Raw genomic sequence first — 110,846 nt, 5'->3', positions numbered from 1 at the left:
ACGATGTCGGGAACCGGCCAGATCAGTTCGGCGAGGTCGCCGTCCTGCCTGATCTTGCCGTTGACGGCGAGCCAGATACGGCCCTTTTCGGGATGGCCGGATGTTTGTGCCGGAACCAGCGGGCCGCAGGGCGCCGAACGGTCGAAGGCTTTCGACCAGTCCCACGGTCGTGCCGCCTTCTTCGCCTCGTCCTGAAGGTCGCGGCGGGTCAGGTCGACACCGACGCCGTAGCCCCAGACATGGTTCAGCGCCCGCTCGCGCCGGATGCGGAAGCCGGCTCCGCCGATCGCGACGACTAGCTCGATTTCGTGATGCAGGTTTTGGGTCAGCGGCGGGTAGGGGATGATCGTGCCCGAACCGACCGCCGCATCGACCACTGCGTCGCCTGGCTTGGTGAAGAAGAAGGGCGGGTCGCGCTCATCATTGCCGAGCTCGCGGGCATGGGCGGCGTAGTTGCGGCCGACGCAGAAGATGCGACGCACCGCAAAACGCTGCGGCGAGCCGGCGACGGCCACCGACGGGGTTGCGCGCAGGGGGAGGGCGAAGTCTGTCATGCACTGTCTCTGCTTCAGTGAATCTGTCGCCGGCACATTCGGCCGATTTGGATCACCGGGCAAGGCATTGCATTTCAGACGAGCTACGCCCCGCCGCGCGGCGCGGCCTGAATTTAGTCGCTCGTGTCCTCGTCCGTGCCCTGGCGGGCGGGCTCGGAGAGCCTTGCGTCCGAAACCAACCACTCAGCCACGATCAGCCCGTGAGGCGCGCACGAAACAACGTGGAGCCGTCCGTCAGGCGCGACCTGGAGATATCCCGGAATCCAGCCTCGGTCATCCATGCGCGATACTGACCTTCAGTGTACGATTCGCCGTGGCGATAGAGGTTCAAGAAGGTGAGATTCAGAAAGACACCCTCAGGCGGGCCGAGGCGGTCGTCATCGACGACACCCCACCCCGCAATTGCGATCTCGCCTCCGGGTGTGAGGCAACGCGCCGCGTTCAGGATCGAACTGCGCGCCTGGTCCGGCGGAAGGACCTGGACGACGGCCTTCAGGATCGCCAGGTCGTGCCGACCGATCGATGGTGCGACAGTTATGTCCCCCTCTTCGACAACCACGTCGTCGGCACGGTATTCTGACAGGATATCTGGCGCGACCGCTGCCACCGTTGGGAGTTCCATCAGCGTCGCCGCAATCTGCGGCCGCCGCTCGCGAAGTCCGACGAGAATGGTCCCGGAGCCCCCGCCGATGTCGATCACCGAACCGATCGCAGAGAGGTCCATCTCCCGGGCCAGATGTCGGCCGAAAATCACCCCGCCCGGTGCGAGCAGGCGGCTGAAGGCCGCCGCGGCCTCGGGCCCCGCTTCGGAAAAGTCGTGCAGCGCAGCCGGCCGGTTCTGTCGCAGCGACTCTGCGGTCAGCAGGTCGGCTCCCCAGAGCTCGCGCAGGAGCGCATGATCGCCGCCGCGGTAGGTCGGTTTGGACGCGTCGAGGAAGGCCGACGCTTCGGCTCCATTGCGAAATTGACCATCCTTGACTTCGAGGAGACCGATGCTGGCGAGCGCGTAGAGGAGCCGCGACAGACGATCGGGCTCGACTTTGAGCGCGGCCCCAAGGCTGTCGGCAGTCACCGCGCTGCCGCCGAGCCGGGTGAAGATGCCGAGGTCCAGCCCGGCGCGAAGCGCCAAGGCGGGGGGCACCGCTGCGATCAGGTTGTCGATCCGATCAGAATCCACCATGCCACATTCCCTTCCGCGATCCAGAACCGACTTTGAGCTCAACTTGCTGGTTACACCGCATATGTGACACTTCCGTTCGGCATGTCCGTCCACCAGTTTGGTGACAGACCCTCTCTTTATCGAAGGAGAAACACAAGGCCTTCCACCGGCGCCGGCGACAATGGCCTCTTCCGTTCGAAGGAGATCGAGGCGGCGCTCGCCGGAAGCTTCGTGGCCTCGGCACTGGCCGGCGTTAAAGTCGCGGCGGATAATTTGATGAGCGACATGAATGGTCGGCCGACTACCGCGCCAGTCTCGTGGCTGCCGCCAACGCCTGAGACCACCGACCTTCGGTTTTGGGGAAGGGGCCTTAACGGCCCTTTTCTGTCCGTCCCGTACTTCGGGCGTGTCGTTATCTCGCACTTGCACAAAGTTCTGGTGCGCTGCAATATAGCTGGATGAATGCGGCCTCCAGCCCGCCTTTCGCAGAAGGGACCGGCATGACGGACATCTCCGCGGCGCGTCTTGTCGTGTCCAGGCCTGTCGCCGATAGCTCGGCAAGAACCAGGCTTGCCTATCTCGACGGCTGGCGTGGCCTGTCGATCGCGCTGGTGCTGATCGGCCATTTCTTCCCCGTTCCCGGCATCAATCTCGGCGTCCTGGGCGTCGAATTCTTCTTCGTGCTCAGCGGCCGGCTGATGGCCGAGATCCTGTTCGTCGAACACTATCCGCTGAAGAAATTCTTCAAGCGCCGGTTCTCCCGCATCTACCCGGCACTGATGGTTTTCGTCGTCGCCGCGGTGGTTGCCTTGTCCGGCACATTCATCGCCTTCAAGTGGAAGGCGGCGCTGACGGCGCTGACGTTCACTTACAACTACGCCGGAATTCTCGTCACCCGCGCCGGCGCGCTCGACCATATCTGGTCGCTCTGCGTCGAAGAGCACGCCTATGTCATCCTGGCGCTGATCGGCGTCGTCGTCTCGGGGCAGTCCCGGGTCATCGTGCTGCTCGGCGCATTGTCGGTGCTGGCCATGGCAAACGGCGCCATCTCCTACTGGGTGCTCGGAATAGGCTACGAGTCCACCTATTGGCGCACCGACGTGCACATCGCCTCGATCCTGCTGTCAGCGGTGATATGCCTGCTCAAGGCCGACGACAGGCTGCCGGCGCTGCTCAAGGGCCCACATGTCGCCCTGGCGGCCGCTGTCGTGGCGGTTTTAGTGTTCATGGCTGCCGTGCCAACCCCGATCCACTATCTGGTCGCGGTGCCGCTGTTGGCCCTCGCCGTCAACTCGCTCGACTTCAGCAGTTGGTACCTGACCGGGTTTCTATCCTCCCGGCCGATGACGATGCTGGGGCTGTGGTCGTATTCGCTCTATCTTTGGCAGCAGCCCTTTTATCAATTCGTCGACATACAAGGCAGTTCGCCGTGGCTGATGTTGGCGGCGGCGTTCGCTTGCGCTCTGTGCAGCTACTACATCGTCGAAAAGCCGACCCGCTCCTGGCTGAACCGCAATTGGTAGGGCGAGGCGGCTGCCGTTCAGCCGGCGATCCGTCTTAGATAATACCGCACGGCTTTCTTGCCGCCGTGGATTACCGCGTCGCCCACTTCCATGAAGCCGAGTGCCGCGTGGAAGGCGTCCGAAGCCGGATTGGGTGGCTCGGCATTGACCTCGCAAGTGACGATCGCCTGGCCGGCGCGTGACGCCTGCTCGAACAGATCCTCGTACAGCCGGCGGGCATGACCCCGGCCGCGCGCATTGGCGCCGACCACGACGCGATCGACATAGACGAAGCGCGGATAGCGCTCGCGAAACCACAGGAAATTCGGGCTGTCGTAGCTTGCGTCCTGGTCGAAGGTCATGATGAAGGCTTCGAGTGCACCGATACGGCGCGCGTAAAACGCTTCGCCAAGCAGGAAGGAAAGGCGCTCAGGTTCGAGCCATGATAATTCCGCAGCGTGCTCGTTGTTGAGCGCGAGGATTGCGGGCTCATCCCGCGGCAAAACCAGCTCGATCGGCAATCGCGTTTCAATCATTTTCTTTCTTCTGTCTTCCAGGATCATGCCCGGGCAGCGGCGATGGTCGCCGCCACCAGTACCTCGTCGGTCACGGTGTTGCGGTATTCGCGGTCGAGGTCGGTGCCGCCCATACCGACTTTCGGGTTGCGATAGCGCATGGCGCTCGGCACGTCCTTGAGCGCGGCGAAGTGCATTTCGCTCACCCCGGTTTTCCTCCGCACCTCGGCAATGTTCTGCGGGTCAAGCCCGCCGCAGCCGAGGATGATGATGCGGTCGCCAGCCTGCCTGACCAGATCGGCGAGCAGGTCCGCGCCCTCCAGCGCCGTGTCGCGCTGGCCGCTGGTCAGCACACGGCCGACCTTGCAGCGGATCAGCGATTCCAGTGCCTCGGTCGGGTCGCGGGTCATGTCGAAGGCGCGGTGGCAGGTGACGTTCAAGCTCCCCGCTGCCTGCGCCAGTTCGCTCATGCGCTGCTCATCGATCGTGCCGTCGGCAGCGAGGCAGCCGATAACGACACCGGCGACGCCAAGCTCGGCAAGCGCTCGGACATCGGCGAGCATCGAACGATATTCGGCCTCGCTATAGAGAAAATCGCCGCCACGCGGCCGCACGATGACGTGGAACGGGATCGTCGCTAATTCAAGCGCCGTGCGCACGGTGCCGAAGCTCGGCGTGATGCCGCCCTCGACCAGGCTGGCACAGAGCTCGACACGGTCGGCACCGGCGGCTTGCGCGGCCAGCAGGCCGTCTATGCCTTCGACGCAGATCTCGATCAGCGGCAGGCGAGGGCGTTCGGTCTCGGTCATGGGCGATCCGTTGATGATTTCAGCTGGCCAGCGGTAGCATCGGGCACGGTGCCTTGAAAGCCGGAAGTGTGGGCTCAATGTGCTTGCGGGCGCGCCTGCCATTCCGCCGCTTGACACATTCATAACTTAAGCGTTATACGTAACTCATAGCTGATGGGTTATTGGTTCTCATGGAGAGCGCGTTGTTGAATAGCCCAGCCAAACCGCAAACAACGGGTCCCAAGTCATGACTGAAGCAACCACAATCGAAACCAAATCCATTGTCGTCGAGCGTCTGATCCCGCATGCGGCTGAAAAGATATGGCGCGCACTGACCGTGCCGCATCTGGTTGCCGAATGGCTGATGGAGAACGACTTTGCGCCTGAGCAAGGCCATCGCTTTACCTTTCGCGCGACGCCGGTGCCTGGCTGGTCCGGCGTGACGAACTGCGAGGTGCTGAAGATCGAGCCGCCACGCCTGCTCGCCTACAGCTGGGGCGACGGCACCGAATCCGACAGCGGTCTGAAGACCGTGGTGACATGGTCGTTGACGCCCGAAGGTAAAGCGACGCGGGTGCGCATGGAGCATTCCGGGTTCCGGTCCGAGGACGAGCGCGGCTACATCGGCATGGGAAGCGGTTGGCCGCGCATTCTCGAGCGGCTTGAGCGGGTGACTGCCTGGCAAAGCTGAATATCCCGGCGCTCGCCTTGCCGCAACGCGGCGGCCGGCGAACTGACAGAACCAAGAAATATCGAGACCCCGGATGTTCGTCGTCCGGGCTTGAGAAAACACGCCCGAAGGAGACCACTATGCAAGCACGATTGAAAAACCCGGTGATGCTCATTCCTGGCGCTCTGCAGGCGCTGCTCGCGCTGGACAAGTCGACGGAAACGGCCGATCTGTCCTATGTGACGCGCAAGCTCGTCCATTTGCGCGCCAGCCAGATCAACGGATGCAGTGTCTGTATCGATATGCATGCACGCGAATTGAAGAAGGCCGGTGAAAAGGATGAGCGCGTCTTCACCGTGTCGGCCTGGCGGGAAACACCTTACTTCACCGACGCCGAGCGCGCCGCGCTGGCGCTGACCGAGGCGGCGACCCGGTTAGCCGACCGGCCAGACCCGGTGCCGGATGCGGTCTGGGATGAAGCCGCCCGGCACTATGACGAAAAGGCGCTTGCCGCACTGGTCGTCCAGATTGCCCTGATCAATGCGTTCAACCGTCTCAACGCAACCACCAGACAGATGGTCGGCGCCTGGGGCTGAACGGGGCCGGGTTCTCGCAAAGCCACATCAGATCCGCAGCTTGTGAGAATTCGCGCGCACGAAGTCGATGAAGGCCCGCAGCTTCGGCGGTACCAGGCGGCGGCTGGGATAATAGAGGTGGAGCGGCTCGTAAGCGGGACAGAAAGGCTCCAGCACCTTGACCAGCGCGCCTGAGGCAAGAAGCGGCGCGGCGAGCCCCTCGACCGCGAAGGCGAGGCCAAGCCCTTGCGCGGCAGCAGTAATGCACAGCGGAAGCGTGTTCACGACCAGACATGCGTCCGGTGTGAAAGCGACTTCGCGTTCATCCACGGTGAACTCCCAGGGCGAGATCGCGCGGGTGCGGGTGAGGGCGAATGCGATGCAGCGATGGGCGGCGAGGTCGGCCGGCCGCTTCGGCGTGCCGTTGCGCGCCAGATAGTCCGGGCTGCCCACCACGACCATCTGCAGGGGCCCGCCCAGGCGCGCGCCGATCATATCTTTCTCGAGAAGCTCGCCGATGCGCAGGCCGGCATCGAACCCCTCGGCGGCGATGTCGACGAAGCTGTCGTCGAAGATCAGATTGAGCCGCACTTCTGGATAAGCATCCATGAACGGCCGCATCAGTGGCTCGATCAGCAGCGGGGCGGCGATCCAGGGCAGGCTGAGGCGCAGCGTGCCGGCAGGACGATCGCGGGTCTCGCGCAGCGCCGCACCAGCCGCCCGGATATCTTCGGCTGCCGGACGCACATGGTCGAGGTATTGGGCGCCAGCTTCGGTCAAGCCAACGCTGCGGGTCGTCCGGTTGAGCAGCCGCACCCCCAGGCGCTCCTCGAGCCCCTTGACCGCCTCGCTCAACGAGGCCGGAGCGACGCCGAGCTTGGCGGCGGCGCGGGTGAAGCTTTTGGCCTCGGCAACCTTGACGAAGGCGACGATGCCGCTGAATTGGTCGAGGCGCATTGTAAGGATTTTCCAAATAGCCCTGTCGAACTCTACTGGTTTTTTCGGCGAACAAAAGGCGTCATGTTGGGTCCGACGAACGGGCCTCGGTGTTGAGAACGGCTCGAATGGGCAAGGAGACAGGACCGATGACAAGGCTCGCTTTACTCGCCGCCGGCACTCTTCTGGCGGTGTCTGCCGCCCCGGCGCACAGCGGGCCACTGGAAGACCGCAATATCCAGCTCATCAAAGACTATTACGCAGCTTACGCGACCGGCAATCCCGAGGCCGTGCGGCCCTTCCTCGCGCCCGACATCGTGTGGCGCATTCCCGGTCATCATCCGCTCGCCGGCGACAAGCGCGGGCCGGACGAGGTGGTCGCCTTCTTCCGCGGCCTGGCCGATGGCAAGTTCAGGGCCGAGCCGATCTTCTTCCAGGCGCAAGGCGACGTCGTTGTCGACGTCCATCGCGGCTGGTCGAATGTCGGCTCAGGTCCCGAGATCGACCAGTTCTACGCGCTGATGTTCCGCATCAAGGACGGCAAGATCGCCGAGGCACAGAATTTTTTGACCGACATGTACCAGTCGGACGCTTTCTACTGGGCGCATTACCCGCTGAAGCCACTGCCCGGCCGACTGGCTGGCGAGCGCTGAGACGGCGGTCTTTCTCGCAACGCGCCGCGCTTCTCATTCCAAGCCAAAGGAGACTTGCGATGCTTAAAACCCTGACCCTTGCCGTAGCAACCACCGCCGCGCTCGCCGCCTCCAATGCCGTCGCCGCACCGCGCGTCGAGCGCGTCACATTCTCCTCGCATGGTGAGCAGCTTGTCGGCGAGCTCTATCTGCCAGAGGATCTGGACGCGGCAAAACCTCGGCCGGCGCTGGTCGTGACCGGCGCCTGGATGACGGTGAAGGAACAGATGCCGGCCCGCTACGCCCGCGAGATGGCCGATCGTGGCTTCGTCGCCTTGACCTTCGATTTTCGCGGCTGGGGCGAAAGCGGCGGCGTGCGCCGCCAGTACGAGGATCCTAACGCCAAGATCGCCGACATCGAAGCGGCGGTCGCCTATCTCGCGACCCGGCCCGAAGCCGATCAGGACCGCATCGGCGGGCTCGGCATTTGCGCCAGCTCCGGCTATATGGTCACCGCTGCGGCCGAAAACGCCGCGATCAAGTCGGTCGCCCTCGTTGCACCCTGGTTGCAGGATGCCGAAGTGGTCGAGCAGGCCTATGGCGGCAAGGAAGGCGTCGCCAGGCTCGAAGCCACGAGCGATGCGGCCGAGGCCGAGTATCGCCGCACCGGCAGACAGGCGTTACTGCCGGCCGCCAGCCTGAGCGACGAGCGCGCGATCATGTTCAAGATGCCCTATTACACCGAGCCCGATCGCGGCATGATTCCGGCCTGGCGCAACGAGGCCGATCCGGCGTTCTGGCGCGGCTGGCTGAGGTTCGATGCGATCCAGGCGGCTCCGCGCCTGCACCAGCCTTTTCTGATGGTGCACAGCGAGGCTGCTGCCATTCCGAGTGGTGCGCACAAATTCTACGCGCGGCTGACCAGCTCCAAGCAGGAGCTGTGGCTCGACAACGTCACCCAGTTCGATTTCTACGATCGTGCCGCGCCGGTGAAGGCGGCGAGCGATGCCGTCGCCGCGCACTTCCGCGCAACGCTGGGCGGTGCAGGGGAGGCGGGACAATGAGCCTCGTCACCCGCCGGTATGTCTTGGCCTCGGCGGTTTCAGCCGCGATGATTTCCGCCGTCTCGGCGCCCGCCTCGAGCGCTCCGGGAGATGCGCTGACGGTCGAAGACAGGATCGTGATCGCCGAGGCAGTTGCCTGGATCGGCCTCTATGCCGATCTGCGTGAATGGAACCGGGTCAAATCCTATTTCGCGGCCCGTGTCACGACCGACTATACCAGCCTCTTCGGCGGCGAGGTCACGACCAGCGGCCGCGACTCCCTGATCGCCCAATGGCAAGCGCTGCTGCCGGGCTTCGACGCCACCCAGCACCTCATCACCAACGTCATTGTCGAAGGCGCGGATAAGCATGCGGTTGCACGCAGCCATGTCCGCGCGACCCACTGGATCGGTTCCCGGTTCTGGACGGTCGGCGGCAGCTATCTACACCGGCTGGTGCGGACGTCGGAAGGTTGGCGCGTCAAGGCAATCTCCATCCGCCGCTTGTACGAAGAGGGAGATCGCGCCGTGCTGGCCGCCGCTGCCGACCGGGTGAAGGCGGAGGCCAAATGAGTGTTCGGATTTGCGCATGCCCGGTCGCGTGGCGAGGTTGCTCGGAGCAACGGCAACGTGAATATTGATCGAATGTCGGGGCAGGCTTGGCGCATGCGGCATTAGTACCGCCAACCGCGGAGACAGGACATGACCCTTTCACTGCAGGAGGTTTCGGATCGGCTTGAGATCGAACAGCTGCTTGCTCGCTATTGCTACGCTGTGGACGATCGCGACTGGGAAGCCTATCGGAAAATATTCACGCCCGACGCCGTGCTTGACGACACTGTAACAGGTGGAATCAGGAGCGGTGTGGATGAGCATGTTGCTTATATGAAAGGCGCCCTATTGAAGGTAGTGATCTCGCAGCACGCCATTTCGACAATCCTTCTTGATCTCCGAGGGGATGAGGCCAGCGCGCGCGTGCATTGTTCATGCCCGATGGTGGTCGACCTCGGCGAAGGCAAAAGGCAGGTCTTCTTCCAAGGGCTCTGGTATCGCGACCGCGTCATACGCACGTCCGAGGGCCGGCGCAGTCGAGGAAGGCTATTGGAATCACAATTTACCGGAGGGGTTCACGTTCTGACGTCTGTTACGCGCTGTGCTGGATCCGCCACGGACGCTGTTTTCAGACGTGGCAGCTACTGGCGCAACACGGTGTTCTTGGTGCCTTCTTCGACCTGGTCGATGACCAGCAGCTTGACCGGATCGGCGCCGACATTGGTGGCCTGATGCCACTGCCCGATCATCTCGATGATGAAATCACCTGATTTGTAGGTGTTGCTCTTGCCGGTTTCGACGTTGGTGACCTGAAGCGTGCCGGCCTCGACATAGGCGTAGCGCGGAAACGGATGCTTGTGGACCGGCAAGGTGGCCCCCGGCGCGATCTGATAGGCCGAGACCAGGACCTGCACGTCCTTCTGCGGCAGCGTGATCGGCTGGCCGGACGCCGTCTCGGTGCGAGAGGCAAGCGGGGTCACGACAACCGGGGTGCCGCTGGCGTCCAGCGCCTGGGCGTAATTTGCAAACAGAACCGCCGCGAGCAGCAGCGTCGATGCCAAGATTTTTCGCATGATTCCCCCCCGAACTGCGTCAGCATTGCGCAGCAAGCATTGGCGCGCAAGCTTGTCTGTTCAGGAGCGCCTATCCCGCTCTTCTAAACATGCCTGGCGTCATGCCATGCATAGCCCGGAAGGTACGGGAAAGATGGCTCTGGTCGGCGAAACCCGCCGCGATAGCGGCGTCGGCGAGGCCAAATCCCTGTTCGATCAGCGCGCTCGCCCGGCGCAATCGCCGGTCGCGGATGTAGGCCGCCGGCGTCAGGCCGATCGCCTTGTTGAAGTCGCGGATGACCTGGAACCGGGTCACGCCACCCGCACCGGCAAGCCGCTTGAGGTCGAGCTGCGAGCCGAGCTCGCTTTCGACAAGGTCGCGATAGAGCGAAAACCTCCGCTGCGATCCGGAGCTTTCGACCTCCTCGGCCTGTCCGCTCGAGTCGCCATGCCGAACGATCAGCCGTCGCAGCGCCACGAGCAGGGACGTCTCGGCCGTCATTATGTCCGGGGATATCGAGCCCTGGTGTGCTGCCATCAATGCTGCGGCGAGACTGCTGTCTTCGATCGTCGCGCGCGAAAACACCGGAGCGCCGTGCCAGCCGAGTTCGCGGGCAAGTGCGGTCATCAGCGGCACCGAGGGATAAAACGTCCGGTAGGCCCAGCCTTCGTCCGCCCCGCGTTCGCCGTCATGCCACTCCTCTGGATTGACGACGGCAATGGCGCCTGCCGGAGCAAGAACGCTTTGACGGCCGATGCGAATACGCTCGCAGCCGGAGGTAATCAGGGCGATCACATAGGTCGGGTGCGTGTGCAGGTCATAGCGGTGCTGGGTGAAGCGCGCCTCGAACAGGCCAAGGTCGGGGAAGCACGGATGGCGCCAGTATTTCCCGGTCTCTGCCGCTTGGTTTGTCTTTGCCATGGTCAATCCGGTTCAAGACGCTTTTCGTCGGGCCTTCTATGGCTGGCAGGACCAAACCGCGCCGCCTTTGCCGGCGTGAAAGGAGGCATCATGTTGCACAATGACCCCATCGCCGCGCTGACACCAGAGGTCATAGGCTGGCGGCACCATATCCATGCTAATCCGGAGCTCGGATTCAATGAATACGAAACGGCGCGTTTCGTTGCAGAGAAACTGCGCTCCTTCGGCGTTGATGAGGTGCATGAAGGGATCGGCGGCACCGGAGTCGTCGGTGTCCTGCGCAGCGGTGGCGGCACACGCGCCATCGGCCTTCGCGCCGAGCTCGACGCGCTTCCGGTGCTGGAGAAAACCGGCTTGGCCTATGCTTCGAGGCAAGAGGGCGTGATGCATGCCTGCGGGCATGACGGCCACACCGCCATGCTGCTCGGCGCCGCCAAACTGCTCAGTCAATCCTGCGCCTTCGATGGCGCCGTCACTTTCATCTTCCAACCGGCCGAGGAGAACGAAGGCGGCAGCATACGCATGATCGAGGACGGCCTGTTCAAGCGCTTTCCCGTCGAGGCGGTCTATGCGGTCCACAACTGGCCGGGCGTCAGGCTGGGGACGATCGCGGCCCGTGCTGGTGCGCAGATGGCGGCCGTCGACAATTTCGAGCTGACTTTCGAGGGTCTTGGCGCGCATGCCGCGATGCCGCAGCTCGGCGATGACCCGATCCTGGCAGCGGGCGCCTTCGTGCAAGCCGTCCAGCGCATCGTCAGCCGCTCGGTCGACCCGCAAAGCGCGCTTGTCGTCAGCCTCACGCAGATCCATGGTGGCAATGTCGGCAACATCGTGCCGGGCAAGGTCTGGCTGCAAGGCACCTGCCGCTTCTTCGAGCCCGGCCTTTCCAACCACTGCGAGACGCTGATTGGCGAGATCGCACAAGGCATCGCCGCCGCGCATTCGCTCAAGGCAAGGTTCGACTACCGGAAGGGCTATCCGCCACTGATCAACACCGCGGACGCGACGGCCCGCGCCGTCGAGGCGGCGGCATCCGTCGTCGGCCGGGAGAATGTCATGACCGAGTTCAGTCCCAGTCTCGGCTGCGAGGATTTCGCTTTCATGATCCGTGAGGCGAGCGGCTGCTATGCGTGGATCGGTGCCGGCGAGGTCGGCCCGGGCGAAGGCCTGCACGGCGACCGCTACGTCTTCAACGACGAGATCGTGCCGACGGTGATGCGCTACTACGTCAACCTCGTCGAGCAGACGCTTGCCGGCAAGTATCTGAGCTGAAATGAAGACGTCGGTCTGGGGGCCGCAGGTATTTCCCAAGTCTCGGCAAGCTTTGCAGAGGAGATAATCGACTACGTCAGAGACCCGCTATCGCAGGGCAATAGCGGGCCTAGTCCTTCTACAGCAGTTTTTCCGGCGTGATCGGCAGCTCCCGGATCCGCTTGCCTGTAGCGTCGAAGACGGCATTGGCAACCGCTGCGGCAACGCCGGTGGCGCCGAGCTCGCCGATGCCCTTGCCGCCAATCGGGCTGGCATGCTCGTCCACCTCGTCGACGAAGTGGATAATGATATCGCCGGGAATGTCGGCGTTGACCGGAATGGCAACCCCTGAAAGGTTCTTCGACAGGAACCGCCCGAGCACCGGTTCGTGCCTGCTCTGCTCCATCGCCGCCATGCCCCAGCCCCAGATGATGCCGCCCGTCATCTGGCTGCGTGCGGTGCGGGGATTGACGATGCGGCCGGCGCTGTAGCTGCCGACGGCGCGACGAAGCCTGAGCAGGCCGAGCCCCGGATCGACGCCGACCTCCATGAAAATCGCGCCGAAAGTGCGCATGGCGAGGCCTTTGCCATGCTGCGCCGGATCGAACGAGCCGGAGCCGATGATCTCGCCGATGTCGGTATGACTCATCACGTCGGCGATCGTCTGACCGCCGGCAGCGCCTTTGCGGCGAATATGGCCGTCTTGCATCTCGACCTCGTCGGGCGGCAGATTGGCAAGACGGGCAAGCTGCGAACGTGCATCTTCGGCGGCTGCGAGCACCGCCGCGCCCACCCCCATGGTCGACGATGAGCCATAGGTCGGACCCGCCTCCGGCAGCTGTGTATCGCCCATTTCCAACTCGATCCTCTCCATCGGCAGGCCCAGGACATCGGCTGCGATCTGCGGAAAGATGGTGAGTGTTCCGGTCCCTATATCCTGGGTGCCGGTGCGGATGAGCACCGTGCCGTCCCTGTGCAACCTGACCTCGGCTGCAGGCGTCGGGTGGCGGAAACAGCCCATGCTACAGGTCGCCATGCCGTAGCCGATCAGCCAATCGCCGTCGCGTTGTGGCTTGCGCGGGCGCTCGCGCCAGCCGAACAGGCGGGCGCCTTCCTCATAGGCCTCGCGCAGCTTCTTCGATGACCAGGGCTGGCTGGTGGCCGGATCCGTATCGGCATGGTTGATCAGACGCAGGTCGAGCGGATCGATGCCGAGGCGGTGGGCGAGCTCGTCCATCGCGCTTTCGAGGGCCCAGGTGCCGGGACCCTCGACCGGCGCACGCAGCGCCGTCGGCATGGCGACGTTCGCGCGCTCGACGCGCTGGCTGAGACGCATGGCCGGCGTGGCGTAGAGACCCTTCGAGGCTTCGGTGGCGAACTCGACGAAATCGTCGGTGACGGTGGTCAGGTTGACCACGTCCTGTTGCACGGCGGTCAGCTTGCCCGACTTGTCCGCCGCCAGCACGATCTTCTGTGCCATGCGCGGCTGATAGCCGAGACAGGAATAGGCATTGGCGCGGCTGAGCGCCAGCCTGACCGGGCGCTGCATGATGCGCGCCGCGGCGGCGGCCAGCACCTGATGCGGCCAGATCCAGCCCTTGCCGCCGAAGCCGCCGCCGGTATGGCGGGAAATCACGCGGACCTTCTCGGCCGGGACATTCATGCGGGCCGCAACCACCTGGCGGACACCGTAGACGTGCTGCGTGGCGTCGTGCAGCGTCAGCTCTCCGTCGTTCCACTCGGCGAGCGTCGCCGAGGGCTCCATGGCGTTGTGATGGCGCGACGGCTGCAGGTAGACGGCTTCGACCATGGCGGCTGCGTTGCTAAGCCCGCGGTCGACCTCGCCCTTCGTAAACGTCGGCTCCAGGAACAGAAAGCCGCTCTCCCTCGGCACGACCGCAGCCTTGTCGATTGCGGTCCATTCGGGTGGTGCCGGCAATTCCGGCTCGGCGAACTCGTAGCGCAACGAGACGCGGCGGGCGCCGGCTTCCGCCGCCTCCAGTGTCTCGCCCAGCACAATTGCAAGCGGCTGGCCCTCGTGACGTATCTCGTCGCTCTGCATGGGCATGAAGCTCTGCGCCGCCGGCGGACCTTCGGCGTGCTGCGTCTGCGTATCCGGCTCGGCCCTTGGCGATGCGAACCGGCCGAATTTGGGCATGTCCTCATGCGTGAGCACGCGCACGACCCCTTCCTCGGCGAGCGCGTCGTCAACCATGATCGACGTCACGCGGCCGGCGGGAACGGGCGCGGTCACCAGCACTGCATAGAGTAGGTCGGGGGCAAAGTAGTCGGCCGCATAGCGGGCGCGGCCGGTAACCTTGATGCCGCCGTCAGGGCGGGCAACAGGCTGGGTGATCATCATGACGGCATCCTCGCTGCTCTTTCGATCGCCCGCAAAGCGGCGGTCTTGGCCAGTTCGATCTTGTAGGCGTTCTGCGACAAGGGACGCGCTTCGGCGAAGGATTGCTCGATAGCGGTGCTCAATGCCTCGCGATCGCCGATTTCGGCACCGGCGAGCTGGTCCTCGGCGGCGCTCAGCCGCCAGGGCCGCAGCGCGACGGACCCCAGCGCCACGGCAGCCCGACGGATGGTTTGGCCGTCCATCTCCAGCACTACGGCGGCGGAGACGATGGCATATTCGTAGGATTCGCGCTCGCGCACCTTGAGGTAAGCCGATCGCGGCGCCGGTGCCGGCAGCTCGATTGCCGTGATCAGTTCGCCTTGCTGCAACACATTGTCTGCCTCTGGCCGCGTGTCGGGAAGCAGGTGGAATTCGGCTGCCGGAATGCGCCGGCCGCCGCTGCGGTGCGCGGTGACGATGACTGCATCAAGTGCTGCCAGTGCCACCGCCGGGTCGGATGGCTGGGTGGCGATGCAATCCTCGGTCCAGCCGAATATCGCGTGATTGTCGTTGATGCCATGCAATGCCGAGCAACCGGAGCCGAGCCGACGTTTGTTGCACGGCAACTGCTCTTCGGCACGGAAATAGGCACAGCGCGTCTTCTGCAGCAGATTGCCGCCTATCGTTGCGAGGTTTCTCAGTTGCGGCGACGCCGCGTTGAGGATCGCCTGGCTCAACACCGGATAGTCGCGCATGACCAACTCGTGCTGCGCGACGTCGTTGAGATGCGTCAGCGCGCCGATCCTCAAGCCGCCGCCGGGCAGTGCCTCGATCTGATCCAGCCCGTCGAGGCGGGAGATATCGATGATCCGCGCCGGCCCGGCAATGCCAAGGCGCAGCCAGTTGAGCAATTCGGTGCCGCCGGCGAGAAAAGCGCTGTCCGGCGCCGCTCCGGCCGCGATCGTTTCGCCCAGGCTATCGGCGCGCGCATAGACGAATGGGGTCATTGGCTCGCCCTCCCAGCCGCTGCGCGCACCGCCTCGACGATTTGCGGATAGGCCGAGCAGCGGCACAGATTGCCGCTCATCCATTCGCGGATCTCGGCGTCGGAGCCGGTATGTCCCTCCTCGATCAGCGCCGCCGCCGACATCACCTGCCCGGGCGTGCAGAATCCGCACTGGAAACCATCATGATCGATGAACGCCTGCTGCACGGGATGAAGCGCATCGCCGTCCGCCAGGCCCTCGATCGTCGTGACCTCGCGTCCCTCGGCGGACACGGCCAGTATCATGCAGGCATTCACACGCCGTCCGTCGAGATGCACGGTGCAGGCGCCGCACTCGCCGAAATTGCATCCCTTTTTCGTTCCGGTCAGATGAAGCCGCTCGCGCAACAGGTCGAGCAGCGTGACGCGGGGATCGAGATCGGAAAGGCTGTGGTCCTCGCCGTTCACCCGCAACCGCAGTAGGTGCCGATCGTGGAAGTCCATTGGGGGTACCTCGAAGCACATGCCGTCCTAGTCGCAGGGACTCGTCCAGCAATCAGCCGCCCACCTGTCGAGGCGAAATAGGGCGGTCGATTTCGGGGGAAAGGCACTGCCGGTCACGGAAGGCGAAAAACGTTTGGGACCCCGCACGGGATGGGCTGAGAATGCCACGCCGCAAAAAGTGCACCGTCACCGTAGTTCAATACCGGCGCTCGCCTTCGTGGCCGCCTGTGTATCCTGCTGGCCACCTGTGCTGCATTCAAGTTAGCGAAACACGCAATCAACGAGCTAAAAGATAGATATGATGCCAGGGTTAACCGTTTCGTAGCCTAGGCGCGGCTCAGACTTGTTTTTGGGGATTGCGCCGGAGACAGTTCCGGTTGAACGGTAATCCACTTCTGTCTCCCTCTTTTTCTTGATCGTGCCTGACAAATCGGCACAAGGTGGCGTTATTCCTTTTCTGGCTACCACCTTTTTCTCGTGCGCAACGGCGGCGGTGGATCCGGCAATCACAATTGCCGCGCACACGATGGCCAATCTCATCGAATTTCCTCCCCAAGCGCCGGCCTAAGCCGCGGTAGATCTACCGACACTGGGGCCGAAGCTCAGGTCGGCATCTTGGCCGAAGCGCATTATCGCCGAGCCGATTGGCTCTGGCGCGTTATCAGCCTCTTTCAGGTAAAGCGTCTTCCTTCATTTGAGTGAAATCGAGCGATGGTTTCCCTTCGAACGCAGAATTACGGTGACAGTGCACTTTCGCTATGTTGGCCCGCTGCGGGCCTCAGCTGGATTAACCAGCTTCCTGGGCGGAGCATGGGCCTGCTCAATTGTGTTTTGACTATTTGGCTGCACGGGCGCGTAAAATATCCGGTTCGCCCAGTTGTGGGCGGACTAACTCAGGGAGGATAATGTTATGAAGATGAATCGACGTAATGCTCTCGCCCTTGGTGCCACCTCGTTGTCGACCCCGCTATTGGTTGCATTGCCGACTCCGGCAGCGGCCAAGACCTACGGTCCGACTGATGGCAAAGAGATTTTTCCCGGCGTTCGGCTCGTCGAACTGGGAACACGAGACTCCCATATCAAGGGGTACAAGAAAATCGCGATGGAAGACGTCGTGTATCAGCCAAAGGGATCTAGCCCGCTGGGGGATGTCATGGCCGACGACATGGTCTGCACGGTCACTGAAGGCGAGCTGCAGGTTACGGCCGGGGATATGCAGTTCACAGCCAAGGAAGGCGATGTATGGAGCTGCGGCAAGGGTAGCACGAAGGAGGCTGCTACGAACAACGGGACAGTGGTCGCCGTGATGCGGGTGATTAACCTCAAGGCTGAATAAAGCCAAGTTGGCGATCGTGGGCGAATCCGCGCCCGGGTGGAATCTTGCGGGTTAGCGATCTAACCGGCCAGCGCCGTTCCAGTGCCAACGCCGATGGCAGGGCCCATTAGAAGCTTCCCGGCCAGATCGATGGCCAAGACGCGGATGGCTCCCCAAACGTCTGCGTGGGGGGCCTTATCGCGCTGGCAAGATCGTCAAACGTCTTTTCCATTCCTGGAGTCTAGATCAACACCGGGAATCCCTGAATTCCCCTGTTTGTTGTCCGCTAATTCAGCATGTCAACGCAGCGGCTTCTTGCGCTTCGGCGGCCTGTACTTCTCGACCAGCCTGACCTTATCAATATCGTAAGCATCATTCGAACGAACACATTTCGTCCACGAGGAGGGAAGGGAATGCGGTCGGTGGCGCTCCCAATACCTACACATAGCCGGCCGTCAGCAGTGGTGACGATGGCACAGTTCGCGGAGCGGGTTGCCTTTAAAAAATGTCGCGTTCGCGGAAGATATTTCGGATAACGCACCCACCATGAAAGCACGGCAACTGCTTTCCTTGTGCCTCGCCTAAGGCCTCAGCTGGATTAACCAGCTTCCTGGGCGTCATTTGCCGATATAGGCGGCCAGCTCGTCAGGCGTCCCCATGGGAAAGGCCTGTTTCAGATGGTCGAGGAATGCGGAGACGCGGGCGCTCAGCAGCCGCCGAGAGGGATAGAGCGTCCACAGGGCGATGTCGGGTCGATCGAGATCCCCCCAATGTACCAGTGTTCCGTCCGCCAGATCATGGCTCACCAGCGACACCGGTAGGCGTGCCGCGCCGACGCCCGCTCGTACCGCATCCCGGACCATGATGAGTGACGACAGCGCAAGGACCGGCTCGATCGCGATTGTTGACCGGCCAGTGGGCGTCTTCACGTCCCAAGCCCCTCGATCGGCTGTCGAACGCATGACGGCCGGGGCCGCCAGACCGTCCGCCGGCCGGGCGAGGTGAGGACTTGCCACGACCACCAGTCGATCACGCAGAAAGGCTCGCCCAACGAGGCTCTCATCCGGATCCGGATTGACCCGGATCACCAGGTCAAATCCCTCTTCGATCATGTCGACGGCGCGGTCTTCGGTCGTGACCTCGAGCCTTACCTCCGGGTATTTCAGGGCGAAGCCGGCAGCGATCTTCCCCATCGCGGTCTGTGAGAACAGCACTGGGGCGCTGATCCGCAACCTGCCTCGCGGCCTTTCGCCGCCTGAGGCGATCGCGGCCGCTGTCTCTTCGAGCTCGGAAAGCAACCGGCCCGTGCGCTCGAAAAGCGCACGTCCTTCTTCCGTCAGCTTCAACGCGCGCGCGCCACGCTCGAACAGCCGTAGATCCAGACTCGCCTCCAGCTCCGCCACGCGTCGGGACAAGGTTGCCTTCGGGCGCCCGGCAGCGCGGGCGGCCTTACCGAAGCCCCCGTGGCGGGCGACCAGATTGAAATCGGCAAGGGCAAGTAGATCCATATGTTCCACCAATGAGACGGCGTGTCCAAATATAACGCCTACCGACACAAATGTGGATCACTAATTTCTGAGCAGCCATCCGGCTCAACTCAGGAGTAACCCCATGACCATTCTCGTTACCGGCGCGACCGGCAATGTCGGCCGCAACGTAGTCGAACAGCTCGTGAAGCGTGGCGCCCATGTGCGCGCTTTGGTTCGCGATCCCTCCAAGGCCAATTTCGCCGCTGGCGTAGATGTCGTGCAGGGCGACCTGCTCGATGTCGATTCCCTACGCAAGGCCTTCTCCGGCGTCTCCACCCTTTTCCTGCTGAACGCGGTGGTGGCCGACGAATACACCCAGGCGCTGGTAGCGCTGGCCGTTGCCCGCGAGGCCGGCATCGAGCGGATCGTCTACCTGTCGGTGATCCACAGCGACCTCTACGTCAACGTGCCGCATTTTGCGGGCAAGTTCGGCGTCGAGCGGATGATCGAGCAGATGGGGCTCAACGCCACCATCCTGCGGCCCGCCTACTTCATGGACAACGACATCACGATCAAGGACGTGGTGATCGGCTACGGCATCTATCCGATGCCGATCGGAGCCAAGGGCATCGCCATGATCGACGCGCGGGACCTGGGCGAGATCGCCGCGATCGAACTCCTCCGCCGTGAGCAGGCCGCCGCGCCGCTCCCGCTCAATCGCATCAACCTGGTCGGCCCCGACACGCTGACTGGCACGGACGTCGCAGCGATCTGGACGGACGTCCTCGGTCGACATATCGCGTATCCCGGCGACGACACCGCCGGCTTCGAGCAGAACCTGCGGCAGTTCATGCCGAGCTGGATGGCCCTCGACATGCGCCTGATGGCGGAGCGCTTCCTCACGGACGGCATGGTCCCCGATGCCGGCGATGTCGATCGGCTGACCGCGCTGCTGGGCCGGCCGTTGCGCTCCTATCGCGACTATGCGGCCGCAATTGCCGTCTGAGCCCCATCACCGACGTTCTGTCCAGGAGACATATCATGATTTACTCGACCGCTACCGTTCCGGTGAATCCCCGAGGCGAGACCAAGCTGACCCGTGCGCAGATATGGCAGGGCTGACACAAACGCTGAATAGCGGCGAACCCAAAGGCTCTCCAACGCAACGTACCCCGACTACGCGCGTTGTGGTGAATGGGAGGGCGCCATAGCCGATCTGATGGGGGTGGCCTGTTGACAAATCGGAGCAACAGGGATGGCACAGTTTAAAGAAGCCCTTGAGCGCGGGAAGGAAGCTCGCCGTCAGCAGGAGGAGCCCGTCGGCGGCGCGGAGATGGGGAAGCGAGATGCCCCCATGGCGGACTTCAGCGAGCAAGCAAAGGCTTGGCTAAACGACGTCGTGATTGCATCGCTGGAGGCGGCCAAGGCTGACGTGGCAGGCGAGGTGGCTATCGACATAGACACCGCGCCACGCCGGCAGGTCAAAGCTTTAACCCCGTCGATTCGTTTCCAGATCTACAGGAAGCGAGAATTGGAGAAGGCGCCTAGAAGAACCTTTACGGTCAACGTTAAGGTGAGCGGGGCGGTGGCCGTATCTTCGCCGGGGATGGTGACCAAAGATGTGGGAAACATAGGGGATAGGTCCGACCTACGGGTCCGCACCTTAATAGCCGAACTGATCGAGGACGCTGCCAGGGGTACATAGCAAGGCTGTGCCCACCGGCGCCGTAAGGGAAACGGAGGGGGTACGGGGGGCTTCGCGCGAGCCAGTTATCCGATCACCGGCTCGGATTTTTGTACCAAACATTTCCGGCCCCTTCTAAGGAACAAATCCGCTCGCGGTGGAGTTCGGTCCTCTTAAGCGTGTAGGCCCGAACGTGGTCGAAATTGACGCAGCCAAACGGAAGGTTATTGCCGAGGTTGTGCGGCGGTGGATCACTTCAGAGGTAATCCGCAATTACCTTCGCAACCTGCTAAATCTGCCTGTAGAACGGGAGCTGCCGGCTGAGCAAAAGCATTTGCTGCAGGAACTTGATCGGGCCGACAAAGAGTGACTGCATGGCGCTCCATTGGTTCTCCGCGCCGGTCCCTGTCAGGACCGAGGGTAGCGGATCGACGCGGAAGGTTAGCAACGCTGAAGCAGCCGCTGAGGAACTCCTGAAGTGGACCAACCATGGCCTTCTGTGGAACCTCGCGGTGCACGTATGCGTCGCTGTGATTGCCGACGAGATAGAGCCTGAGGAGTGCCGCAAGGCATTCTTGGCGGCTGCCAAGGAAGAGGGGTTGGTGCTACGCTCGTCTGATTAGGGCCGAATGTGCCAGTTACCCGAGCCCAGTTCCCAAACATTCCTGATCCCTAATGCAACCATTCCCTGATCTCCGAGTTGCGCGACAGGCGGGGAACCTCGGTCGACATGACAAAGCGCGACAAAGCTGGGCAGAAGTCCCTTGCAGACGCCGTTCGGGAGTTGATCGGAACCGAAGACAATCGTCGTCATGTACACAAGCTGTTTGGGCCAGTCGAAACAGAGCTGACCCCAACCCTAGCTTCATTACTTGAGGCGATTGGTAAGGCCAGAGACGACGAAACTCCCTAGCCGCTCTAAGTTCAGCCTCATGGCAACCCTCGGCATTGGCGCCGACTTGCTGGAGCTTTTCATGAAGGCCCGCGATGCAGGCTGAGCCGGACGAGGAAGATCAGCGCCCTGACCTACCGTTCCAGGGCGGGCCTCGGGTAAGGCATTTCAAATTTAAAAGGAACGTCGGTTAATACCCCTCGGCGTCAGGCTTGACAGCGGTCCCATGTCGATTGTGAGTGCCGCCTTCCTCCTCTATGCGCGTGATCTCGCCGGCAAGCTCGATCTGCTGACCTCTCTTGATCTTGGACGTGCTGTCCACGATGGAATGCGGGAAGCCGTAGCTCGGAATCGAGACGCTTGCCCGGTCCTCAGTGACCCGCCTACGTATCGTGGCCGTGATCGCAACCAGTGCCCCGCGCCAGACGCTTGAGTCTGGAGCGGACGGCGCCTAGTCAAGATGTTGCTAATATACGTCGGCAGGCAAGCTTCGCCGTTGGCGAGGCGGCCCAGCGGCTTGGTTGCGGGGGGGACGGCAGCTAGAGGCCGCTGGGCCTTGACGACCAGCGAGCTTAAGAGGAGGCCCTGTGCTGGCTGGTCAAAACCTTGCGCTTAGGGCAACGGAAAAGCATCATTCGAACGAACACTTTTCGTCAACGAGGAGGGAAGGGAATGCGGTCGGCGGCGCTTACCCATTACATAGCCGGCCGTCAGCAGTGGTGACGACTGACACAGTTCGTGGAGTGGCGAGCGGAATCGTCGCTCAGCAATCACATTCTTCCACGATAGGGAATCCCAGACGCAGTGACCATGGTCTTGGCGTTATCAAAACCGTGGTGTCAGCCAAAACAATGAAAACGCCGGAGCCTCTGCGCCTTTGAAAAATATTGGCTCCCCGGGCCGGGCGAAACTGCGAACTATGAGCTGCCGATTCCTCTCAAAACTGCGCCGCAGCCCGCCATCAAGACTCGCAAGCGTGACCGGGAGCGCGCCGTGCGCCTCCGATCAACCGGTGGGCCAAAACCATCTTTGAGGCAACGGGCAGTCGCACTCGCGAAGGAACGAGGCGTTGTGCGCACACACGATCTCACAGACATCGGCGTACCCCGCTGTTATCTAACCCGGATGTGCGATGGAGGGGCTGCTAATCAAGGTTCGCTATGCCGAGCAGCAGACGGGGAGGCGGCATAATTACCTTATGCGCGCCTGTCGGAACAACGTGATTGCGGCAACGAGCGGACGTCGCCCCGCCTATGCGGCTTGCTCACTCTAGCGTCGGGGCGGTCCGCAGACTGTTGAATCGAAATCGCTACGAAGCCCACGGGCAGACTTTAGCCTCCCGCGCTGAGCATTTCGACGATTGTTAAATCCAAAGAATCACCACAGGACCGTGGCCGTCGAGCGAGTTTTTAGCAGCCCATTTTCCGCAGCCTATTGATGTGCAACTTGGGAAGCTGCCGACATCAATTCCTCGGGATTCAGCGCTCTGAAGGTGTTGAGGCCATCCTCCAGAACTTCAGTGAAGTTCCAGCGTACGATGCCCGTCCGGTCGATTAGGAACTGACCGACAAGCTGCGCCTGGCTGGAAGCCATCGCCTGCTGATCGACTTCCGTAATCTCATAACCTTCCTTCTTGTTAAGAAATTCATTCATTGCCATGACGTCCATAGGCTCGGGCAACTCGCCCGGGAGATGGAACGGTATCGCCATGACCGTGTCCATCCCGACCTCGCGCAAGCCGAAAGCACGGTGCGAGGCTCGCTCCGGGTCGGATGCGGCGAGAAGATCGGGTGCCGGGTGGTAACGGAAATAGAGCCGCGCCCGCTCGACCGGCGTATTGACCACAGCCAGGCATTCGACGCCTTTCTCACGCAGGGCCGGCTTAAGTTGCGCCATCGCCGCGACATGGCGCCGGCAGAACGGACAGTGCAGGCCTCGGAACAAACCGATCAACAACGGGCTACGGCCTCGAAAATCATCGAGCGCGATCTGCCTTCGCGTGAGATCGCATTGAGCACAACATTCGGTGCCCGGTCGCCCGGCTGCAGCGGGCGGTCAACACTACTCGTGGACATGGACAACCTCCTCGCCCTGGGTCAGTCAGGGAAGCAGCACACCTAGCGTTTCGGAGGCGATCAAGTGCTGGGGGCGAAAGCTTCCTGTGCCAAGGCAATAGCTTTCGACCTCTGCCATATTGCCGAGGTCGAGATTACGCGCGTCGCAAGCCCATCATAACACGAAAAAGCATCTGCGTCGCCAGTCCTGCGATCGGCTTGCGAAGAATAGGCGGGGGGCGAGGCCGCTATTCTGCGCTTGATTTCATCTGTCCTCGATGCTCTGACACTCTGGAAGCAGGGCTATTGAGATCGAAGCGTAGGGAAAAATCGCACGCCGGCGTGCAAAATCGCGACTTGGCGTAGAAAAGGCGATGGCTCCCCGGGCCGGATTCGAACCAGCGACCAACCGGTTAACAGAGGTTTCCCACCGACGCTACGTGCAGCGTCTTGCGACAGGCTGAGGTGCCGAGACCCCTTTCTGTGCATGGGCTCGCGTGGTGTTTCACGTTCCACCCTGTCGCGCGATATCTCGACACGACGCGCGGTTTTGTGTAGATCATCCTGTAGATCACGCAGACCGGTTGGTCGAGGGACGCATGCCGCAGGTTGAGATGTCAGATAAGTTTTGCCAATCGGCGAAGGTGAATTCCGGCCGGAAAGTCGACTACTTCGACACCATCGTGAAGGGCCTCGTTCTTCGTGCGTCCGCAGCCGGAGCGAAGTCCTGGTACGTGGTCTACGGACCGCCGGCGAAGCGCAGTTGGTTGAAGCTTGGCAGCTATCCGGAGATCCCGCTTGGGGGCGAGAAGGGCGCTCGCCAGAGAGCGCGGGACACCCGCGCCAAGGTCGGCGATGGTGGGGACCCGATCGCCGACAAGAAGGCCACGGCTGCATCTCAGAGTGTCGCCGACATGGTCGACAACTACCTGAAGCGACATGCCTCAACGAAGCGGTCGGGCGACGAGATCGCCCGACGTCTTCGCAAGAACGTTTCCGGCCGTGACGCCGGTGGCAAGAGGATTGAGGAGAGATCGACCGGCTGTATCGGCGACGTGAAGCTTGGGGACCTGCACCGGCGAGACATCACCAAGGCGATCGACGCTGTAAAGGACCGGGGTGCCCATACCGAAGCCAACCGGCTTTTCGAAGATGTTCGTGCGATGGTACGTTGGGCTCGAGCGCGGGGCGACCTGGACGAGAACCTGACTGAAGGCATGAAGAAGCCTTCCGTCGTCGTGGAGCGCGACCGAGTTCTATCCGCCAATGAGATCAGAGCGATGTGGTCTGCATTGAACGACGCGGACATGCGTGAATCAACCCGCCGTGTAATCCGCATCTGTCTTGTCACTGCGCAGCGCGTAGGCGAGGTCGCTGGCATGACGCTCGAAGAGATTGATCTCGATGCCGGGCTCTGGACTATTCCGGTGGCCCGATCGAAGAACAAGCGCGAGCACGTCGTACCGCTGTCCGATATGGCGATCAACATTGTGCGGGAGCAGCTCGCCGAGGTGAGGGTGCTTTCCGAGCGCAAAAGCAGAGAAGTCCCGAATTTCGTATTTCCCGGGCCCGGCGCCCGTGCCGCGGTTACAGGCGCCGCGATCGCCAAGGCGATCAAGCGGGAGGAGGTTATCAAGCGCACCGTGGCAACGATCATGGGTATAGCGCCTTGGACTGCCCACGATCTGCGAAGGACCGCGGCGACCCATATGGAAGAACTCGGTATCTCGCCTTTCACCATCGGTCACGTTCTGAATCACGTCAGCGCAACCAAAGCCAGCATTACCAGTCGCGTATACGCTCGCTACGACTACATGCGGGAGAAGAGGGACGCTCTAGTGCTTTGGGCTGATCGGTTGGCCGGAATCAACGCCGGCGCCGCTGCGATCGTACCTCTCGGATCGAAGGGCGCAGCGTGAGAATCGAAGCTGATCTCATCTACACTGGTAAGCAAAAGGTCGCGATCGCTGAGACCCTTGGCATTGATGCAGATCACCCCGACTGCCGACGCGTCGAATGGATCGTTGGCGAATGGAGATGCAACTCTGAAGATGAATTGAGGGAGGACCTCGCACGAAATGCAAAGGTCGCAGATTTGGCTGGGCAACTGCTCAACGAGCTGCAACCACAGGAATTTGACCTCGAACGGCATTTCGATGATAGGGGTGCACCTATGACATTGGAGGGGCACCTCGTCACTTTGCTGAATTGGGTTGAGAAGATTGCAGACGAAAACCCATCTCTCAAAGGCAGGCGCCCTCAAATTCCCTCGGCATTGTCGACGCGGCTTATCGAGTTTTGGGAGAATTCAGGGCGACGTGTTGGTAGATCCACAAAAGCTGACGGTCAGACGGACGAGCAAAGCTCAACTGGGCCGCTTGTCAGGTTTTTGTTGGCTTCATGCTCTCCGGTCCTGGCGGTCGCACCGACCGCCGACGCGGCGGCATCGGCAATCCGGGCATATAAGGCCGACATGGTGAAACGCCCGCCCAAAAACGGGTTCTTTCCACCATTTTGAAAGCTGTCAGAGTTTGATCTTCATTGAGTGTCGCCGAAACACGGAGCGACACTATGGAGACAACCCAACAGGTCCCGACCAGCCTCAGCGACGACGATCTCGTCGACGAGGCTATCGCATGCCGCCTCATCGGCGGTAGCAACACGCCGATCCATCGTTCAACATTGTGGCGCGGCATCAACGCCGGACGCTACCCCAGGCCACTGAAAATCAGCGCTAGCACAAATCGCTGGCGCGTCGGTGAACTGCGCAAGGCGCTCGAGCAGTTCGCGGCAGAACGCGACAAGGCGGCCGCCTGATGCCGGCCGCCTCTAAATCCGCCACGGGTCCCCTCGGCGAAGCAGCCGCCTGGCTGGCAAACACGCCGCGCGCCGAGCGCGGCGGAGCCGCTGTCCCCGAGTTGAGGCGTTTCGGACTTTCGGCAGTCGAGGCGTGCGCCATCATCCGCGGAAACAATCTGCGATTAGCGAGGGCCGCCTGATGACCGGCGCAGCCCTTCACAACCGGCTGGTAGGCCACCTGCTCAGCACGGCCTACAACTGGTCAAACCCGCACAACTTCTTCGACGAACTGCGACGGCTCGAGCCAGGTGCAACCGATCTTGCGATCATCAGGGCCGGCATTGAGGCGACTGAACTTTCGATCGAGCGCGTCCGAGAGATGATCGCGGCGTTTCGACACCGCGGCCATGAAGAAAGCCTTGATGTTGTTGAGATCGGCGATGTGCTGGTCGCGGTTGCGGCGGTCTGGCTGGCATTCGACGCGGACACGTCCGCAGGTGCGGTGACCGCCCGCTTCGGGCTTTCCTCGAGTCAAACAGCGGCAGCGATCGATCGCGCGAGCGCGATGCTGGGGGCGAGACAATGAGTCGGCGATGGGATTTGCAGCGCGACCGCTCGCGCGTCGCGCGCCAAGGCGCCGAACCCGTCGACGGCGCCATGCTGCCGATCGGCGCGCCCAAGCGCCGGATCCCCAAGAGCGAGATGCGAGCCGAGATCGACGCCGCGATGGCGGCGCCAGGCGCCACAGTTAGCCGCCTGGTCGCGTGCCGCTGCGGCCACCGCGCAACCGTCCGCGTTCCCGTCGCTAAGCTCGGGCGTGCGCGCTTCCGGTGTCAATGCGGGGAGCTGACATCATGAGCGATGAGCCAAAAGAAAACCGCCGGTCTGGGAGCGAATCAGACGCGGCGGCAGATCAGAAAACATCAGTCGGCGGAAAATATTCCTCTTCGTCGCGCAAGGCAAGACGGTCCGGACGCAAGATCATTGCAGGGAAGTGCGTCATCGCCGAGCAGCGATCGGAGGGGGGATTCTGGGACAAGGCGCTCCTTCGCATGAGGGAGATCGAACAGGTCGTTCAGATGCGGTTTGGAAAACTCATTCCAGAGGAGATCGATGCCGATCCTTTCATCCTGATCGTGGCTCATGCGGCCAATGCGTTGAAGCGGCCTTCGGACCTCAAATCTGTGCTTGCGGGTTGGTGCGCGCGCTTCGCGCCGCACCTGATGCCAGACTTTGACCATGTGTTCGAGCCCGTGCGGATGCGCATCGAGGGAAGGCGGTACAACCTAAGCGACACCGACGCGGGCAGACTTGTGCGGCTGACGTGGCAGGAAAGATCAGCCTTGGAAATTAGGACCATGAACAGCGCCGACATATCGATCGAAGAGCAGCGGGACCGGGTCGCCGCTAAGGCCCGAGTCGATGACATCGAGCGCAAGCGGCAGGCGCGTCGGCAGGAGGGTTCTGACGACCGAGAATCGTATCTCGCGAAGGTCTCAACCGGAAAGCCGTGGGAGGCTGAAGGGATCAGTCGGAGCTATTATTATGAGCGCAAGAAGCGTGAGCGGACAGGTCCGGCGGACCCCGCACATAATGCAGAGCGGACAGGTTCGGCGGAGGGCGCGCGGACAGGTTCGGCGGTCACTAGGGATATGGATACATATCCCTTCGGGTCTCCGGACGCACCTGTCCACTCGACGGTGGCAAGCGCAATCATTGACGAGATAGTGCAGGCGGTAGGAGGCGGTTCACCGCCGACCTCGTCCAGCCCACCGATATCGTACGGCACAATCAAGAATGGTGAGGTCGAGTTCGTAACGACGGCGGGGTCGCATGGGCTCCCCGCCTCGATCGAAGCACCACGATCATCTGTGTCAGAGACTGGAAGAAGAAGGGTATCGAGATGACGCTCGGGCTGTTTCCAGACTTGAACGTTATCACCTTCCCGATGACGCGAGTGACGAGGCGGAGGCGGAAGCAGACCGTCGGCCAAGTCGTGACGCCATTTCCTTTGGCGCGCCGAACGGTGACTGTTTTGAGGATCGCAGAAGGCCTGGAATCCAGAGAAGGCAAGATCCGCGATGACTTCTGGTACGCGGCGGTTCAAGCGCTTCGGGAACAGCTCGTAGCGGCCAATCTGTCGGAGGAGGTAATCCTGCGGGAAATTCGGTCGTTCAGATCCGCGGTCCAATTCGCGATCGACTTCCACCGCTTTGGCGACACGCCGAACGGTCGGGACGGTGCAGCATGAGCATCCAACCCGCAGACCTCAGCCCCGCAAACTGGCTCGAGGCGGTTCGTATCGCCTTTCTGGGCGAAGCCCGCACGCTTGAGGTGGCTGAGAGCCTTGTGCGATCCTGGCATCCGGATCTGCGGCTCTGCACGGCACGCGTGACGCAGCTCGCTGACGACACTGGCCTCCATCATCGTCGCATTGGTCAGCGCCTTGGGAAGCTCGCTCATGCCGGCGCCATTTCGAGGATCCGAGTTGGCAAGCTGACGCGCCGAGCGCAGCGAACCGCTCGCCGGGCCGACGAATGGGGCCAATGCTACGGCCTTTCAATGAGCTGGGCCGCTAAGACCCTCGAGGACGCCGATCGTTCGACAGACGAAGTTCAAATCGAGCGCCGGCCTATGCGCCAGCCCGCGCCCGAACCTCCCAAAACAGCGGCGCCGGAGAAATGAAATGACCATCGAACAGGAAGAGCGCTCTCGAATCCGTGCGATCTTGGGATGCGCATCGGCGAAGAAGATGCCGAAACTCGCCGACATCCTCGCGATCGAATCCGATTTCACCGCCGAGCAGGCAGTTACAATGCTCGATGTCGCGGCGGCCGAAATTGATTCAGCCGTTGCGGCCGCGGCGAAGCCTTCATCGGCCGCCCGGCCGAAGAATGAACCGAAGGCCGGCGTCGGCATCGGGACACCCGAACCGATCGGCGGCGCGCCAGGCGCAGAGGGATGGCACCGGGCCGTCGCCAACGTCAATCGTCACATCGGCGATGATGCTGCCGACGGCAAGGCTGACGTTGGCTGGAAGCGCGCTGTCGGCTCGGCGCGCCGGTAGTCTGAAACAACGATGCGAAGAATTGGCGGCCGGCCTTCGGGCCGGCGCCGCACTGCCACGTCAATCCCAACCGAGGACGAAAGATGAAAAGCCCATTCCGCAAAAATCCCTTGGCCGTAGCCGAGGTGGAAATTCAGAAATTTGAAAACGCGATCGCTAAGATCGATGCGAAGATCGGTCTGACGGAAAGAGAAATCGATAGGCATCGGGCAGCGCGGCGCGCTCACATTCTATCAGATCCAGAGGCTGAGATTCCTGCAGAGACGCGACACGGTCTCGCTCTCGCGGAAGACCTTCTTCGGTCCACGCATGAAGAGCGGGCCGAAATGGTGTCCGGCCTCGAGGAGCTTCGCCATGCACTCGTTGCCGCGCGGGCAAAAGAAGAACGCGAAGCCGCCGCCAAGGTGGATGAGGCGCTCGCCGACTTCGTCGACCGAGAACTAGCCCCTGAGGTTGCCAAGGCCGCCGCGGCGCTCGGGAAAGCATGCTCTGCCTATCTCGCGAAGATGCCAGAAGGCTTGGCCGTCGTTGAAAGTCGCGAATGGTCGCGGCCGCGAGACCACGCCAGGCGACATGCCGACCACTTCTCCCGGGAGGAGCTTCTGACGGCGATCGTTGCCGAAAGCCTCTTCGCGGCGGCGCCTGGGCTATTCGAGCATCAGAGTTCGGTCTTCGGCCGGGTGCAGACCCTCGGCAGGCTTTTCGACATCGACAAGGAAATACCGCAGAGCCGAAGCGATGGAACGCCGCCGGCAGCCATTCGGGATCCTGCGAGAGTGCTGCTGTCGGACCGGCTTCGCGCCCGGGCTGCTGCCAAGCGCGCGGGCGCGCCTGCCGGGGTGGATGCTGAGCCGGCAGAGGCGCCCATGCCTGAACCTGACCAGCCAGCGAACGTCGAAATCTTCGTTCTGAAAGACTTTGCATACGTCGAGAATGATCGCGGTGGCCGGGCTCTGTGCGGACGGCGTTGGTCCCGACTTGTACCGGAGCCAGTTGCCGATGCTGCGGTCGAGGCAGGCCTGGCGCTGCGCACCAACGAGGCAAAAGGGCAGGACGCCTTCAATGCCGAGAAGCAATACAGAAAGAACAGCATGTCGATCCCAGAATCCGGCCTCGGCCTGGCGGATTGTTTCGACCTTGGCGACGTGCTCGGCCTGGTAGAGGATCCCGGCGAGGACCTGGCCGCGGCGGAGTGAAGGCGAGTGGCGCGGCTTCGGCCGCGCCACCCGTTATTTTCCCTTCTTTTCGGGGTTCGGTGTTGGCCGAGGTTGGGGGCGAGGCTCCGGCTTGTGAACTTTGGCTCCCTCGAAGTTGCCCTGTCGGCTACCGGACGAAGACCCATCGCTTTTCTTGCCGGTATCTGTTTTCCTTGGCTGTGAATAGATTTGATGGTGTGTATGCATGAATAACAATGCCCTCTCGCAAAAACTGCAAACAGCCCAACAGGACAGCCTAAAGGAAATCCTGCGTCAAGCTGAAGCTCATCTCGATGCACAGATGTTATCCGCGATCGCAGCGGATCAGCGGGCGTACACCTTTGCCGGATTAGCTTCGGCGGCTGCAGTGGTTCTAATCAGTGGGGCTTACGGTCTCGCCAGCGCGGAGCCGCCAAACGCTCCTCTCGCAATAGTGGCATCTACAGTCGCAGCGGTACTTATCGGCGCTTCGTGGTCGGCTGTTCATTCAAGTCGATCTGTCGATTTCGGGTTTTCGGGCAGTCAACCTGGAAACTGGGAGGACGACATTTCGATCAAAAAACCTTGGGAGGCGTCACTTGCGGAGCAATGCGAGCACTATGACGAGCTAATCGTTCAGAATCGAACAGTCATGGCTGCAAACAGCCAGCTATTCAACAATGCCACCGACGCCGCACTGAAGGGCCTATTTCTCGGCGGAGTTGCGTTCGTTGGTTGGCTGCTTAATTCGCTTTTTTGAGCACAATCCGTCCGAGCAGATCAGCGCAAGCTTTCGCTCGCGTGGCTTCGAAGCAGAACCAGCGCTCCGCCGTCGATCGCAATTTCGATGTGGAAAGCGGGGACAGGCCGGCGCGCTGGCTGGCGCCGGCGCCGGCTTCATGCGCCTATGGGCCATTCCACATGCTGCCCGATCATGGGCTCTCGGAAAGGACACGCGGCGGCGGCCGTGCAGTTCATTTCGGGGGCGCCGCCGAGCTTTCAGACGGAAGGAATTCGGATGCCGGCGGTTCTTGTCAAGCCCAGGGAAGCTGCCGCTATGCTGGCGGTTTCAATTCGCCAACTGACGGATCTGACGATGGCGGGAGAGATTCCCTTCGTAAACGTCGGCCGGTGGTCAAGGGTGTCGCGTCGCTACCATCCGACCGACATCGAGTCCTTTATCGAGGCAAGGAAGACTAGGGTCACGCCGTACAACAAGCCGTTTGGAAGCTACGCGTATAAGAGGTCAGCTGAAATAGACCATGACCGGCGCGAGGCGGAGCAGACTGCTCGAGCCATGGCGACTTGGAACGCGGCCGTGGCCGCGCGCGAAGAGCGCGCCCGGGCCAAACAGGCGATGCATGAAAGAGCTGCAGAAAGGCGTCGGCTTCATGCTGAAGGGGTCGCCGCGCGGAAAGCCGAGCGCCTGAAAAAGAAGGCTGAAGCGGCCAAGCCAGCTATTTGATGCGTGACGTTTATCGCCGCCGCCGAGCGGCGATGTATTTGTCCATTGCATCGTCCGGGGCGCACGGCGTGCATACCGTCACGCCCGAAGAGAGCGTTTTCCCGTCATATCGATGCGGGCCAAATTGGAACCACTGGCTGCATGCCGGGCAGCGCCGAAAGACCTTGCCGTCTCTCATTTCCATGTCCGGCATTGTCAACCTCCCCAAGCGTTATGAGGAAGTGCGCCATGAGTCGGCGATCGTGCGCAAGTTCCTCACCTTGTGGCGGGCGCGGTTTTAACCGAGTTCGATCGAGATGATGCTCTCACCTCGCATTTTGAAACGATAGAAGGTGAGCGGATCGCCGTGGCTGCAAGTTCCGAAGATCACCCTAGCATCATCGGGCAACAGGGAGATCGCGTCCCTGAGGTCGCCGACGGTCAATAGGCCAGAGCTGCTGCCCGATATCATCCCGCCTGATGAAACGTGCTCTCGATTGTAGTTCTTTCTATCGGTCATTTGGATTTCCGTCCCCTACATCTCGTTGTTTTGGATGATGCCGGCTTCCCCGCCTGGCAACAGAGTGGCAGGCGGCAACATTTTCTTGAGCCTCACGCCTGGTCCGCCCTCGACACAATCGCCATCGCCCAGAAACACTACACCGGCGGCCTCAAGGGCGAGGCTCAACACTTGCAAGGTGGCGCTTCGTGGCTCGGAACCGCCACCTTCGAACACCCGGATGGTGGCTACCCCAACTGATGCAGCGTCGGCTAGCTGCTGCTGCGACCAACCGACGAGCGCGCGGGCTGCTCGACATTGTTGCGGCGTCATGATTTTTCGTCCCCCATTATTTTGCGTAGAACTATATGAAACATATTGACACGAAGTGAACGACGCCGCAACTTCGCTGGGACGCCAACAATCCCTGTTGTCGATCCCGTAGGGGGGAATATCAATGCCGAATTCAGTTCGGGCAGCCGCCGAAGGCTTGCCAAAAATCAGCCGCCGCTCCGTAATGGGCGGAATTGCCGCGATTCCTGCCGCGCTGGCTCCGGGGGCTGCATTTGCGTCTCCCAAGGGACCGGACATTGACCCAAGCACGCGGCGCGCGGCGACCGAACTCGATCCCCTGCTAGATCTGATCGAGCGCTACCGAGCCGGCTGCGATGCTTACCAATGCAGATCTCGCGGCAACCGTGACGACGAGGCACTGGATGCCCTTGCGGATGTCACCTACTTTCCGCCGATGCGCGATATTGAAAAATGGACGCGGCCTGCAGTGTCACGCCAAGGGGCCACCGCCGCGCTGCGGCTCGTTCTCACCGAGATCGGGGACTTTCCGCCGTCCGGCATGCTTCCGCCGCTCCTCAACGCCGCCCTGGCCTATCTCGAAGCGGAGGCGTGAACATGTCCAAACTCACTCGCCGCACCTTACTCGGCGCATTGGCCGCCATTCCCGCCGCAGCGGGCCCAGGCCGCGCGTTCAGCGCCACGGACGCGCATTCGTGCGTCCTTGCGATGATCGAGGCCCACCGCGCCGCCAGGGCGTCGCTGACGGCGGCGACTGTCCTATACGACGAAGCGTTCGAAAAACTGGCGAAAGCTGGCGGCGCTACAACTTGGCGGGTCGTGCAGGCGGATGCGAGCGATGTGGAATGGGAGGCCTTCCAGGCGCTGCGGGACTACCGGCCAGCTGACATGGGCGAGGTAGCCGCGAAGGCGCGCTACCTGCTCTTGACGGTAGAGGCCGACGAAGAAGGCGTGCGGATAGCCAATAACGCGATCGAGCTGCTGCGATCGCTCGCCGCCTGACGATCCCGCCCGCCGTGAAATGCGGCGGGCCATCAGGTAGGATTCCACGGCGCCGGAGGGCGGCGGCGGGCACTGAGCGCGCCGCCATTTTCGGACACAAGCCGGACAAAAGCCGGACTTTTACGGGACAAACTCCGGACAGACTCGGTTCTAAGGCACGACCCCGAAGTCGCTATGCGCCCGTCGGATCTGGGCGTCGACCGCGCCGGTCGCGTTCTGCGATGCGGCCATAGCCTTGTTCATCAACCCGAGGAACTGTTGCGCAAGGGCTACGGCTTGCTGCAGGGCGCTGACGTCGACCGTCGGCTTTCCGGTCGGCGAAAGAGCATTTTCGATTTCTTGCCCGGCTTGCTTTGCCTGCTCGACACCGCCGATAGGCGGAGCAGCGCCGCGTCCGATGCGGTGAAAGCCCCCCTCCCATGCAATGCCGTCATATATCCGGTGATAGTTGTCGCGATCCTGCGTGGCGCCCTGCGAATAGACCTTCGGTGGCGGCAAGCGATTGTCCCTCGCATTGGACGCCGATGTGTCGTGGATAAATTTCCAGACGGCAGCGCCACCAACGAGGGCACCCAATGCCCACGGGTTCATCAGCATGGCACCGATGCCCTTCTTGCCGGCGGCGCCGGCCGCGCCACCGGCAAGCACCCCGCCGCCACCTTGGGCGACGGCCGCGGCCTGTAGGGCTGCCGCGGCGACATTCAGATTGGTTCCCGCGGTGATCAGGCCATAGACGGCCGTCCCGGTCTTCCACGCTCCCAAGCCGGCCGCGCCTAGCCCTATCGCACCGGTGGCACCCAGGAAGACGGAATCACCCTCCCGAACCTTTTTGGTGAAGGCGTTGATGTAGTCGGCGAAGCGGTTAAGGCCGGCACCGATCGCCTCCATCGGCAACACGGCGTCCGACAGATTGGCCAGGCTGCCTTTGAAGCCGGAGTACGCGGCAAAAGGGTTGAGCTTCTGAACATCGTCGGCGGCCGATAGGCCGGCCGCGTTCGGAACCCGCTTATCGAGATACCGGAAAACCTGTTGCATGTTGAGAATGGCGCCGATCACTTCGTCGCTCGACAGACGATTGGACGAGAGCTGCCCGACGACGCGCGCAAGTTCAGTCTTGTCCTGAGTGTCGACGCCTTGTTTCTCAAGCTGAGGAAGCAGGACGTCATAGATCCATTTGATCGGGTTGGCGCCGAACTCATCCTGGCCAACGAGCTTGCCGTCTTTGCGAAGCCCGTAGCTCTCTTGCGCGGCGAGCGCCTGCTTTGAGGCGCGCCCGATCACGAACTGATCGAACCCGGCGCGGATGCTGTTGCCGGCGTTCGCTCCGCCGGTCTCCGCGATCAGCATCGGCAGATAGGTCGACATGAATTCGTCGGATCCGACCTTGCCGCCGGTGCGGCTGTATTTCACCGCCTCGTAATAGGAGCTCGGATCAATGTCCTTTCCGAGGATTTGCTGCATCTTCACGAAGCCGTCGAGCATCGAGATGTACTGGTTAGGGTCCAGCCGCTCAAGAAGATCCATGGATTTTGCGAAGGCCCGGACGCCCTGGACGCCGGCGCCACTACCGAATGTGTTGTCGAGGAGGAGTTGAGCCCGGGCGTTTGCGTCGGAGACCTTTAGCGCGGCATCGACATTCGGCATGGAAAGGGTGGTTTCCTTCAACATGTCCAAGACGTCGGACAGCGCCAATCGGTACTTTCCGGAAAGCTCTTCGGAGCGGGAAGTGATTTGGGATTGCTCGCTCCCGGAGAGGCCGGCGAACTTTGCTTCGGCTCGGACGCGCTGTGCCTCGGAGGCCGCGTTGAGCGCTTCCCGGCCCCATGTCCCCGCCATGTACGCGCCGGTGTATCCGCCGGCCATCACATAGGCAGGGCGAAGGGCGCCCTTCAGCGCCCGCCCAATTCGGAGAGCTTCCTTTTCGGTCTGGCGCATGCTCGAGCGCACCGCCGCAAACTGCCCGAGGGTGGCGGTCTTCCACGCGGAGATCTCGGATTTCTTGAGCGCAGCGGTTAAACCGCGCGACGCGATATCGCGTTGAAGGCCGTTCCATGACTTTCGAACCGCATCAAGTTCGCGGGCGCCCAGCGCCATTTTTTCGAGCTGCCGCTGAAAGTTCTGCCCCCATTGGGCAGACGACAGGCGCTTGGCGGCTCTCTCAATCGAGGACATTGCGCCCTCGACCTTCTTGGCCTCGCCGAGACCCATCGCCTGGACGACGAGCTGTAAGCGACCAACCAACGTGCGTGCCATATCAAAACTCCGGCTCGAGATAAATTCGACTTCATGCTATCAGACATCGTCCCAAGATTCACCGACTTGGTGGGACGAAAGTTGGCATTGTGGAGGAAATGTTGGCGCGCCGTGCGAATTCTATCGAAAAAATCAGAGGGAATCGCCTCGCGCGCGCCGCTCGGCGGCATGCGGTCAACGAGACGCCGCCGACACGCAAGGTAGTCGAAGCGCCACCGCCGCTCCAGCCTCCGACCGTGGCAGCGCTCGTCGAGGACACGGCTGACGCCGAAATCAAATACCGGCACTACCACGACGCGCCAGCGGCTAAGCCGCTCGGCAAAGGCAAGCGCTTCCACACCGATCGATACAAGGCGCCTTGGCCACTTTTGAGTTGGTCGAACGCAAAGTGCGCCTATGTCGGATACCTGACCGGCAGAGGGTACACGTCAGGCGAGATCGAGCGCATCCTTCGCGATGGTACGAGCAAGGACACAGTCCGCGGGCAGTGGCGCCGTTGGGGCCTTCCTCTCCCGGAAATGAAGGGGCAGCGCTGTTCGATTATGCCTGTCGCACTGGGCTTCGGCCCGCGAACAAAGCTCACAAAGAGAGCGAAGCAAGTCGGGATCCCGCCTGACGAATTTCTGCGCCGGATCATCGTGTCAGTGCTCGACGACGACCTCTATCAGGCCGTCGTTGACGATCGTTTCGATCCGAAGCCGGTGAAGGCCAAAACTATCTGAAGTTCGCGTTCACCTGGTCAACTGCAGTCGCCCAACTGCTCGCGCTGCTCGGCGCCGATGCTCCGGCCGGCTGCTGGTAGTCGGGATGGCTTTCCAGGCCCAGTGCACCCTCCCGGGCTTTTCGCGATGTGTACGCCTCCGCGGGATCCACCGCGATCACGATGGCGAGCGCCTGCAAGTCTTCCTTTGCCGTCTTCAGTATCTTGGCCGCCTGGTCGGCCGGAAGGTCAGTCTCGTCGCGAAGGTGGGCGTGCAGGGCAGGGATGGCCATTCGCTCTTCGAGCGAGGCGAAAGCTTTCATCCTCTGGCGGACTTCCAAGACCGCCAGGCGGGTGCTGTCCTCGGCCGTGGCGGCTACATTGTTCGGGGCAAGAGGGGTGACGGCTTGCGGCATGAGCGCCAGGCCATGCGCCGGCGCAGGCGGCATGGAGCCGGCAGGAGCAGGCCGCGCCCCCTTCGCGCTCTTGCCGCGGGCGGATAGAGCCTGCAACGTCGCCTCGAACTGCCCGACTTCATCAGCCATCTTCCGTTTGACTGCGTTGGCGCCGACTTCGACGCCGCCTTGGCCGAATTCAGCAATGACGGTTGTCTTGGTCACACCTCGGTATTTCGCTACGGCCGAGATGAAGACGTCCCCGAGGTCATCGACCAACTTCTGCACCCGAGCCTTGCCCTCGTCTGTACCGTGGTCAGGCCGTTTGCCCGGCGACTGCGAGGAGACGAACTCAATCCGGGCGATGCCCGCTCGCTCATCCGCTTTCGTCCTGTCGGTGATTCCAAGAACGACGCCGATCGAGCCGAGAACGGCGGCATCGCTCACCACCACTCTATCGGTGGCAGCGGCGAGCCAATAGGCCGCGCTGCATGCCATGCCGCTTACGAACGCGGTGATCGGCTTCTGGCCACGCGCCGCGTAGACGGCGGACGCTAGCTCATCACAGCCCGATGCTTCGCCGCCGGGACTGTCAATGTTCAAGATGATCGCGTCGACAGCCTTGTCGTCGAGCGCGGCCTGTAGATCCCGGCGAAGGATTTCGTAGGAGGTGGCGCCGGAGAATGAGACCAACAAGTTGGCCCGCTTGAACATGGGGCCGGCGATGTTGAGGATCGCAACGTTGTCTCGGATGCCCAGTCGTTCACCGCGATCGGCGCGGTTCGCGCGATACGCCTCGAGGGCCTTCGGGTCATGTTCGCGGGCTGCGATCGTCAGCAGGTTTTCGACATGCTCGGGCAGCATTGCCCAGGGCGCAGACATTGCACTGTCATAGGCTCGCATGCGTGATCTCCTTTGGATCGCCGTTGATGACTACCGTCTCGACTTCGTCGGCGAGGTCGTTCAGCACCTCTCGAGCGATCCGCCTGGCCGTCTCACCATCGTGCGCCGTCATGTGGGGAAGTTCCGATCGCAGCCGGCCGGGAATCGACAACACCGCTGCCTTCACGGTTGATGCGAACGCCGTCCAGCTCTCGGTCACCTCCTCGAGCGTGAGAACCTCGCCTCGGATCTGTGCGAGCTTCAGCTTCTTGATTTCGCGGTCGACCTGTTCGGTCTCCGCGCGCTCGTCGGCAAGCAACTTTCCGGTGCTCGATGCCTGGCCCGCCGCTTTGCTGCGAAGATCGTCAGCATACGCTTGGATCGAAGCGAGCGTTTCGAACCGCCCGCGGCCAGCCGCTCGCACGAAAACTCCACGCTGGATCCAGCGGTCGACACTGCGTCCGCCCATACCGAGAAGCACTGCAAGATCAGCAGCTGAACATGTTTCGGGGATCCATCGACCGCCTATCGGCTGGCCCTTCGACTTCGCCGCCAAAGCGGTACTCCTCAACGCCACAAACTGTGAGGAAACCTAACAGAGTTGTCACCGGAAACCAACTCTTCTGGGCAATATCGATTGAACGACGACGTCGGCCCTTGAGAAAAAATAACTTCGGCGAATAACCGCGGGGCTGCGCTCCGCTGGCGTCATGCCCTTCGTACGGTCCCTTAACGCGTTTTCTGCAGGGCGCGTGCGGGCAGCAGAGCACCCACGTAAGCAAGCAAGCACAACGCGCGGTCTCCGCGGCCTACTGTGTTGCAAGCGCGCGCCGCAGCTCAGGGTGCGCAACCAGACGCCAGCTTGCGCATTATGGGGCCGGGCCGCCGTGGCCTGTCGTTGTGAGCGAGCGTGCATGAGCCTGAAACACCAAGCTGCCAGTGCCGGCATCTTCAAACCGAGTGACCTCGAGCTGCTGTGCCGCGTTCTGGATATGACCTTGCCAGAAGGCGCATCAGCGAGGGAGCGTGAGGCGCACGCCGCCACGCTCGTGACGCTGTTCAAGGCCGGTATCGTGGAGCAGGCTGACCTGGTGGCGACATTCAAGGGCACTGCCCAGCAGCCATGCGACAAGGCTGCCTGATCGATCTAAGACGTTGCTTTTATTGCTGTTTTGGCAGTTTTCCGTTGCGAAAAACTGGCATTTGTGCGACTATTTCCATGCAAAACGGCCCTGCCAAGAGCGGCAACTCCAGACAGGGCCTTCCAACGAAGTTCATGGAGGGAACTCGCAATGGATGACCAATCCTATATCGCACATGCTGATTTCGCGCACGTCGTTTCCACGCTCCAGGGCAGCTATTCGATCGGCCGCGCTCGGTATGCCAAAGGCATGCTCGCGGTGCGCTGCCCGTCGTCGACCGGCTATAAGAATCGGGCCGCTCGCCTGATCGGCGACGGCCTGAATTGCCGTTGGTCCGGCCGGGAGCGGGCCTACATCGCCAGCCCATCGAAGGTGGCCAAGTTCGAAAAGCTCTTTGCCGGCGGCTGGGATGCCAGTTCGTTCTCCGGTGCGCTCGAGGCGCCGCGGGTCCAGGAGGAAGCAGCATCATGAGCGGGATCGATATCGGCCGCACTGCCGCCGGCGCAATTGTCGCGCTGCCGCTCCGTTTGGCTAACCGTCACGGCTTGGTCACCGGCGCCACCGGCACCGGCAAAACCGTCACCCTGCAGCGCCTTGCCGAGCAATTCAGCGCCGCCGGCGTCCCTGTGTTTGCGGCCGACATCAAGGGCGATCTGTCCGGCGTTGCCGTCGGCGGGCGCTTCCCGGTGGCGCTCTGGGACATCTTCGGCCGCCATGGACTGCCGGTGCGGACGAGCGTGCAGGACATGGGCGCTGGCCTGCTGGCGCGCATGCTCGGGCTCAACCAGGCGCAGGAAGGTGCAATGGATATCGTGTTCCGCAAGGCGGAGGACGAACAGTCCTACATGCTGACGCTGGACGATCTGCGCTGGTCGCTCAACGACATGATCGAGGAGCGGGAAGACGTTTGCCGGAAGTACGGCAATGTCACCGCTGCGTCGATCGCGGCCATCCAACGCAATTTGCTGGCGTTGGAAGCTCAAGGCGGCGATCGCCTGTTCGACGAGCCGCCGTTCGATATCCTCGATCTGATGAAGCTGGACGAGGCGGGCAGGGGCACCATCAACCTGCTGCATGCCGACCAATTGCTCGAGGCGCCAAAGCTTTACGCGACGTTCCTGCTCTGGCTGTTGTCCGAGCTCTTCCGAAAGCTGCCCGAGGCTGGCGACCTGCCCAAGCCAAAGCTCGTGTTCTTCTTCGACGAGGCGCACCTTCTGTTCGCCGACGCGCCGAAGCACCTGCTGCAGAAGATCGAACGGCTTGTCCGCCTGGTGAGGTCCAAGGGCGTGGGCGTGTTCTTCGTCACCCAATCGCCGACCGACGTCCCGGCAGCGGTCCTGGAACAGCTCGGGACGAGGATCCTGCACGCCATGCGCGCCCACACGGCGGAGTCGCTGCGCAAGATCAAGGCGGCCGCCGATACCATCCGGCCGCGCAAGGGCTTCAAGACTCGAGAGGAATTGCCGACGTTGAAGATCGGCGAGGCGCTGATCTCGGTGATCGGCGAGGACAATGTGCCGAGCGAGGTCGAGAAGGTGAAGGTGATCATGCCGGCCGGGCAGATCGGATCGATTTCAGATGAAGAGCGCCAGGTCGTCCTCGAGTCGATCCCCTTGCGGAAGAAATACCATGCCGGGCTGGACGAGAACGCCGCCGGGCGGGCGTTCAGCCGGCGCATGATGGAGGCGAGGGGGATTGATCCAGGTCCGGAGGGCACCGCAGCGCCGGAGGCGAACCTCTATCTGAAGCACGTCCCGTCGATCGATATCAGTGCAGAACCGGGGAAAAGCGTCAAGCGGCGGCTGGTTGAGATTGCCGCATGGGGTGCTGTGGCGGCGATGGGGCTCAAGATGACCGGAGTTATTTAGGCGGCAGCGCGAATCGGTGATCTTAGGAGCGGAGGCGACCGTAGAGCATCCCAAGCGCGTCGCACATCGTCCAAGCTAGAACACCCATGGCGGAGCCATACCACCAAGGCTCCAGCAGCGACGCCCCTACGATGACAAAAACTAACGGCAAGATCGGAAATCTCATCGCGCCCGACATGCCGTCCATCCAAATGTTGACGAGAGCGAGGGCGACGCCAGTCCAAAAAAGGACAGGCCACCGATAAAGATAGCCCACGGCTAAGGCAACGAATATCAACATCAGCTGACCCCCTGCTAATCAACACTTGTTTTTAGCAATGCGCGCTTGCCACCGCGGAGTTATGCATCATGGTGGCCGGACTGATCTAATTTTCGTCGCGAACGGGAAAGGGCTTTGTCCTGATGGTGTAAGTGCCTTCTCCCTGGATGCGCGCCGTAGGGAATTGAGAGATGAAGGCGGTCAGCTGAGCATGCATGGGGTTTTGGGGATTGGGTCGTCCTTTTATGAAGCGATAGTCATAGTCGAAACGAACAATGCCCTCGAAAAGGTCGTCCTTCGCGAAGCCGGTGGCCTCCGTAAACACGGTAAAGTCAAATCCGAACGGAATTTCTACCGCCGGAGAACCTGGCAGAATCCTTGCCGGAGCACCCGGCTCAAGCCTGCCCTCGATGAAGTTTTGAAAAATAGTCGGGTTATTGATGTCTGTCGATATGAACTCGTCGGCGGAGAGAAACTCGAAGTCCTCGAGGCCTGCCAGCTTGTTTAGTTCCGCGATCCCTTGCAATGGGCTGCGCACCGCGACAACGGCCTGAAGGAGGCCATCTGATCTCCGTTGCACATGTTTTCCAGTTACCTGGCCGATCGCCCCGTTCATGACGTCACCCTGAATCATGGGATGGTTGGAGTGATGAGCGCCATATCGAATTTCTCCACCGATCAGTTCGAGCCTGGACGGAAGGCCAATTCCCAAGGGCTTGCCGACGTCGGGCGTCAGCAGCCTCCTAAGTTTTTTTATCGCGTTAGGGCCGACAATGTTGAAAAGGTTTAGAATTACGTGGTCGGTCTCCTCAAACTGCCATCTAAGCAGAGGAGATGTCAGACTGCCTGTCGCGAAGAGCAAGAACTCTCGACCATTTGTCAGAAGAAAATGCGAAGCAGAAATTTCGGGGTGGGCGCTGTATGTGTGAGCCTGTTCAACATCGTCTTGGGTCAGAGGCTGGCCTGCAGCTTTGACCTCGACGCACCATCGCCCGAATGACGTCACGTCACAAATATAGTCGGCCCTTCCTGCAAGGGCCGGGTCCTTAGTTGGCTTTTTGCGGCCTAAAAATGCTTTATCATAGCGCAGCGGAACTTCAGTCCGGATGTTCGCCGCAGTCCCATGTGAGTAGCCGAGACGAGTTAATAGCGGGCGAACGATGATCTCGCGGACGTCCGTCTCGTTCATAGTGTCAAAATCGGGTAGCATTTATTGCTTCAATCCCATCCAAGATGGAGGGGACACTATCCTCCTCAAAGTAATTCCACACTGCTTGAAAAGGTGTATCCACCGGCTTCTTTCAATCACATGGGATACGCCACGTCACCATGATGGGAGGCCGGCCTGGTTCAACCACGACGCGATCGCTTTGGCAGCCAAATCTCGCCGGCGCCGAAATGTCGAATACGCCCAGCCGCGGCGCTCGCACTCGACTTCCGTGTGGCGGCCGCGGATTTCCCAGACTGGCGTCCGCAGCGAGGGCATCAGGAAAAAGACAGTCAGGGCGCTGGTTGCAGCGGTCGCGACCGCATCCCTGGTGGCTGGGTTCCTAATCGGAGCATCGGTCAGCAGCTACTAGGCCGCCACGACCAGCTGATCATTCTCCCGGCGCCAGCACTCTGATCGCCCGCCGTGCCGAAAGGTGCGGCGGGCTTTTTGCCGCTTTGATGGAACACTCGCCTGCGACCATGGTTCGATCAAAGCAGCACCGTGCCGCCAGGTCGGCGGCATGCACTTTAGGGAGCGACGCTTGGCTACTTGGACGCAAAGAGATGAGAGAGAGCAGCGCACGACAGATGCTGCACGGTCATTAATCGATATTGAGCGCGCGGCCCGAGACGCAAAGACGGCTCGGCTACGGGAGCAGCGGCGGAAGGCTGAAAACACACCCTCCTTGGAAACACGCGATGGAACAGCTTCGCAGTGAAATGAGGGCGTTGGCGGATCCAGGCTTTTGGGTGGCGCTGGCGGCTGTGCTGGTTCCCTATGCGATCGGAGTTGTATTGCTTCTCTGGGTAGCGAGTCCCCCGGCTCCACAGTAGCCTTCTTCACCGTCGGTTGGTGGACGCGTTATTGCTGATTCGCCTACCTTCTCCCCACTATCTGGCGCCAGGCAAGCCCAACCCCCGAAGTCCCAGCTTGGTGTCAGCGATTGATTGCCCGCCGTGCCCAAACAGCGCGGCGGGCTTTGTTTTTGCTGGGGTTTCTGAGTAGGATTACCTGCGCAAGGAAGGGGGCCGTGTCATGCCGATTCGTCGAAACGCTGAGCGAGCTGGTGTTTTCACCCCGTCCGAAATTGCCCTACTGGGCCGCGTGTTCGATCGGCTGAAGGTCAACGCTCAATCTGATCACGAACGTGAGGCTCTCGCATCGCGGATAATCGCAAATTTCATGGCCGGCATAGAGGACGAGGACAACCTTGTTTCGGCCTCCAAGCTACCGCTGGGGCGGTAGGCGCCTTGAAGGGTTTCAGGCCGGGGCAGAAGCCGGCGTTGAACAGCTGGCGCGCAACGTTTTCGCAGCTTCGGTCAGGCGTGCGCGATCATTACCATGCGTCTTGATCAGCTGGCGAGCCTAGTCTGGCGTGATGCCATTCTGCTCGGCGAAATATTCGACCTCATAATCTTCGTCCGCCGAGACGCGGTTGCGGTCGTGGAAATCTCGTTTGCGCTTGTCGTCGGCCATCCGGATCCTCCTTCCTGGATCAATGGCAACGCTGGCAAGCTACTTTCGTTGCGAGAGCCATGCGGAATCACGTTCCGTTCACTCTGGCTAATATAACCTTTGTACCTACAATTCATTGGGTGCGTAAAATTGTAAGTACCGGCGGCGGCCGCCTCGAGTTCATTCCGCCGATGGAGCCCAAACTGGTTTCAAAGCCACCGGAGGGTGAACACTGGATTCACGAGATCAAGCTCGACGGCTTCCGCACCCAGATCGTCATCAACAGCCTGGATGACATCCGCGCCTTTACCAAGAGCGGTGCGGACTGGACGAGCAAATATACCGGCCTCGTTGAAGCCGCGCGCGAACTCGACGTCGAAAACGCTATCTTCGAGGGCGAGGCGGTGGTCACCAACAAAGCCGGGCTGCCAGACTTCGACGCGCTGCAGAAGGCGGTGCACAGCGATCCCTACGCGATGATCCTCGGCGCGTTCGATATTCTGCATCTGAACGGCCACGATCTGCGCGACATCGGCTGCAAGGCACGCAGGGAGCTTCTTTTCGGCATCATCAAGCCGAACAGTAGGATCCAGTTCAGTGAGGCCATACCAGGCGACCCCAAGGCGATATTCTACCTCGCCGACCAGGCGGGGTTAGAGGGGATTGTCTCCAAGCGCGCCGACAGCCCGTATTGCAGCGGCCCGACTTCGAATTGGCTGAAGACGAAGAGCTTCACGGTCCAGGAATACGAACTCATGGGCGTCGAGCGCGAGCCGGGCAAGGCGGCATTCGCCTTGCTGGCTGAGCCAGGCACCGGGAAGTATGTCGGTTCGGCCTTCATCAGTCTGGGCCGCGACATGAAGGAACGGCTGTGGAAGCGGGTCAAGGAACATGCCGGCCCACCTCCGGGCGGCATCAAGAAGCGACCGGCGACGCAGTGGGTTGGGCCAGGCGTGAAGCTGCGGATCAAGCACCTTCGCGGCGAGCACAAGTATATACGCCACGCTTCGCTGCTGGGTTTCCACGATGAGAGCTAGGCCTATCTTTCCCAGCCCGCTGGCGGAAATCTGTCCGAAAGCGTACAATAGCAGATCGTCAGCAACAAAACATGGCCTCTGACGCTTAGGAGCGCCATCGCACTCTTGGCCAAACACGAGGCATTGGTGTGATGACGCAAGAACAAGGGCGGCCTGCCCTGAAACCGGAAATCGTCAGCGAGCTCGCGCGCGAGTCAGGCGCATCCGAACACCAGATACGCGAGATAGTGTCGCTGGTCGGCTTTGATCGTGGTTCGATTCTAAGGGAAGCTCGTCTCCTTAAAAAATGAGATAGCCGTCGGCCTCAGTCTGGATCGATCCGTTCGACCCGGTGATGTTTTCGGCGTCTGCTGGAACTTAGAGCTTTGGTCCAGCTTATGGCGATATGAGCACACGCGCGATAAACTTCCTCAAGCGAACATATCGTCTGCAGTTCATGCTCAATGCGGAGGAACTCGCTGTCCTGGATGCTTGGCGGTTTGAGAACAGACTACCGAACCGTGCTGAGGCAGTACGGGCGTTGCTTCAACGCGGGCTCATGGCATAGGATTCTGATGCAGAGCCAAGCGCACGTTCGGGCGATTTCAGAGTTCTCAAGCGCCCCGACGACTAGAGCGTGCATACCGCGTGGGTGGCATAGCAGCCTACTCGCGCGTCAGCCTCTCAACCGTCTCAATAATCGCCTTTGCCAGCGCCTCGGCCTCATGCACCGGCAGCGGTCCGTAGAGCAGGTTCACTGCCTCCTGGCTCGGCAGAACGCCGGCTGGACAGGTGAGTTCGATCGCCATGCGAACGAGTTGCAGGCCAGTTCTTTCCCCGCAGAACCAGTGCGACGGCTGTTTTGGCCTGGCGAAGCCCCATCCTGCATCCTTTCCACAGCCAGGATGCTCGCACGCGTGATGCTGAATGCCGGGGCGCGTTACTGGCTCTAAGACACCTGGAAGGCGGATCAGTTCGTCGCTCATGGGCATTTTCCTCGGCTTAGATGGTCGAAAGATTCCATAGCCGGTCTTGACGATCAAGGAAAATGTTCCTTTTCTGTTCTCGTGCCGGAACAACCAGAAAAGTGGCCGAGAGGCGCCCCATGGACGCTGATGCATGCCCACAATGCGGGACAAGTGGCTCGCATCAGCTGCGGCCACTGCAACGTCAAGCGCTTCTACAGGCCGCTGGAACTGCGGGAAGTGATCGGCAACGTCACCGTCGACCAGGTGCGGGCAAAAGTCCGTTGCGAAAAATGCGGCCGCAAGGAATCCATTAGAGCGGAGCTATTCCACCCTGTCGGGCAGGAATTGGAGACAATCCGCTTCCGGCGCTTGGTCGAGATCAGATGGGAGCGGCGGGTGATTTGGAAAGATGAGGTATAGCCTCCTCTCAGCGCCGAAAACTTGCAGGATACCCTTTATAGACGGTCTGGAGTACAGTGAAGGACAGTCTGCAAGCTGAGTCCGGCAGATCGTGGGGGAATGTGGAGATCAACACAACACAAGTATCGGCGCTGACGCGCCTTTTTTCGTCGACCGTATTCCGGGAACTGGCGAACAAGGGCCGCTCTCCGCTTTTGATGCGGCTGCTGGGCCTCACGGAATCCGTGGCGCGCCGTCAAAGCGATGCCACGGTTGGCGATGCGCTCGAAGCTGCTTTCGCGTTGCTGAAGACTGCCGGAATGCGCAACGAGTATGTTTATCGTTCTGCACTCACCAAAAAAATACTGATGGGCAAGCACTCGCTGCGCACCGCATCTATGCTGAATGAGTTTCGAGCGGGCACGTGCAAGGCTGATCTCGTGATTCTCAATGGGACCGCCACCGCCTATGAGATCAAGTCGGAGCGGGATTCGCTTGGTCGGCTGGCGAACCAGGTTCAAAATTATCAGAAGGTCTTCGCGACAGTGAATGTCATCGCGAGCGAAGATCACATCGAGGGCGTGCGCCAAGTCGTTCCCGAGAACGTCGGTATCATGTGCCTATCTCGGCGCTATCAGGTTTCGGTCGAGCGAGAGGCGATCGATCGGCCCGATTGCATCTGCCCGGTGACCGCGTTTGAGTCGCTTCGGTCCGTGGAGGCGGCTGAGGTACTGAAGGCGCTTGGCGTCGCCGTGCCGGCAGTACCAAATACACAGCGCCACGGCGTCATGCGCGACCTCTTCGCCAAGCTCGATCCCGCTTCGCTCCACCGTGAGATGGTCATCACTCTCAAGCGCACGCGCAGTCTTGCTTCGCTCAGCGATCTTATCGATCAGCTTCCTTCGTCACTTCACGCCGCGGCGCTGTCTGTACCTGTGCGGCGCTCGGATCATGATCGACTCGTCGAAGCCGTGGCGACCCCGCTCGATGCGGCAATGGGTTGGGCATAGCTCGCAATGTACTATCCCTATTTCCGCGGCAAGCAGTTCGAACTCATTACGATCCGGGAGACGGCCGAGCTTATGGCCGGCGCTGGCTTCGTGCCGGTAATCGAGCCGGTGAAAGAAGCACTGAAGGGCCTCGAGAAGACGCTCAAGGCGATTTGCGATGCGGGAGCTCGAGCAATCGTAATCGTCAATCCCTATCATGGCGACCATCAGCAAGACGGCACCGGGATCACCAACTTGCTGCAGACCGGCTATATCGGCAATGACGCGATCTCTGCCGGTATCCTCCTGCGCAGCAACACGACCTTGGCCCAGGCGATAGCCGCCTGCGAAGCCCATAAGGACCACAATCCAACGTTCGTGCATGCTGGGTTTACGTCACAGAAAGCGCTGGCCGAATATCTCGGTGAAGATCTTGCGGCTTCACAACATGTGTTCATCGAGGAACACGCGAACACGCTCTATCGCAAACATTTCGACGGCAGCATGCGCATCCTCGTACGCGACGGTTTCAAGCGTCTGAAGAACTCCGAATATGCGAAGATCCCTTTCGAGGAATTCTCCGAACTGCACCTCACCTACAGCAGCGATCTGAATATGGCTGGCTTCGGTGATTTCCTTGTCGTGGGGGACAGCTATTCCGAAGGTGGGGGCCCAGCCTATGCGGTTGCGATCCACCTTACCTTCATTGATCCCGAAAAGGACGACGTGATGTACATTTATCACTTCGTCTCGACCACGAACGACACACCTACCGACCCAGCGGGCAAGTTCGCGCAAGCGCTCAAGAAGCTCATCGACAAGCTCAACACAGGAAACTCGAAGCTGCTTGAAACCGATGCGATCAAGGAGTTTCGCGACCTGTATGCCAAAGGTCACTTCCCGGGTCTCGGCCATGTGAAGAAACTCTCGATGAAGCATCACATCGAGACGCTCGCCGGCTACCTGGGCTGAGATTGCTGTGTCCAAGCGACGGTGCTGCCCGGAATGTTTCGACGATCGCGGCTTGCGTGAGCAGATCTTCCCGTTCCTTGAACCTGACCACGGCACCTGCAGCTTCTGCGGCACCCGGGACGTTGACCTGATCGAGCCGCAGGCGCTCTCGCCCTTCTTCGGGCTGCTGGTCGACGTCTACGAGCGAAGCGATAACGGAGTATCGCTCGTCGAGTGGATGAGAGAAGACTGGCAGCTTTTTTCACATCCAGCAATGGACGCCGCGCACGCCAAAGAGCTCCTCGCCGAGATCCTCGACGACGGCGAAATTGTGCGCGCTTCGTTCGTGCCGTCGCCCAGCTACACGAGCCAAGGCCTAGTGCAGTGGGAGACCCTACGCGACGAGATGATGTACCGGAATCGGTGGTTCCTAGAGATGAGTCTCGATACTGACCGCCTGCGCCAGCTTCTAGATCATCTCCCGGCGGCAGGCCTGCCACGGACATGGTATCGCGCCCGCATCCGCGCCGGCGACGAAACCTACGACATCGATAAGATGGGCGCGCCGCCTAAGCGCTTAGCATCACACGGTCGCGCCAATCCGGCAGGCATCCCCTATCTCTATCTTGGATCAATGCCAGAAACGGCTGCTGCAGAAATCCGACCGCACACAGGCGAAGTCGCCTGCGTCGCCGACTTTGCAATTCCCGAGATCCAGGCGGTCGACCTGCGCAACCCACGCAGGCTTGTATCGCCCTTCATCCTCGAAGATGCGGGTGCCATCGGTCAACTGCGCGCAGATCTGCCATTTCTGGAGCGCTTAGGGGACGAATTGACGCGACCCGTTTTGCCGCAGGGCGCCGCCATCGATTACATCCCCAGCCAGTATCGCTGCGAGTTCATCAAGAAATGTGGGTTCGACGGTGTCGTCTATCGCAGCTCGGTCAGTGACGGGATCAATCTCGCTCTATTCGATCCAGGCAAGGCCATGGGTGGTCAGGTTTCGCTATACAACGTCGATCGGGTCTCAGTTCAAGTCTCGCAAGCCTAGCCCGGCCGGGGCAACCATCGTCGATGATCTCTCTTCCTCCGGGCTCATGAGCGGCTACCTCTTTCGTGCAGGCAGCTTTCCTTGGACCGCAGCAGCCTGTTCCGGATGGATATAAATGGACGAGACCAGCCATTCTGTAAGGTCCATCATCGCGTTCAACTGAGCCACAGTCGGCTTCCATGCTCGATGCATCGCAGCATTTCCGGCTTCGATCAGCGTTCCACGGAAGAACGCGTCAGAAGCCGATGGGATAAACCCGGCAGCGATAAAGGCATCGACATTCTTTCCGAGCGTGCCTTGGTCCTGGATTTTGTCGATCATGATCGTTTCAATTAGGCTTCGGATTGCCATTGCCGCAGACCGACGGGCATCGTTTTGGAGTGCGCTGTAAATCTCGGTCAGAAGTTCCTCGACGACGCTAGAAACGCCTGCTCTGAACGCGAGATCGAGCATCCAGGGAGGTCGTCGACGAGATAATGCGGGCGGATACAGCCGAACCGTAGGTTCATCATCTGGAAATTTTCCGAGAACCAGCTTTCGTGGCGGAGTTGGACCTCGTCGCAGCCAGCACATTTCAACATGTAGTACGAATCCCTGCCAGAGATCGTGTTGCGCCCTCCGTTCACGTCTTCCGACCAGCTCGAAACTTCGCGATGCAGAACGATATGATTCCGCTCGCCTCCGCATTTATTGCAGTGCGATTTGACGGTTGGAGATGTCATTGACCAGCTAAGTCCGGGCGCGAGGACTGACTTGGTAGCACTCGGCGATTCTGTAGATATGCTGTAGATCGCGGGTTTTTTCGGAAAAAGGCGGGGAAGCTAAGTCTTCGGAATTGTTGGCTCCCCGGGCCGGATTCGAACCAGCGACCAACCGGTTAACAGCCGGTTGCTCTACCACTGAGCTACCGGGGAACAGAGGCTCTCATGTGAGTGGGGCAGCCTATAGCAAACCCGTTTCGGCTTTGCAAAGAAGCATTTCGCATTTTTTCGGTGCTTTATGGCGCAGGGCTTTCTGGCAATGGCCGGCGAGCGCCCTCATATGAGCTGTCTCTCGCCTGTCAGGGAACGGAAAAGGCCGTTGCGGCTTTCTCCGCCTGATGGTGCTACTGATGCAAACGGATCGACATTTCACATGACGGCAATGAGCGACGAACACCCACCGGCCCGGAAAATCTCGGTCTTCGGCCGCCAGTTCACCATGCCGCGCTCGCGTGGCCTCAGGATTGCGATCGGCGTTGTGCTGATCATCGGCGGCATTCTCGGCTTCCTGCCGATCCTGGGTTTCTGGATGGTGCCGATCGGATTGCTGGTGCTCTCCTACGAATTCGCATTGGTGCGTCGTCACCGGCGCCGCTTCGTCGTCTGGTGGGAGCGACGGCGTCGGCCGGATTGAGGTTGCCCCGCTGACAGGCCGACAACAGGCAATTGTTTGAGAGCGGCATGATCCTTCTTGACATCATCGAGACTGGTCGAAGCACCCTTCCAGACGTTCGCAAAGCTCCTTGAGAACGGCGGTAGCCGATGCCAGCCGCGCCCGGTCGCGCGGCGGCAGGCTGTTTGCGCCTTCTATACTGAGGCGGTCGATGGCATAGCGCACAAGCTCTGCAGACTGCGACAATCCGCGCGGTGTGCCGTCTTCCGTAGCTGCTCGACGCATGGCGGAGCCTCCTATCTGCCCAACGTGGCCGCCGGTATCGGGTTCCTCTCGCCGAGAATCGTGCTTAACGATAAGCTAATATGTTATTGCTAGCATGGTATTGCGTTGATAAGCAGTGCCTCGATGTCGGAAGAACCGTTGGGAATGCATGGTGGCCGCTTGACGGCATTTTCGCCGCAACCTATTGGAGCCGGGTGGAACGCCGGGAGCAATGAGGCCTCGTGGCGGAGTGGTTACGCAGAGGACTGCAAATCCTTGCACCCCGGTTCGATTCCGGGCGAGGCCTCCAATGCCCGAGCTCCCGCGCGTCAGCGCCAGGGGGCTTCAGTTCCGGTCGAAACAGCCGCGGCCTTTGCGCGGCAAGCGGATGGTTGGAACATGAGCGCTGATTTTGCCGAACGCCGGGTGAAGATGGTCGACGGCCAGATCCGCACCACCGACGTGACCAGCGCGCCGTTGCTAGAGGCGATGCTTGTCGTGCCGCGCGAGGCCTTTGTCGGCGCCGGCCAGCGCGATCTCGCCTATATCGATGAGGACATCCGTATTGCCGATACGGCCGATGGCCCGCGCTATCTGATGGAACCGTCGCCATTGGCCAAGCTGATGCAGCTGGCCGATATCGGCCCAAGCGCTTCGGCACTCGATGTCGGCTGCGGCACCGGCTATGCGGCGGCGATCCTGTCGCGGCTGGCAAAGTCCGTGGTCGCGCTGGAAAGCGATCCGGCGCTGGCCGAAACCGCCACTTCGACGCTTGCCGCGCTGGGTTGCGGCAATGTCACGGTGGTCCAGGGGCCGCTGCCGCAAGGCCATGCTGCCAAGGCGCCTTACGACGTGATCCTGTTCGGCGTCAGCGTCGGTGAGGTGCCGGCGGCGCTGTTCGACCAACTTGCCGAAGGCGGCCGACTCGTCGCCGTGGAGGGGCAGGGCAATTCGGGCGTAGCCCGGCTTTTTTTTAAGACTGGAGGGGTTGTAACGGGAAGACGCGCATTTAATGCGGCAATTAAGCCACTACCTGGATTTGAACGCATTCCCGCCTTCGAATTCTGAGTGATTTTGCCTTGCAGCGAAGGCGCTGTCATGATCGCTTGCGTTTGAACAATCGTTGCTGATCTGCATAACCGGGTGTTTCTTGGGGGCTTTCAGCGGGGGAACGATAAAAAACGCGGCGCCGGCTGATCAGAGGAGAAGCCAGCGTGGCGCAGTTCCCGTGCAAAACGAATGAGGGAATATAACGTGCCGTCTGTACGCAAGTTGCTTTTTACCGCTGTCCTCGTTTCGGCGACCGCGCTTTCTCCATTGGCCGCCTCGGCCGAAACGATCATCGGGGCCCTTTCAAAGGCCTACCAAAACAATTCCTCGCTCAATTCGACACGCGCCGGCGTCCGCGTCACCGACGAGGGCGTTGCCATCGCCAAGTCCGGCTGGCGCCCGACCATCACCGGTTCCGCGGACATCGACTACACCAGCACCCACGTCAATGGTACCAGTCGAACCTCACGCATAACTACCGGCAACTTTGGCGTCCAGATCAATCAAACCCTGTTCGACGGCTTTCAGACCAGGAACAATGTCGCGGCCGCTGAAGCGCGGGTCAGCGCCTCGGTCGAGAGCCTGCGAAACACCGAAGAAAACACCCTTTTCAACGCGGCAAGTGCCTATATGGACGTCATCCGCGACCGCCAGATCGCGGTGCTGACCGAACAGAACCTGCAATTCCTGACCGAGCAGGCACGTGCGGCGCGTTCGCGCTTCGAGGTCGGCGAAGGCACGCGCACCGACGTCGCGCAAGCCGATGCTTCGCGCGCCTCCGCGGTGGCGCAGTTGAGCGCCGCCCGCGCGACAGCGCTGGCAAGTGCTGCGACTTATCGCCAGATCGTCGGCGACGAGCCGGGCAAGCTCAGGCCGGCTTCGCCGCTGTCGAAGCTGCTGCCGTCGAGTCTCGATGCGGCGATTGCGATCGCATCGGCCGAACATCCGGCCATCCTCGCCACCGAGCACCTGGTCGACGCGGCGGCGTTTTCGGTGAAATCGGCCGAAGGCGCGCTGCTGCCGCAGCTTTCGGCTAGCGCCGGCGTTTCCGGCGACTATCGCAACACGGTTCCGGGCGTCCTTGGGGCATCGCAGGATGGCACAAGGACGTCGGCGAACATCGGCGCGACACTGACCGTGCCGATCTATTCCGGCGGACGCACCTCAGCGACCGTGCGCCAGAACAAGGAATCGCTCAGCCAGGCGCGGATCGAAGTCGACGTGAGTCGCGACCAGGTGCGCCAGGCCGTGACATCGGCATGGACGCAATACACCGCCGCGCAGCAAAGCGTCGCGGCCAACAGGCAGGTCGTCGCTGCCGCGCAGCTTGCCTTGAACGGCGTCATCGAGGAGCGCAATGTCGGCCAGCGCACCACGCTCGACGTTCTCAACGCGCAGGCGACTGTCATCACCGCCAAGATCAATCTTGCCAGTGCCGAGCGCGACGTTGTGGTGGCAAGCTATGCCATCCTCTCGGCAGTCGGTCATTTGTCGGCAGACCGCCTTGCGCTCAATGTGACGAAGTACAGGCCGGAAGAGCATTACAACGCCGTCAAGGACAAGTGGATCGGTCTGCGCACGCCGGACGGCCGCTGATCGCCAAGCCGTGTTTTCAGCCCGCGCTCGAACGACGCGCGGGCTTCCACTCCCGACCCTAATCTGTTGAAATCCAAGATGTCGCCAGATTGGGGATTCTCGCAGGGCGTTCCGTCGGTTACGCTGTCGCCATGATTCGAATCCGGCATTGCCGGACAGGAAATCTGAGAACGAGTCACAAGGGCGGCGGATGTGACGATGGCGACGGCAAGCAGCGTACAGCGCGAACCTTCCATGGAAGAGATACTGGCTTCCATCAGAAGGATCATCGAGGACAGCGATACCGGCCGCAAGCAGCCGGGCGACGCGGACGAGCTGCGCCAGGATCTGCAACCGGCGCCGGCAGCCGGACGGGCAGCGGAGGGCGATGCGTTCCGTTCCGAACTGCGCGGCGGACTGGAGATCGCCAAGCCGGCCACGCGGGCCGAGGTGCAGCCATCATCCGCGCCCGTCAATGCGTATACGGAAGTGCGTCCCGGCCCGGCAAAAGCGCCGGTCACTCTGGCTGAGGTGAACACCGCTCCCGAACCGCCCGCAAAGCCGGATCGGCCTGCGACGGCCAAGGCTGCCGAGACGACGGACACCATCATTGCCGATTGGCGGCGCGAGATCGCAGCGGTCGGCGACGCGATGGCCAAGCCGGACCGGGCCGAGCCACCCCGGACGCCGGACGCCGGGCCAAAAGCCGAGGTTTTCGAAGACGAGGCGACTGCTGGACCTGCGCCGGAGCCTTCTGAAAATGGGTCGCAGTCTTCGGAAAGCGGCCTGGAACCTTCGAAAATCGGCCCGGGACCTTCGAAAATGGGATTGGCGAGTTCGGCGGCCAGCGAGGCGCCGTACTCTCGGCCGGCGATCCTTTCGGAACATACGGGGCGGCAGGTTGCCGCCGCCTTCGGCGAGCTTTCAGACGCATTTGCCAGCCGCAGCAAGAAGACCTTCGACGAGATGGCCGAGGAGATGCTGCGGCCGATGCTGCAGGACTGGCTGGACAACAACCTGCCGACGCTGGTCGAGCGGCTGGTGCGCGAGGAAATCGAGCGCGTCGCGCGCGGCGCGCAGTAGCAATTCGGAGAGCCGCCGATGGGCGGCGCTCGACCGGCAAATCGTCGAAGTCGGCGCTGCCCGTCATCCGCCTGCCGGCACCCTCCCCGTATAGGGACGGGCAGAAGGGGCTGACCGCAACCCCGCCGCGTTTTCCGCAACGTTCGTGATTGGCGAAAGCTTCAGTACAGGAGTGCAGGCGTCTTTCTCCCCGTCACTACACGGCGAGAAATGCCCGGTCCACCCTCCGCAGCTTCAGCGCAGCTGCTGCGGAGGACGGGCACGGCAATGAGGGGCAGCGCAAACCTGAAGCGATTGCCTTGCAACGTCACTTCCGCGAGTTGCACCTAACCATCCCGGCGCTATCTATCGGCCATGCCGCCCTTGCGGTTGACTTGGCAACAACCTTCCGATTTACACCGGACCACAAATTCCGGACAGCGCGGACCGTTTTCCCATGCTCGAAAAGACCTACGACGCCAAAGCCGTCGAGCCGAAGATTGCCAGGATTTGGGAAGAGGCCGACGCGTTTCGGGCCGGTGCCGGCGCCGAGGAGGGGGCTGAAGCCTTCACCATCGTCATCCCGCCGCCGAACGTCACCGGCTCGCTGCATATGGGCCATGCGCTCAACAACACGCTGCAGGACATTCTGGTGCGCTTCGAGCGCATGCGCGGCAAGAACGTCTTGTGGCAGCCGGGCATGGATCATGCCGGCATCGCCACCCAGATGGTGGTCGAGCGCCAGCTGATGGAAAAGCAGATCCACCGTCGCGACCTGACGCGCGATGAGTTCATCGACAAGGTGTGGGAGTGGAAGGCCGAGTCCGGTGGCGCCATCCTCAACCAGCTGAAGCGGCTCGGGGCCTCGGCCGACTGGAGCCGCGAGCGCTTCACCATGGACGAGGGCCTGTCGAAGGCAGTGCTCGAAGTGTTCGTGACGCTCTACAAGGAAGGGCTGATCTACAAGGACAAGCGCCTTGTGAACTGGGACCCGAAGCTGTTGACCGCCATCTCGGATCTCGAGGTCGAGCAGCAGGAAGTCAACGGCAACCTCTGGCACTTCCGCTATCCGGTCGAAGGCAAGACGTTCGATCCGGAAAATCCGAAAACCTTCATCACCGTTGCGACGACCCGCCCCGAGACGATGCTGGGCGATACGGCTGTCGCAGTCCACCCCGACGACGAGCGTTTCCGGCATCTCGTCGGCAAGAACCTCATCCTGCCGATCGTCGGCCGCAAGATCCCGGTGGTGGCGGACGAGTATTCCGATCCCGAAAAAGGCAGCGGTGCGGTCAAGATCACGCCGGCGCATGACTTCAACGACTTCGAGGTCGGCAAGCGCCACCGGCTGCCGGCGGTCAACATCCTCACCGTCAATGCGGCGGTGAGCCTCAAGGACAATGAGGACTTTCTGGCGGGACTGGAAGTGACGCCGGAGCGCCAGGCCGTCTGGGACGGCCTCGATGGCCTGGATCGTTTCGATGCCCGCAAGAAGATCGTCGAGCTGATGGAGGCGGGCGGCTTTCTTGAAAAGGTCGAGCCGCATCGCCACGCCGTGCCGCACGGCGACCGTGGCGGCGTGCCTATCGAGCCGTTTCTGACCGACCAATGGTATGTCAATGCGGCGGAACTGGCCAAGCCGGCGATCGCCTCGGTGCGCGAGAGCCGTACCAATTTCGTGCCCAAAAACTGGGAAAAGACCTATTTCGACTGGATGGAGAACATCCAGCCCTGGTGCATTTCGCGCCAGCTCTGGTGGGGCCACCAGATCCCTGCCTGGTACGGGCCGGACGGGCATGTCTTTGTCGAAAAGACCGAGGAAGAAGCGCTCGGTGCCGCCGTCGAATATTATCTGGCGCTGGAAGGGCCGTGGAAGGCCTGGGTCGAGGACAAACTCGAGAATTTCCAGCCTGGCGAGATCCTGACCCGCGACGAGGACGTGCTCGACACATGGTTCTCGTCGGCGCTGTGGCCGTTCTCGACGCTCGGCTGGCCGGACCAGACGCCGGAGCTGAAGACCTATTACCCGACCGACGTGCTGGTCACCGGTTTCGACATCATCTTCTTCTGGGTCGCCCGCATGATGATGATGGGCCTGCATTTCATGGACCAGGAGCCGTTTCATACCGTTTATGTGCATGCGCTGGTTCGCGACAAGAATGGACAGAAGATGTCGAAGTCGAAAGGCAACGTCATCGATCCGCTCGACCTCATCGACGAATATGGCGCCGATGCGCTGCGCTTCACCTTGACGGTGATGGCAGCGCAAGGGCGCGACGTTAAGCTCGATCCGGCCCGCATTGCCGGCTATCGCAATTTCGGCACCAAGCTGTGGAACGCGACGCGCTTCGCCGAGATGAACGAAGTGGCGCGCGACGACGATTTCTGGCTGCAGGACGCCAAGCTGGCGGTCAACCGCTGGATCCTGACGGAGCTGACGCGAGCCGCGCGCGACATAACCGACGGCATCACCTCGTACCGCTTCAACGAGGCGGCGGGTGCTGCCTACCGGTTCGTCTGGAACCAGTTCTGCGACTGGTACCTGGAACTGCTGAAGCCGGTATTCATGGGCACCGACGAGGCCGCCAAGGCCGAGAGCAGGGCATGCGTCGCCTTCGTGCTGGACGAGATCTACAAGCTGCTGCATCCGATGATGCCGTTCATGACCGAGGAACTGTGGGCCGAAACCGCCGGCGAGGGCAGGCAACGGCCGTCGCTGCTTTGTCATGCGGCTTGGCCGTCGCCCGACTTCGAGGACGAGGAGGCCGCCGCCGATATCAACTGGCTGGTCGATCTCGTCTCCGGCATCCGCTCGGTGCGTTCGGAAATGAACGTGCCGCCGGCGGCGATAGCACCCCTGATGGTGATCGGTGCCAACGACACGACACACGAAAGGCTCGAGCGCCAGGCGTCGGCCATCAAGCGGCTGGCGCGGGTCGGCGACATCTCGCTGGTCGATGCGGCACCCAAGGGCTCCGCGCAGATCGTCGTTAACGAAGCGACCATCTGCCTGCCGCTCGGCAGCCTGATCGACCTTGCCGCCGAGGCAGCGCGCCTGCAGAAGGAGCTTGCCAAAGTGACCGAGGAAATTGCGCGGCTTTACAAGAAGCTGTCCAACGAGAAGTTCGTTGCCAACGCGCCGGACGAGGTGGTGGAGGCCGAGCGCGAAAAACTCGCCGAGTATCGCGAGGCGCAAGAGAAGCTTTCGGTGGCATTGACGCGGGTGCGCGATGCCGGCTGATCAAACAAATTGGGCCGGCTGGCCGCAATAGATTCGCCGGTCACGAATCTGCCTTCAAGACAGGCCGCCTGCCACGAAAACAGGCATTCCGCAGCGTAAATCTTGACGCAAACTGAATGTTTTTGCCCCATTGTTGCCATAATGTAACAATGGCTGACTGGGCACGCAAAATGCCCCGTTCTGTAAGGATTTAGGCGGTTTTCCCGAGTTTTCTCGTCGATTTGTATTGAGGCGGCCATTTTCCCGCCTCGGGAAAAAGACCGCAACCTTGCCGGAAATGCGTTCAGCCAAGGTGTACATGTACGCACGGCGAATTCGTTGTTGCGCGGTTAACCTGAATTGGTTCTAGCTTGATGCAAGGATATTCGGGGAGGAGATTCATGTGTTATTCGCGTCTGAAAGCACTGCTGGGCGCGGGGGCTTTTTCGCTGGCTTGCGTTGGGACGGTGCAAGCCGGGGGCTTTGACCGGGGCGGCGTCAACATCGACCAGCTGTTCGACGCGGCGCCATATTCGTTCGACGCAGGCGTCACCTATGTTTCGCCCCAGCGCAAACTCAAGAATGTGCAGCGTCTGGATGGGTCGGGATTGTCGACGTCGGCGGTGGATGTTGGTGGCGACTATGCGGTGCCGCATGTCGGCATCAAGGCCAACATCTTTGAGCCCGTAGACTGTCTTGCCACCTATACCAGACCGTATGGTGCGGACGCAAATTTCGGCATGAACAACGCCTATTCGCCGACAGCGGTCAAATACTCCGTCGACACAGACGATTTCGGCCTCACCTGCTCCTACAAGGTGAACGTCGGCAAGGGCGCCATACGATTCATTGGCGGTGTCTCCTACCAGCAGGTCGACGCGTTTCTGTCCCGCCAGACACTGCTCGCCTTCGGCAATACCGGCCTCGGTGTCTTCAAGCTGTCCGACGAGGCATGGGGTTGGCGTGCGGGCGCAGCCTATGAGATCCCCGAGATCGCTCTGCGCGCCAGCCTGATGTACTCTTCCAGCTACAAATATGACGGGCTGTCGGGAACGGTCGACACGACCGGCTTCAGGGGCGCCTTTCCAGCGGATCTGGTTCCTGGCTCTACCGGCGTGTACCCAGTCTCGGCGTCGGCCGAGATACCTCAGGCTCTGGAATTCAAGCTGCAGAGCGGTATAGCTCCTGGCTGGCTGGCCTTTGGTTCCATCCGCTGGCAGGAGTGGAGCAAGCTTGGCGTCATTGCCATCAATGGCGTGCGCAGCCCGGTAACCGGTGCTCCCTCGCCCGTTTCATTCGACCTGCTTTATCGCGACGGCTGGACGATCACGGGCGGTATCGGTCACAAGTTCACCGACCAATTGTCGGGCGTGGTTTCGCTGACCTGGGATCGCGGCACCTCGACGACCTCCGGCTATCAGTCGGATACCTGGGCCGTGGCCAGCGGCGTCTCCTATTCGCCGAACGACCAGGTCGAGGTCAGGCTCGGCGGCTCGATCGGTGTGCTGACGAGCGGGTCATCGACTTTCAGCGGTGTCGGCGACGTGGCAAATGCCGTCACCTATACCTACGGCAACGACCTGCTTCTCGCCGGTTCGGCTTCCGTCAAGATCAAGTTCTAACTACCAATTTTTAAACGACAAAACGGCCGGGCACTGCCCGGTCGTTTCGTTCGGTGCGTCATCCGTCATTCGGCCAGCGCAACAATTGCCCCTATGATGTTCGCTCCGATAATTGTGACGTTTCGGCAACAGTTTCTGAACAACCCTCGCGCCACCCGGCCGCCCGGGAACATTGCCCATTTCCCGCCATAAACCCGGCGCACCTCGAACTTGTCTCGGGACACGCGCCAAAAGGCTAGGCGAAGAGGCAGGCCGCACCGCCCGCGGCGAGGACGAGTATGGACGCCAGAGCGATCTCCAAGGCCAAGCTGCCAAGCCGTCACGTGACCGTTGGTCCCGAGCGGGCGCCGCATCGCTCCTACCTCTATGCGATGGGGCTGTCGGCGGCCGAGATCGCGCAGCCGCTGGTTGGTGTCGCCAGCTGCTGGAACGAGGCCGCACCTTGCAACATCTCACTGATGCGCCAGGCGCAAGTGGTCAAGAAGGGCGTGGCGGCCGCCAAAGGCACGCCGCGCGAATTCTGCACCATCACCGTCACCGACGGCATCGCCATGGGCCACCAGGGCATGAAGTCGTCGCTGGTGTCACGCGAGGTCATCGCCGATTCAGTCGAGCTTACCATGCGCGGCCATTGCTACGATGCGCTGGTCGGCCTGGCCGGTTGCGACAAGTCGCTGCCCGGCATGATGATGGCTATGGTGCGCCTCAACGTGCCGTCGATCTTCATCTATGGCGGCTCGATCCTGCCCGGCAGCTACCGTGGCCGGCAGATCACCGTGCAGGACGTATTCGAGGCGGTCGGCCAGCATTCGGTCGGCACCATCGGCGACGCCGAACTGCTCGAAATCGAGCAAGCCGCCTGTCCGTCGGCCGGCTCCTGCGGCGCCCAGTTCACCGCCAACACCATGGCCACCGTCGCTGAGGCGATCGGCCTGGCGCTGCCCTATTCCTGCGGCGCGCCGGCACCCTACGAGATGCGCGACCGCTTCAATTTCGCTTCCGGCGAAAAGATTATGGAGTTGATCGCAAGGAACATCCGCCCTCGCGACATCGTTACTACGAAAGCGTTGGAAAATGCCGCGACCGTGGTCTCGGCCACCGGCGGCTCGACCAACGCGGCGCTGCATCTGCCGGCGATCGCGCACGAAGCCGGGATAAAGTTCGACCTTTTCGACGTGGCCAGGATATTCGAAAAGACACCCTACATCGCCGACCTCAAGCCGGGCGGCAAATACGTCGCCAAGGACATGTTCGAGGCCGGCGGCATTCCGCTCTTGATGAAGACGCTGCTCGACCATGGCTATCTTCATGGCGATTGCCTGACGGTGACCGGCCGCACTTTGGCCGAAAATATGGAACATGTTTCCTGGAATGACAGCCAGGATGTGGTCCGTCCCGCCAACAAGCCGATTACCCAGACCGGCGGGGTCGTGGGCTTGAAGGGTAACCTTGCCCCCGAAGGCGCGATCGTGAAGGTCGCAGGCATGGCGGAACTCAAATTCTCGGGTCCGGCGCGCTGCTTCGATTCGGAAGAGGAATGTTTCGAGGCGGTTACGCGCCGTAACTATAGCGAAGGCGAGGTTCTCGTTATCCGTTACGAGGGTCCGCGCGGCGGCCCGGGCATGCGCGAAATGCTGTCGACGACGGCGGCTCTCTACGGCCAGGGCATGGGCGGCAAGGTGGCGCTCATCACCGACGGGCGTTTTTCTGGCGCGACGCGCGGTTTCTGCATCGGCCATGTCGGGCCGGAAGCGGCCGTCGGTGGCCCGATCGGGCTTCTGAAAGACGGCGACTTGATCTCGATCGATGCGGTGAACGGCACGATCGAGGTTGCATTGTCCAAAGCCGAACTGGCGGCGAGGGCAAAAGCATGGAAGGCGCGCACGACCGACTATCAGTCGGGCGCGATCTGGAAATACGCACAGACGGTCGGATCTGCCCGCGACGGCGCGGTCACCCATCCGGGCGGTGCCAAAGAAACACACTGCTATGCGGACATCTGAGTTGTTGAGGTCGTCTGTCCTTTCGGCACTGGTTGCGCTCGCCACGTTTGGCGCGACCTTAGGCGCCGTCGGCCAGGCCATGGCCTTCGACGACAAGGTGTTCGACGACAAGACCGGCGTGAAGCCGCAGTCGAGCCCGTGGGCGGTGTTCCAGTTCGGCTTTTCCGCTTACAAGAACGGCCATAAGGAGCAGGCCGCGGAAGCCTACAAATATGCCGCCGAGAACGGCCAGATCGGCGCCACCTGGAAGCTTGCGCGCATGTATGCCGAAGGCGATGGCGTGGCGCGAGACGACTACGCGGCGTTCAAGTTCTTCAGCGAGATCGTCGACCAGGACGTCGAGCCCGGTTCGCCCGAGGAAAGCTATGTTTCGGACGCGCTGGTGGCGCTTGGCGACTATCTGAGGAAAGGCATTCCCGGCAGCCCCGTCGAGGAGAACGAGGTGGCGGCCCAGGAATATTACATGCGTGCCGCCGCCAACTACCGCAATCCGAACGCCCAGTTCGAGATGGGCCAGATGTTCCTCAAGGGCGAGGGCGGCGTCAAGGCCAGCGTCAAGCAGGCCGGACGCTGGTTCCAGCTGGCGGCCGAAAAGGGCCATGCGGGCGCGCAGGCGACGCTCGGCAACCTGCTTTTCCAAAGCGGCAAGATCGTCCGCGGGCTGGCGATGATGACCGCGGCACTCGAACGAGCCTCACCCGCCGACCAGCCATGGATCCGCGGCATGCAGGAAGAAGCGTTTGCCGCCGCCGGCGAAGCCGACCGTCGCACCGCGATTTCGCTGGCCGACGATATCCTGACCAAGGGTGGCGGCGACCAGTAGGCCGGCGGGATTTGTCGATTTAAATCAGTTCTCGGTCGGTTTCGCCGGCACGCCGCCGGGCGCCGGTGTTGATATCGGCGTGCCTTGCAGATGCGGGGCCAGTGTGTTCTCCGGGCAGCCGTCCCGCTGCTTTGTCCAGGACGTGTTGTTGAGCACCATCTCGCAGCGGGCGAGGTGGCTTTGTCCGGCAAGTGTCAGGCAGGCCATTTGACCGATCTGGAACGATTTGCCATTGGCAAGGCATAGCGGAGCGGCAACGGCCGGCATCGCGCCAAAAGCGAGCGCCGCGGCACACGTGCAAAGTGCAAGTCGGATAGTCATGGGAACCCCAGCCACCATGATGATTTCTCATCAAGCGCGCGATTTGTGGCGATAAGAGGTCAACTTCTCAATGTGCCGCCGGACAGCAGCTCCGATCAGGCCGGCCGCAGCGCCAGATCGATCGCCACCGGCACATGGTCGGAGGGTTTTTCCCAGGCGCGCACCTGTTTTTCGATCGAAGCCGAGGAAAACCAATTGGCGGCTTCGGGCGACAGAAGCAGGTGGTCGATGCGGATGCCGTTGTTCTTCTGCCAGGCGCCGGCCTGATAGTCCCAGAACGTAAAGACGTCGGGGGCGTCGGTGACGGCACGCACGGCTTCGGTGAAGCCGAGATTCTTCAGCCGCCGGAACGCCTGCCGCGTTGCGGGCTGGAACAGCGCGTCGCTTAGCCAGTTTTCCGGATATTTCGCATCGGCCGGCTCAGGAATGACATTGTAGTCGCCGGCCAGGACCAGCGGCTCTTCCAGTGCAAGCCGCTCCTCGGCCCAGCGCTCCAGCCGCGTCATCCAGGAAAGCTTGTAGGAGAACTTCTTCTCGTCGTCGATTGGGTTGCCGTTCGGCAGATAGATAGAGGCAACCCGCAAGGCGCCCTTGTCGGTCGAGAACACGCCTTCGATGAAACGCGCCTGCTCGTCGGCATCGTCGCCCGGCAAGCCGCGATTGACCTCGTCGAAACGCAGCTTCGACAGGATGGCGACGCCGTTGAAGCCTTTTTGGCCGTAGGTCTCGACATTGTAGCCGAGCGCCTCGATCTCGGCGCGAGGAAATTGCTCGTCGACCGTCTTGATCTCCTGCAGGCAGGCGATGTCGGGCGCGCTTTCCGTCAGCCAATGGGTCAAATTGCCGATGCGGGCGCGGACGCCGTTGATGTTCCAGGTGACGATTTTCATGACGTCCTCGATAGGCTGGTGGTCCGGAGACTAGCGATCCGCCGGGTGACGTTCGACAAGGCCGATCGTATTGCCTGCCGGGTCCTTTAGGAAGGCCATCCACTCGCTTTCCCCCGCCTGGCCGAACAGGCCTTCGGTGTCGCGATGGACGAGCGCCGGCGGCGCGGTGAAGGGAACACCGGCGGCCCTTGCCGAAGCGTGGAACTCTTCGAGGTCCGATATGTCGAGATAGACGGTGCCGGCCGGCAGGCCGTCGGTGAAAAGCAGGCGCACGTCACCTGCCATGATGAAGGCGATGCCTGGAGGATCGAAACGCGCATGCAGACTCATGCCGAGCACCTCGCGCCAGAAGGCCAGCGTTGCGTCGAGGTCGCGTCCGGCGGAAAGCGCGATCTGACGGACCGCGCCGATGTCGGGCATTTCTAGATCGAGAAGCTGGTGCCGCAGCCGCAGGAGGCGACCGCATTGGGGTTCCTGATCTGGAACGACTGGCCCATCAGATCGTCGACAAAATCGATCACCGAGCCGCCCATATAGACCAGCGACAGGTCGTCGATCAGCACGGTTGCGCCGTCCTTCTCGATGGCGACGTCGTCATCATTGCGCCTATCGACCAGATCGAACTTGTAGGAGAAGCCGGAACAGCCGCCGCCCTCGACCGAGACGCGCAGGGCCGTCTTGCCGGCTTCGCTCGCCACGATCTTGGCGATCCGCTTGGCGGCGGCGTCGGTCATCTCGACTTTCATGGCGGTCTTGGCATCAGCGCCCATGGGCGTCACCTTGCTTTCGGTTTCGTATGATAGGTATGAAGCGCGACGGGGCAAGTCAACTGCGGCATACGCTATGACCAACGAGTTGGGCGACATCGGATTCGGCTATCGGCCGCGCGCGGCCTATGCCAGCGACCCGGCGAAGTCGCGCGGCCGGCTGTTCGACGAGGTGGAAAGCCCGACGCGCACGCCGTTCCAGCGCGACCGCGACCGCATCATCCATTCGACGGCGTTCCGCCGGCTGAAGCACAAGACGCAAGTGTTCGTCGCACACGAAGGCGACCATTACCGCACAAGGCTGACGCATTCGATCGAGGTGGCGCAAATTGCACGCGCTCTGGCGCGGGCACTGCGCGGCGACGAGGACCTGGCCGAGGCGGTGGCCCTGGTGCACGACTTCGGCCACACACCCTTCGGCCATACCGGCGAGGACGCGCTGAACGAGAAGATGGCCGCCTGGGGCGGCTTCGACCACAATGCGCAATCGCTGCGCGTGGTGACGCGGCTGGAGCGGCGCTATGCCGAGTTCGATGGGCTGAACCTCACCTGGGAAACGCTGGAGGGGCTGGTCAAGCACAATGGCCCACTGACCGATGCCAAGGGCAAAGGGCTGAAGGGGCCGGTGCCGCAGGCGATCCGCGACTATTCCGAACTGCACGACCTCGAACTCGACCGCTTCGCCGGTATCGAGGCGCAGTGCGCGGCGATTGCCGACGACATCGCCTACAACACCCATGACATCGACGACGGGCTGAGGGCAGGGCTGCTGACGCTGGACATGCTGGAGGACCTCTCGCTGCCGGGGTCGATCCTCAAGGGGGTGCGTGAGCGCTATCCGGCGCTCGATGACGTACGCACCGGCCACGAGCTGATGCGCCGGCAGATCACTATCATGGTCGAGGACGTGATCGTCTCGACGACGGCCAATCTGGCGCGCATCAAGCCCGACAGCGCCGAGGCGGTAAGGGCGGCCGGCGAGACGATGGTGAGCTTCTCCGCCGAGACGGCCGTATCGGAAAAGGAGCTGAAGGCCTTTCTCTACAAGCATCTCTATCGCCACGCGGAGGTCATGCGGGTGCGCGCCGACGCCGACCAGATCGTCAGGGACCTGTTCGACGTCTATTTCGCCGATCCGCGCGCCATGCCGGATGGCTGGCGCGAAGGGCTCGATCGGGCGGAGGATCGCGTCAAGGCGCGCAGTGTTGCCGATTTCCTGGCTGGCATGACGGACACTTATGCACTCAAGGAACACAGCCGTTTGTTTGACCATACGCCGGATTTGAGCTAGGGCGGGCGCGATTTTGCCGGCCAACGAGCCGGATCCCTGCAAAACCGTCAGAGCCATAGCAATGAACATCTTCGCCGATTTCAACGCGCGAATCATAAAGGCCGTCGAAGCGCTTGATTTGAAAGACAAGGATGGCGTGCCGCCGGATCTGTCGCGCATCGCCGTCGAGCCGCCGCGCGATGCCAGCCATGGCGATCTCGCCACCAACGCTGCCATGGTGTTGGCCAAGCCGACCGGCCAGAACCCGCGCGCGCTGGCCGAAAGGCTGGCCGAGGCGCTGCGCGCCGACGAGGATATCGCGGCCGCCGAGATCGCCGGTCCGGGCTTCGTCAATCTCAGGCTCAAGGACGGCTTCTGGCAGGCGCATCTGACGGCGCTGCTCGGCGAAGGCCGCAATTACGGCCGCTCGACTGTCGGCGGCGGCAAGAAAACCAATGTCGAATATGTCTCGGCCAACCCGACCGGGCCGATGCATGTCGGCCATTGCCGGGGTGCCGTGGTCGGCGACGCGCTCGCCAACCTGATGGCCTTCGCCGGTTACGACGTGACCAAGGAATATGTCATCAACGATGCCGGTTCGCAGATCGACGTGCTCGGACGCTCGGTCATGCTGCGCTACCGCGAGGCGCTTGGCGATGAGATCGGCGAGATTCCGGCCGGGCTTTATCCAGGCGACTATCTGATCCCCGTTGGTCAGGCGTTGGCCAGCGAATTCGGCCGCTCCCTACTGCAGATGCCGGACGAGGAGGCACTTGCCATCGTCAAGGACAGGACGATCGACGCGATGATGGCGATGATCCGCGAGGATCTGGCGCTGCTCAACGTGCATCACGACGTCTTCTTTTCCGAGCGGACGCTGCATGCCAACAATGCGAAGAAGATCCGCTCGGCGATCAGCGACCTGACGCTGAAGGGCCACATCTACAAGGGCAAGCTGCCGCCGCCCAAGGGCGAGAAGCCGGACGACTGGGAGGACCGCGAGCAGACGCTGTTCCGCTCGACCGCGGTCGGCGACGACATGGACCGGGCGCTGGTCAAGTCGGACGGTACCTTCACCTATTTCGCTGCCGATGTCGCTTACCTCAAGGACAAGGTCGATCGCGGCTTCGTCGACCTGATCTATGTGCTTGGCGCCGATCATGGCGGCTATGTGAAACGGCTGGAAGCGCTTGCCCGGGCGATTGCCGGCGACGAGGTCAAGCTTACCGTGCTGCTTTGCCAGCTGGTGAGGCTGTTTCGCGCCGGCGAGCCGGTGCGCATGTCGAAGCGGTCGGGCGAGTTCGTGACCCTGCGCGAAGTGGTCGAGGAGGTCGGCCGCGACCCGATCCGCTTCATGATGCTCTACCGCAAGAACGACGCGCCGCTCGACTTCGACTTCGCCAAGGTGACCGAGCAGTCGAAGGACAATCCGGTATTCTACGTGCAGTATGCCTCGGCGCGCTGCCATTCGGTGTTCCGGCAGGCGAGCGAGCAGTTGGGCGAGGCCATGTTCGACCGCAACCAGCTGGCCGCCGAAGTGGCTTTGCTGACCGATGAGGGTGAGATCGGCCTGATCAGGAAGCTCGCCGAATATCCGCGGCTGATCGAAGCCGCGGCGCTCGCGCTTGAGCCCCACCGGCTGGCATTCTACCTCTACGAACTTGCTTCCAGCTTCCACGGACACTGGAACCGGGGCACCGATAATCCCGACTTACGTTTTGTTAAGGTTAACGACCGACAATTGACGCATGCCAGACTAGGGCTGGTGCAGGCTGTTTCGGACGTTTTGACGTCCGGCCTGACGCTGATCGGAGCCAATGCGCCCACCGAAATGCGTTAGGTTTGAGTAAAAAACCTGTCACCTTTTGCCCACATTGCGCTGGTAAGGGCCAACCCTACGCGACGTCCATGGCGTCCGAATGAGTGCGAGTTCGGGAACAATAATGGCAGACAGAACCCAGTTGAGAGCAGCCGACCACAACGACATCGCCAACGATGATCCGTTCGCGGAACTGACCAGGATCATGGGGTTCGACCCGCGCCAACCGGTCAAACCGCAAACGCCGGCCCAGCCGAAAGCCGCTGCCGCCGGGCCGCCGGAGGGCGAGGCCGATTTCGACATCGATCTCGAGAAGGAGTTGATGGGCGAGTTCGGCGCCGACGCCAATGACAATGCTTCCCCTGTCGAGCTTCGCGAGCCGGCATCCGAACCGGCTACCACGGATGAGATGGAGGACGCGCTTGCCGCCTCGTTCGAACAGGATTTCGCGTTCGACGACAGTGCGGTGGATGATGCTGCTCCTGTTGCGGCCGCTCCTGTTGCCGCCGACGAAATTGCCTCCGGCCCCGAAAGGTCGTTCGCTCCCGCTGTCGAGCCGGAGTTCGACGACGAGTTCGATAACGCCGTCGCCGGCTCGCTCGAAGACGTGTCGCCGTTCGAGGACGACTTGTCGAGTGACGACGAACTTGCCGGCCCTGTCGACCAGGATTTTCGGCTCGACGACGATGTGACGGGCAAGATCGGGGCGACGGGCGAGGACGGACCTAGGGCCGCAGCCGATGCATACGCGCCGGTCGACGAGCCCGCCTTCGACGACGAGCCTGCCTTCGACAATGAGTTCGACAACGCCGTGGCCAACTCGCTCGAAGACGAGCTGATGCTCGAAGAGCATGAGCCGATGGAGCAGGCCGTCGCCGTTGAAACCGCGGCGCAAGCCGCCGAGCCTGCGTTCGATGACGAGTTCGACGATGCCGTTGCAAGCTCGCTCGAAGACGAGCTGATGGTCGACGAGCATGAGCCGGCGGAAACCGTCGCCGCCCCGGCATCGCCGGTTGAGGCGGTTTCGGACGATGAGAATTTTGCCGGCCATTTCGATGATGCCATGGCCGACGTCGACATGGACTTAGACGTTCGCCCGAACGAGCCTGCCGAAATCGAAGAACCAGAGGCCGTCGAGCTTTCCGGCACGGCTGCTGAAGCGGCGTTCGACGACCATTTCGATCTGAGCCTCGACGATGCGCTTGCGGAGGACGTCGAAGAGCCCGTGGCGCAGGTTGCGGCCGAACCAGTGGCGCCGGCCGCTGTCGTCCCGACAGCCCCAGTGGCTGAGGAACGCAGCCTGGAAGACGAGCTGAACGCGCTGCTGGGGGCGATGAGCACACGGCCGGCACAAGCGGCCGACGAACCTCAGACAAGCCAGCAGCCTGCCCAGAAGCCTGTGATGGCTGCTGCTCAGCAGCCCGTGGCGCCCGCAATTCAGGAGCCAGCAGTGGCCGCTGAACAGCCCATGGCGGCGGCTGAAGACGTCACCAACGGACCGGTGCATCCTGTCGACGAACTGGATTGGGAACTCGACGAACACGAGCCCGCTGAGCCGCAGCAGTCCAGTGCCGCCGATGACGCCGATCTTGGCAGTGTCCTCTTCGATGAGCTTGAAGGCGAGGATTTCGGTGTTGAAGCCGCTGCCGGACCTGCGGATGATTTGGACAACGATGCGCTCGATGCCGATTTCGCCAGGAATATCGGCCTGGATCATGACTCGGCCGACAAGAGTGCCGCAGCTGCTTCCGAAGAAGATCCGCTCGATGCGCTGAACTGGCTGACGACACGCGCCACGCCGCCCGAGCCGGCCCGCTCGTGGAGCCGCGTGACGCCGGTCGCACAGCCTCAGCCCGCTTTTGCAGGCCAGCCGGTGGCTTCGGCGCGTCCGGCACCACCGCCGCAGCCGGCTGCGGCGCCGTCCTATCGGGCCGCACCGGTCGAAGAGGCGCCGTCCTATGAAGGCCAGGCATCCCGTGAAGAGAGGCCGTCCTATGAAGATCGGCCCGCCTACACGGAAGCTGCGCCAACCTCGCATCAACAGCCTTCCGCGTATGACGAGATGCCCGATGTCGAGACGGTCGACGTGCCCGAGCGCGTCGTGGCGCTGGCGGACGATCTCGACATTCCGGAGCTCAACTTCGACGATGACGAGCCGGTGGCGCCCGCCTACGACGATCTTGATGCCGATTTTGCCAGCCTTCTCACCGAAATGAATGCCACGGATATAGCGCCTGCCCCGGTGCGCAGTGCTGGCTATGACGATGAATACGATGCGGGCTTTGCGTCTGGTTATAAGCAAGATCGTGGCGAGACGCGCGCCTATGGCGCCAAGCCTGCGGAAGCCCCCGTCAGCGCGGCGGCCGCTTCCTATGCCGATGCAGCGGACGGTTTCGATCTGGGCCCATTGCCCAGTGGCCAGCCGGTTTCGCAAGCCGACGATTTCACCTTCGATGAGCTCGATTACGATCCCGAACTGGACGAGGAGATGTCGGTTCCGGGTCTTGCCGAACGCGGGGCCGAAAGGCAGCCGCGCAGGCGCGGGCTGCTGATAGGAGCGGTGGTTGGCGCGGTGGCGATCGCCGGAGGCCTTGGCCCCTTTGCGTTGACCCTCGGCGGCAAGAGCGGCAGCGATGCGCCGGTTATCGTCAAGGCCGACAACAGGCCGATCAAGATCAAGCCGGAAAATCCAGGCGGCGCCGTCGTGCCGAACCAGGACAACAAGGTCTATGACGCTGTGGTCAAGGGCGCCAAGCCCGCCGAGCCCGTTCAGCAGAAGCTGGTCACCAACACCGAAGAGCCTGTGGACCTGAAAGCCAACGAACCGGAGAGCCGCGTCGTCGATCTTTCGCCCAATGACCCCGACGCCGCGGACGATCTCGACGCGCCCGGCACAGTGGCGTCCGACACCAACGCCTCTGGTATCAACGCGCCTGATACCAACGCGCCTGACACCGATGCGCTTGGCGCCAATGCCGCTGGCGGTACCGAAACTGCCGCCGCACCGGCGCCCAAGTCCGAGGATCGCATCGCGCAGGTTCTGCAGGAGGCCGAGAAGGGTGCCAACCCCGAGATCGTCGCCGTTGCGCCGCGCAAGGTACGGACCATGGTCGTGAAACCTGACGGCTCGCTGGTGGCGCGCGAGGATCCGGCGCCTGCCGCCCCGCAGATGGCTGCTGCCGAGCCGGCAGATCCGGCGCCGCAGCACGTGGCTCCGTCGGCCCAGGCCGACGCCGCCGCGCAGACGGGCACCGTGCCCCTGATCGAGCAGATGACAAGTGATCCGAAGATTGGCGATCAGAAGATTGGTGACCAGCCGAGTGGCGATCAGGCGAGTGGCGATCAGGCCGAAACCACCAAGCTGCAGCCGGCGCCCAAGCCCGACACCAAGGCCGAAGCCAAGGCCCAGCCCTCAGCCAGCAAGCAGTCCGCCAACACCCCGGCCACGGTCCCAGTGGCGCCGCAGCGTCCGTCCGACCAGCCGGTCGACGTAGTCGGCGAAGTCAAGCCCGATCAGGTTGCTTCCATCGATCCGGCCGCGGCCGGCGCTGGTTCGTGGTCGATACAGATCGCTTCGCAGCCGACAGTCGAAAGCGCCCAGTCGACTTATCAGGATCTGCAGCGCCGCTACGGCAGCGTGCTTTCCGGCCGCACCGCCAACATCGTCAAGGCCGAAATTGCCGGCAAGGGCACCTTCTACCGCGTCCGCGTTCCAGCGCAGTCGCGCAACGAGGCGATCAAACTGTGCACCAGCTACAAGGCTGCCGGCGGCAATTGCTTCGTGTCCCACTAGCGGCACCAAAAACCTCTCGAAAAGCCGGCGCTCGCGCCGGCTTTTTTGCGTGAACGGAAATCCCTGGAGGCAATTGCGGGCGATTCCCTTTGTCGGCGCGAAGCTCTAAACTGTTCCGCATGACCGAATCAAAATCCATGATCCTCGGCTGCGCCGGGAAATCACTGACCCGCGACGAGATCCGTTTCTACCGCAACGAATGCCCGTGGGGTTTCATCCTGTTTGCGCGCAATATCGGCGAGACCGAGCAGATCCGCGATCTGGTCGCCGCCATGCGCGACTGCGTCGGGCGCGCGGATGCGCCGGTATTCATTGACCAGGAGGGCGGCCGGGTGCAGCGCCTGCGGCCGCCGCTGGCGCCGAACTATCCGGCTGCCGGCGCACTCGGCGCCTTGTGGCGCGACGACCATGACGCCGGCACCCGTGCCGCCTGGCTGATGGCGCGGCTGCATGCCTTCGATCTGCTGCGCTACGGCATCACGGCGGATTGCCTGCCGGTGCTCGACGTGCCGATCGAGGGCGCCAGCGACGTCATCGGCGCACGCGCCTATGGCAAGGAGCCGCGCGCCGTCATCGAATTGGGTCGCGCCGCGGCGGAAGGCCTGATGGCGGGCGGCGTGCTGCCGGTGATGAAGCATATTCCCGGCCATGGAAGGGCCTTCGCCGACACGCATTTCGAACTGCCGACCGTCGACGCCTTGATCGGCGACCTGCAGCGGCATGATTTTGCGCCGTTCAGGGAGCTCAACCATTTGCCGATGGCGATGACGGCGCATGTCGTCTATAGCGCGATCGACCCGAAGAACCCGGCCACGACATCCGGCAAGGTCATCGAAAAGATCATCCGCGGCGAAATCGGCTTCGACGGTCTGTTGATGAGCGACGACACCTCGATGAAGGCACTTTCTGGGGATTTCCCGTCAAAGGCGGCCGCTATCCTTGCGGCGGGCTGCGATCTGGTCCTTCACTGCAACGGCGTGTTTGAGGAGATGGCCGGCATTGCATCGCGAACGACCGGACTTGAAGGCAAGTCGTTTGACCGCGCGGAGCGGGCGCTGACCTATATCAGGAACCGTGACGTAGCGGACGAGACCGAGATTCGGGCCGAATTTGCCAGTTATTTCGACGCGGTGGCCTAGCATCAAAGGAAGCGAAGTGGCGGAAACATTGGACCTGAAGGCCGGCAAGGCCGCACCGATGGACCGTCTGTGGGCCGAGAACGACGATTCCCGGTTGACCGGCGATCCCGCTTTGGTCGTCGATGTGGCCGGTTTCGAAGGTCCGCTCGATCTTCTGCTGCATCTTGCCCGCAACCAGAAGGTCGACCTGTCGCGCATCTCGATCCTGGCGCTGGCCGAGCAATATCTGGCCTTCGTCGAGAAGGTGAGGGCGCTGCGGCTGGAGCTTGCCGCTGACTATCTGGTGATGGCGGCATGGCTGGCCTTCCTCAAGTCGAAGCTCCTGATCCCCAAGCAGCCCGGCGACGAAGGCGAAAGCGGCGAGGAACTGGCGGCAGTGCTGCAGTTCCGGCTGAAGCGGCTGGAGGCGATGCGCGACGCGGCGGCACGGCTGGTCAACCGCAACCGGCTCGGACGCGACGTGTTTGCGCGCGGCATGCCGGAAATGGTCATCGTCGAGAAGCGAAATGCCTATTCGGCCTCGCTCTACGATTTGTTGACCGCCTATGCCCAGCAGCGCCAAAAGCAGGCGATCACCAATGTGACGATCGCCAGGCGCGGCGTGTGGTCGCTCAAGGATGCGCGTGACGTGCTGATCAGGCTGATCGGGTCGCTACGCGACTGGACGGCGCTCGACAGTTTCCTGGTCGAATATCTGGCCGGCCCGGAAGAGCGGCGCACTGCGGTCGCCAGCTCGTTTGCCGCAACGCTGGAACTGGTGCGCGAAGGCAAGATGGAGATGCGGCAGGACCAGGTGTTCGCGCCGCTTTATCTGCGCGGCCGCGCTCAAGCCATCAAGATAGTCGAGGTAACACCATGAGCGAACGCGCCAACGCTTCGGTCATCCCGTTCAAGGTCGAGGACGACGCCGAGCAAGGCGCGGTTGCCGAGAACCCGGCACAAAACCAGGGGCAGAATTTGTCGCAGAATCCCGGCGAGCGGCTGCATATGGCGGAGGCCGTGCGGATGGCCGAGGCGATCGTATTCGCCAGCGCCGAGCCGGTCAGCGAAAAACAGCTCACTTCGCGGCTGCCCGACGGCATCAACATTGCCGCGGCGATGGCCGAACTGCAGCAGATCTATGCGCGGCGCGGCGTCAATCTGGTGCGCGTCGGCGATGCCTGGGCCTTCCGCACCGCCGGCGACCTCGCCTTCCTGATGAGCCGCGACACGGTGCAGCAGCGCAAGCTGTCCCGCGCTGCCCTCGAAGTGCTGGCGATCATCGCCTACCACCAGCCGGTGACGCGCGCCGAGATCGAGGACATCCGCGGCGTCGAGACGTCAAAGGGGACGCTCGACACGCTGATGGAGACGGAATGGGTGAGAATGCGCGGCCGGCGCCGCACGCCCGGCCGTCCCGTCACCTACGGCACGACGGACATTTTTCTCGACCATTTCGCACTGGAGGAGATCCGCGATCTCCCCGGCATGGAGGAATTGAAGGGTGCAGGATTGCTGTCCGGCCGCATGCCGTCGAATTTCTCGGTGCCGCTGCCGCCGGCCGACCCCGATGCGCTCACCGACGACGAGGATCCGCTGACCGACATCGACCTCGAGGAACTCGGCCTTTTGACGCCGCGCGTCACGGACGATTGAGCCGAGCGCCATCTTTAAGCCACAGCCAGGATGGAACTGCGCCGATTGGTAGCGGGCCGCCGTGCCGAAAGTGCGTGACTTCGGCCACTCATTCATGAACTCTGTCGCAGTTCTGTTTGAATCCGAACCCGAAAGCGCATAGATCAGCGTCTGGGAAACCGTTCGAGAGAGATTTGCTATGGGTTCATTTTCGATTTGGCACTGGATGATCGTTCTGGTGATCGTGCTGCTGGTCTTCGGCCGCGGCAAGATCCCCGAGCTGATGGGCGACATGGCCAAGGGCATCAAGAGCTTCAAGAAGGGCATGGCCGACGACGAGACTGCCGAGGACAAGCGCACCGTCGAACACCGTTCCGACGAGACCGTGTCGGTACCGAAGGAAAAGGCCAGCAAAAGCTGAGCCCAAAACTTTGGTTGGCCAAAACTTGAGTCGGCCTGAAACTTGAGTCGGAACGTATAGCCATGTTCGAAGTCGGCTGGACCGAGATGCTGGTGATCGCGATCGTCATGATCGTGGTCGTCGGGCCCAAGGATTTGCCCAACATGCTGCGCACCTTCGGCCGCACAACGGCGAAGCTGCGCGCCATGGCGTCGGATTTCCAGCGGCAGTTCAACGACGCACTGAAGGAAGCCGAACTCGACGACGTCAAGAAGTCGGTCGATTCGCTGAGAAGCCTCAATCCGGCAGCCGAGATCAGGAAGCAGCTCAATCCATTCGAGCAGGCCGCCGCCGACGTCCGTTCCGGCGTCGATGCCGTGATGAAACCCAAGCCGGCGGTCGAGGCCGCCTCGACAGAGCAGGCAGCCGAGCCGCTGAAGAACGGCGCGACGACGATGCCGGGCGTCAGCCCGCCGGAGCCGACGCCGGCCACGCCGATCTTTCCGGCGATGACGGACGAGTCCGTCGTGGCGCCGGCAGTAGAGGCGCAAACGACTGCAGCGGCCGTGCCGCAAAAAGCGCCGGCGGCAAAGAAGAAGCCGGCGCCCGCGAAAGCCGCGGCTGCCGTGCCGGCCAAGCCGGCAAAGGCCGCTGCGCCAAAGGTCGCCACAAAAGCTGAGCCGAAAGCGCAGTCATCAGCAGCGAAGAAGCCGGCGGCAGCAGCGAAGAAGCCTGCGGCAGCAACGAAGAAGCCGGCCGCCACGAAAACGGCGGGAGCCGCCTAGTGAGCACTTCGGACACGGAAAAGGACGAGATCGAAAAATCGTCGGCTCCGCTGATGGAGCACCTGATCGAGTTGCGCCGGCGGCTGATGTGGTCGATCGGCGGTTTTTTCGTTGCTTTTCTTGTGTGCTTCTTCTTCGCCAAGAAGCTGTTCAACCTGTTGGTGATCCCGTTCAGATGGGCGACCCAATGGGCCGGGCTCGATCCGCACAAGGTCGAGCTGATCTATACGGCGCCGCAGGAGTTCTTCTTTACCCAGGTCAAGCTCGCCATGTTCGGCGGCATGGTCATCGCTTTTCCGTTGATCGCCACGCAGATCTACAAATTCATCGCGCCCGGCCTCTACAAGAACGAGCGCAATGCCTTCCTGCCGTTCCTGATCGCCTCGCCGATCCTGTTTCTGATGGGCGCGTCGCTGGTCTATTTCTTCTTTACGCCGATGGTGATGTGGTTCTTCCTCGCCATGCAGCAGACCGGCACCAACGACCAGGTGCAGATTTCGCTGCTGCCGAAAGTGTCCGAATATCTCAGCCTGATCATGACGCTGATCTTCTCCTTCGGCCTGGTGTTCCAGTTGCCGGTGGTGACAAGCCTGATGACGCGGGTCGGCATGCTGTCGTCGCAAGGGTTGGCCGAGAAGCGCAAATGGGCGATCGTCATCGCCTTCGTCGTGGCGGCGGTGCTGACGCCGCCCGACCCGATGAGCCAGATCGGCCTCGCAATTCCGACGATCCTGCTCTACGAGGTCTCGATCTGGTCGGCTCGCTTGATCGAGCGCAGCAAGGAGCGCGACCGTGTCGCCCGCGAAAAGCAGGACGCCACCGAAGAGGTGGCCGAAAAGCCGGCGGACGCGTCTTCGACGTAGGTTCGGTTGAGGCGGGCAGCATCTTTTTGCCGGCCATAGCAACTTTGTTCTTGCTTTGTGCCGGCAGCTATGCTACTGATTTGGGGATGGTGCCAATTGGCTCCAAAAACCCGCCCACTCAGGCGGGTTTTTTTGTTTCTTCCTTTTGAAGTTCCAGTGTTGCCGCCTGAGGTCGGCGGGACAGCGCCCCCCTCTGTCCTGCCGGACATCTCCCCCACTTGGGGGGAGATCGGCAGCTTGGGCGACGGCTTGCTTTTTCAGCGCCGGAGATTGGCGAAAGCCGCTATGACGGCCAATCTCCCCACTCGTGGGGGAGATGTCCGGCAGGACAGAGGGGGGCGTGAAGGAACTCTGCCTTGACGCCTTGCATCGATGCGGTTTACCCCCTCTGGCCTACTCAAGGACGAACAGACCATGCTTGACATCAAATGGATTCGCGACAACCCGACAGTCCTTGTCGAAGCGCTCCAGAAGCGCTCGTGGTCGGCTGAGGATGCGCAGTCCACGGTCGATGATTTGATCGCGCGGGACGAGGCGCGGCGCGAGCATCTGACCGAGCTGCAGACCAGGCAGGAACGCCGCAACGCCGCATCGAGGGAGATCGGCAATGCCATGCGCTCGGGCGATGCCACCCTTGCCGAACGGCTGAAGGCCGAGGTCGGCGAGATCAAGGCGTTCATCCAGAATGGCGAGGCGCGCGAGCGCGAGCTCGACAAGGCGCTGAACGATGCATTGGCGGTGCTGCCAAACGTGCCGTTTGACGACGTACCGGTCGGCAAGGACGAGCACGACAACGTCGTCAAGCGCGTCGTCGGCAAGCTGCCGACGCGGCCGAACTGGGTGAAGGAGCATTTCGAGATCGGCGAAGCGCTCGGCATGATGGATTTCGAGCGGGCCGCGAAGCTTTCCGGCTCGCGCTTCACCGTGCTCAAAAGCGGCCTGGCGCGGATGGAACGCGCGCTCGGCCAGTTCATGCTGGATCTGCACACCACCGAGCACGGCTATGTGGAAATCCAGCCGCCGCTGATGGTGCGCGACGAGGTGCTTTTCGGGACCGGGCAACTGCCGAAATTCGAGGAGGATTCATTCTTCGTTCGGCATGGGGACGGCAGGCTCGGCCTAATACCAACCGCCGAAGTGCCGCTCACCAATCTCGTTCGCGAGGAGATCACGCCGCATGAAAAACTGCCGCTGCGCTATACCGCGCTGACGCCGTGCTTCCGCTCGGAGGCGGGCTCGGCAGGGCGTGACACGCGCGGCATGCTGCGCCAGCACCAGTTCTACAAGGTCGAACTGGTGTCGATCACCGACCAGGACTCGTCGGTTGCCGAGCACGAGCGGATGACCGAATGCGCCGAGGAGGTGCTGAAGCGGCTCGGCCTGCCGTTCCGCACCATGACGCTGTGCACCGGCGACATGGGCTTTGGCGCGCGCAAGACTTACGACATCGAGGTCTGGCTGCCCGGCCAGAATGCCTATCGCGAAATCTCGTCGTGCTCGGTATGCGGCGATTTCCAGGCGCGGCGCATGGACGCCCGCTACAAGGACAAGGATGGCAAGGGCAACCGCTTCGTCCACACGCTGAACGGTTCGGGCACCGCCGTCGGCCGCGCTCTTATCGCCGTCATCGAAAATTACCAGAACGAGGACGGCAGCGTAACCATTCCTGAAGCGCTTCGGCCTTACATGGGCGGTCTGGAAAAGATCGAATCGAAATAATGCGCATCCTCCTGACCAACGACGACGGCATCCATGCCGAGGGCCTTGCATCACTCGAACGCATCGCCCGCACGCTGTCGGACGACGTCTGGGTGGTGGCGCCGGAACAGGACCAGTCCGGCTATGCGCATTCGCTGTCGATCTCGGAGCCGCTGCGGCTCAGGAAAATCGGCGAAAAGCACTTTGCTGTGCGCGGCACGCCGACCGACTGCGTCATCATGGGCGTGAAAAAGATCCTGCCCGAAGCGCCCGACCTGATCCTGTCCGGCGTCAATTCCGGCGCCAACATCGCCGACGACGTCACCTATTCGGGCACGGTCGCCGGCGCCATGGAAGGCGCGCTGCTCGGCGTGCGATCGATCGCCATCAGCCAGGCCTATTCCTATGTCGGCGAGGACCGCGTCGTTCCCTACGAGACCACCGAGGCGCTGGCGCCGGCGCTGCTCGAAAAGCTCGTCGCCATGCCGTTGCCAGACGGCGTGCTGCTCAACGTCAATTTTCCGAATTGCGCGCCGGAAGAAATCGCCGGAACTGTGGTCACTTCGCAGGGCAAGCTGGTCCACAGCCTGTGGGTCGACGAGCGGCGCGACGGGCGCGGCCTGCCTTACTACTGGCTGCGCTTCGGCCGCGAGCCAGTCGAGGGCAAGCAAGGCAGCGACCTCCATGCCTTGCGCAATCGGATGGTGTCGGTGACACCGCTGCAGCTCGATCTCACCGCGCATGAAATCCGCGATCAACTGGCCAAGGCGCTCGCATGAACTTGAATCACGCTGCAACGTTCGACGAACGCGAAGGTTTCGCTGCCTTCCTGCTTCGCCTGCGCGGCAGGGGCACGGTGCCGAAGGCGCTGATCGCCGCCTTCGAGGCGACGCCGCGGCGCGGCTTCCTGTCTCCGCATTTCCACTCGATTGCCTGGTCCGACCGTATGCTGCCAATCGAATGCGGCGAGGCCATCGAAGGCGCCGACCTGCAGGCGGCGGTGATCGCGGCACTTGCCATCGAACCGGGCAACCGCGTGCTCGAGATCGGCACCGGGTCCGGCTACACGGCGGCGGTGATGTCGCGGCTTGCCGCGCGGATCGTCACCATCGACCGTTACAAGACGCTGGCCGAACAGGCCCGGCAGCGTCTCGAGGCACTCGCCATCGGCAACGTCATCGTGCGCCAGGCGGACGGTTCCAACGGGCTGGCCAACGAAGCGCCGTTCGACCGCATCGTCGCCTGGGCGGCCTTCGACAGCCTGCCGCGTTTCCTGCTCGACCAATTGTCGAGCGGCGGCATCGTCATTGCGCCCATCGGACCCGACGAGGGCGAGCAGGTGCTGGCCAAGCTGACCAAGGTCGGCAGCCGCTTCGAACGCGAGGATATCGGCCTGGTGCGTCTGCAGCCGATCCTGCGCAGTGTCGCGGCGGTCATCTAGGGTGTGTCGATATTCAGGTGAGGCCGGCCTACAAATGGCGGCTTCCTCCGCTTCCGGTGCTCACGTACTCAAATGTACGCTCCGCTCCGGTTCTCGGAATCCATCATTTTCGGCTCGGCCTGACCTGAATCTCAACACACCCGGCGCTCGATCCTCGAAACATTTTTAAGAAAATTTGCGTCTGATTCTACAGGTTTAACCGACCGGTAACATTAACGCGCTTTAATCAGGTTCAGTTGTACCGGGTCTGTGCGGGTTAGTGCGATGCAATTCAGTGTTTTGAAGGCAAACGGACGCAATCTGGCGCGTGGCTGCGCCGTCCTCATGATCGCAGGGGCTGCGACGGGGTGTAGTTCCCAGGTGGCGCGGTTCAACAGCGTCGACGACGTGTTCACCGCCTCGACCAACAACCAGCGCGCCATCATCGACAAGCAGGATGCTGCCCAGCCCTATCCGGGCGATGTTGCGGCCGCCCCGATCGACGGCAGCCACACCCAGTCGGTCAGCCGCTCAAGCCTCGAACCCGTTACGGCGCAGCAATTGCCGCCGCCGGCTCCCGCCCTGGCACCCGCCGCTCGCCCGGTGCGTACCGCTGCCGCGCCGGCCCTGGCGCCTGCCGCTCCTCGTGTCGACAGGACGGCAACCGGCACCGTCGCTCCTGCGGCAAGGCCGTTCAAGAACGCCGAGCCCGACGCGCCGCGCGTGGCGACGGCCGCCGGCGCACCGCATGCAACCGAGATCGTCGTCAAGGACGGTGAGACCATTTCCGGCCTGTCGCGGCGCTACGGCGTGCCGGCCGACGCCATCATGAAAGTCAACGGGCTGAGCGCGACCAAAGGGCTGAAGACCGGCCAGAAGCTCGTCATCCCGGCCTATGCGTATTCGAGCAACGGCGCCGCGCCGAAAGTCGCCGATGCCAAGCCCGCGAACGGCACCAGGCACGACCAGCCGGCCGATGCGCCGGAGACGGTGGCCGTGCTGCCGCAGCAGCCGAAGGTCAGGGAAGGCAAGTCCGCCGCGCAGGTGGATGCCTCGGCTGCCGCAAGCCAGCCGAAGGATGGAAAGGCCGCGCCAAAAACTGCTTCGGCGACGGCCAAGCCGGCCGGAGCCGGCGGCACCTACACGGTTCAGCAAGGCGATACGCTGTCCGCCATCGCCAGGAAGACCGGCGTCGGCGTCGTTGCGCTGAAGCAGGCGAACGGCATGCAGGATGGACTGCTCAAGATTGGCCAGACCCTGAAAGTGCCGGCAGGCGGAACCGCTGTCGTCGCCAGTGCGAAGCCGGCAAAGGTCGATCCGGTGACGACGGCCACCACCCAGCCGCCGGCCAAGGGCACGCCGACGCAGACGCTCGCCTCCTACACGCCGCCGAAGAAGGACGCGAAAGTCATCCAGCAGGCCGAGGACGACGATGCGGTGGCGCCGGATGCAACCGGCATCGGCAAGATGCGCTGGCCGGTGCGCGGCCGCGTGATTTCCAGCTTCGGCGGCGGCAAGGACGGCGTCGACATCGCCGTCCCTGAGGGGACGCCGGTCAAGGCAGCCGAAAACGGCGTCGTCATCTATGCCGGCGACGGCCTCAAAGAATTCGGCAACACGGTGCTGGTGCGGCACGAAAACGGTCTGGTCACCGTCTACGGCCACGCCAGCTCGATCGAGGTGCAGCGCGGCCAGAAGGTCAAGCGCGGCCAGGAAATCGCACTATCCGGCATGAGCGGCACCACCGACTCGCCGAAACTGCATTTCGAAGTGCGCAAGAACTCGGCGCCGGTCGATCCGTCGGGTTATCTCGAATAGAGAAAAATCCGATTTTGCGGGCCGCCTGACCTTCAGCCCGCCGAGGAAGTCCGCTCCGCAAGGTGCGGGCTTCTTCTGTTGCCAGTCCTTGAGCGGCTAGTCCTTGAGCGATTTTCCGAGCCGGCCTGCCAGATCCTGGGTGAACTGCCAGGCGACGCGGCCCGAACGGCTGCCGCGGGTCGTCGCCCATTCCAGCGCCTCGGCGCGCAGCGTCTCGGGATCGATGGCCAGATCATGATGGCGGACATAGCCATCGATCATGTCGAGATATTCGTCCTGCGAACATTTGTGGAAGCCAAGCCACAGGCCGAAGCGGTCCGACAGCGAAATCTTCTCCTCGACCGCTTCCGACGGGTTGATCGCGGTCGAGCGCTCATTGTCGATCATGTCGCGCGGCAACAGATGCCGCCGGTTCGAGGTGGCATAGAAGATGACGTTGGCCGGGCGGCCTTCGACCCCGCCTTCAAGTGCTGCCTTCAGCGATTTGTAGGATGTGTCGTCATGGTCGAATGACAGGTCGTCGCAAAACAAGATGAAGCGAAACGGCGCTGCCTTCAGCAGGCCCATCAGCTTCGGCAGCGTGTCGATGTCTTCGCGGTGGATCTCGATAAGCTTGAGCGGCACGTCGGGCTTCGCCGAAGCGTTGACCGAGGCGTGTACCGCCTTGACCAGCGACGATTTGCCCATGCCGCGCGCGCCCCATAACAGCACGTTGTTGGCAGCGTAGCCGGAGGCGAAGCGCTCGGTGTTGTCGACCAATATGTCGCGGACGCGGTCGACGCCGCGGATCAGGCCGATATCGACGCGGTTGACCTTGCGCACCGGTTCCAGATAGCCGGGATCGGCCTGCCAGACGAAGCAATCGGCCTCGCGGAGGTCGGTTTGAGGCACCGGCGGCGGGGCGAGGCGGGCGACCGCCTCGATCAGGCGGTCGAGCTTCTGGTGCAGGATATCGATAGGGCTGTCGGTCATCTCTTGTCTTTTTGTTTCGCGTTTTGTTTCGCGTTCAGGACGGTGCGGTAGGGCAACCTACCTGATTTCAGCGGTTTCGAAACTCGTCCCAAGCATTTGTTCGGGCATGATCTTTTGCGAAAACCGAGCATCGCTTTTCGTGATCACCCTCTAACACGGCTCACCAGGCCGGAAAAGCAGCCGATTTGCCCGGCAGCGCAGTTGCATTGGCAACGTTACCGACTATATTCCGGCCAAATTTGGCGGGGCCGCCTTGCGGCTGTTTTTCAAAGTTCAGGAGTACCTCGATGTTCGTGACACCGGCATACGCCCAAGGCATCGGCGGGGACTCGTCCGCAATGTTTATCCAGATCGTGCCGTTTGCTCTGATTTTCGTGATCATGTATTTTCTGATCATCCGGCCGCAGCGCACGCAGCTGAAGAAGCGCGGCGAGATGCTGGCGGCGGTTCGCCGCGGCGACACCGTTGTCACCGGCGGCGGCTTGGTCGGCAAGGTTACCAAGGTGATCGACGACAACGAGCTCGAGATCGACCTTGGCGGCGGCACCAAGGTGACGGCGCTGCGCTCGACGCTTGCCGACGTGCGCGTCAAGGGCGAGCCGGTGGCGAACCAGAACGCCAAGAAATAACCGAATTGTCGGCGGAACGATCCGCCAGTACGCCCTGACGGACGACGCCATATGCTTTATTTTTCGCGCTTCAAGATGATCCTGATCTGGCTGGCCGTGGCCGCCACAGTGGTCCTCGCTGCGCCCAACCTTTTTTCCGCCAGCACGCTGGCCAAGCTGCCCGACTGGGTGCCGAAGCGGCAGATGACGCTTGGCCTCGACCTGCAGGGCGGCTCGCATATCCTGCTCAGGATGGATCCGAACGATCTGATCAAAGATCGGCTGGAGACGACGCGCGACGAAATCAGGACGCTGCTGCGCGATGCCAAGATCGGCTATACCGGCCTTGCCGGAACGGGCCGCACGGTGCAGGTCCGCATCACCGATCCCGCACAGATCGAGGCTGCCAAGAAGGCGTTGAAGACGTTGACCGATCCGGTGGCGGCCGGCTTGTTCAGCGGCGGCTCGATCCAGGAGATGACGCTGGATGATTCCGAGCCCGGCCTGCTCAAGTTCACCGTCACCGATGCGGGCATCAAATATCGTACTTCGGCAGCGCTGACGCAGTCGATCGAGGTCGTCGGCCGCCGCGTCAATGAACTCGGCACGACCGAGCCGATCGTGCAGCGGCAAGGTGACGACCGCATCCTGGTGCAGGTGCCGGGTCTCCAAGACCCGCAACGGCTGAAGGAAATTCTTGGCCAGACCGCCAAGCTGACCTTCCAGATGGTCGACCAATCGATGCCGGTGCAGGACGCGCTGAACGGCCGTCCGCCGCCGGGATCGTCGGTGCTGTATTCGCAGGACGACCCGCCGGTTCCGTATCTGATCGAGAACCGCGTCATCGTTTCGGGTGAAAACCTCGTCGATGCCCAGGCGACGTTCAACTCCCAGAACAACGAGCCGGTTGTTTCGTTTCGCTTCGATTCGAAAGGGGCGCAGCGGTTCGGCCAGGCGACATCACAGAACGTCGGCAAGTTGTTTGCCATCATCCTCGACAATCAGGTGATTTCGGCACCGCAGATCCGCGAACCGATCCCCGGCGGCACCGGCCAGATATCGGGGAATTTCACCGCTGAGAGCGCCAACGACCTCGCCGTGCTGCTGCGCGCCGGCGCCTTGCCGGCGACGCTGACGGTGATCGAGGAGCGCACGGTGGGCCCTGGCCTCGGACAGGATTCCATTCATGCCGGCAAAGTCGCCGGCATCATCGGTTCGATCCTGGTTGTGGCGTTCATGTTCGTCGCCTACGGCTTCTTCGGCTTCCTCGCCAACATCGCGCTGGCGGTGCATGTGGCGATGATCGTCGGGCTGCTGTCGCTGCTTGGAGCGACGCTGACCTTGCCCGGTATCGCCGGTATCGTGCTGACCATCGGCATGGCGGTCGATTCCAACGTGCTGATCTATGAACGCATCCGCGAGGAGCGACGTGCCGGCCGCTCGGTCATCCAGGCGATCGATACCGGTTTCAGCAAGGCGCTGGCCACAATCGTCGATTCCAACGTCACCTCGCTGATCGCGACCGTGGTGCTGTTCTATCTCGGCACCGGGCCGGTGAAGGGCTTTGCCGTCACCTATGCCATCGGCATCCTGACCACGGTCTTCACCGCCTTCACCTTCACCCGCCTGCTGGTGTCGATCTGGCTTCGCCGGGCCCGTCCGAAGGAGTTGCCGCGGGCGCCTGTGACTTTCGTTCCGCCCGGAACGAAAATTCCGTTTATGGGCATCCGCCGCTGGACGTTCACGCTGTCCAGCGTGCTTTCAGTCCTGTCGGTCGTCGGGTTCATGACCATCGACATCAATTACGGCATCGATTTCAAGGGCGGCTCGCTGATCGAGGTGCAGTCCAAGACCGGCAATGCCGATCTGGCCGACATCCGCGGCAGGCTGACGGAACTCAATATCGGTGAGGTGCAGGTTCAGCAGTTCGGCGAGCCGAACGACGTGCTGATCCGCGTCGGTACGCAGGAGGGCGGCGAGAATGCCGAGCAGACCGTCATCGACAAGGTGCGCGGCGAACTGCAAGACCAGTACGATTTCCGCCGCGTCGAAGTGGTGGGGCCGACGGTCTCGGGCGAGCTTGCCAAGCAAGGCACCATCGCCATGCTTGTCGCGCTGCTCGGCATCCTGATCTATGTCTGGTTCCGCTTCGAATGGCAGTTCGCGGTCGGCGCCATCGTTGCGACCGTGCATGACGTGGTCATGACGATCGGCTTCTTCGTCATTACCGGCCTGGAATTCAACCAGTCGTCGCTGGCGGCGATTCTCACCATCATCGGTTATTCGCTCAACGATACGATCGTCGTCTATGACCGTGTTCGCGAGGATCTGCGAAAATACAAGCGAATGCCGCTGCCGCAATTGCTGAACAACGCCATCAACGAGACGCTGTCGAGGACGACGCTGACCTCGGTGACGACGATCCTGGCGCTGCTGGCGCTGGTGCTGTTCGGCGGCGAGGTGATCCGCTCGTTCACCATGGCCATGCTGTTCGGCGTCGTGTTCGGCACCTATTCGTCGATCTTTATCGCCGCGCCACTGCTTATCTTGTTCAAGCTGCGGCCGCAGGCCACAGCATCCGATGAGGAAAAGCCGGTGGGCGGCGGCAAAGCCATAGCCACCTGACGGCTTGCCGCAAAGTGGCCAAGGGCATCGTCATCCGCGAGGCGCATTTCCCCGGCCGCGCGCCGATCGAGGCTTATGGCAATGGCGGCTTCCGCTTTGCCGACATGTCGCATCGCGGCTCGCTGCTGTGCCTGCCTTCTGGCATCTATGGCTGGGAGCCGGCCGATCCGCTGGCGCTGACGGCAGCGGATTTCGCCAAGCTGTTCAACGAGGCCGACAAGGTCGAGATCCTGCTGGTCGGCAGCGGCAAGGATCTGAGGCCATTGCCTGCCGCGCTGCGTGCCGCGCTGAAGGATGCCGGCATTTCCGCCGATCCGATGTCGACCGGGGCGGCGGTGCGGACCTATAACGTGCTGCTGGCTGAAGACCGCGCCGTGGCCGCAGCACTCATCGCCGTCGACTGACGTGGCCGAAAACACCAAAGTCGTCATGGAGACGGTGCGCGCCGCCGATCATGACCGCTATCTCAGCGCGCTCTATGCGCCCGAGGACAAGCGCAACGCGCTGTTTTCTCTCTACGCCTTCAACGCCGAAATCGCCGGCATACGTGACCGCATCCACGAAGCGCTGCCGGGTGAAGTCCGGCTGCAATGGTGGCGAGACGTCATCGCCGCCGAAGAGGATCGCGCTAAGGTCGGCCATCCCGTGGCGGACGCGCTGAGGGCGACTATTTCCGCTCACCGCCTGCCCAAGGCCGCTTTCGACAATATGCTCGAAGCGCGCGTCTTCGATCTCTATGACGACCCGATGCCGTCGCGCACCGATCTCGAAGGCTATTGCGGCGAGACTGCCGCCGCGCTCATCCAACTCGCGGCGATGGTGCTCGATCCGGTCGAAGCACCGCGCTTTGCCGAACTTGCCGGCAGGGCAGGTTGTGCGCAGGCGATGACCGGTCTCCTGCTTCTGCTGCCGCTGCATCGCAAGCGGGGACAGTGCTTCGTCCCGGCCGACATTCTGGCTGCGGCGGGATCGTCGCCGCAAGAGTTCGTTACAGGTGACGGCGGGCCGGGCGCGGAACGCGCCGTTGCCGCGATGATCGCGCTGGCACGCGAGCATCTTTCCGCTTTCGAGCAGGGGGCGTCCGCCCTGCCGGTTTCACTGCGTCCGGCGTTTCTGCCGCTGGCGCTGACGGGCGCCTATCTCGGCAAGATGGACGGCTCCCGCCATTCACCGCTTGATGGCGCGGTGCGGCTTTCGGCCTTGCACCGGCATTGGCTCTTGTTCCGGCGCGCAACGCGGGGCTGGCCGGTCGCATAAAGGCTGCCGCGTAGCCAACCCGACCGTCATTCCGCAGCTTCCGCCTGCGCCGGCAGCCCGAGCCATTCGCGGCAATCGGCCAGCGCGCGCGATGTCACCGCGTGCCGCTTGGCGACCGTCTTGTCCTTGCCGCGCAGCCGCTTGCCTTCGATCTTTGGCGCGTCCACGGGCGGGAACAGGCCGAAATTGACGTTCATCGGCTGGAAAGAGCGCTTTCCCGGCTCGTCGTCGGAGACAATATGGCCGCCGGTGATGTGGTTGAGCAGCGCGCCGAAAGCGGTGGTCAACGGCGGCAGCGACGGCGCATGGCCAAGCCTTTCGGCGGCGGCGAAACGCCCGGCGAGCAGGCCGATGGCGGCACTCTCGACATAGCCCTCACAGCCGGTGATCTGGCCGGCAAAACGCAAGCCGGGCCGCGACTTCAACTGCAGCGAAGCGTCGAGCAGCGTCGGCGAATTGATGTAGGTGTTGCGGTGCAGGCCGCCGAGGCGGGCGAACTCGGCGTTTTCCAGCCCGGGAATGGTGCGGAAAATGCGCACCTGCTCGGCGTGCTTCAGCTTGGTCTGGAAGCCGACCATGTTGTAGAGCGTGCCCAGTGCGTTGTCCTGGCGAAGCTGGACGACGGCATAGGCCTTTACAGACGGATTGTGTGCATTGGTCAGCCCCATCGGCTTCATCGGCCCGTAACGCAATGTCTCGATGCCACGCTCGGCCATCACCTCGATCGGCAGGCAGCCGTCGAAATAGGGCGTGCCTTCCCATTGCTTGAATTCGGTTTTCTGGCCGTCGACCAGCGCCTGCACGAAGGCAAGGTACTGCTCCTTGTCCATCGGGCAGTTGATGTAATCCTTGCCGGTGCCGCCGGGGCCGACCTTGTCGTAGCGCGACTGGAACCAGCAGATATCCATGTCGATCGTGTCGAAATGGACGATCGGCGCGATGGCGTCGAAGAAGGCGAGCGCGTCGGCGCCGGTTGCTTCCGCGATCGACTGGGCGAGCGAAGGGGCGGTCAGCGGGCCGGTGGCGACGATCGCCTGGTCCCAGTCCGCCGGCGGCAGGCCAGGCACTTCCTCGCGCCGGATGGTGATGAGTGGGTGCGCTTCGAGCTTTCTGGTGACCGCTTCGGAAAATCCGTCGCGGTCGACGGCCAGCGCACCGCCGGCCGGCACCTGGTGCGCGTCGCCGGCGCTCATGATCAGCGAACCGGCGAGCCGCATTTCGGCATGCAGCAGGCCGACGGCATTGGCTTGCGCATCGTCGGAGCGGAAGGAATTGGAACAGACGAGCTCGGCCAGCCCGTCGGTCTTGTGCGCATCGGTGCCGCGGACGGGACGCATTTCATGCAGGATAACCGGAATGCCGGCTTCGGCCGCCTGCCAAGCAGCTTCGGAACCGGCGAGACCGCCACCGATGACGTGAATGGGATTTGTGTTCATGAGCGCCGAAATAATCCCTTGGCGCGGCGATTGCAATTACACGAATCAGCCGCGCTGTTGCCGCCACGCGCTGCAATCGTCTACTATTGCGAATGGGTGGGAGTCTCGGGGTCTTTGCCAGAGCGACATTTCTGACAGTCGTGATCGCCGTGGGCGGATCAGCAGCGGCCGGCGAACCGGCCGCGACGGCTTCCAAGCGGATCCCCATATGCCATGGTTACGGTTGCAACTATCGCACGACGCTGGCGCTTGGCCCCAGTGACGGTGCGCGTTTCCGCTCTATCCTGCGTGCGGGCGCGGGTTCGCCCCAGGCCGAGCGCTCCGCTATTTCGAAGGCCGTCCGCTATTTCGAACAGCGCATTTTCCAGGCCATCGGCGTCCGCGACCAGCCGCAGTCGAAATTCGGTGCATCGCGCGTCAGGGGCCAGATGGATTGTGTCGACGAATCGACCAATACGCATGCGTTGCTGGTCTATCTTGCCGAGCGAAAACTGCTCAGGTTTCATAAGGTCGAGGACAAGGCCTCGCGAGGCCTGTTTGTCGACGGGCGCTATCCGCATTGGACGGCGGTGATCAGCGACCGCGGCGGTACAGAATGGGTGGTGGATTCCTGGTATGCGCCGATGGGCGGCGCGCCGGATATTTTTCCGCTGAGCCAGTGGAAGAAGCGAGGCGTGCTGAAGAGCGGCGCGCTGGACTGACGACGGGGACGTCCCACCAAAAACGGCTCCCAGGGCGTTTCGAGCCTGAAAACAACAACACCCGCCGGGGGAGGAGGTCCGGCGGGTGTCGTTTTGTTGGCCGATCCTCGGGAGGAGGTGAAGATCGACCGTATTCGTCATCGCCGGGGAGGAGGTCGGCTTTGACGAAATTCCTTTCGCCATTTGAAAGGGCGCGAAACCCTTCTTAGAAACAACGCCCGCCGGGGGAGGAGGTCCGGCGGGCGCCGTTTTTGTGGTCAACCCTCGGGAGGAGGTGAAGGCTGACCGTATCCGTCAGGGTCGGGGAGGAGGTCGACCCTGGCGAAATTCTGCTGGTTAGATCGCCCTGCGAGCGACCATCTTGATCTCGTCGCGGACGATGCCGAGATCATTGAGCTGGCGGTTTGACAGGCGACCCAGCTCGGTAACCGTCTCGCGGTAGACGCGCCAGTTACGATAGTTGCGGATCAGGTTCATTGTCGTTCTCTTTCAAAACTGGTTCGGACCATTTGCGGTCCGAAAGGATTAGACCGCCTTGCGGGCGACGTAGTGGATGTCGCCGCGGCTGATGCCGAGGTCGGTCAGTTCACGGGTGCTCAGGCGGCTCAGCTCAGAAACGGTGTCCCGGTAGCGGCGCCAGTTGCGATAGTTGCGGATCAGGTTCATGGTATTCTCGTTTCGTCTTTCTTTCGGATCATTCCGTCTTTGTGTGCACCGTGAAGATAAGAGGGGTCATATCGATTTAAAAGCGCTATTGGTGCATGGCAGCAATGCAAATTGTGCATTGCAGCATTAACGCGCGTCCAGTTTTCTGCCCAGATCGGAAAATGCCGTTATGTCCAACGCTTGGGCGGACGAGCTAAAAGGGCTAAACAAAGGGGGAGGGGCATGGCGAGCTATTCGTCACGGGTCAGGTTGGATATCGCACGATGGCAGCAGGCCGGCCTGATCGACGCGCCGACAGCCGACGTGCTGACGCGCGACGTCGAGGCCAACGAACGCAAATCGCTGAGCTTCGGCTCGATCCTGGCGATGATGGCGGCACTGTTGTTCGGCGCGGCCATCCTGATCTTCATCGCCGCCAACTGGGAAGTCATCCCGCGGCTGGTACGGGTCGCAGCACTCTTTGCCGTTATCCTTGCCGGCTATGTCGGCGGCGCGGTGCTGAAAATGCGTGACCATGCGGCGATCGGCGAAGCGCTGTGGATCGTCGCGGCAGCAGCGTTCGGCGGATCGATCGCGCTGATCGGCCAGATGTACCATTTGTCTGGCGACGAGGCCTCCGCCGTGGTCACCTGGGGCGCCGGCACGGCGCTGGCGGCGGTGGCGCTGCGCTCGAACCCGCTGACCGTCGCTGCCGTCGGCATCGCCGATGCCTGGCTGTTCCTGAAAGGCTTCGAGTATCGCGCGGAATTCCCGCATCTCTTCGTCGTCATGGCGCTGGTGCTGTTTGCCGTTTCGTTCTGGACGCGCAGCCAGGCGGCGCGCCACCTGATCATCCTGTCGGTGCTGTTCTATCTCGTGCTCCTGGTGACGCGGTACGACACGCTGCAAGTCGCCATTCCGCTCGTTGTCGCGTCGGTGCTGCTTTTTATCGCTGCGATCTTTGCTGCCGGGCCGGTCGACAGGATCTTGCAACTGGGTGGCAGGCTGCCCCTGCACGCGCTGATCGGCTTTCTCACCGGCCTGGCGATGATCCAGTTCGAACTGGCGGATGAAAGCAGCTACAGCAGCGGCTTCGCCATTGCCTCGGCTGTTGCGCTGGCCGGTATCGTCGCGGCGATCGTGCTGGGCGGCCGGGAGAGCCGGGGACTGCGCTGGGTTGCCTATGCGGGCTTCGCCTTCGAACTCGCCATCATCTATGTGGTGATGCTGCAATCAATGCTCGACACGGCAGGCTTCTTTCTTGCGGCGGCGGTGCTTCTCGCCGTTCTTGCTTTCATTATCATCCGCATAGAAAAGCGCATGAACGCCCCGGACATGACAGGAGCGGCAGCATGATGACCGGCAAAAGACTGATCATCTCGGCGCTGGTCCTGGCGCTTGTCCAGATCGGCTTCCTGAGCTGGATCATCGCCGGACGCGCGGCGATCCTGCGCGACGGCAAGCAGGTCCTGCTCAGGGTTGAGCCGATCGATCCGCGCGATCTCCTGCGCGGTGACTATATTTCGCTTGGCTACGAGATTTCGCGCATACCGGTGAAGCTGATCGGCAACATTCCAGCCGGCAAGCTGGCGAGTGACGACACGCCGATCGTGGTCAGGCTGAAGCCGGGCGCCGACGGCTATTGGGGTCCGACCGCGGCTTGGTTCGGGCAAGCGCCGGTGCCGGCAGCATCCGGTGAAGCCGATATCGTCGGACACGTCTCCGAGGGCTCGGATCTCAGCGCAGCCACGACGATCGCGCCGGATTACGGCATCGAGCGCTTCTATTTGCCGGAGGGCGAGGGCATGGCGATCCAGAATGACATGCGGGTGCGGCCGTTCGGCATCCGCGTCGCGATCGCGGCCAACGGCACGGCGCAGATCAAGGCGCTGGTGGACGGCGACAAGACGCTGTTCGAGGAGCCGCTCTATTGAAGCGCGGAAGAATCTAGGTGTCGGCGCTCGGGGGATCGAAATGGTGCGCCATAGTGGCGCCTGTCCTCCTCCGCCAAGGCTTCGGAGGGCACTCCTTCGTCTAACGAGCTTCGAGCGGCCTGCCACCCGAAGCTCGAAGAGCGAAGGGTGGTGCGGATGAAGGGACTCGAACCCCCACGCCTTTCGGCACTGGAACCTAAATCCAGGGCGTCTACCAATTCCGCCACATCCGCATTGCCCGGCCAATCCCATGTAGCCATCATTCTGTCAATGTCAGAGCCCACACCGGCATCATTGGCCGGAATGCAAAGATGGTTGAAAATCAGCGTCGCCTGTGACAAAAGGCGTGTCGAATGTGACGGGACGCGACGATCCGCTTCTGCAGAATGTGATAAGAAGTAGGAAAAACAAAGACTTATTCACATTTTGGAGCGTATTTCTGGAGGATTTGTGCCGCGTTGGGCGGACAAATCGCCAAGTCCCGCACCAAAAGCCATTCCCGGCAAGATCATACCGGCAGGCTGTGAACGGCAGGGGCCGTTTGGCGGCCTCATTGGTGGAAACAAAGGTTTTATGATGCAGGTCACCGAAACGCTCAACTCAGGTCTCAAGCGCGAGATCAAGATCACCGTGCCGGCCGGTGACATGGAAGCCAAGCTGATGGCGCGGCTCTCCGATGCCAGGAACAAGGTCCGCATCAACGGCTTTCGCCCCGGCAAGGTGCCGGTGCAGCATCTGCGCAAAGTCTACGGCAAATCGTTCATGGCCGAAGTGGTCAACGAGATCCTCAACGACTCGACCCGTTCGATCATCACCGGGCGCGGCGAAAAGGCTGCCATGCAGCCCGAAGTGATCATGACCGAGGACGAGAAGGAAGCCGAGAAGATCCTGGCCGGCGGCGCAGATTTCGAGTTCCGCCTGAACTACGAGGTCATTCCGCCGATCGAGATCAAGGATTTCTCCGACATCAAGGTGACGCGTCAGGTGTTCGAAGTGCCTGATGAGGAGATCGACGAGCAGGTCAAGCGTGTCGCCGAGTCGGCGCGCACTTACGAGCCGAAGACCGGCAAGGCCGCCGAGGGCGACCGCGTGACCCTCGATTATGTCGGCAAGATCGACGGCGAAGCCTTCGGCGGCGGCGCCGGCACCGATCAGCCGCTGGTGCTCGGCTCGAAGGAATTCATCCCTGGCTTCGAGGACCAGCTGGTCGGCAGCAAGGCCGGCGACGAGAAGCAGGTCACGGTAACCTTCCCGGAAAACTACCAGGCGGCGCATCTGGCCGGCAAGGAAGCCACTTTCGACGTGACCGTCAAGGACGTGTCGAAGCCCGGCGAACTTGAGATCAACGACGAGATGGCCAAAAACCTCGGCCTGGAGTCGCTGGAGCGCCTGCGCGAGGTGGTGCGCGGTCAGATCGAAAATCAGTTCGGTTCGATGACGCGCCAGAAGGTCAAGCGCCAGTTGCTCGACCAGCTCGACGCTGCCTACTCGTTCGAGGCGCCGTCCAAGCTCGTCGAGGCCGAGTTCAACAACATCTGGAACCAGGTCAACCGCGATCTCGAAGCCGCCGGGCGCACCTTTGCCGACGAAGAGACGACGGAAGAAGAAGCCCGTGCCGAATATATGCGCCTTGCCGAACGCCGCGTGCGTCTCGGCCTGGTTCTCGCTGAAATCGGCGAGAAGGCGGGCGTCACGGTGACGGACGAGGAATTGCAGCGCGGCCTGTTCGAGCAGGTGCGTCGCTATCCGGCCAACCAGCAGCAGGAAGCCTTCGAATTCTATCGCAACAATCCCGAAGCGCTGAATACGTTGCGCGCGCCGATGTTCGAAGAGAAGGTGGTCGACCATCTGCTTGGCCAGATCTCGGTCACCGACGTCAAGGTCAGCAAGGAAGAGCTGCTGGCCGACGACGAGGATACGGAGACGACCAAGGCCAAGCCGGCGAAGAAGGCGGCTGCGAAAAAAGCCGACACCAAGAAGGCCGACGACGACGCTGAAGAGCCCAAGAAGAAGGCTGCGCCGAAGAAAAAGGCCGCCAAGGACGCTGAATAACGTCCCTGCTGAATTCCAAAAGGCCGCCTTCTCGAGGCGGCCTTTTTCGTTGTGGCGCAGGCGCAACGGATTTCACGCATCTGGCGGTCGAGGTGGCGATACGAAGCTTTGATGATTATCTGCGCTGGGTTGCGGATCGCAGCGGTTGTTGGAGGCATCGTTGAGACAGTTCTTCGGTATCGGAAGCGTGGCCGCGGCGGCGTTCCTGCTTGCGTCGGTCTGCGGCATCGCCCAGGCTGATACGGTTCTCGACAACTGGCGGTTCGACAAGAGCAGCGATGGCCTTGTCACCGCCTCGCTTTACGCTACCAACAAGCTCATCACCGGTGGCGGCGCATTGAGCTACAGCCCGGTATTGACGATTGCCTGCCGGACCGCCGGCGAACCGCGTTGGAGCGAATGGCTGCAGCTGAGCGATACCGTTTCCGCCAGCCGAACCATCGCCATGTCCGTGACTGTCGACCAATCCGGCAAGCTCAACGAAAGCTGGTCGGTCGGCCCGCGCGGCAGGATGCTGGTCCGCGATGGCGCCGACGGCATCAGGCGACTGGTTTCCGCGAACCGGCTGCTGCTGTCCTGGCGGTTCGGGCTGCTGTCGGGGCGCGGCGAAGCCGACTTCGACCTTACCGGCCTTGAAGAGGCGATCGGCCGGATCGCCGCCACCTGCAACACCAAATTGCCTTGAGCGGATTGTCCGCATCAAACCTTTACATGGTCGAACTCTACCTGCCGGCCGGGTTCCGTGGTATGTAGGTGCCGCAACTCCAGGCAGTGGATATCCGTTCTGCCATTCAAGAGCGCATGCCAGCGGACTAGATGTCGGCCTGTGCAGGTCAGCCAGGGCAAATTGGCGATCAGGGAGGAAATGCCATGCGTGCCATTGTGTTTTTTATCGTCATGTCCGTTGCGACCGTCATTGCCGGCCCCTCGTGGGCCCAGGATGCCGCGGCGGGTGAGAAGGTCTTTGCCAAATGCAAGGTCTGCCACGTCGCGGACAAGGACCAGAACAAGATCGGTCCGTCCTTGAACGGCGTCATCGGCCGAACGGCCGGCACGCATCCAGGGTTCAGCTATTCCAAGGCCATGACCGAGGCCGGAAAATCCGGCGTTAAATGGGACGAAGCCACACTGACGAGCTACCTTCGCGATCCCAAGGCGATGGTCAAAGGAACGAAGATGGCGTTTCCCGGCCTCAAGAAGGACGAGGACATCGCCAATGTCATTGCCTACCTGAAGCAATTCTCCAAATAGCGCGGAACTTCCGCCGGATCTTGGTATCGCAAACAGGTCGAGGCATGGCCTCGACCGCAATCCACCGGCAGTGTCGGCGGGGAGGGCGGCTCGTTGCAAAAAAGACATTGGCCGGCTAGGCTGCCGTTCCCATCGGTGGTCGTCTGAATGTCGACTGAAGAAAGCCGTCTCAAGGATACCGGCATCCGCCTCTCGGAGGCGACGGCCGGGGATTTCTTTGCGCTGTTGAAGCCACGGGTCATGGCGCTCGCCGTTTTTACCGCCTTCGTCGGCTTGATGATGGCGCCCGGCGTGATGAATCCAGTTATCGCCGTAATCGCCATCGGCGCAATTGCGGTTGGAGCAGGGGCGGCCGGCGCGCTCAATATGTGGTACGACGCAGACATAGACGCCTTGATGTCTCGCACGTCCAAGCGACCAATTCCGTCAGGCCGCGTCACGCCTGGCGAAGCTCTCGGCTTCGGCTTGGTGCTTTCCGCACTGTCGGTCATGACGCTCGGCGTGCTGGTTGGATGGCTTGCCGCATCGCTGTTGGCGTTCACCATCTTTTTCTATGTCGTTATCTACACGATGTGGCTGAAACGCTCGACGCCACAGAATATCGTCATAGGCGGCGCGGCAGGCGCCCTTCCTCCGGTGATCGGGTGGGCGGCTGCAACCGGCGCAATCGGCATCGAAAGTGTCATTCTGTTTCTGATCATTTTCCTCTGGACGCCGCCTCATTTCTGGGCGCTGGCCCTTTTCAAGGTCGGCGACTATGCCGCGGCGGGCATCCCGATGATGCCGAATGTGGCTGGCCAGCACTCGACCAGAAAACAAATCTTCGCCTATTCGCTGGTCTTGGCGCCAATCGGGGTGCTTCCTTGGGCCTTCGGCTTCGCCAGCGGATACTACGGCACTGCTTCAGCAGCGTTGGGCGCAGGGTTCATTTGGCACGCCTGGAAGGTCCTCGTCGCCGACAAGGAGATGAAGCCGGCAAAGGCGTTGTTTGCGTATTCGATTGTCTATCTTTTCGCGATCTTCGCGGCGCTGCTTGCCGACACCATTGTAATGCGAGTGGTCGCGTCAGCCGGCTATTGAGCCCGGCTAAAAACATCACGTTGGCAGAGCACAAAATCCCAGCAACAGCAGAATAACGATGCCAAGGCCGAGTATGAGAACTGTCCTTCCATCCATGACCTTCACCTTCGTCTAGAAGAGCATATCGAAGAAAGGTGTCCAGAGCTAGTCGGGCTACCCGGGACCTCTTACCCCCGGGGGCCTTCGTACAAAGCGCGACAAGTCCCCCGCATGAGAGTATATTGATCATGGTGCAGGTCGCGGTTTGCGTGGCCAATCACGCAGAACGGCAGCACCGTAAAACGCGACCTTACCGGACCCGGTCTGGAGGAATGGTCATGGCAAGTTTTCACGTGATAGCAGGCGCCAACGAGACGCTGGAACACACCAGAATTCGAAAAATCGGTGTCTCCGATCTTTTTGATGCGCTCAGGCGTGGCGTCGATGATTTCATGGTCAAGCCGTCGCACATCGTTTTTCTCTGCCTGATCTACCCGCTTGCGGGGGTCGTGCTTGCCGTCTGGACATCAGGCAACAACACGCTGCCATTGTTGTTTCCGCTTGTGTCCGGCTTTGCGCTAATTGGTCCGTTCGCGGCGATCGGCCTCTATGAGATCAGCCGGCGGCGGGAAGCCGGGCTCGATGCCTCGTGGAGGCACGCCTTTGAGGTCAGAAGTTCTCCGGCGCTGCCGGCTATTGCGGCGGTCGGCATCATGCTGCTTGCGATATTCATCGCCTGGCTTTTGACGGCCCAGATATTTTACCAGACCGTGTTCGGCCCGGCGCCGCCGCAATCGCTGTCCAGCTTCATCAGTGATATATTCGCCACGGGACGCGGCTGGACACTCATCATCCTGGGTCACGCCATCGGCTTTGTGTTCGCCGCGGTTGTGTTGTGCACCACGGTCGTCGCATTCCCGTTGTTGCTCGACCGCGATGTCGGCGCCTACGAAGCCATCCACACCTCGGTGCGCGTTGTCCTGGCCAACCCGATCGTGATGGCAGTGTGGGGCCTTATTGTCGCCGTCGCCTTGATCATCGGCTCGCTGCCAGTGTTCGCCGGGTTGGCGGTCGTGCTGCCGATCCTTGGTCATGCCACCTGGCATGTCTATCGGAAAGTTGTCGAATCGCCGCCGGCTACCAGACCGTGAGCTGAAAAACCTGTCCTCCGCACCGAGCGCCGGTGCGGGGAGGGTGGGGCAGAGCTTTCAATAGGCCGGGTGGCTGAAACGGGCCTGGCGCGCGTCTTTTGTCAGGTCGCGGAAATCTTTGCCGCTCACATGCACCAGCGTCCTATGGTCACCGCCCTCGAAATAGATTTCGGGAGCGTCGCCGAGGCTTTCATCGAGGACCACCGGCACATCATAGGCAGCGCCGATCGGCGGCACAGCGCCGACATCGCAATCGCCGAACAACGAGACCACCTCGTCTTCGGAGGCAAGTCCAAGAGGCTTGTCCATAACATCCTGCAATGTCGCGAGTTCTATCCTGTGCGTGCTTGGAACCACGGCCAGCGCGTAGCCACGGTCGTGGTGAACGACCACCGATTTGGCCATTATGCTGCCAGGCACATGTGCCGCAATGGCGGATTGTCTGCTTGTCGCCGTGCGGTGATGCTCGACGGTGTCGTAGGAAATGCCTTTCTTATCGATGAAGTCCTTCAGTCTGTTTGCGATGGTCATCTTGGGCGCCCCTTGCTGGTGTTCGCGACGCATGTGGAAACGCCGGCATCGCCTGTCGTTTCCGATACCAACAGAAATGGTCCAGCCGTAGATTGTTTCAAGGCGAAGGCTCCAGAACAGGACGGCCTGGATCCGGATTGCATGTCAGGGCCCGGCCCCGAAAAACGCCATTCGGGTGAGAAGGGTGTAGTCCGCTTCGAAGACCATCAGCGTCACGAATACCAGCACCAGCACCGGCGGCAGGATGATTGCATATGTCAGCGCCAGCCGTTCCCAGGCCATGTGCATGAAGATGGCGACGATCAGCCCTGCCTTGAGGATCATGAAGATCAGGATCAGCGACCATCTGAGATAGCCGTGGAGACCGAAATAGTCGACCAGATAGGAGCAGGTGCTGAGGATGAACAGCCACGCCCAGACCACCAGATAGAGCTTGATCGGGTGCTCCTGATGAACCTCCGTAGGGGTAACGCTGGTCGCCGTCGCATCATGCGTATGGGCGCTGTCGCGCGCGTGTTGTCCCAGGCCATTTGCGGTTGCTTCAGCCATGTCCTGCCTCTCACCAAAGATAGAAAAAAGCGAAAATGAACACCCAGACCAGATCGACGAAATGCCAGTAGAGCCCCATGATTTCGACGTTTTCGTAGCGGCCCCTCCGGCTGGTGAAGAAGCCGGGCCGTCCGACGTCGTAGTCCCCGCGCCAGACCTTTCGCGCCACGATGATCAGGAAAATCACCCCGATCGACACATGTGTGCCGTGGAAGCCGGTGATCATGAAAAAGGATGCGCCGAACTGTGCAGCGCCCCACGGATTGCCCCAAGGCCGCACGCCCTCGGTGATCAGCTTGGTCCATTCGAAGGCTTGCATGCAGACGAAGGTCGCGCCGAGTGCCGCGGTCAAAAGCATCAGGACTGCCGTCTTGCGGCGGTCGCGGCGGTAGCCGAAATTCACCGCCATGGCCATCGTTCCGCTGCTCGAGATCAGGACGAAGGTCATGATGGCGATAAGGATCAATGGAATGTCGGAGCCGCCGATGCGCAGGGCAAAGACCTCGCTCGGATTGGGCCACGGCACGCGTGTGGAGATACGGTCGGTCATGTAGGAGAGCAGGAAGCAGCCGAAGATGAACGTGTCGCTGAGCAGGAAGATCCACATCATGGCCTTGCCCCAAGACACGTTTTTGAACGCCCGCTGATCCGAGGACCAGTCGGCGGCGATGCCTTGCCAGCCTGCGGGCCGCGGCCCCGTTCGGCCGATGTGGGTCAGTGTCGTCTCAGCCATCCGCCCGTTCCTCCTAGGTCAGCAACCCTCGGCAAATGTCGATTAAAGTCGAAGCCCAGCCGGCCAGAAGAGCGAAGATGGCGAGCCAGACGAAAAGCAGGAAATGCCAGTACATGGCGCACAGCTCGACGCTCAGGCGAAGCCGCTGCGGCCGCGCACCGTTCCAGGCACCGACGGTCGTTCTGCCCAGGCCGACCAGCCCTCCCAGTATATGCAGCCCATGCATTCCCGTTAGCAGGTAGAAGAAGCTGTTGGCCGGATTGGACGCCAGAAAATAGCCATCCGCGCTCAGTTCCCCCCATGCCATAAGCTGTCCAACCAGGAAGGCGAGCGCCGTGAGTCCAGCGGTGGCGAGGCCGAGCCTGACCATGTCCACTTGACCCTTGCGCGCCGCGAGCGAAGCGCACTGCATGGCAATGCTGCTCAAGACCAGTACGCCGGTATTAAGCCAGAGCAGAGGCGGGATGGGCAGCGGCTGCCAATCCGACAGCGCCATGCGCATGAAGTAAGCACTGGTGAACAGCGCGAACAGGCAGCCGACGACGGCAAGGAAGACGCCGAGACCGATCTTTGCGGTCGGAAGCGCCGATCGGTCCAGGGCGACAAAATCCCCGACCAAACCTTGCTCGAGCCACGGCCTCGTCATTAGCCGCTGATGCGAGAGCCACCACCCAGCAATGCCGGCGATCACGAGCAGGAAAACCAGAATGACGCTCATGCCGGCTCCCTGGAAGGTCCGAAGGAGCCCGGAACGTTTTGCGGTATGAAGTCCTCCTTGGCGCCCGGTACGCTGTAGTCATAGGCCCAGCGATAGACGATCGGCAGATCCTTGCCGAAATTGCCATGGCCCGGCGGTGTTTCGGCCGTCTGCCACTCGAGCGTCGTTGCCCGCCACGGATTGCCACCAGCCTCACGGCCATGGCGGATGCTCCAGATGAGATTGAACAGAAACACGATCTGGGCAAAACCGACGATAAAAGCCATGATGCTGATAAACGAGTTGAGGTGGTGGGCCGATTCCGTCATCACCGTCATATCGGTCAATTCGTTGTAGCGCCGCGGCACGCCCATCAAGCCGAGATAGTGCATGGGAAAGAAGATCAGATAGGCGCCAAGGAAGGTGACCCAGAAATGGAACCGGCCCAGCGTCTCGTTCAGCATCCGACCGGTGACCTTCGGATACCAGTGATAGATCGCGCCGAAGATTACGATGATCGGGGCGACCCCCATGACCATATGGAAATGGGCGACGACGAACATCGTGTCCGACAGCGGAACGTCGACGACGACATTGCCGAGGAATAGCCCAGTCAACCCGCCATTGACGAAGGTGACGATGAAGGCCAGGGCAAAAAGCATCGGTATGGTGAGGTGGATGTCGCCACGCCACAGCGTCAGCACCCAGTTGTAGACCTTGATGGCTGTTGGAACCGCGATGATCAATGTCGTGGTGGCGAAGAAAAAGCCGAAATAGGGATGCATGCCGCTGACATACATGTGGTGCGCCCAGACCACGAAGCTCAGTGCGCCAATGCCGACGATGGCCCAGACCATCATGCGGTAGCCGAAGATGTTCTTGCGCGCATGGGTGCTGATCAGGTCGGAGACGATGCCGAAGGCCGGAAGCGCCACGATGTAGACCTCGGGGTGGCCGAAGAACCAGAACAGATGCTGGAACAGGATCGGGCTGCCGCCGCCATGCTGCAATTGTTCGCCCATCTCGACGATCGCCGGCATGAAGAAGCTGGTGCCGAGCGCCCGGTCGAGCAGCATCATCACGCAGGCGACGAACAGTGCCGGGAAGGCGAGCAGCGCCATGACGGTGGCGGTGAAAATACCCCAGACGGTGAGCGGAAGGCGCATCAGTGTCATGCCGCGCGTGCGGCCCTGTAGCACCGTCACGACATAGTTCAAGCCGCCCATGGTGAAGCCGATGATGAACAGGATCAGCGAGACGAGCATCAGGATGATGCCCCAGTCCTGGCCGCCTGGCGTACCGGTCATGATCGCCTGCGGCGGATAGAGCGTCCAGCCGGCACCTGTCGGTCCGCCGGGGGCAAAGAAGCTCGACACGAGGACCAGCACGGCCAGGAGATAGATCCAGTAGCTCAGCATGTTGACATAGGGAAAGACCATGTCGCGAGCGCCAACCATCAGCGGGATCAGATAGTTGCCGAAGCCGCCCAGGAAGAGTGCGGTGAGCAGGTAGATCACCATGATCATGCCGTGCATGGTGATGAACTGGTAGTAGGCTTCCGGTGTGATGAAGTCGAACGTGCCGGGGAAGCCGAGCTGCAGCCGCATCAGCCAGGACAACACCAGCGCCACCATGCCGATCGCCGTCGCCGTCGCCGAATACTGGATGGCGATGACCTTGGCATCCTGCGAGAAGACGTACTTTGTCCACCAGCTGTGCGGATGGTAAAGTTCCATTTCCGCGACTTCGGCCGGCGGTACCGCATCTGCAGGTGTGATATCGACCATAGGAACACCTCCGTGCCCTTTTCGGCCATGCCCGACAGTTCGGGCCTGCCGCAATCTTTTCAATGCCGACGGCGCGCCGTCGTTCCGGCGTCTAGTCTGCCGAACCGATCTGCTGCGGCGCGGACAGCTGCGCAAAAGTCTGCTGCTGGCCGAGCCACGCCAGATAATCTTCCTGCGTATCGACCATGACCACGCCATGCATCATCGGATGCCCTTGGCCGCAGAGTTCGGCACACAGGACCTGGAAGGTTCCGGTCTTGGTCGGAGTGAACCAGAAATAGGTGACTGAGCCCGGGATCATGTCCATCTTGGCGCGGAATTCCGGCACGTAGAAATCGTGCAGCACATCGATCGAGCGGAGCAGCATCTTGACCGGTTTGCCAACCGGCAGATGCAGGTCGGCCGCTTCGACCACGACGTCGTCCTGGCCGTTGGCATCAGCGGCGATGACGCCGAGCGGATTTTCAGCGTTGACGTCGCGAGTGTCGGATGTGCCGAGCTTGCCGTCCTTGCCGGGCAGGCGGAAACTCCATTGCCATTGCTGGCCGACGACTTCGACCTCGGTTGCGTCGCTTGGGACGTTGACGAAGCGGCTCCAGACGAACAGGCCGGGAACCAGCAAAGCCGTGACACCGACGGCAGTGACGACCGTCAGCCAGGATTCGAGCCGCCTGTTCTCAGGTTCATATGCCGCCTGATTGCCTTCCCGATGACGGAAGCGGAAGACGCAATAGGCCATGAAAAGAACCACGGCGGCGAAGACGACGCCGGTGATCCAGAAAGTTATGATGATGGTGTTGTCGATATAGTCCCAGTTCGAGGCAATCGGCGTCCACCACCATGGGCTCAGGAAGTGGAACAACACCGAGCCCACGACGATCAGAACGAGTACAAGCGCAACGGCCATGTCCCGGTTCCTCCCGGTATTCCAAGCGGCGCAAAGCCGTCCCGGGAAATACCAAGTGCATCATAACTTGATTTGCGATGAAAATTCTAGAGCCGGCGGTGGGAAGGGCAAAAATACCATTTCTCGGTGCTGGCGGTCCTTCGGTTCGGCGGTGATCAGCGGTAGCGCGCGGCAAACATCGTCAGCGTCGAGTAAACGGCAATGGCGAGCATGCCGAATGTGCCCGGCAGAATCACCGGAACGGCGATCGTCGGGGATCGTCGCGCGCAGGGTTCGATCCCCTGCTCGACCGACAGCTCGACGAAGGGAGTGGAGCCCCTTTATTGGCCGGCAGATGTCACCCGCCAAACTGTGTTGCCGACGTCGTCGGCGATGAGCAGGGCCCCGGTTTTGTCGACGGCCAGGCCGACAGGCCGGCCGCGCGCCTTGTTGTCCTTGTCCAGGAAGTCAGTCACCACGTCCTGTGCGGCGCCACTCGGATGGCCGCCGCTGAATGGTACGAACACCACCTTGTAGCCATTGAAGCGCGTGCGGTTCCAGCTCCCGTGCTCGCCAACGAAGGCGCCGCCGCGATACGCCTGGGGGAGGCTGGTTGCCGTATAGAAGGCCAGTCCCAGAGGGGCGACGTGGGAACTCAGCGCATAATCCGGAACGATCGCATTCGCGACCAGGTCCGGACGCTGGGGCATGACGCGCGGATCGAGATGCTGGCCATAATAGCTGTATGGCCACCCGTAGAAGCCGCCGTCCTTTACCGACGTCAGATAATCCGGCACGAGATTGGGGCCGAGCTCGTCGCGCTCATTGATCACGGCCCAGAGCGCCCCGGTCTGCGGCTCCCAGCTCAGGCCGTTCGGATTGCGCAAACCGCTGGCGAAAATGCGCGACCTGCCGGTAGCCCTGTCCACCTGCCAGATGGCGGCGCGGTCCTTCTCCGCCTCGATGCCGTTCTCGGCCACGTTGCTGTTCGAGCCGACGCCGACATAGAGCAGCGAGCCGTCCGGGCTTGCCACCAGGCTCTTCGTCCAGTGATGGTCGATCGGGCCGCCGGGCAGGGCGGTGAGCGGCGTTCCGGGCGCGGTGATCTTGGTTTCATCGGTGTTGTAGGGATAGCGGACGATGGAATCGGTGTTGGCGACGTAGAGATCGCTTCCCACCAGCGCCACGCCGAAGGGCGAGATCAGGTGGTCGAGGAAGACGCTGGTCAGCTCCGGCTTGCCATCTCCGTCGGCGTCGCGCAGCAAGGTGATGCGGTTGCTTGGGCCGCTGTCGCCGCCCGAGGTGACCCACGATTCGATCCAGCCCATCACCAAATCCTTGGGCCGTTTGATCGGTTCGCCGCCCGGCGCCTTGGACTCGATCACCAGGACGTCGCCATTGGGCAGCACATAAAGCGAGCGCGGATGCTGCAAGCCGTTGGCAAAAGCCTGGATCTGGAGCCCCTGCGCAGCGGTCGGCCTTTCGTCGTTCTTCCACCCGACCACGGAAGCGAGATGCATGGGCGGGAAGAAATATTGGATCGGCTCGGGCAGGTTTGGATTCGGCCCTATCTGACTGCCGGGATCCGGGTCGTTGCCGCTGCACGCTGCGAGGGTGATCACCGCAGTGCAAGTAAGGATGGACGCCGCGATGCGCCCGGCCTGTCTGATGGAGCTTGCTACGCGCATCAATCCGCCACTCCGACGTGATGCCGGTACACCATGGACCAGCCCAGCCAACCAGTGAAGATGAGGATGAGCACGACAACCGCCGAGAGGATCAAGCCGGTGGGAACGATGGAGGTCCATGCATCGCGGGTGTGCACGAGCATGTTGATCACGGACAACACCAGCGCCAGCAGATTACCGAGCACGTGCGGCCAGGCAGGGGGCTGTGCCCTTATCAGCGGATTAGCCAGAAAATCGATCAACCCCACGATCGCTGCAAGGCAGCCCATGATCACTCCGACGGTAACCAGCCAAGCGGAGAAGTCCGCCCACATCATCTCCGCCGTTCGCCAATAGGCCAGATCCGTCAGCAGGGTGCCGACGAAGCAGGCGATCGGAAACGGCACGAGCATCGGATGAATGGGATGTCCCGCAATCCTGGCCGTCGAACGCGGATTGTCACCGACCATAATGCGCAATCCTTCTCAGATCTCGTCCAAACAAACTGCCATCCGGCCTCTGGGCGGCTGTTGCCGAGAGGCCGGCAGACGAACCATCGATCCGTCAGGCCCAAAAAGGGCGCTGGCTGGCTGCGCCTGTTAGGCGGCGGACTGGGTCGGCGGGTTCTGGTACATCATCCAGAGCTCGATCGCGGCCAGGACGGCGACCAGAATGCCGATCACGACATGCACGGTCATCGCCGTGGTCGCCTGGAATCCAAGCACCCAGGGCGATACGAGAACCCACAGTCCGACGACCAGGTTCACCCACTCTTCCCAGACGGCAAATGCCGCGAGAGCGGCAATCGAAAGCACGACAATCAAGATTCCGCTGCCGAGGGCGTTCTGCGTCTGCGGGCCTGCCGCAAAGGCGAAGATCCAGGGAGAGAAGAACAGAATTGCCCCAAGGATCAGGTTGGCTACGTCACAGAGCCTGGCGTTTGTCCACTGGTTCATGGCATCCTCCATTGGGAGCGTTTGTGGCTCCCGAGTTCGGCAAGGTGGTGCCTGAGTCCGGCGAGATGCGCCCGAAGCCGCTCACTCCGTGTTACGGCAGTGCCCTTGCCCGGCCGGAGTTTCCGCATCTGGCGGTACTCCAGCCAAATCCGGCTATCTAACTGAATTCCGGGCTTTATGTTCCATTCGGCACCGGCACGCCTGGATCACTTGATGGTGATCGAGCGATCCAAAGCCGCAGTGGACATGGTCAGCGGCGACGTGCCAGCGGCGCGGACAGGCTCATTCTTTTCTCGATCCGGTGAAAACATTGGTCGTGGATCGCAGTTCTTGAGACGAGACGCTCTTGCTGGTCTTGATTGCCGCCGAAGCTTGTTTGAGAGACGACCGGTCCGGATTGACGCGCGATACTTTCGCTGCAAAGGTGTTTTAACGACTTGTTTACCATGCGTCAGTCAGGGTTGGGGGGAAATTGGAACCGTTTCTGGGTGCGAACCGCCTTAATTGGGATGATCGGGCCGAACTGCACTCGACCGACACAACGGGCAGCTACCACATCGAGAATGTGCTGGCAGGCGGATCCAATCTCTATGAATTGGAAACGCGCGAGGTCGGCGATATTGCCGGCAAGGATATCGTCCACCTGCAGTGTCACATCGGGCTTGACACGATCAGCCTGAAGAATCTCGGTGCGGGCAGCGTGACCGGCCTCGACTTTTCACCGACGGCGATCGCGGCGGCGCGGGATTTCGCTGCGAAGGCAGGCACCGACGTACGTTTCGTGGAAGCGCCCCTGTTCGAGGCCGTCGAAGCGCTCGGCCGGACCTTTGACATCGCTTACGTTACCTGGGGTTCGGTAAACTGGCTGGACGACGTGTTCCGCTGGGCGCGGGTGGTGGCCAGTCTCCTTCGACCCGGCGGCCGGCTCTACATGGCCGAGGGCCATCCATTGATGTTTCAGTGCGATCGAAAGGCCGCGGCCCTGGAGTTGAAGCACGACTGGCGAACGCCGATAGCTCGGCCGCTCGCCTGGAACGAGGAACTGACCTACACCGGCGACAATCGTATCTTGAAGCATCCTCGCTATTATGAGTGGATCCATCCGATCAGTGACGTGGTGAACGCGCTGATTTCAGCTGGTCTGACGCTCGATTTTCTCAATGAGCATGACACGGTTTCGTGGCAGCACTTTTCATTTGCAGTGCGGGCCGGCAAGGATATGTACGGCCTGCCAGAAAACTCCCCCAAGATACCGATGGCCTATTCCATTGGCGCTACGAAGCGTAGCGTCGGCAAGATACCATACCTTGTGTCTCCCAAGCCGATCGAGGGCCACTAGTCCAAGGTCAATGCTCCGACGTACTCGGGTCGGAGCGTCGAAGTGTGCAATGGCGCTCGTGCGCCTCGATCTTCCGGGCAAGGCTGATCCAGCTGGCGTTTCATGTTGGTCCGCATCGTGCAGCCCGCCTTCAGCATCGCGTTGGCAGTGGTGTCGCTGTCGACACCGCAGCCGGCGTCAGCCGTCGGAAAATGAAAATTTCTCAGGAGTATGAAGGTCCAATTAAACATTGAAAGCTAATGTTCCTCATCGGGTCGACCCCGAGGACCTGAAATGGCAATTGAGGAATCGCCTATTGGCTTTTTTCCGCGCTAGGTTCGGCGGCATTAAGGAGGCCGTCTTTTCGTCGGCAAATATTCCGGCGGCGATCGCGTTTGTCGTCATCCTTATCAGCGCAGCGTTCGCGGAGCACCAGAACAAGATCGTCTCGGACCAGGCCGTCCGTGCGGACGTGCTGACCAAGGTCAACCTCATCCGCGCCAAGCTCGAAGGCAATATCAACGGAAACCTTCAACTCGTGCATGGACTGGTCGCTGCGGTCGTAACCGAGCCCTATATGGGACAGCAACGCTTCGCTTCGCTGGCGAGTAATCTGTTTGGCGCGAACTCGCAATTGAACAATATTGCCGGCGCGCCCGATCTGGTCGTTTCCCTGATGTACCCGATGGAGGGTAACGAGCAGGCGATGGGCCTCGATTACCGCAAGAACGAGCGGCAGCGTGCGGCTGCGCTAAGGGCGCGAGACGAACGCAAGCTGGTGCTTGCCGGTCCCGTCGATCTGAAGCAGGGAGGACAAGGCTTTATCGGTCGCTTTCCGGTTTTCGTGCGGAGCGCGGGCAATACGGAAAGGTTCTGGGGCATCATTTCCGCCGTTGTCGACGTGCAGCGTCTCTATCGGGCGAGCGGGCTGCTTGACGACGATCTCGGGATTGACATAGCGCTGATCGGCAGGGACGCTCTCGGCCAAAATGGAGACCAATTCTACGGCAATGAGCGGATCGGCAAAAGCGATCCGGTGACGGCCGACGTTTTGCTCCCGTCCGGTTCGTGGCAGATCGCGGCCATTCCCAAAAATGGCTGGCCTTCGACGCCAAGTAACGCATGGTTGTTGCGCGCGATCATGGCGACGGCCGGGGCCTTGGTTGTGTTCCCCTTCCTGGTCACAGGTCGCCTGATCGGCGAAAGACAGCGCAATTATGCGGAATTGCGTCGATTGTCACGACGCCTGGAACTCGCTCTGGAAGCCTCGGCTATTGGGGTTTGGGAACACGATCTCGCGACCAACGAGCTTACGTGGGATGATCGCGTAAATGAAATATATGGCAAATCAACCGGGGAGCACCGGGGCTACATAGACTGGGCGGGTGCAATCCACCCAGATGATTTGGCTACCGCCAACGCAGATTTCGACAGCGCGGTGGCCAGCGGACGACCCTATTTGTCGGAGTACCGGATTGTGCGTCCGGATGGCGAGGTCCGTCATGTCCGGTCCAAGGCGATCGTTTACCGGGTCGCAAACAACACTCCAAAAATGATAGGCGCGGAATGGGACGTTACAGCCGATGTCCTGCTGAACCAGGATCTGGTTCGAGCAAAACAGCTGTCCGAGTCGAAAAATGCAGAACTCGAGTCGGCCAAAGCGCGCATAGAGCACATCGCGCTTCATGACTCGTTGACCGGCTTGCCCAACCGGCGTTACCTCGACCAGGTACTGGAAGATTACGCGGCAAACGCCAGGCGCTCAGGCGGGCATGCGGCACTGCTTCACATCGATCTGGATCGGTTCAAGCACATCAATGATACGCTGGGCCACGCCGCCGGTGACGCAATGTTGGTTCACGCGTCAACAGTCCTCAGATCGAAGGTCGGCGACGAGGGATTCGTCGCCCGCATCGGGGGAGACGAATTCATCGTTCTGTGCGTGGTGCGCGACGATACCAAGCAACTGGCGCTGCTCGCTGACCGCGTCATCAGCCAGATGCGCGAACCGGTCTACTACCAGGGCCATCGATGCCGTTTTGGTGTCAGCGTGGGAATCGCAGTCGACAACGGAAAAAATATCGAAGCCAAACACCTGCTGGTAAACGCCGATATCGCGCTTTACCGAGCAAAGAGGCGTGGGCGCAATCGATACGAATTCTTCACCGACGCGATGCAAAGCGAAATCGTCGATACAAAGCGGATTGCCGACGAAATTCTCGGCGGCCTTGAGCGCAACGAGTTCATCCCCTTCTACCAGCCCCAATTTGACGCAAAGACGCTCGAAATCGTGGGGGTTGAGGCGCTGGCGAGGTGGAGACATCCAGAAAAGGGTATTTTGGCGCCCGATGTCTTCCTGAGAATTGCGGAAGAACTGAATGTGGTCTCGATCATCGACCAAGCCATATTGAAGCAGTCGCTTTTGGACTTCAAAGAATGGTCCGCTGCGGGACTCCACATTCCGCGGGTATCGGTCAATGTTTCGGCGCGACGCCTTCAAGATGAGGAGCTCATCAAGAGCTTGCGAGAACAAAATATCGAAAAAGGGACAGTTTCATTCGAGCTTGTTGAGTCAATTTTCCTGGACGAGAACGACGACCTTGTCACCTGGAATATCGAGCAGATAAAAGAACTCGGGATTGACATCGAAATAGACGATTTTGGTACTGGTTACGCTTCGATAGTCAGTTTGCTCAAGTTGCAGCCTCGCCGGCTAAAGATAGATCGGCAGCTGGTCACCCCAATCGCCAAATCGCCGCAAAGAAGGCAGGTTGTCTCGTCAATCATTGACATCGGCAAGTCCTTGGGTATCGAGGTCGTGGCGGAAGGTGTCGAGACGATGCAGCACGCACGGATACTCAAAGGCCTGGGCTGCGACATGTTGCAGGGTTATGCCTTCGGCTACGCGCTCGATTCCGACGGACTAAAGGCCTTTGTTCGATCCCGGCGGCTGCGCACAGCCAGCTGAGCGCCAGTCCCCGCATTTACCGGCGCGATCGGCGTTGAGCGTCGCATCAATATGCGCGTGGCAGGCCAGGCCGGTAACAATAAGCCTCAAATAAGCAGCAGGCCCTTCATGCTGGAGTGGCCTTTCCTGCCGATGATGATGTGATCGTGAACGGCAATGCCAAGCGGTTTGGCCGTCTCGATGATCAGCTTGGTCATCTCGATGTCGGCGCGCGACGGCGTCGGATCGCCCGATGGATGGTTGTGAGCCAGAATAATCGCCGTCGCCGAGAGCTCCAAGGCGCGCCTGACCACCTCGCGCGGATAGACCGGCGTGTGGTCAACGGTGCCGACCTGCTGCACTTCGTCGGCGATCAGTGCGTTCTTCTTGTCGAGGAACAGGATGCGGAACTGCTCCCGCTCCTCGAAGGCCATGACCGACCGGCAGTATTCGAGAACCTGCGTCCAGGTCGACAAAAGCTCGCGGCCGGCGATCTCGCCGCGCGCCATGCGCTGCGCCGTTGCGGCAACCACCTTCAGGTCGAGCGCCACCGCCGGGCCGATGCCCTTCACCTCCTGCAGGCGCTCGACGGGCGCGCCGAGGACCTCGGCCAATGTACCGAAGCGTGCCAGCAATGCCTTGGCGACCGGCTTGGTGTCGGCGCGCGGGATCAGCCGAAACAATAGAAGCTCGAGCAGTTCGTAGTCGGGGAGGGTGTTGGGGCCGGCAGCAAAGCGTTCGCGCAGGCGGTCGCGATGGCCGAGATAATGCGGCTTGTCGGCGGCCACCGCCTTCGCGGGCGATCGCACCGGCCTTTCGGGAAAGAAGGCCCGCTCGTCGTCGTCACCGTTCATGGCTGCCCCACCCAGCATTTGCCGGGCAAGGTAACGCCCGATCTGCCAGACACTAGGCCCGCAGGCCGGGGCGGTCGAGGTTTTTTGGCGATAGCGTGAAGATCTCGCAGCCGGTTTCGGTGACGCCGATCGTGTGCTCGTACTGCGCCGACAGCGAACGATCGCGCGTCACCGCGGTCCAGCCGTCCGACAGCACTTTCACATGCGGCCGGCCGAGATTGATCATCGGCTCGACGGTGAAGATCATGCCCGGCCGCATCTCGACGCCTTCGCTGGCGCTGCCGTAATGCAGGATATTCGGCGCGTCGTGAAACAGCCGGCCGACCCCATGGCCGCAGAAATCGCGCACCACCGAGCAACGCTCGGCTTCGGCGTAGGTCTGGATGGCGGCGCCGATGGCGCCGGTGCGGGCGCCCGGCTTGATTGCCGCGATGCCGCGCATCAGGCACTCATACGTGACTTCGAGTAGCCGCTCCGCGGCACGCTTGATCGTGCCCACTGGATACATGCGCGAGGAGTCGCCATGCCAGCCGTCGAGGATATAGGTGACGTCGATGTTGACGATGTCGCCGTCCTTCAACGGCTTGTTATCGGGTATGCCGTGACAGACGACGTGGTTGATCGAGGTGCAGGATGATTTCGTGTAGCCGCGGTAGTTGAGCGTCGCCGGAAGCGCGCCATGGTCCATGCCAAATTCGAAAACGAAACGATCGATCGCCTCGGTGGTGACGCCGGGCGCCACCATCGTCACCAGTTCGTCGAGGCAGCGCGCGGTGAGATCGCAAGCCTTGCGCATGCCGATAAAGCCTTCCTCGTCGTAAAGACGGATCTGGCCGGTGTTTCTGAGCGGTGCCGCGGCGGCGTCGAGATAGGTGACCATTTTTATCCGTCTTGCAGAGATGCGAGGCTGGATGAGCCTCGGCGAGAGAAATCTCCCCAGATTTGGCACTGGAAAGCGCAAGGTTCAAGGACGAACTGCCGGCGAACGGCCGAAGACCAGCGATATATTCACGCCTGAGGCATTCTCCTTGCCTGGAGCGGCCCATGCTTCGCCGGGTTCATTGGCTACCGCAGTGACGACACATTTCTAGGCGAGAAGTCGGCCCAAGCACTAAGCCGCTACGGCAACTTTTTGCAACGAACGGCGTCGCTGCGGGGGCGTCGGTTCGGGAGAGATCGAATGGACAGACTGCAATTCGAGGTGCCGGTGCGGATCGCGCCTGTGCCCGGCCAGCCGGTCGAGGAAATCTACAGTGTCGAGCAGGCGCTCGATTTCCTGCAAACGTGGCCGGTCCGCCGGAAGGGGCCAACCTACCAGGCCGCGTTCAACGCCTGTTTTGGTGCCACGGTGGACATCGTCGAGACCGAGGACGCATGGCGGGCCTTCATGGCCTTTTGCCGGGTGAGCGG

Annotated in this window: 115 protein-coding genes, 3 tRNA genes and 2 pseudogenes (2 of these 120 only partly in view); 75 read left to right on the top strand and 45 right to left on the bottom strand. The window is 61.8% G+C overall.

Annotation, left to right across the window (positions count from 1 at the left end):
* Together NKH37_RS15950 and NKH37_RS15945 are read right to left on the bottom strand one after the other, a co-directional pair.
* Nucleotides 1–554, bottom strand: partial view of a fumarylacetoacetate hydrolase family protein gene (locus tag NKH37_RS15950; RefSeq protein ID WP_353005411.1) — the 5' portion only. 157 nt of this gene lie to the left of the window's left edge; 554 of the gene's 711 nt are visible here — the first part of the coding sequence; the start codon lies at nt 552–554; its stop codon lies off the left edge, out of view.
* 193 nt (nt 555–747) lie between these two features.
* Nucleotides 748–1,734 (bottom strand): methyltransferase, encoded by a 987-nt coding sequence (locus NKH37_RS15945; protein WP_353005409.1) that lies wholly within the window; start codon nt 1,732–1,734, stop codon nt 748–750.
* 479 nt (nt 1,735–2,213) lie between these two features.
* Between NKH37_RS15945 and NKH37_RS15935 the strand changes: the two genes are divergently transcribed.
* A complete protein-coding gene (locus NKH37_RS15935) occupies nt 2,214–3,236 on the top strand; it encodes an acyltransferase family protein (RefSeq protein WP_023720021.1) in 1,023 nt (340 codons plus the stop codon).
* Between the two features lie 17 nt (nt 3,237–3,253).
* Here the strand turns inward: NKH37_RS15935 and NKH37_RS15930 are convergent, their stop codons facing one another.
* A complete protein-coding gene (locus tag NKH37_RS15930; RefSeq protein ID WP_023720022.1) occupies nt 3,254–3,751 on the bottom strand; it encodes a GNAT family N-acetyltransferase in 498 nt (165 codons plus the stop codon).
* 23 nt (nt 3,752–3,774) lie between these two features.
* On the bottom strand, nt 3,775–4,539 hold the full coding sequence (locus NKH37_RS15925; protein ID WP_023720023.1) for a copper homeostasis protein CutC: 765 nt from the start codon (nt 4,537–4,539) through the stop codon (nt 3,775–3,777).
* Between the two features lie 226 nt (nt 4,540–4,765).
* Here NKH37_RS15925 and NKH37_RS15920 point away from each other — a divergent pair, with 226 nt between their 5' ends.
* Complete coding sequence (locus NKH37_RS15920; RefSeq protein ID WP_023720024.1) at nt 4,766–5,209, top strand: SRPBCC family protein; 444 nt, start codon at nt 4,766–4,768, stop codon at nt 5,207–5,209.
* Between the two features lie 119 nt (nt 5,210–5,328).
* Nucleotides 5,329–5,784 (top strand): carboxymuconolactone decarboxylase family protein, encoded by a 456-nt coding sequence (locus NKH37_RS15915; protein ID WP_023720025.1) that lies wholly within the window; start codon nt 5,329–5,331, stop codon nt 5,782–5,784.
* A gap of 27 nt (nt 5,785–5,811) precedes the next feature.
* On the opposite strand, the gene NKH37_RS15910 is transcribed toward NKH37_RS15915, so the two are convergent.
* Nucleotides 5,812–6,720, bottom strand: a complete 909-nt coding sequence (locus NKH37_RS15910; protein ID WP_352586907.1) for a LysR family transcriptional regulator — start codon at nt 6,718–6,720, stop codon at nt 5,812–5,814.
* A gap of 128 nt (nt 6,721–6,848) precedes the next feature.
* Between NKH37_RS15910 and NKH37_RS15905 the strand changes: the two genes are divergently transcribed.
* The 4 genes from NKH37_RS15905 (at nt 6,849) to NKH37_RS15890 (ending at nt 9,657) form a co-directional block, all read left to right on the top strand.
* Entirely contained in the window at nt 6,849–7,352 is a 504-nt protein-coding gene (locus NKH37_RS15905) for a nuclear transport factor 2 family protein (RefSeq protein WP_352495404.1), read from the top strand.
* Between the two features lie 59 nt (nt 7,353–7,411).
* Nucleotides 7,412–8,395: an alpha/beta hydrolase gene (locus NKH37_RS15900; RefSeq protein WP_353005408.1), complete on the top strand. Its 984-nt coding sequence runs from the start codon at nt 7,412–7,414 to the stop codon at nt 8,393–8,395.
* On the top strand, nt 8,392–8,946 hold the full coding sequence (locus NKH37_RS15895) for a nuclear transport factor 2 family protein (protein ID WP_353005407.1): 555 nt from the start codon (nt 8,392–8,394) through the stop codon (nt 8,944–8,946). Before NKH37_RS15900 ends, NKH37_RS15895 begins: the two co-directional genes overlap by 4 nt.
* A gap of 129 nt (nt 8,947–9,075) precedes the next feature.
* Nucleotides 9,076–9,657, top strand: a complete 582-nt coding sequence (locus NKH37_RS15890) for a nuclear transport factor 2 family protein (protein WP_353041212.1) — start codon at nt 9,076–9,078, stop codon at nt 9,655–9,657.
* Here the strand turns inward: NKH37_RS15890 and NKH37_RS15885 are convergent.
* Entirely contained in the window at nt 9,567–9,998 is a 432-nt protein-coding gene (locus NKH37_RS15885; protein WP_353041210.1) for a cupin domain-containing protein, read from the bottom strand. The two genes, NKH37_RS15890 and NKH37_RS15885, sit on opposite strands and share 91 nt — an antisense overlap.
* A 70-nt stretch (nt 9,999–10,068) precedes the next feature.
* A complete protein-coding gene (locus NKH37_RS15880) occupies nt 10,069–10,899 on the bottom strand; it encodes an AraC family transcriptional regulator (RefSeq protein WP_353005404.1) in 831 nt (276 codons plus the stop codon).
* 90 nt (nt 10,900–10,989) lie between these two features.
* On the opposite strand from NKH37_RS15880, the gene NKH37_RS15875 reads away from it, so the two are divergent.
* Nucleotides 10,990–12,171: an amidohydrolase gene (locus NKH37_RS15875; RefSeq protein WP_353005403.1), complete on the top strand. Its 1,182-nt coding sequence runs from the start codon at nt 10,990–10,992 to the stop codon at nt 12,169–12,171.
* Between the two features lie 118 nt (nt 12,172–12,289).
* Here the strand turns inward: NKH37_RS15875 and NKH37_RS15870 are convergent, their stop codons facing one another.
* From NKH37_RS15870 to NKH37_RS15855, 4 genes are all read right to left on the bottom strand, one after another.
* Nucleotides 12,290–14,512: a xanthine dehydrogenase family protein molybdopterin-binding subunit gene (locus NKH37_RS15870; RefSeq protein ID WP_353041208.1), complete on the bottom strand. Its 2,223-nt coding sequence runs from the start codon at nt 14,510–14,512 to the stop codon at nt 12,290–12,292.
* The gene (locus tag NKH37_RS15865; protein WP_353005401.1) at nt 14,509–15,498 is read right to left on the bottom strand and encodes an FAD binding domain-containing protein; all 990 of its coding nucleotides are present in this window, start codon (nt 15,496–15,498) and stop codon (nt 14,509–14,511) included. Before NKH37_RS15865 ends, NKH37_RS15870 begins: the two co-directional genes overlap by 4 nt.
* Nucleotides 15,495–15,980, bottom strand: coding sequence for a (2Fe-2S)-binding protein (locus NKH37_RS15860; protein WP_031194306.1), 486 nt, complete (start codon nt 15,978–15,980; stop codon nt 15,495–15,497). Before NKH37_RS15860 ends, NKH37_RS15865 begins: the two co-directional genes overlap by 4 nt.
* Before the next feature lie 285 nt (nt 15,981–16,265).
* A complete protein-coding gene (locus NKH37_RS15855; RefSeq protein WP_352495399.1) occupies nt 16,266–16,520 on the bottom strand; it encodes a hypothetical protein in 255 nt (84 codons plus the stop codon).
* Nucleotides 16,521–16,890: 370 nt separating this feature from the next.
* Between NKH37_RS15855 and NKH37_RS15850 the strand changes: the two genes are divergently transcribed.
* Nucleotides 16,891–17,316, top strand: a complete 426-nt coding sequence (locus NKH37_RS15850) for a hypothetical protein (RefSeq protein WP_023720037.1) — start codon at nt 16,891–16,893, stop codon at nt 17,314–17,316.
* Between the two features lie 596 nt (nt 17,317–17,912).
* Here NKH37_RS15850 and NKH37_RS15845 read toward each other — a convergent pair.
* Nucleotides 17,913–18,803, bottom strand: coding sequence for a LysR family transcriptional regulator (locus NKH37_RS15845; protein WP_352791770.1), 891 nt, complete (start codon nt 18,801–18,803; stop codon nt 17,913–17,915).
* A gap of 103 nt (nt 18,804–18,906) precedes the next feature.
* On the opposite strand from NKH37_RS15845, the gene NKH37_RS15840 reads away from it, so the two are divergent.
* The 5 genes and pseudogenes from NKH37_RS15840 to NKH37_RS15820 all read left to right on the top strand — a co-directional run bounded on the left by NKH37_RS15840 (nt 18,907) and on the right by NKH37_RS15820 (nt 21,071).
* A complete protein-coding gene (locus tag NKH37_RS15840) occupies nt 18,907–19,770 on the top strand; it encodes an SDR family oxidoreductase (RefSeq protein ID WP_352791771.1) in 864 nt (287 codons plus the stop codon).
* Between the two features lie 35 nt (nt 19,771–19,805).
* Nucleotides 19,806–19,883: pseudogene (locus NKH37_RS15835) on the top strand (DUF1857 domain-containing protein); the annotation flags it as partial.
* Nucleotides 19,884–20,019: 136 nt separating this feature from the next.
* Nucleotides 20,020–20,469: a hypothetical protein gene (locus NKH37_RS15830; protein WP_353005400.1), complete on the top strand. Its 450-nt coding sequence runs from the start codon at nt 20,020–20,022 to the stop codon at nt 20,467–20,469.
* Between the two features lie 172 nt (nt 20,470–20,641).
* The gene (locus NKH37_RS15825) at nt 20,642–20,818 is read left to right on the top strand and encodes a hypothetical protein (protein WP_352490623.1); all 177 of its coding nucleotides are present in this window, start codon (nt 20,642–20,644) and stop codon (nt 20,816–20,818) included.
* 4 nt (nt 20,819–20,822) lie between these two features.
* Nucleotides 20,823–21,071, top strand: a complete 249-nt coding sequence (locus NKH37_RS15820) for a DUF982 domain-containing protein (RefSeq protein ID WP_353005399.1) — start codon at nt 20,823–20,825, stop codon at nt 21,069–21,071.
* 1,700 nt (nt 21,072–22,771) lie between these two features.
* Here the strand turns inward: NKH37_RS15820 and NKH37_RS15815 are convergent.
* Nucleotides 22,772–23,415: pseudogene (locus NKH37_RS15815) on the bottom strand (peroxiredoxin-like family protein).
* A gap of 578 nt (nt 23,416–23,993) precedes the next feature.
* Between NKH37_RS15815 and NKH37_RS15810 the strand changes: the two are divergent.
* The 12 genes from NKH37_RS15810 to NKH37_RS15755 all read left to right on the top strand — a co-directional run bounded on the left by NKH37_RS15810 (nt 23,994) and on the right by NKH37_RS15755 (nt 32,181).
* Nucleotides 23,994–25,313 carry a tyrosine-type recombinase/integrase gene (locus NKH37_RS15810; protein WP_353041206.1) on the top strand — a complete coding sequence of 440 codons (1,320 nt, stop codon included), beginning with the start codon at nt 23,994–23,996 and terminating at the stop codon, nt 25,311–25,313.
* Nucleotides 25,310–25,912 carry a hypothetical protein gene (locus NKH37_RS15805; RefSeq protein ID WP_353041204.1) on the top strand — a complete coding sequence of 201 codons (603 nt, stop codon included), beginning with the start codon at nt 25,310–25,312 and terminating at the stop codon, nt 25,910–25,912. The genes NKH37_RS15810 and NKH37_RS15805 overlap by 4 nt, the downstream gene beginning before the upstream one ends.
* A gap of 53 nt (nt 25,913–25,965) precedes the next feature.
* Nucleotides 25,966–26,211, top strand: coding sequence for a helix-turn-helix transcriptional regulator (locus NKH37_RS15800; protein WP_352579193.1), 246 nt, complete (start codon nt 25,966–25,968; stop codon nt 26,209–26,211).
* Between the two features lie 181 nt (nt 26,212–26,392).
* Nucleotides 26,393–26,779 carry a hypothetical protein gene (locus NKH37_RS15795; protein WP_353041202.1) on the top strand — a complete coding sequence of 129 codons (387 nt, stop codon included), beginning with the start codon at nt 26,393–26,395 and terminating at the stop codon, nt 26,777–26,779.
* A complete protein-coding gene (locus tag NKH37_RS15790; protein ID WP_353041200.1) occupies nt 26,776–27,051 on the top strand; it encodes a hypothetical protein in 276 nt (91 codons plus the stop codon). Before NKH37_RS15795 ends, NKH37_RS15790 begins: the two co-directional genes overlap by 4 nt.
* The gene (locus tag NKH37_RS15785; RefSeq protein ID WP_353041198.1) at nt 27,048–28,100 is read left to right on the top strand and encodes a hypothetical protein; all 1,053 of its coding nucleotides are present in this window, start codon (nt 27,048–27,050) and stop codon (nt 28,098–28,100) included. The genes NKH37_RS15790 and NKH37_RS15785 overlap by 4 nt, the downstream gene beginning before the upstream one ends.
* Nucleotides 28,097–28,444: a DUF6074 family protein gene (locus tag NKH37_RS15780; protein ID WP_353041196.1), complete on the top strand. Its 348-nt coding sequence runs from the start codon at nt 28,097–28,099 to the stop codon at nt 28,442–28,444. Before NKH37_RS15785 ends, NKH37_RS15780 begins: the two co-directional genes overlap by 4 nt.
* Nucleotides 28,445–28,879: 435 nt before the next feature.
* A complete protein-coding gene (locus tag NKH37_RS15775; protein WP_353041194.1) occupies nt 28,880–29,260 on the top strand; it encodes a hypothetical protein in 381 nt (126 codons plus the stop codon).
* Between the two features lie 83 nt (nt 29,261–29,343).
* Nucleotides 29,344–30,456, top strand: coding sequence for a hypothetical protein (locus NKH37_RS15770; RefSeq protein WP_353041192.1), 1,113 nt, complete (start codon nt 29,344–29,346; stop codon nt 30,454–30,456).
* 205 nt (nt 30,457–30,661) lie between these two features.
* A complete protein-coding gene (locus NKH37_RS15765) occupies nt 30,662–31,195 on the top strand; it encodes a hypothetical protein (protein ID WP_353041190.1) in 534 nt (177 codons plus the stop codon).
* A 258-nt stretch (nt 31,196–31,453) separates the two neighbouring features.
* The gene (locus NKH37_RS15760) at nt 31,454–31,900 is read left to right on the top strand and encodes a helix-turn-helix domain-containing protein (protein WP_353041188.1); all 447 of its coding nucleotides are present in this window, start codon (nt 31,454–31,456) and stop codon (nt 31,898–31,900) included.
* Nucleotides 31,900–32,181, top strand: coding sequence for a hypothetical protein (locus NKH37_RS15755; RefSeq protein WP_353041187.1), 282 nt, complete (start codon nt 31,900–31,902; stop codon nt 32,179–32,181). The genes NKH37_RS15760 and NKH37_RS15755 overlap by 1 nt, the downstream gene beginning before the upstream one ends.
* On the opposite strand, the gene NKH37_RS15750 is transcribed toward NKH37_RS15755, so the two are convergent.
* The gene (locus NKH37_RS15750) at nt 32,178–32,399 is read right to left on the bottom strand and encodes a hypothetical protein (protein WP_353041185.1); all 222 of its coding nucleotides are present in this window, start codon (nt 32,397–32,399) and stop codon (nt 32,178–32,180) included. The two genes, NKH37_RS15755 and NKH37_RS15750, sit on opposite strands and share 4 nt — an antisense overlap.
* A gap of 15 nt (nt 32,400–32,414) precedes the next feature.
* Nucleotides 32,415–32,711 carry a helix-turn-helix domain-containing protein gene (locus NKH37_RS15745; RefSeq protein WP_353041183.1) on the bottom strand — a complete coding sequence of 99 codons (297 nt, stop codon included), beginning with the start codon at nt 32,709–32,711 and terminating at the stop codon, nt 32,415–32,417.
* Nucleotides 32,712–32,835: 124 nt separating this feature from the next.
* Between NKH37_RS15745 and NKH37_RS15740 the strand changes: the two genes are divergently transcribed.
* Entirely contained in the window at nt 32,836–33,285 is a 450-nt protein-coding gene (locus NKH37_RS15740) for a twin-arginine translocation signal domain-containing protein (protein WP_353041182.1), read from the top strand.
* 2 nt (nt 33,286–33,287) lie between these two features.
* Nucleotides 33,288–33,692 carry a hypothetical protein gene (locus NKH37_RS15735; RefSeq protein WP_353041180.1) on the top strand — a complete coding sequence of 135 codons (405 nt, stop codon included), beginning with the start codon at nt 33,288–33,290 and terminating at the stop codon, nt 33,690–33,692.
* Between the two features lie 150 nt (nt 33,693–33,842).
* On the opposite strand, the gene NKH37_RS15730 is transcribed toward NKH37_RS15735, so the two are convergent.
* Nucleotides 33,843–35,945, bottom strand: a complete 2,103-nt coding sequence (locus NKH37_RS15730) for a hypothetical protein (protein WP_353041179.1) — start codon at nt 35,943–35,945, stop codon at nt 33,843–33,845.
* Between the two features lie 98 nt (nt 35,946–36,043).
* Between NKH37_RS15730 and NKH37_RS15725 the strand changes: the two genes are divergently transcribed.
* Nucleotides 36,044–36,667, top strand: a complete 624-nt coding sequence (locus tag NKH37_RS15725; RefSeq protein WP_353041177.1) for a hypothetical protein — start codon at nt 36,044–36,046, stop codon at nt 36,665–36,667.
* Here NKH37_RS15725 and NKH37_RS15720 read toward each other — a convergent pair.
* Both NKH37_RS15720 and NKH37_RS15715 read right to left on the bottom strand, forming a co-directional pair.
* Nucleotides 36,660–37,943: a S49 family peptidase gene (locus NKH37_RS15720; RefSeq protein ID WP_353041175.1), complete on the bottom strand. Its 1,284-nt coding sequence runs from the start codon at nt 37,941–37,943 to the stop codon at nt 36,660–36,662. The genes NKH37_RS15725 and NKH37_RS15720 overlap by 8 nt on opposite strands.
* Nucleotides 37,930–38,478, bottom strand: a complete 549-nt coding sequence (locus NKH37_RS15715) for a hypothetical protein (RefSeq protein WP_353041174.1) — start codon at nt 38,476–38,478, stop codon at nt 37,930–37,932. Before NKH37_RS15715 ends, NKH37_RS15720 begins: the two co-directional genes overlap by 14 nt.
* 358 nt (nt 38,479–38,836) lie before the next feature.
* On the opposite strand from NKH37_RS15715, the gene NKH37_RS15710 reads away from it, so the two are divergent.
* The 3 genes from NKH37_RS15710 (at nt 38,837) to NKH37_RS15700 (ending at nt 40,932) form a co-directional block, all read left to right on the top strand.
* Entirely contained in the window at nt 38,837–39,064 is a 228-nt protein-coding gene (locus tag NKH37_RS15710) for a hypothetical protein (RefSeq protein WP_353041172.1), read from the top strand.
* A 150-nt stretch (nt 39,065–39,214) separates the two neighbouring features.
* Nucleotides 39,215–39,535 (top strand): hypothetical protein, encoded by a 321-nt coding sequence (locus NKH37_RS15705; protein ID WP_353041170.1) that lies wholly within the window; start codon nt 39,215–39,217, stop codon nt 39,533–39,535.
* A complete protein-coding gene (locus NKH37_RS15700; protein WP_353041168.1) occupies nt 39,532–40,932 on the top strand; it encodes a helicase HerA-like domain-containing protein in 1,401 nt (466 codons plus the stop codon). Before NKH37_RS15705 ends, NKH37_RS15700 begins: the two co-directional genes overlap by 4 nt.
* Nucleotides 40,933–41,297: 365 nt before the next feature.
* Here NKH37_RS15700 and NKH37_RS15695 read toward each other — a convergent pair whose 3' ends face one another.
* Nucleotides 41,298–42,380: a type I restriction endonuclease subunit R gene (locus NKH37_RS15695; protein WP_353041166.1), complete on the bottom strand. Its 1,083-nt coding sequence runs from the start codon at nt 42,378–42,380 to the stop codon at nt 41,298–41,300.
* Between the two features lie 1,056 nt (nt 42,381–43,436).
* On the opposite strand from NKH37_RS15695, the gene NKH37_RS15690 reads away from it, so the two are divergent.
* Nucleotides 43,437–43,646 (top strand): hypothetical protein, encoded by a 210-nt coding sequence (locus tag NKH37_RS15690; protein ID WP_353041164.1) that lies wholly within the window; start codon nt 43,437–43,439, stop codon nt 43,644–43,646.
* A 120-nt stretch (nt 43,647–43,766) separates the two neighbouring features.
* Here NKH37_RS15690 and NKH37_RS15685 read toward each other — a convergent pair whose 3' ends face one another.
* A complete protein-coding gene (locus tag NKH37_RS15685; protein WP_353041162.1) occupies nt 43,767–43,877 on the bottom strand; it encodes a DUF3606 domain-containing protein in 111 nt (36 codons plus the stop codon).
* 119 nt (nt 43,878–43,996) lie between these two features.
* On the opposite strand from NKH37_RS15685, the gene NKH37_RS15680 reads away from it, so the two are divergent.
* Nucleotides 43,997–44,893: an ATP-dependent DNA ligase gene (locus NKH37_RS15680; protein WP_353041160.1), complete on the top strand. Its 897-nt coding sequence runs from the start codon at nt 43,997–43,999 to the stop codon at nt 44,891–44,893.
* 644 nt (nt 44,894–45,537) lie between these two features.
* On the opposite strand, the gene NKH37_RS15675 is transcribed toward NKH37_RS15680, so the two are convergent.
* Nucleotides 45,538–45,858 carry a hypothetical protein gene (locus tag NKH37_RS15675; RefSeq protein WP_353041159.1) on the bottom strand — a complete coding sequence of 107 codons (321 nt, stop codon included), beginning with the start codon at nt 45,856–45,858 and terminating at the stop codon, nt 45,538–45,540.
* Between the two features lie 153 nt (nt 45,859–46,011).
* On the opposite strand from NKH37_RS15675, the gene NKH37_RS15670 reads away from it, so the two are divergent.
* Genes NKH37_RS15670 through NKH37_RS15655 form a run of 4 tightly spaced genes read left to right on the top strand, consistent with a single transcriptional unit; the run spans nt 46,012 to nt 49,230 of the window.
* Entirely contained in the window at nt 46,012–46,260 is a 249-nt protein-coding gene (locus NKH37_RS15670; protein ID WP_353041157.1) for a hypothetical protein, read from the top strand.
* Between the two features lie 56 nt (nt 46,261–46,316).
* Nucleotides 46,317–47,249, top strand: coding sequence for a sce7726 family protein (locus NKH37_RS15665; RefSeq protein WP_353041155.1), 933 nt, complete (start codon nt 46,317–46,319; stop codon nt 47,247–47,249).
* 6 nt (nt 47,250–47,255) lie between these two features.
* Nucleotides 47,256–48,200, top strand: a complete 945-nt coding sequence (locus NKH37_RS15660; protein ID WP_353041153.1) for a sce7725 family protein — start codon at nt 47,256–47,258, stop codon at nt 48,198–48,200.
* Between the two features lie 52 nt (nt 48,201–48,252).
* Nucleotides 48,253–49,230, top strand: coding sequence for an RES family NAD+ phosphorylase (locus tag NKH37_RS15655; RefSeq protein ID WP_353041151.1), 978 nt, complete (start codon nt 48,253–48,255; stop codon nt 49,228–49,230).
* Between the two features lie 54 nt (nt 49,231–49,284).
* Here the strand turns inward: NKH37_RS15655 and NKH37_RS15650 are convergent, their stop codons facing one another.
* Together NKH37_RS15650 and NKH37_RS15645 are read right to left on the bottom strand one after the other, a co-directional pair.
* Nucleotides 49,285–49,683: a DUF4145 domain-containing protein gene (locus NKH37_RS15650; RefSeq protein ID WP_353041149.1), complete on the bottom strand. Its 399-nt coding sequence runs from the start codon at nt 49,681–49,683 to the stop codon at nt 49,285–49,287.
* 386 nt (nt 49,684–50,069) lie between these two features.
* A tRNA-Asn gene (locus tag NKH37_RS15645) sits at nt 50,070–50,144 on the bottom strand.
* A 220-nt stretch (nt 50,145–50,364) separates the two neighbouring features.
* Between NKH37_RS15645 and NKH37_RS15640 the strand changes: the two genes are divergently transcribed.
* The gene (locus NKH37_RS15640) at nt 50,365–50,625 is read left to right on the top strand and encodes a hypothetical protein (RefSeq protein ID WP_352495397.1); all 261 of its coding nucleotides are present in this window, start codon (nt 50,365–50,367) and stop codon (nt 50,623–50,625) included.
* 63 nt (nt 50,626–50,688) lie between these two features.
* Here NKH37_RS15640 and NKH37_RS15635 read toward each other — a convergent pair whose 3' ends face one another.
* Entirely contained in the window at nt 50,689–50,889 is a 201-nt protein-coding gene (locus tag NKH37_RS15635; protein ID WP_352484234.1) for a hypothetical protein, read from the bottom strand.
* A 215-nt stretch (nt 50,890–51,104) separates the two neighbouring features.
* On the opposite strand from NKH37_RS15635, the gene NKH37_RS15630 reads away from it, so the two are divergent.
* From NKH37_RS15630 to NKH37_RS15595, 8 genes are all read left to right on the top strand, one after another.
* Nucleotides 51,105–51,178, top strand: a tRNA-Cys gene (locus NKH37_RS15630).
* Between the two features lie 89 nt (nt 51,179–51,267).
* Complete coding sequence (locus NKH37_RS15625) at nt 51,268–51,936, top strand: protein-L-isoaspartate O-methyltransferase family protein (protein ID WP_353041147.1); 669 nt, start codon at nt 51,268–51,270, stop codon at nt 51,934–51,936.
* 186 nt (nt 51,937–52,122) lie between these two features.
* Nucleotides 52,123–53,514 (top strand): TolC family outer membrane protein, encoded by a 1,392-nt coding sequence (locus NKH37_RS15620; protein WP_352860253.1) that lies wholly within the window; start codon nt 52,123–52,125, stop codon nt 53,512–53,514.
* A 198-nt stretch (nt 53,515–53,712) separates the two neighbouring features.
* Nucleotides 53,713–54,576, top strand: a complete 864-nt coding sequence (locus NKH37_RS15615; protein ID WP_352482113.1) for a DUF2497 domain-containing protein — start codon at nt 53,713–53,715, stop codon at nt 54,574–54,576.
* 436 nt (nt 54,577–55,012) lie between these two features.
* Nucleotides 55,013–57,796, top strand: a complete 2,784-nt coding sequence (locus NKH37_RS15610) for a valine--tRNA ligase (protein ID WP_352547326.1) — start codon at nt 55,013–55,015, stop codon at nt 57,794–57,796.
* A 380-nt stretch (nt 57,797–58,176) separates the two neighbouring features.
* Entirely contained in the window at nt 58,177–59,397 is a 1,221-nt protein-coding gene (locus NKH37_RS15605; RefSeq protein ID WP_353005394.1) for an OmpP1/FadL family transporter, read from the top strand.
* Between the two features lie 278 nt (nt 59,398–59,675).
* Nucleotides 59,676–61,400 carry a dihydroxy-acid dehydratase gene (ilvD, locus tag NKH37_RS15600; RefSeq protein WP_353005393.1) on the top strand — a complete coding sequence of 575 codons (1,725 nt, stop codon included), beginning with the start codon at nt 59,676–59,678 and terminating at the stop codon, nt 61,398–61,400.
* Nucleotides 61,387–62,223, top strand: coding sequence for a tetratricopeptide repeat protein (locus tag NKH37_RS15595; protein ID WP_023678939.1), 837 nt, complete (start codon nt 61,387–61,389; stop codon nt 62,221–62,223). The genes ilvD and NKH37_RS15595 overlap by 14 nt, the downstream gene beginning before the upstream one ends.
* A 24-nt stretch (nt 62,224–62,247) precedes the next feature.
* Here NKH37_RS15595 and NKH37_RS15590 read toward each other — a convergent pair whose 3' ends face one another.
* The 4 genes from NKH37_RS15590 to erpA form a co-directional block, all read right to left on the bottom strand.
* On the bottom strand, nt 62,248–62,562 hold the full coding sequence (locus NKH37_RS15590) for a hypothetical protein (protein ID WP_023720051.1): 315 nt from the start codon (nt 62,560–62,562) through the stop codon (nt 62,248–62,250).
* Nucleotides 62,563–62,639: 77 nt separating this feature from the next.
* Nucleotides 62,640–63,434: an exodeoxyribonuclease III gene (gene xth / locus NKH37_RS15585; RefSeq protein WP_023720052.1), complete on the bottom strand. Its 795-nt coding sequence runs from the start codon at nt 63,432–63,434 to the stop codon at nt 62,640–62,642.
* A gap of 30 nt (nt 63,435–63,464) precedes the next feature.
* The gene (locus NKH37_RS15580; RefSeq protein ID WP_353005392.1) at nt 63,465–63,854 is read right to left on the bottom strand and encodes a VOC family protein; all 390 of its coding nucleotides are present in this window, start codon (nt 63,852–63,854) and stop codon (nt 63,465–63,467) included.
* Between the two features lie 2 nt (nt 63,855–63,856).
* Nucleotides 63,857–64,204 (bottom strand): iron-sulfur cluster insertion protein ErpA, encoded by a 348-nt coding sequence (erpA, locus tag NKH37_RS15575; RefSeq protein ID WP_352467016.1) that lies wholly within the window; start codon nt 64,202–64,204, stop codon nt 63,857–63,859.
* A 73-nt stretch (nt 64,205–64,277) separates the two neighbouring features.
* Between erpA and NKH37_RS15570 the strand changes: the two genes are divergently transcribed.
* The 13 genes from NKH37_RS15570 (at nt 64,278) to NKH37_RS15510 (ending at nt 80,820) form a co-directional block, all read left to right on the top strand.
* Nucleotides 64,278–65,492, top strand: coding sequence for a deoxyguanosinetriphosphate triphosphohydrolase (locus NKH37_RS15570; protein ID WP_023720054.1), 1,215 nt, complete (start codon nt 64,278–64,280; stop codon nt 65,490–65,492).
* A 61-nt stretch (nt 65,493–65,553) separates the two neighbouring features.
* A complete protein-coding gene (gene argS / locus NKH37_RS15565; RefSeq protein WP_353005391.1) occupies nt 65,554–67,311 on the top strand; it encodes an arginine--tRNA ligase in 1,758 nt (585 codons plus the stop codon).
* Between the two features lie 103 nt (nt 67,312–67,414).
* Entirely contained in the window at nt 67,415–71,083 is a 3,669-nt protein-coding gene (locus tag NKH37_RS15560) for an SPOR domain-containing protein (protein WP_353041145.1), read from the top strand.
* Nucleotides 71,084–71,202: 119 nt separating this feature from the next.
* Nucleotides 71,203–72,222 (top strand): beta-N-acetylhexosaminidase, encoded by a 1,020-nt coding sequence (gene nagZ, locus NKH37_RS15555; RefSeq protein ID WP_023720057.1) that lies wholly within the window; start codon nt 71,203–71,205, stop codon nt 72,220–72,222.
* A 58-nt stretch (nt 72,223–72,280) separates the two neighbouring features.
* On the top strand, nt 72,281–73,081 hold the full coding sequence (locus NKH37_RS15550) for a segregation and condensation protein A (RefSeq protein WP_352482297.1): 801 nt from the start codon (nt 72,281–72,283) through the stop codon (nt 73,079–73,081).
* Nucleotides 73,078–73,857, top strand: coding sequence for an SMC-Scp complex subunit ScpB (gene scpB / locus NKH37_RS15545; RefSeq protein WP_023720059.1), 780 nt, complete (start codon nt 73,078–73,080; stop codon nt 73,855–73,857). Before NKH37_RS15550 ends, scpB begins: the two co-directional genes overlap by 4 nt.
* A 178-nt stretch (nt 73,858–74,035) precedes the next feature.
* Nucleotides 74,036–74,257 (top strand): twin-arginine translocase TatA/TatE family subunit, encoded by a 222-nt coding sequence (locus NKH37_RS15540; RefSeq protein WP_023678929.1) that lies wholly within the window; start codon nt 74,036–74,038, stop codon nt 74,255–74,257.
* A gap of 62 nt (nt 74,258–74,319) precedes the next feature.
* A complete protein-coding gene (gene tatB / locus NKH37_RS15535; protein ID WP_353005389.1) occupies nt 74,320–75,021 on the top strand; it encodes a Sec-independent protein translocase protein TatB in 702 nt (233 codons plus the stop codon).
* Nucleotides 75,021–75,884, top strand: coding sequence for a twin-arginine translocase subunit TatC (gene tatC, locus NKH37_RS15530; protein WP_023720061.1), 864 nt, complete (start codon nt 75,021–75,023; stop codon nt 75,882–75,884). The genes tatB and tatC overlap by 1 nt, the downstream gene beginning before the upstream one ends.
* Nucleotides 75,885–76,298: 414 nt before the next feature.
* Complete coding sequence (gene serS / locus NKH37_RS15525) at nt 76,299–77,603, top strand: serine--tRNA ligase (RefSeq protein ID WP_353005388.1); 1,305 nt, start codon at nt 76,299–76,301, stop codon at nt 77,601–77,603.
* Nucleotides 77,603–78,361 carry a 5'/3'-nucleotidase SurE gene (gene surE / locus NKH37_RS15520; protein ID WP_352860266.1) on the top strand — a complete coding sequence of 253 codons (759 nt, stop codon included), beginning with the start codon at nt 77,603–77,605 and terminating at the stop codon, nt 78,359–78,361. The genes serS and surE overlap by 1 nt, the downstream gene beginning before the upstream one ends.
* On the top strand, nt 78,358–79,023 hold the full coding sequence (locus tag NKH37_RS15515) for a protein-L-isoaspartate(D-aspartate) O-methyltransferase (RefSeq protein ID WP_031194310.1): 666 nt from the start codon (nt 78,358–78,360) through the stop codon (nt 79,021–79,023). Before surE ends, NKH37_RS15515 begins: the two co-directional genes overlap by 4 nt.
* Before the next feature lie 264 nt (nt 79,024–79,287).
* Complete coding sequence (locus NKH37_RS15510) at nt 79,288–80,820, top strand: peptidoglycan DD-metalloendopeptidase family protein (protein ID WP_352860267.1); 1,533 nt, start codon at nt 79,288–79,290, stop codon at nt 80,818–80,820.
* Between the two features lie 96 nt (nt 80,821–80,916).
* On the opposite strand, the gene NKH37_RS15505 is transcribed toward NKH37_RS15510, so the two are convergent.
* The gene (locus tag NKH37_RS15505; RefSeq protein WP_352814577.1) at nt 80,917–81,792 is read right to left on the bottom strand and encodes an ATP-binding protein; all 876 of its coding nucleotides are present in this window, start codon (nt 81,790–81,792) and stop codon (nt 80,917–80,919) included.
* 160 nt (nt 81,793–81,952) lie between these two features.
* A complete protein-coding gene (locus tag NKH37_RS15500) occupies nt 81,953–82,174 on the bottom strand; it encodes a hypothetical protein (protein ID WP_210164500.1) in 222 nt (73 codons plus the stop codon).
* Here NKH37_RS15500 and yajC point away from each other — a divergent pair.
* The 4 genes from yajC to NKH37_RS15480 are packed head-to-tail and all read left to right on the top strand — an operon-like array spanning nt 82,080 to nt 86,282.
* Nucleotides 82,080–82,421 carry a preprotein translocase subunit YajC gene (yajC, locus tag NKH37_RS15495; RefSeq protein WP_023678921.1) on the top strand — a complete coding sequence of 114 codons (342 nt, stop codon included), beginning with the start codon at nt 82,080–82,082 and terminating at the stop codon, nt 82,419–82,421. The two genes, NKH37_RS15500 and yajC, sit on opposite strands and share 95 nt — an antisense overlap.
* 51 nt (nt 82,422–82,472) lie before the next feature.
* Complete coding sequence (gene secDF, locus NKH37_RS15490) at nt 82,473–85,025, top strand: protein translocase subunit SecDF (RefSeq protein ID WP_352586940.1); 2,553 nt, start codon at nt 82,473–82,475, stop codon at nt 85,023–85,025.
* 14 nt (nt 85,026–85,039) lie between these two features.
* Entirely contained in the window at nt 85,040–85,429 is a 390-nt protein-coding gene (locus tag NKH37_RS15485) for an Mth938-like domain-containing protein (RefSeq protein WP_352500864.1), read from the top strand.
* Nucleotides 85,430–85,454: 25 nt separating this feature from the next.
* A complete protein-coding gene (locus NKH37_RS15480; RefSeq protein ID WP_502895905.1) occupies nt 85,455–86,282 on the top strand; it encodes a phytoene/squalene synthase family protein in 828 nt (275 codons plus the stop codon).
* A 26-nt stretch (nt 86,283–86,308) separates the two neighbouring features.
* Here the strand turns inward: NKH37_RS15480 and trmFO are convergent, their stop codons facing one another.
* Nucleotides 86,309–87,718 (bottom strand): methylenetetrahydrofolate--tRNA-(uracil(54)-C(5))-methyltransferase (FADH(2)-oxidizing) TrmFO, encoded by a 1,410-nt coding sequence (trmFO, locus tag NKH37_RS15475; protein ID WP_023720176.1) that lies wholly within the window; start codon nt 87,716–87,718, stop codon nt 86,309–86,311.
* 149 nt (nt 87,719–87,867) lie between these two features.
* Here trmFO and NKH37_RS15470 point away from each other — a divergent pair, with 149 nt between their 5' ends.
* Nucleotides 87,868–88,419 carry a hypothetical protein gene (locus tag NKH37_RS15470; protein ID WP_245278626.1) on the top strand — a complete coding sequence of 184 codons (552 nt, stop codon included), beginning with the start codon at nt 87,868–87,870 and terminating at the stop codon, nt 88,417–88,419.
* A gap of 336 nt (nt 88,420–88,755) precedes the next feature.
* Here NKH37_RS15470 and NKH37_RS15465 read toward each other — a convergent pair whose 3' ends face one another.
* Nucleotides 88,756–88,896: a DUF1127 domain-containing protein gene (locus tag NKH37_RS15465; protein WP_023678914.1), complete on the bottom strand. Its 141-nt coding sequence runs from the start codon at nt 88,894–88,896 to the stop codon at nt 88,756–88,758.
* Nucleotides 88,897–88,944: 48 nt separating this feature from the next.
* Nucleotides 88,945–89,085: a DUF1127 domain-containing protein gene (locus NKH37_RS15460; protein ID WP_023720174.1), complete on the bottom strand. Its 141-nt coding sequence runs from the start codon at nt 89,083–89,085 to the stop codon at nt 88,945–88,947.
* Between the two features lie 222 nt (nt 89,086–89,307).
* Here NKH37_RS15460 and NKH37_RS15455 point away from each other — a divergent pair, with 222 nt between their 5' ends.
* Complete coding sequence (locus tag NKH37_RS15455; RefSeq protein ID WP_352790524.1) at nt 89,308–90,420, top strand: DUF2157 domain-containing protein; 1,113 nt, start codon at nt 89,308–89,310, stop codon at nt 90,418–90,420.
* A complete protein-coding gene (locus NKH37_RS15450; RefSeq protein WP_352844236.1) occupies nt 90,417–90,998 on the top strand; it encodes a GDYXXLXY domain-containing protein in 582 nt (193 codons plus the stop codon). The genes NKH37_RS15455 and NKH37_RS15450 overlap by 4 nt, the downstream gene beginning before the upstream one ends.
* A 148-nt stretch (nt 90,999–91,146) precedes the next feature.
* Here NKH37_RS15450 and NKH37_RS15445 read toward each other — a convergent pair.
* Nucleotides 91,147–91,231 (bottom strand) — tRNA-Leu (locus NKH37_RS15445).
* Nucleotides 91,232–91,574: 343 nt separating this feature from the next.
* Between NKH37_RS15445 and tig the strand changes: the two genes are divergently transcribed.
* From tig to NKH37_RS15420, 5 genes are all read left to right on the top strand, one after another.
* Nucleotides 91,575–93,050, top strand: coding sequence for a trigger factor (gene tig / locus NKH37_RS15440; RefSeq protein ID WP_023720171.1), 1,476 nt, complete (start codon nt 91,575–91,577; stop codon nt 93,048–93,050).
* A gap of 160 nt (nt 93,051–93,210) precedes the next feature.
* On the top strand, nt 93,211–93,735 hold the full coding sequence (locus NKH37_RS15435; protein WP_353005385.1) for a hypothetical protein: 525 nt from the start codon (nt 93,211–93,213) through the stop codon (nt 93,733–93,735).
* A 212-nt stretch (nt 93,736–93,947) separates the two neighbouring features.
* Complete coding sequence (locus NKH37_RS15430) at nt 93,948–94,301, top strand: c-type cytochrome (protein ID WP_502895904.1); 354 nt, start codon at nt 93,948–93,950, stop codon at nt 94,299–94,301.
* Nucleotides 94,302–94,448: 147 nt separating this feature from the next.
* A complete protein-coding gene (locus tag NKH37_RS15425) occupies nt 94,449–95,381 on the top strand; it encodes a heme o synthase (RefSeq protein WP_352844232.1) in 933 nt (310 codons plus the stop codon).
* A 317-nt stretch (nt 95,382–95,698) separates the two neighbouring features.
* On the top strand, nt 95,699–96,511 hold the full coding sequence (locus tag NKH37_RS15420; protein ID WP_352482145.1) for a DUF2189 domain-containing protein: 813 nt from the start codon (nt 95,699–95,701) through the stop codon (nt 96,509–96,511).
* A 57-nt stretch (nt 96,512–96,568) separates the two neighbouring features.
* Here NKH37_RS15420 and NKH37_RS15415 read toward each other — a convergent pair whose 3' ends face one another.
* The 9 genes from NKH37_RS15415 to NKH37_RS15375 form a co-directional block, all read right to left on the bottom strand.
* Nucleotides 96,569–97,042 carry an aminoacyl-tRNA deacylase gene (locus NKH37_RS15415; protein WP_023720166.1) on the bottom strand — a complete coding sequence of 158 codons (474 nt, stop codon included), beginning with the start codon at nt 97,040–97,042 and terminating at the stop codon, nt 96,569–96,571.
* Nucleotides 97,043–97,186: 144 nt separating this feature from the next.
* Entirely contained in the window at nt 97,187–97,591 is a 405-nt protein-coding gene (locus NKH37_RS15410; RefSeq protein ID WP_353005383.1) for a cytochrome C oxidase subunit IV family protein, read from the bottom strand.
* Between the two features lie 10 nt (nt 97,592–97,601).
* The gene (locus NKH37_RS15405) at nt 97,602–98,324 is read right to left on the bottom strand and encodes a heme-copper oxidase subunit III family protein (RefSeq protein WP_353005382.1); all 723 of its coding nucleotides are present in this window, start codon (nt 98,322–98,324) and stop codon (nt 97,602–97,604) included.
* A gap of 13 nt (nt 98,325–98,337) precedes the next feature.
* Complete coding sequence (locus tag NKH37_RS15400; protein ID WP_353041142.1) at nt 98,338–99,042, bottom strand: cytochrome c oxidase subunit 3; 705 nt, start codon at nt 99,040–99,042, stop codon at nt 98,338–98,340.
* Nucleotides 99,039–100,808, bottom strand: coding sequence for a cytochrome c oxidase subunit I (gene ctaD, locus NKH37_RS15395; RefSeq protein WP_023720163.1), 1,770 nt, complete (start codon nt 100,806–100,808; stop codon nt 99,039–99,041). The genes NKH37_RS15400 and ctaD overlap by 4 nt, the downstream gene beginning before the upstream one ends.
* Nucleotides 100,809–100,899: 91 nt before the next feature.
* On the bottom strand, nt 100,900–101,715 hold the full coding sequence (gene coxB / locus NKH37_RS15390; RefSeq protein ID WP_352860277.1) for a cytochrome c oxidase subunit II: 816 nt from the start codon (nt 101,713–101,715) through the stop codon (nt 100,900–100,902).
* Between the two features lie 320 nt (nt 101,716–102,035).
* A complete protein-coding gene (locus tag NKH37_RS15385) occupies nt 102,036–103,382 on the bottom strand; it encodes a PQQ-dependent sugar dehydrogenase (RefSeq protein WP_353005380.1) in 1,347 nt (448 codons plus the stop codon).
* Nucleotides 103,382–103,831, bottom strand: a complete 450-nt coding sequence (locus NKH37_RS15380; RefSeq protein WP_023720160.1) for a DUF2231 domain-containing protein — start codon at nt 103,829–103,831, stop codon at nt 103,382–103,384. The genes NKH37_RS15385 and NKH37_RS15380 overlap by 1 nt, the downstream gene beginning before the upstream one ends.
* Nucleotides 103,832–103,960: 129 nt before the next feature.
* Nucleotides 103,961–104,317: an SPW repeat protein gene (locus NKH37_RS15375; protein ID WP_051409696.1), complete on the bottom strand. Its 357-nt coding sequence runs from the start codon at nt 104,315–104,317 to the stop codon at nt 103,961–103,963.
* Between the two features lie 472 nt (nt 104,318–104,789).
* Here NKH37_RS15375 and NKH37_RS15370 point away from each other — a divergent pair, with 472 nt between their 5' ends.
* Together NKH37_RS15370 and NKH37_RS15365 are read left to right on the top strand one after the other, a co-directional pair.
* Nucleotides 104,790–105,656 (top strand): class I SAM-dependent methyltransferase, encoded by an 867-nt coding sequence (locus NKH37_RS15370; RefSeq protein ID WP_353005378.1) that lies wholly within the window; start codon nt 104,790–104,792, stop codon nt 105,654–105,656.
* 367 nt (nt 105,657–106,023) lie between these two features.
* A complete protein-coding gene (locus NKH37_RS15365) occupies nt 106,024–108,603 on the top strand; it encodes a bifunctional diguanylate cyclase/phosphodiesterase (protein ID WP_036245080.1) in 2,580 nt (859 codons plus the stop codon).
* A gap of 86 nt (nt 108,604–108,689) precedes the next feature.
* Here the strand turns inward: NKH37_RS15365 and radC are convergent, their stop codons facing one another.
* Together radC and map are read right to left on the bottom strand one after the other, a co-directional pair.
* Nucleotides 108,690–109,436 (bottom strand): RadC family protein, encoded by a 747-nt coding sequence (radC, locus tag NKH37_RS15360; RefSeq protein ID WP_023720155.1) that lies wholly within the window; start codon nt 109,434–109,436, stop codon nt 108,690–108,692.
* A 52-nt stretch (nt 109,437–109,488) separates the two neighbouring features.
* A complete protein-coding gene (gene map / locus NKH37_RS15355; protein ID WP_023720154.1) occupies nt 109,489–110,316 on the bottom strand; it encodes a type I methionyl aminopeptidase in 828 nt (275 codons plus the stop codon).
* A gap of 300 nt (nt 110,317–110,616) precedes the next feature.
* Between map and NKH37_RS15350 the strand changes: the two genes are divergently transcribed.
* Nucleotides 110,617–110,846, top strand: partial view of a DUF982 domain-containing protein gene (locus NKH37_RS15350; RefSeq protein WP_023678889.1) — the 5' portion only. 67 nt of this gene lie beyond the right edge of the window; 230 of the gene's 297 nt are visible here — the first part of the coding sequence; the start codon lies at nt 110,617–110,619; the stop codon falls past the right edge of the window.

Source organism: Mesorhizobium sp. M1217 (assembly GCF_040318275.1).
GTDB lineage: Bacteria > Pseudomonadota > Alphaproteobacteria > Rhizobiales > Rhizobiaceae > Mesorhizobium.
Note: the sequence above shows the minus strand (reverse complement) of the source record. Positions and strands in the feature narration are given on the sequence as shown.

Coding starts and splice junctions, on each gene's coding strand:
- NKH37_RS15705 (WP_353041170.1), top strand. CDS start 39,215: ATGGATGACCAATCCTATATCGCACATGCTGATTTCGCGCACGTCGTT.
- NKH37_RS15425 (WP_352844232.1), top strand. CDS start 94,449: ATGTCGACTGAAGAAAGCCGTCTCAAGGATACCGGCATCCGCCTCTCG.
- NKH37_RS15570 (WP_023720054.1), top strand. CDS start 64,278: ATGACCAACGAGTTGGGCGACATCGGATTCGGCTATCGGCCGCGCGCG.
- NKH37_RS15900 (WP_353005408.1), top strand. CDS start 7,412: ATGCTTAAAACCCTGACCCTTGCCGTAGCAACCACCGCCGCGCTCGCC.
- NKH37_RS15930 (WP_023720022.1), bottom strand. CDS start 3,751: ATGATTGAAACGCGATTGCCGATCGAGCTGGTTTTGCCGCGGGATGAG.
- NKH37_RS15775 (WP_353041194.1), top strand. CDS start 28,880: ATGACCATCGAACAGGAAGAGCGCTCTCGAATCCGTGCGATCTTGGGA.
- NKH37_RS15540 (WP_023678929.1), top strand. CDS start 74,036: ATGGGTTCATTTTCGATTTGGCACTGGATGATCGTTCTGGTGATCGTG.
- NKH37_RS15465 (WP_023678914.1), bottom strand. CDS start 88,896: ATGAACCTGATCCGCAACTATCGTAACTGGCGCGTCTACCGCGAGACG.
- NKH37_RS15830 (WP_353005400.1), top strand. CDS start 20,020: ATGGCACAGTTTAAAGAAGCCCTTGAGCGCGGGAAGGAAGCTCGCCGT.
- NKH37_RS15750 (WP_353041185.1), bottom strand. CDS start 32,399: ATGACCGATAGAAAGAACTACAATCGAGAGCACGTTTCATCAGGCGGG.
- trmFO (WP_023720176.1), bottom strand. CDS start 87,718: ATGAACACAAATCCCATTCACGTCATCGGTGGCGGTCTCGCCGGTTCC.
- tatB (WP_353005389.1), top strand. CDS start 74,320: ATGTTCGAAGTCGGCTGGACCGAGATGCTGGTGATCGCGATCGTCATG.
- NKH37_RS15885 (WP_353041210.1), bottom strand. CDS start 9,998: ATGCGAAAAATCTTGGCATCGACGCTGCTGCTCGCGGCGGTTCTGTTT.
- serS (WP_353005388.1), top strand. CDS start 76,299: ATGCTTGACATCAAATGGATTCGCGACAACCCGACAGTCCTTGTCGAA.
- NKH37_RS15785 (WP_353041198.1), top strand. CDS start 27,048: ATGAGCGATGAGCCAAAAGAAAACCGCCGGTCTGGGAGCGAATCAGAC.
- coxB (WP_352860277.1), bottom strand. CDS start 101,715: ATGGCCGTTGCGCTTGTACTCGTTCTGATCGTCGTGGGCTCGGTGTTG.
- NKH37_RS15890 (WP_353041212.1), top strand. CDS start 9,076: ATGACCCTTTCACTGCAGGAGGTTTCGGATCGGCTTGAGATCGAACAG.
- NKH37_RS15375 (WP_051409696.1), bottom strand. CDS start 104,317: ATGAACCAGTGGACAAACGCCAGGCTCTGTGACGTAGCCAACCTGATC.
- NKH37_RS15615 (WP_352482113.1), top strand. CDS start 53,713: ATGGCGACGGCAAGCAGCGTACAGCGCGAACCTTCCATGGAAGAGATA.
- nagZ (WP_023720057.1), top strand. CDS start 71,203: ATGACCGAATCAAAATCCATGATCCTCGGCTGCGCCGGGAAATCACTG.
- NKH37_RS15455 (WP_352790524.1), top strand. CDS start 89,308: ATGGCGAGCTATTCGTCACGGGTCAGGTTGGATATCGCACGATGGCAG.
- NKH37_RS15870 (WP_353041208.1), bottom strand. CDS start 14,512: ATGATGATCACCCAGCCTGTTGCCCGCCCTGACGGCGGCATCAAGGTT.
- NKH37_RS15845 (WP_352791770.1), bottom strand. CDS start 18,803: ATGGATCTACTTGCCCTTGCCGATTTCAATCTGGTCGCCCGCCACGGG.
- NKH37_RS15685 (WP_353041162.1), bottom strand. CDS start 43,877: ATGGCCGACGACAAGCGCAAACGAGATTTCCACGACCGCAACCGCGTC.
- NKH37_RS15925 (WP_023720023.1), bottom strand. CDS start 4,539: ATGACCGAGACCGAACGCCCTCGCCTGCCGCTGATCGAGATCTGCGTC.
- scpB (WP_023720059.1), top strand. CDS start 73,078: ATGAGCGAACGCGCCAACGCTTCGGTCATCCCGTTCAAGGTCGAGGAC.
- NKH37_RS15675 (WP_353041159.1), bottom strand. CDS start 45,858: ATGAGCGACGAACTGATCCGCCTTCCAGGTGTCTTAGAGCCAGTAACG.
- NKH37_RS15625 (WP_353041147.1), top strand. CDS start 51,268: ATGAGCGCTGATTTTGCCGAACGCCGGGTGAAGATGGTCGACGGCCAG.
- NKH37_RS15895 (WP_353005407.1), top strand. CDS start 8,392: ATGAGCCTCGTCACCCGCCGGTATGTCTTGGCCTCGGCGGTTTCAGCC.
- NKH37_RS15640 (WP_352495397.1), top strand. CDS start 50,365: ATGACGGCAATGAGCGACGAACACCCACCGGCCCGGAAAATCTCGGTC.
- NKH37_RS15935 (WP_023720021.1), top strand. CDS start 2,214: ATGACGGACATCTCCGCGGCGCGTCTTGTCGTGTCCAGGCCTGTCGCC.
- NKH37_RS15385 (WP_353005380.1), bottom strand. CDS start 103,382: ATGCGCGTAGCAAGCTCCATCAGACAGGCCGGGCGCATCGCGGCGTCC.
- NKH37_RS15710 (WP_353041172.1), top strand. CDS start 38,837: ATGAGCCTGAAACACCAAGCTGCCAGTGCCGGCATCTTCAAACCGAGT.
- NKH37_RS15695 (WP_353041166.1), bottom strand. CDS start 42,380: ATGAACGAGACGGACGTCCGCGAGATCATCGTTCGCCCGCTATTAACT.
- NKH37_RS15510 (WP_352860267.1), top strand. CDS start 79,288: ATGCAATTCAGTGTTTTGAAGGCAAACGGACGCAATCTGGCGCGTGGC.
- NKH37_RS15850 (WP_023720037.1), top strand. CDS start 16,891: ATGAAGATGAATCGACGTAATGCTCTCGCCCTTGGTGCCACCTCGTTG.
- NKH37_RS15410 (WP_353005383.1), bottom strand. CDS start 97,591: ATGGCTGAAGCAACCGCAAATGGCCTGGGACAACACGCGCGCGACAGC.
- NKH37_RS15810 (WP_353041206.1), top strand. CDS start 23,994: ATGCCGCAGGTTGAGATGTCAGATAAGTTTTGCCAATCGGCGAAGGTG.
- NKH37_RS15820 (WP_353005399.1), top strand. CDS start 20,823: ATGGCGCTCCATTGGTTCTCCGCGCCGGTCCCTGTCAGGACCGAGGGT.
- xth (WP_023720052.1), bottom strand. CDS start 63,434: ATGAAAATCGTCACCTGGAACATCAACGGCGTCCGCGCCCGCATCGGC.
- NKH37_RS15790 (WP_353041200.1), top strand. CDS start 26,776: ATGAGTCGGCGATGGGATTTGCAGCGCGACCGCTCGCGCGTCGCGCGC.
- yajC (WP_023678921.1), top strand. CDS start 82,080: ATGTTCGTGACACCGGCATACGCCCAAGGCATCGGCGGGGACTCGTCC.
- NKH37_RS15660 (WP_353041153.1), top strand. CDS start 47,256: ATGTACTATCCCTATTTCCGCGGCAAGCAGTTCGAACTCATTACGATC.
- NKH37_RS15765 (WP_353041190.1), top strand. CDS start 30,662: ATGAATAACAATGCCCTCTCGCAAAAACTGCAAACAGCCCAACAGGAC.
- NKH37_RS15760 (WP_353041188.1), top strand. CDS start 31,454: ATGCCGGCGGTTCTTGTCAAGCCCAGGGAAGCTGCCGCTATGCTGGCG.
- NKH37_RS15720 (WP_353041175.1), bottom strand. CDS start 37,943: ATGCGAGCCTATGACAGTGCAATGTCTGCGCCCTGGGCAATGCTGCCC.
- NKH37_RS15920 (WP_023720024.1), top strand. CDS start 4,766: ATGACTGAAGCAACCACAATCGAAACCAAATCCATTGTCGTCGAGCGT.
- NKH37_RS15515 (WP_031194310.1), top strand. CDS start 78,358: ATGAACTTGAATCACGCTGCAACGTTCGACGAACGCGAAGGTTTCGCT.
- NKH37_RS15905 (WP_352495404.1), top strand. CDS start 6,849: ATGACAAGGCTCGCTTTACTCGCCGCCGGCACTCTTCTGGCGGTGTCT.
- radC (WP_023720155.1), bottom strand. CDS start 109,436: ATGAACGGTGACGACGACGAGCGGGCCTTCTTTCCCGAAAGGCCGGTG.
- NKH37_RS15550 (WP_352482297.1), top strand. CDS start 72,281: ATGGACCGTCTGTGGGCCGAGAACGACGATTCCCGGTTGACCGGCGAT.
- NKH37_RS15910 (WP_352586907.1), bottom strand. CDS start 6,720: ATGCGCCTCGACCAATTCAGCGGCATCGTCGCCTTCGTCAAGGTTGCC.
- ctaD (WP_023720163.1), bottom strand. CDS start 100,808: ATGGTCGATATCACACCTGCAGATGCGGTACCGCCGGCCGAAGTCGCG.
- NKH37_RS15590 (WP_023720051.1), bottom strand. CDS start 62,562: ATGGTGGCTGGGGTTCCCATGACTATCCGACTTGCACTTTGCACGTGT.
- NKH37_RS15880 (WP_353005404.1), bottom strand. CDS start 10,899: ATGGCAAAGACAAACCAAGCGGCAGAGACCGGGAAATACTGGCGCCAT.
- erpA (WP_352467016.1), bottom strand. CDS start 64,204: ATGGGCGCTGATGCCAAGACCGCCATGAAAGTCGAGATGACCGACGCC.
- NKH37_RS15430 (WP_502895904.1), top strand. CDS start 93,948: ATGTCCGTTGCGACCGTCATTGCCGGCCCCTCGTGGGCCCAGGATGCC.
- NKH37_RS15795 (WP_353041202.1), top strand. CDS start 26,393: ATGACCGGCGCAGCCCTTCACAACCGGCTGGTAGGCCACCTGCTCAGC.
- NKH37_RS15690 (WP_353041164.1), top strand. CDS start 43,437: ATGCCGATTCGTCGAAACGCTGAGCGAGCTGGTGTTTTCACCCCGTCC.
- ilvD (WP_353005393.1), top strand. CDS start 59,676: ATGGACGCCAGAGCGATCTCCAAGGCCAAGCTGCCAAGCCGTCACGTG.
- NKH37_RS15865 (WP_353005401.1), bottom strand. CDS start 15,498: ATGACCCCATTCGTCTATGCGCGCGCCGATAGCCTGGGCGAAACGATC.
- NKH37_RS15560 (WP_353041145.1), top strand. CDS start 67,415: ATGGCAGACAGAACCCAGTTGAGAGCAGCCGACCACAACGACATCGCC.
- NKH37_RS15605 (WP_353005394.1), top strand. CDS start 58,177: ATGTGTTATTCGCGTCTGAAAGCACTGCTGGGCGCGGGGGCTTTTTCG.
- NKH37_RS15460 (WP_023720174.1), bottom strand. CDS start 89,085: ATGAACCTGATCCGCAACTATCGCAACTGGCGCCGCTACCGGGACACC.
- NKH37_RS15915 (WP_023720025.1), top strand. CDS start 5,329: ATGCAAGCACGATTGAAAAACCCGGTGATGCTCATTCCTGGCGCTCTG.
- NKH37_RS15755 (WP_353041187.1), top strand. CDS start 31,900: ATGCGTGACGTTTATCGCCGCCGCCGAGCGGCGATGTATTTGTCCATT.
- map (WP_023720154.1), bottom strand. CDS start 110,316: ATGGTCACCTATCTCGACGCCGCCGCGGCACCGCTCAGAAACACCGGC.
- NKH37_RS15860 (WP_031194306.1), bottom strand. CDS start 15,980: ATGGACTTCCACGATCGGCACCTACTGCGGTTGCGGGTGAACGGCGAG.
- surE (WP_352860266.1), top strand. CDS start 77,603: ATGCGCATCCTCCTGACCAACGACGACGGCATCCATGCCGAGGGCCTT.
- NKH37_RS15505 (WP_352814577.1), bottom strand. CDS start 81,792: ATGACCGACAGCCCTATCGATATCCTGCACCAGAAGCTCGACCGCCTG.
- NKH37_RS15595 (WP_023678939.1), top strand. CDS start 61,387: ATGCGGACATCTGAGTTGTTGAGGTCGTCTGTCCTTTCGGCACTGGTT.
- argS (WP_353005391.1), top strand. CDS start 65,554: ATGAACATCTTCGCCGATTTCAACGCGCGAATCATAAAGGCCGTCGAA.
- NKH37_RS15780 (WP_353041196.1), top strand. CDS start 28,097: ATGACGCTCGGGCTGTTTCCAGACTTGAACGTTATCACCTTCCCGATG.
- NKH37_RS15735 (WP_353041180.1), top strand. CDS start 33,288: ATGTCCAAACTCACTCGCCGCACCTTACTCGGCGCATTGGCCGCCATT.
- NKH37_RS15730 (WP_353041179.1), bottom strand. CDS start 35,945: ATGGCACGCACGTTGGTTGGTCGCTTACAGCTCGTCGTCCAGGCGATG.
- NKH37_RS15405 (WP_353005382.1), bottom strand. CDS start 98,324: ATGGCTGAGACGACACTGACCCACATCGGCCGAACGGGGCCGCGGCCC.
- NKH37_RS15500 (WP_210164500.1), bottom strand. CDS start 82,174: ATGATCACGAAAATCAGAGCAAACGGCACGATCTGGATAAACATTGCG.
- NKH37_RS15400 (WP_353041142.1), bottom strand. CDS start 99,042: ATGAGCGTCATTCTGGTTTTCCTGCTCGTGATCGCCGGCATTGCTGGG.
- NKH37_RS15840 (WP_352791771.1), top strand. CDS start 18,907: ATGACCATTCTCGTTACCGGCGCGACCGGCAATGTCGGCCGCAACGTA.
- NKH37_RS15855 (WP_352495399.1), bottom strand. CDS start 16,520: ATGAGATTGGCCATCGTGTGCGCGGCAATTGTGATTGCCGGATCCACC.
- NKH37_RS15875 (WP_353005403.1), top strand. CDS start 10,990: ATGTTGCACAATGACCCCATCGCCGCGCTGACACCAGAGGTCATAGGC.
- NKH37_RS15480 (WP_502895905.1), top strand. CDS start 85,455: ATGGAGACGGTGCGCGCCGCCGATCATGACCGCTATCTCAGCGCGCTC.
- NKH37_RS15450 (WP_352844236.1), top strand. CDS start 90,417: ATGATGACCGGCAAAAGACTGATCATCTCGGCGCTGGTCCTGGCGCTT.
- NKH37_RS15740 (WP_353041182.1), top strand. CDS start 32,836: ATGCCGAATTCAGTTCGGGCAGCCGCCGAAGGCTTGCCAAAAATCAGC.
- NKH37_RS15770 (WP_353041192.1), top strand. CDS start 29,344: ATGAAAAGCCCATTCCGCAAAAATCCCTTGGCCGTAGCCGAGGTGGAA.
- NKH37_RS15380 (WP_023720160.1), bottom strand. CDS start 103,831: ATGGTCGGTGACAATCCGCGTTCGACGGCCAGGATTGCGGGACATCCC.
- NKH37_RS15650 (WP_353041149.1), bottom strand. CDS start 49,683: ATGCTCGATCTCGCGTTCAGAGCAGGCGTTTCTAGCGTCGTCGAGGAA.
- NKH37_RS15580 (WP_353005392.1), bottom strand. CDS start 63,854: ATGCCCGACATCGGCGCGGTCCGTCAGATCGCGCTTTCCGCCGGACGC.
- NKH37_RS15610 (WP_352547326.1), top strand. CDS start 55,013: ATGCTCGAAAAGACCTACGACGCCAAAGCCGTCGAGCCGAAGATTGCC.
- NKH37_RS15945 (WP_353005409.1), bottom strand. CDS start 1,734: ATGGTGGATTCTGATCGGATCGACAACCTGATCGCAGCGGTGCCCCCC.
- NKH37_RS15745 (WP_353041183.1), bottom strand. CDS start 32,711: ATGACGCCGCAACAATGTCGAGCAGCCCGCGCGCTCGTCGGTTGGTCG.
- tig (WP_023720171.1), top strand. CDS start 91,575: ATGCAGGTCACCGAAACGCTCAACTCAGGTCTCAAGCGCGAGATCAAG.
- NKH37_RS15415 (WP_023720166.1), bottom strand. CDS start 97,042: ATGACCATCGCAAACAGACTGAAGGACTTCATCGATAAGAAAGGCATT.
- NKH37_RS15420 (WP_352482145.1), top strand. CDS start 95,699: ATGGCAAGTTTTCACGTGATAGCAGGCGCCAACGAGACGCTGGAACAC.
- secDF (WP_352586940.1), top strand. CDS start 82,473: ATGCTTTATTTTTCGCGCTTCAAGATGATCCTGATCTGGCTGGCCGTG.
- NKH37_RS15700 (WP_353041168.1), top strand. CDS start 39,532: ATGAGCGGGATCGATATCGGCCGCACTGCCGCCGGCGCAATTGTCGCG.
- NKH37_RS15800 (WP_352579193.1), top strand. CDS start 25,966: ATGGAGACAACCCAACAGGTCCCGACCAGCCTCAGCGACGACGATCTC.
- NKH37_RS15635 (WP_352484234.1), bottom strand. CDS start 50,889: ATGCGTCGAGCAGCTACGGAAGACGGCACACCGCGCGGATTGTCGCAG.
- NKH37_RS15725 (WP_353041177.1), top strand. CDS start 36,044: ATGTTGGCGCGCCGTGCGAATTCTATCGAAAAAATCAGAGGGAATCGC.